Origin of the sequence: Pseudoxanthomonas sp. LjRoot125, from assembly GCF_964252705.1 — a bacterium.
GTDB lineage: Bacteria > Pseudomonadota > Gammaproteobacteria > Xanthomonadales > Xanthomonadaceae > Pseudoxanthomonas_A.
Map to the genome: position 1 here is coordinate 1,242,797 of NZ_CAXUOY020000001.1, position 110,750 is coordinate 1,353,546.

The following is a 110,750-nucleotide window of genomic DNA, read 5'->3' on the forward strand; positions in this document are numbered from 1 at the left end:
GACCCATCAGCAGTTGGTGTGGTGGGCGAATGCGCTGGGCCTGACCGGCTCGCCGTTCGACAGCTTCCTGACGCTGCGTGGCCTGCGCACGCTGGACGCCCGCCTGCGCGCGCACCAGGAGAACGCCGACGCCATCGCCGCGTTGCTGGAGACGCATCCTGCAGTGTCGAAGGTCTACTTCCCGGGCCTGGCCACCCATCCCGGCCATGCGGTGGCGGCGCGCCAGCAGAAGGGCTTCGGCGCGATGCTGAGCCTGGAGCTCGAAGGTGGCGAAGAAGCCGTGCGCGCGTTCGTCGAGGGCCTGCGCTACTTCACCCTGGCCGAGTCGCTGGGCGGCGTGGAGAGCCTGGTGGCGCATCCGGCCACGATGACGCACGCGGCGATGACGCCGGAAGCGCGCGCCAAGGCCGGCATCTCCGACGGCCTGCTGCGCCTGTCGGTCGGCATCGAAGCCACGGACGACCTGCTGGCCGATATCGCCGCGGCGCTCGCGCGTGCCGAGGCGGTCGTGGCCGACTCCAAACGCAAGCTCGCCGACGCATGAGTACGGTCGTCCCGCTGCGCACCGCCGCACGCCGCGCACCGCGGCTCGCGCTGCTGGGTACGGGCGTGGTCGGCAGCGCGCTGGTGGCGCGCTACCAGCGCTTGCAGGCGCGAGACGTGCCGCTGCCGACGCTGGCCTGGCTCGCCAACTCCCGCGCCCTGCACGACTGCGCAGGCGCGCCGCAACGCGCGCTGCAAGCAGCCAATCGCGCCGACGCGCGCGCCGACGATCTGCCGCCATGGGCGGAAGCCGAAGCGCTGCACGCAGGCGACATCGTCATCGATGCGACTGCCAGCGACGCCGTCGCGGGCTGGCACGCCGAGTGGCTGTCGCGCGGCGTGCATGTTGTGACCGCCAACAAGCTGGGCGCGGGCAGTGCACTTTCACGCGCGCAATCCATCGAACACGCAGGGGTGACATCGGGCGCACGGTATGGCGAAGCCGCGACGGTCGGTGCGGGCCTGCCGTTGCTGCGCAGCCTGCGCGCGCTCGTGGCCGGCGGCGACCGCATCCACCGCGTCGAAGGCGTGCTGTCCGGGTCGCTGGCCTGGTTGTTCAACCAGTACGACGGCATGCGTCCGTTTTCCGGCTTCGTCCGCCAGGCGCGTCAGGCGGGCTATACCGAACCCGATCCGCGTATCGACCTGTCCGGCGAGGATGTGCGCCGCAAGTTGCTGATCCTCGCGCGCGCCGCGGGCCTTCCGTTGGAGCAGGCCGATGTGCGGGTGGAATCGCTGGTGCCCGCCGAACTTTCGGCGCTGCCCCTGGACAGCGTCGATGGCGCGCTTGGTCAGTTGGATGCGCCGTTGGCGGCGCGTTTCAAGGATGCGTACCGCAACGGTGGCCGGCTGCGCTTCGTCGGGCGTTTCGACACGGAACGCGCAAGCGTCGGCCTGCAGGTGCTGCCGGCCGATCACGCGCTGTGCGGCGGCAGCGGCACCGACAACCGGGTGGCGATCTACAGCGACCGCTACGACGAGCAACCGCTGGTGGTGCAAGGTCCCGGCGCCGGCGCCGACGTCACCGCCGCCGCGTTGCTCGATGACGTGCTGGCGATCGCGACGGCGCGCTGATCGCCCGGGCATCCATCACTTCAGCGCGGACAACAAGGCCGCGTTGAAGCGCGCGGGTGCTTCGACCTGCGGCGAGTGGCCAAGGTCGTTGAATTCGACCAGCGTGGCGCCGGGGATGGCGGCGGCGGTCCGTTTGCCCAGTGCCGGATAGTTGCCCAGCGTCTTCGCGATCTCCGGAGGCGCCAGATCCTTGCCGATCGCGGTGCGGTCCTTCTGGCCGATCAGCAGTGTGGTCGGGGCCGTTATCTGCGGCAGTTCGTACACCACCGGCTGGTTGAACACCATGTCCGAGGTCAGCGCCTGGCTCCACGCCACGGCCTCGCGGCCCTCGCCGGCGTACATGCCGCCCAGCATCTGTACCCACTGTTCGTAGGCCGGCTTCCAGTCACCGCCGTAGTACACGGTGCGCTGGTAGTCGCGGATGCTGTCGAATGTCGTCTTCTTCTCGCGCGCATGCCACGCATCGATGCTTCGCCAGGGCACGCCCTCGGCCTTCCAGTCTTCCAGGCCGATCGGATTGACCAGCACCAGGCGCTCCGTCGCCTGTGGGTACTGCAGCGCGAAGCGCGCCGCCAGCATGCCACCCATCGAGTGGCCGACCACCGTCGCGCGCTCGATGCCGAGCTGTTCCAGCAGCCCTCGCGTATTGCCGGCGAGTTGGGCGAAGGAATACTGGTAGCGCTGCGGTTTGCTCGACTTGCAGAAGCCGATCTGGTCCGGCGCGATCACGCGATAGCCGGCATCCGTCAGCGCCGCGATCGTGGCGTCCCAGGTCGCGGCGCAGAAGTTCTTGCCATGCAGCAGCACGAGGGTGCGCCCGTTGGGCGTGGGGGGCGCGACATCGAGATAAGCCATCTCGAGCGGCTGGTCCTGCGACGTGAATGCGTAGGTCTTCACCGTATGCGGATAGGCGAAGCCTTCCAGGCGCGCGCCATAGCGCGCGGGTGACGCCGTCTGGGCAACGGAAGCGCCGGCGAGGGACATCGCCGCGATGGCGAGCATCGAAGAAGCAATCTTCATGGGAGGATCCGCAACGTGGGGCGTCAGCGTATCGCGGATGTGTTGCGATCCCGTCAATCGGGCGGCGTGCGCGAGGTGGGATGGTGCGGTCCACGCAGCGCGAGGTGGCCATCGCAGACGAGCTCGCCGGGATCGCGTCGCACGTGGTCGGCATCGGGCAATGGCGAAGGCGATGGCGAGGCTTCGTAAAGCGCCCAGCCATTCCGCCCGTGGGCCTTCACTTCATACAGCGCGCGATCCGCCAGCGAGACGAGTTGCTCCCACCCCAGTAGATCGGGTGCTTCGGGAAAGGGCGGATAGCCGATCACGCCGAGCGAGGCCGTCACCTCGAGGCGCGTGCCGGCGACATCCACCGGTTCGCTGGCGATGGCCGTGCAGATGCGCCGGCCAAGCGCGTGCAGGTCGTGCCGCGGCATCGGCCGGAACACCATCAGGAATTCCTCGCCGCCCCAACGGATCACGTAGTCGCCATCGCGCGACAAGGTGCGCAGGCGGTGCGCGACGGTCTGCAGCACGTGGTCGCCGGCCTGGTGGCCCTGGCCGTCGTTGATCGACTTGAAGTGGTCGATGTCGAGCAGCACGAATGCCAGCACGTCCACGCCCGTGGCGAACTTGGGCATGCGCTGGTAGTACGCGATGTCGGCCGGTAGCTGGCGGGTCAGGTAGCGGCGGTTGTGCAGGGCGGTCAGCGGATCGGTGAGGCTGATCGCTTCGAGCTGCCGGTTGGCCTGCTGCAGGTCCAGCGTGCGCTGCTGCACGAGGCGCTCCAAGGCGACGTTGCGGTTGTGGTGCCGCCGCAGCACCCAACGGTTGGACAGCAGCACCAGCACGCCAAGCGCCATCGCCAGCAGCACGTAGAACCAGGGGCTCTCGTAGAAGTAGGGCGCGATGGTGAACGCCTGGGTCGCTGCCGCGCGCCCGGAGACGCCGCTGTTGTTGGTGCCGAGCACTTCGAACACGTACCGCCCGGCAGGCAGGTTGGTGTAGGTCGCGCTGCGCTGGTGCGGATCATCCAGCAGCTTCCACGCTTCGTCGTAGCCTTTCAGCCGGTAGCGGATGTCGATGTGGTCCGAGGCCTGGAAGCTCAGCGTGGTGAATTCGAACCGCAGGTCGCGTGCGGCGTTGGGCAGCGACCATGTCGCCGCCGCATCGGCGGGCTGCCACCGGCCCTGGACCTGCACGCGCTCGATCACCGATTCGGGCACGTAATCGTTGTCCAGCGGCTGGTTCGTCGCCATCACCACCACGCCGTCGCGGGTGGGCAACCACACCGCGTTGTCGGTCATGAAGCCGCGGCTGTTGCCGGCGCCGTTGCAGCAGTCGCCCTTCTGGCCGCCATGGCGGTCGCCGCGTTCGTTGAGCAGCGTGCGCGCCATGACGCGCTTGGCGGGGTCCTGCGTGGCCGCGAGGATGTCGGCCACCGGCACCCGGTAGATGCCGCGCAGCCCGCCGACCCAGAGGAAACCGTTGCCGTCCTCGGCGAAGAAGAACGGGGCGTTCGCGGGAATGCCGCGCGTCTTGTCGAGCCGCGTCCAGCGCTGGCCATCGAACACCAGCATCACTTCCTCGGACAGCGCGCCGGCGAGCCACTGGCCGCCGGCCAGTTCATGCAGCGCGACGATGTGCGGTGCCTCCACGCCGGTACCGGTGAGCGGAACCGGCACCAGGCGCTCGTCGATGAATTCGTACAGCCCGCTCTGCGTACCCACCAGCATTCGCCCGTCGCGCGTTTCCAACAGGACGCGGACGCGTGCGTCGCGCAAGCCGGCTTTCGTGGCGTAATGGTGCAGGCGGTCACCGCCATCCCAACGATAGAGCCCCGTGCTGGTGGCGAACCACAGTCGTCCCTGGCGGTCGCGCACGATGCCGTTCACCTGCGCGGCATCCAGGGCATCGAGCATGCGCGGTCGCTGCACCCGGCCGTCGCGGTACAGCGCAACGCCGTCGCGCGTGCCGATCCAGGTCTGGCCGTCTTCCGGCAACAGGCTGTAGGCGGCGGGATGCGGCAACGCGGGCCCGGGCACGAGCAGGCGGAAGCGGCCGTCCTCGAGCACGCTCACGCCATCGTCGCTGCCTACCCAGATCCGGCCATCGGGACCTTGCGCCGTCGACCACAGCAGCGGCTGCAGCAATCCTTCGGCGCGGCTGTAGCGGCGCGTCCAGCCATTCCATGCGCGGCTGACGCCCTCGTTGTTGCTGCCCAGCCAGAGGTTGGATTCGCGGTCTTCGTAGAACGCACGGATCTCCGCCAGCGGCCCGTCGCCGGGGATCCGCTCCAGCAGCCGGCCCCGGCGCAAGCGGTAGACGATGTCGCGCGTGCTCGCCCACAGGATGCCGTCGCGATCTTCGTACAGCGCCTGGATGCCGCCGCTGGCGGCCGCCACGTCGCCATGGCGATGCCATTGGCGCCCCATCAGGACGAACAGACCCGCATCGGTACCCGCCCACAGGCGGCCATCGTGGCGTGCCAGCGAGGTGATCGTGTTGAGCGATGCGGCGTCCGGTAGGGGCAGCGTGCGCTCGCCGTCGCCATCGAATACATGGACGCGACCCCGGCCACCCACCCACAGCGTGCCGTCCTCATCGACGTGCAGGGCCAGCGCGCCGCCGTCGGCGAGGGGGTGCAACATCTCCAGGCGACCGTCGGCGACCACCATCACGCCGCGACTGGTCGCCACCAGCAGCCGTCCGGCGGCATCGGCCGACAGGGCGAGCACATCGGTCACCCCGGCCGCTTCGCCCGGTGCCAGCGGCACGGCGCGGATGCGGTTGCCTTCCCGTACGGCCAATCCCTGCGGCGTACCGATCCACAGGCGGCCGTCGCGGTCGGTGCGCAGCGCCTGGATCCAGGTGCTGGGCAATTCAGGCGTGTTGTCCAGGTCGAAGTTGGTGAAGCGCACACCGTCGAAACGGCTCAGGCCCGCCTGGGTGCCGAACCAGAGGTAGCCCGGCTTGTCCTGGGCGATCGCCAGCACGCTGAGTTGGGGCAGGCCCTGCTCCAGGCTCCAGTGGTTGCGGACGTAGTGATGGAACGACTTGGAGGGGTCCAGCGCGTGTGCGGACGGGCAAAGCAAGGCCATCCCGCCCAGCAGGGGCAGGCACCAGGCCGCCAGTCGACACCGCCAGGAAGGCCGGCCGCGGCAGGTCTTGTCCGTGTGATCGGACAGGGCGCGTCTCCGGTAAGTGGGTTTACCTATACCGTATCGGCGCGCACGCTGGCGTCTAAAGGGGTGACAACCTGAATGGGAAAGGTCGTGGCCCGGGTACGGCCAAGGGTCGCACCCCGGGGGATGCAGGGTCGTGTCGGAGCCCCGGGTTTCGCTGCGCTCTGCCCGGGCTACGCGGGCTCGGCCTTGTTCGTGGGGATCTGCCGAACCCGTGCCCTGACGATGTATTCGTTCAACACTCGATGACGTTGACCGCCAGCCCGCCGCGGCTGGTCTCCTTGTACTTGTCCTGCATGTCGCGGCCGGTGTCGCGCATGGTCTTGATGACCTTGTCCAGGCTCACCTTGTGCTTGCCGTCGCCGCGCATCGCCATGCGGCTGGCGTTGATCGCCTTCACCGCGCCCATCGCGTTGCGCTCGATGCACGGGATCTGCACCAGGCCGCCGATCGGGTCGCAGGTCAGGCCGAGGTTGTGTTCCATGCCGATTTCCGCCGCGTTCTCGACCTGGCTCGGGCTGCCGCCCAGTGCCGCGACCAATCCGCCGGCCGCCATCGAACAGGCCACGCCCACCTCGCCCTGGCAGCCGACTTCGGCGCCGCTGATGCTGGCATTTTCCTTGTAGAGGATGCCGATGGCCGCCGCGGTGAGCAGGAAGTCGAACACGCGCTGCTCGCTGTTGCCCGGGCAGAAACGATCGTAGTAGTGCAGCACCGCCGGGATGATGCCGGCCGCACCGTTGGTGGGCGCGGTAACCACGCGGCCGCCGGCGGCGTTCTCCTCGTTCACGGCCAGCGCATACAGGTTCACCCAGTCCAGCACGGTCAGCGGATCACGCATCGCGGCCTCCGGCTTGCTGGACAACTCGCGATGCAGCGTCGGTGCACGACGCGACACATGCAGGCCGCCGGGCAGCGTGCCTTCCTCGCGGATGCCGCGCGCCATGCACGACTGCATCGCGTTCCAGATCGCGCGCAGGCCGTCGCGGATCTCGTCCTCGCTGCGCCAGGCCTTCTCGTTCTCGAACATCAACGCGGCGATGCTCAAGCCGCTGCGCTGGCATTGCGCCAGCAATTCGTCGCCGCTCTTGAACGGGTACGGCAGCGGCGTCTCGTCGGCGACGATGCGGTCCACCGCCGCGTCGTCCTGGTTGACGACGAAACCGCCGCCGACCGAGTAGTAATCACGCGTGGCGATCACCTCGTCGCTGGCGTCGTACGCGGTGAAGCGCATGCCGTTGGTGTGGTACGGCAGCTTCTGCCGCTTGTTCATCAGCAGGTCGCGCTTCTCGTCGAAGGCGACCTCGTGTGTGCCGCCCAACAGGATGCGCTTGCCGGTGCGGATGCGCTCCAGCGCCGGCGGGATGATGTCGGGATCGATCTCGTTGGGATAGTGGCCTTCCAGGCCCATCAGCACCGCCTTGTCGGTGCCGTGCCCACGCCCGGTCAGGGCGAGCGAACCGAACACTTCGGCACGGATGCGCGCCACGTCCTGCAGGCGCCCGGCATCGACCAGCCAGCGCGCGACGAAGCGCGCCGCGGCGCGCATCGGCCCCACGGTATGCGAGGAACTGGGACCGATGCCGATCTTGAACAGGTCGAACGTACTGACTGCCATGCTGCGAGCCGCTGCGGAAAGGCGGCTATTCTAAGCAGGTACGCGCCCGTCGCCTTTCACTCCTTGCCTGCAATGCCCCTGATCCTCTACCAGCGCGACGACTGCCACCTCTGCGACCTCGCCCTCGACGTGCTCGCGAATGCGCGGATTCCCGAGTTCGAAAGCGTTTTCATCGACGAGGACGACGTGCTGGAAGCGCGCTACGGCATTCGCGTACCCGTGCTGCATCGCAGCGACACGGGTGCGGAGCTGGACTGGCCGTTCGGCGCCGACGCCGTGGCCGCCTTCCTGCAACGCTGAAGCTGTCCGTCCGCGAAACGGTGGCTGCACGCGGCATCCCGGCGTGAGCGTGACGGGCTAGGCTGGCGCCGTCTGTACATGGGGGGTCGCCGATGGGTCGGATGCGATGGGGGGTGTTGGCGCTCGCCGTGGTCGCGATCGGCGCGCCGATCGCCCTCGGCCAAACCCCGGGCGAAGACGACGCGGCCTTGCGCCGCATGCACGACGCTTTCGTCGAGGCCTTCATCGACAGCCAGGGATTCGGCAAGCGGCGGGTCACGCCGATGATGGCGCGCATGCGCCACTACCAGTTCGAAGGCGTAGGCGAGAAAGGGCGCTGCGTGTTCGACGTCGAACTGGTCGGCGTCGCCCGGCACGATCCCCCCGTCGTCCATCGCGCGGGGTTCATGGGCTTCCAGCATCGCGACGACGATGCTGCGGTGCCTGCCTTACCGACATCGACCCGCAGGCTGCAAGCGTGGGAGCGCGAGGCCTTGGCCCGGTTGATCGGTGGCACCGATATCGTGGTGCAAGCAGGACCAGGCGGCGAGCGCGCGATGGCACCCATCCGCGCCCGCCCGGATTGCCTGGCGTGCCATCGCACCCATCGCGAGGGCGATGTATTGGGCGCCCTCAGTTACGGGCTGGGCCGCATCACCGTGGCGCCGGATGCGAACGACCGGCGCGACTGCCGGCCCCAAGGGATCAACGCGGCCTCAACACGACCTTCGTACTGATCGCGACCTCGTTCGGGATCGTCGAGGTGTCTGCCCAGTCGCCGCCGCCGACGCCGAAGTCCAGCCGCTTCACCGTCGCTTTCCCGGTCAGCACCGGCTGCGCGCCGGGCGTCCAGGTGAACGTCAGCGTCACCGGCTTGCTCGCACCGCGCAGCGTGAGCGTGCCGTCGGCCGCGTACTGGTTGCCGCCCAGTGCGCGGAACTTGGTCGCCGTGTAGCGTGCCTGCGCGAACTTGCCCACATTGCAGAAATCGCTCGACACCAGCGTATCGTCGCGGTCCTTGTTGCCGGTCTGCGTGCCGGCCAACTGGATGGCGACATCCAGCTTGCTGGTGGCCAGCTGCTTGGGGTCGAAACTCATCGTGGTGGCGAAGCTGCCGAACTTGCCGGTGAAGGTTTCGCCCTGGTAGTTGCTGGCGAACACCAGCGTCGAGCCAGGGGCCTGCACATAATCGGCCGCCGCCGCCTGGCCCGCGGTGGCGAGCAGCAGGGAGGCGAGCGCGAGGCGCGCGCGATCAGGGGTTTTCATCGGGGGAATCCTGCGGAGTGGGGGAAGAGGGAGCGGGCGCCGCGACGGGTGCCGGTGCAAGGGCCTTGCGGCGTCCCGGCAGCATGCGGGTGAGCGTGGTGTCGCCCTGGAACAGGTGGTGGTACAGCGCCGCACCGGCGTGGGCGACCACCAGCACCACCAGCACCCAGAACAGCAGCTCGTGCGCGCCTTCGGCGGCTTCGTGCACACCGTCGTTGCGGCCGGTGATCGCCGGCAGGTTGAACAGCTTGAACCACTGCAGCGGATAGCCGGCCGACGAATTGAGCACCCAGCCGGACAACGGAATCGCGAAGAGCAGGGCATACAGCAGCACGTGCGTCACCGAGGCGATGCGCTGCTGCCACGTGGGCGTGCCGGCGACGGGCGCCGGGGCGCCTGCGTACACACGCCAGAGCACGCGCAGCACGACCAGCGCCAGGATCGTCAGGCCGATCGACTTGTGCAGCGCGTAGATGTTGATCTTGCGCGGCCCGTTGGGCAGGTCGCCCATGGTCAGGCCGATATACGCCATCACCAGGATCAGCACGACGATGACCCAGTGGAACAACTGGCTTACCGCACCCCACTGTTCGTCGGTGTTCTTCAAGGTCATGGCGTCGGCTCCGGCGGTGGTGGTGGGGAAGGCAGTGTGTCGGTGGCCGGCGCGTCATCGTCGGCCTTGCCGTCGTAGGTGGCCTCGGCTTCGATGCGCAGTTCCACCTCGTCGCCGATCACCGATTTCCATGCGGTGATGCCGAAGTCGGCGCGGCTCAGCGTGGTGGTGGCGGAAAAGCCCACCGTGCGCCGGAACGGCGGCATCGGATGGCGCTTTGCGGCGTTGAGGACCACATCCAGGACGACCTCGCGCGTGACGCCGCGCAGGGTCAGGTCGCCGTGCACGCGGGCGTGCGTCGCATCGACGGGTTCGACGCGGGCGGAGACGAAGCGGGCTTCGGGATGACCCTCGGCATCGAGCAGGGATTTCGCCAGCGTGGCCTTGTTCCAGTCGGCGTCGCCGAGGTCCGCGCGGGCGATCGGCACGCGTACGTCGACCCTCGCGCGGGTCCAGTCATCCGGATCGAACACCAGCGTGCCGTTGCTGCCGGACACGGTACCGAGGGCCTTGGAGAACCCCGCATGCGAAATGGCGAACATCACGCGCGTGTGGACCGGGTCCAGCCGGTACTCGGCCAGCGCATCGCGCGCGCGCGCCGCGGCGGGCAACAAGGCCAGCAGGAAGAGCGAACTCAGCAGCAGGCGGCGGGCGGACGATCCGGACATGGGACGGATTCTAGGGGCCGGCCCATGAAGATACCCCGCTTGCACGTGCAACGGTCCGTTGCGACGATGCCGGAACGGTCGACAGGGACGAGGGCAGGCAGGAATGGCGATGCGCGCGGGATGGCTGTTGCTGCTGTGGTTCGTCTGCGCGTCCGTGCAGGCGACGGTGCCGGAGATTCCTCGCTTCCGCCTGCTGGGCGCCGGCGACGGCCTGCCGTCCGCCACCATCCCTGCGCTCGCGCGCGATCGTTCGGGCTACCTGTGGGTCGCCACCTGGGATGGCCTGGCGCGTTATGACGGCGTCGGCTTCAAGGTGTGGCGCCATGATCCGGCCGACGCGGCTTCCCTTCCCGGCAATGTGGTGCAGGCGCTGCACGTCGATGCGGCGGACAGGGTTTGGGTGGCGACCGAGAACGGCGGACTCAGCGTCATGGGGGCCGACCGCGCCGGCTTCCGGCACTACCGCCAGGCCGACCATCCGCAGATGGGCAGCGACGATGTCTTCGCGATCACCAGTCGCGGCAACGATGTCTGGTTCGGTACGTTCGGCGGCGGACTCCACCGGCTGGCGGCCGACGGCCGCATCACCCGGTTCGCCTCCGACGCCGCTGACCCGCAAGGCCTGCCGTCGGACAACGTGCTGTCGCTGGCCTTCGATGCGAAGGGTGTGCTGTGGGCGGGCACGATGTCCGGCCTGGCGAAGGTCGACGGCGGGCGTGTGCGGCGCGTCGCCCTGCCCGCAGGCGAGGATCTGATCATCTACTCGGTCACGGCCGATGCCGACGCGCTGTGGGTGGGCGCGTCCGATGGCGTGCACCGGCGTCTGGCCGACGGGCGTTGGGTGTCGCCGCCGTGGTCGCCGATGTTCGCGCGCCCCAATGCCGTGATCGCGCTGGCGAGCGATGGTCAGGGTGAGTACTGGCTCGCCAGCCAGGGCGGACTGTGGCGTACCGAAGGCGATCGCGCACCCGCGCCGGTGAACTACGACGCGCAAGGTGTCGGCATCGGCCGCGTGCTGCAGACCGTGCTTGCCTTGCCCGATGGCGGCCTCTGGGTGCCGGTGCCGACGCGCGGCCTCGCCTACCTGCGCTCGGACTGGCGTCGTATCGCCGCGTTCTCGACCGCGCAAGGCCTGGGCGGGGGTCTCTATCGAGGCCTGTCGCAGGCCGGCACCGACGGCATCTGGATCGCCAGCAGTACCGGCAAAGTCGAGCGGCTGGATACGCGCAACGGCCATGTCGCGCCGCTTGCTTACCACGCGCAGGCGCTCGCCGAGCTGCGGTTGACGTCGGTGTTGCAGGATCGGCGCGGGCAATTGTGGATCGGTCATCGCAACGGCCTCATGCGCGTGGATCCGGTGACCGGCGCACGCACGGAGTGGGCGCACGAAGGCGACGACGCGGTTCCCGATTCCACATCGATCGATTGGTTGGTGGAAGGCGCGGACGGCAGCGTCTGGCTGGTTACGCAGATGGGTAGCGTGCAACAGCGCGATGCCGATGGACGCGTCTTGCGCACGATCGTGAAGGACCCGGACGCCGGCACCGGCCTGCCCGACATCGAAGGCATCGCCGTGGCGCCGGATGGGCGTGCATGGGTCGGTGGCGCGCAGGGCATGCTGCAATGGGATGCTGCCGCCGGCCGCTTCGCCAGCGTGCCGGAGATGGGGGGCGATCGCGTGTACGCGTTCGCGTTCGAACATGCCGACCGTCTGTGGCTGCATCGCATGTCCGGGGTGGAAGCATGGCGGCGCGAGGGCGGAACGTGGACGCGCGAGCGCCGCATCGGCGCAGCCGAGGGATTGCCCGCCGTGGAGTCCACCGGGCTGGCGGTCGACCCGCAACGTCGCGTCTGGCTGGGCACGCGCCGCGGCCTGTTCCGCATCGACGCGAACCTGCGCGGTTCGCGCGCGCTGCTGCGCAACTTCGGCGTGCGCGAAGGCTTGCTGAGCCAGGAGCTCAACGATCGCGGCCTGCTGATGACCGCCGAGGGTTTGCTGGTCACGACCGCGGCGGATGGTTCGGTTGCGCTGCTCGACACGCACTTGCCCGATCCGCGCCCGGTGACGCCGAACCTCGTGCTCGACAGCCTGCAGGTGAGCCGCGGCGACAGCGTGATCCACCTGCCGGCAGGCGAAGGCATCGAGCTGCGTCCCGAAGACCACGAACTGCTCGTCGGCACGCGGCTGCTCAGCTACGAGAATCCGCTCGGCAACCGCTACCGCTCGCTTCTCGAAGGGTTCGACAACGGCTGGGTGGACCAGGGTGCCAGCGGCGAGCGCGTGTTCTCCGCGCTCACGCCCGGTCGCTACCGCCTGCGTATCCAGGCGTTCGATGCCGCCGGCAATGCCGCGCGCGAGCAGGTGCTGGCGGTGCACGTGCTGCCGCCGTGGTGGCGCAGCGCGTGGGGGCTGGCCCTGTTCGCGGTGCTGGGTGTTCTGCTCTTGCTCGCGCTCGGCGCGGCCTACCGCCGCCGCGTGCGCCGACGGAGCGCGTGGCAACTGGCCGAGCACAAGCGCGAGATCGCCGAACAGGCCTCGCTGGCGAAGACACGCTTCCTGGCCACGCTGGGCCACGAGATCCGCACACCCATGACCGGCGTGCTGGGCATGACCGAACTGCTCCAGGCCACACCGCTGGATACGCAACAGAAGGGCTATACCGATGCGATCCAGCGCGCCGGCATGCACCTGCTGCGCCTGGTCAACGATGCGCTCGATCTGGCCAAGATCGAAGCGGGGAAATTGGAGCTGCAACAGGTCGAGTTCGACCTGCATGCCTTGCTCAGCGACGTGGTGGCCTTGATGGGCCCGGTAGCGGGCAAGCGCGGACTCGCGTTCCACGATGGCATCGCCGCCGGCGTGCCGCGCACGGTGCGAGGCGACCCCCTCCGTTTGCGCCAGATCCTGCTGAACCTGCTGGGCAATGCGATCAAGTTCACCGAGGCCGGGCACGTCTCGCTGCGTGCGCTGCCGATGGCGGGGCAAGGGGTTCGCCTGGAAGTCGGCGACACCGGCCCCGGCATCAATGCCGAGCAGCAGGAGCGGTTGTTCCGCCGCTTCGAACAGGCCGAGGGCGCGCAGACCACCGCGCGCTATGGCGGCAGCGGTCTGGGGCTGGCGATCTGCCAGGAACTCGCCGTTGCGATGGGCGGCCGCATCAACGTCGACAGCGCGCCCGGGAAGGGCACCCGCTTCTTCGTCGACCTGCCCGGATTGCAATCGTCCGGCGGCGATGGCGCCGTCATTCCCTCCGCGGGCGAGGCCATGCATGCGCACGCAGAGTCAGGATCGCTGGAGATCCTCCTGGTAGAAGACGATGCCACCGTCGCGGACGTCGTGGCCGGCCTGCTGCGCGCGCGCGGACACCGTGTCACGCACGCACCCCATGGCCTGGCGGCATTGACGGAGGTCGCCGCGACGACCTTCGACGTGGCCTTCCTCGACCTCGACCTGCCTGGACTCGATGGGATGGCCTTGGCGCAGCAACTGCGGATGCGGGGCATCGCGACGCCGCTGATCGCACTGACCGCGCGCACCGACGCGGAAGCCGAACCTGCAGCGCGGCAGGCGGGCTTTGACGAGTTCATCCGCAAGCCTGTCACTGGCGACATGCTCGCGGCAACGATCGCCTCGCTGCGAGCGCGTTCGGCCAACGTCGAGCCGGGGGAGTCCTCATGATGAAGCGGTGCTGTTGGATCGTCGCCTTGCTGGTGGTGACCGCTCCGGCGTGGGCGGAGAAACCGGAGCCGCCGCTGCTCGGCGACTACATCACCGACACGCGCGCGCTGTACCCGCTGCGCGTGGGCGATTGGGAATCCATCGGCGAGAAGCGCTTCGAGCAGCCCGAGCTGGGCGTCGCGGTACGTTATCAGGACACCCGCAAGCAGGATCGCTGGATGGACCTGTACCTGTACCCGGCCGGCGTGATGTTCGATCCGGTCTTCGAGCGGGCGTTCCAGCAGAGCATCGACGAGATCGTGCAGATCGCGCGCCAGCGCAACGAAGGCGAGGTGCGCCTGGGCGAAGCGCGGACCTTCGCGATCGCGCCGGTCATGGGCGAGCGGATGCTCGGCCACTTGGCCTTGAAGGCCCGTTCCTTCATCATGGAAATGCCGATGCGCGACACGCGCTACCGCTCGGTGCTGGCGATGACGGTGCGCGATCTGTACTTCGTCAAGATCCGCTACAGCGTGGAGGCCGACGAGACGTCCGACGAGGATGCGCAGCGGCAGGCGGAGATGCTCCTGGCGGGCTTCGCCGCGGATGTCCGCATCTTGAACACCGGCGCGTGCCGGCAAGTGCTGCAGGCGCGACCCATGCCCACGGATGGCCCGCGACCGGATGCGATCCTCGCCAGCACCAACGACGGGCAGGAAGAGGAAATGTGGATCGCCGACGAGGCTGTCTACCTGCGGCCCAGCGTCATCGGGCGTGAAGACGACGCGGCGCGGCTGAGGAACGAAGCGCAGTCGATCCGCGACGTGCTGCGCGGGCGTTGCGTGTCGCCCGAGATGATGGAGATCGCCGTGCCCGACGGCATGCGCGAGATCCGCTTCGAGTACCGGCTTCCGGGCGAGGGCAGCGACGGCACCACGCCACGACTCAGGAGTCCGCGTTCCGGCCTGGGCTGACGCCGCCGCTCAGTCGGCCCAGGCTTCGACGTACAGCGTGCGGGTGGCGTCGTCCGGATCGGCGTGGATCCAGATGCCGCCGACCTCGTCGTGCGGCAGGTAGAAGCCGGCGTCCGCCTCCACCATCGTGCAGGTCTCCAGCGGCATTTCCTGCGCCAGCGTGCGCTGGCGGCACGCCTCTTCCACGAGCCGGCGCAGCGCCGGTGCCGCGGTGGCGTAAGGCGCATCGACCACGTACTGGTGATCGCCCCAGCGCTGCGAATCCATCAGCCGGATTTCGGCGACCGGCTGGTCCGCCATCCGCACGCGATCCGGCTGCAGCACCGCACGTGCGGTAATGGCGGTGAGCGCGTCGCGCGCGTCGTCGGCCAACGTGTCCTCGCAGTCCAGCTCCACCCGTGCCACCCGCGTGCGCCAGCCGGGCGCGAGTTCGTCCAGGCGGCGTGCGCGGATGCGGTCGCAGCCGGGCAGCATCTCGCGGCCGAAGCCCGCCTGTTCGCCAGGCACCACCATCACCAAGGCGGGGAAATCGCCTCCGGCGACCAGCAACGTGCGGGGCGCCGCTTCCTCGGCGCGCACGCGCACGCCGGCCACCAGCAACAGGCCGGCGGCGGCGGGGGCAAGCAGGTGGCGGCATTCCATTGCGTCACTCCGGGTGGGGCGCGGCAGGGCCGCGCGGGATTCATCGCCTACTGAACGTATGGACCGCATCGACCAGGACGGCGACGTGTTCCGGATCCATGTCCGGCGACATGCCGTGGCCCAGGTTGAACACATGGCCCTCCCGCGAGCCGCCGTTGCCGTCGCGGTAACTGTCCAACGTACGCTTCACTTCCGCGCGGATCGCCTCGGGCGAGCCGTACAGCGTGGCCGGGTCCAGGTTGCCCTGCAGCGCGACCTTGCCGCCGGTGCGGCGCGCGGCATCGCCCAGTTCGACCAGCCAGTCCACGCCAACGCCTTCGGCGCCGGTGGCGGCCAGCGCTTCCAGGTAGGCCGCGGTGCCCTTGCCGAACAGGATCAGCGGGGTGCGCTCCGCGCCTTCGCCACGGTCGAGTTCATGCGCGATGCGCTGCAGGTAGGGCAGGGAGAACTCGCGGTACATCGCCGGGCTCAGCACGCCACCCCACGTATCGAACACCTGCAACGCCTGCGCGCCGGCGGCGCGTTGCGCAGCGAGGTAGGCGATCACGGCATCGGTGTTGACCGACAGCAGGCGGTGCAACGCGGCCGGTTCGTTCAGCGCCATCGCCTTGATGCGGGCGAAATCCTTGCTGCCGCCGCCTTCCACCATGTAGCAGGCCAGCGTCCACGGACTGCCGGAGAAGCCGATCAGCGGCACCTTGCCGTCCAGCTCGCGGCGGATCACCCGCACCGCATCCATCACGTAGCGCAGTTCGGTTTCCATGTCCGGCACACCGAGCTTGGCGGCGTCGGCGGCGCTGCGCACGGTGCGCTCGAACTTCGGGCCCTCGCCTTCGACGAAATACAGGCCCAGGCCCATCGCGTCCGGCACGGTCAGGATGTCCGAGAACAGGATCGCCGCATCCAGGTCGTAGCGGCGCAGCGGCTGCAGCGTCACCTCGCAGGCGATCTCCGGGTTCTTCGCCATCCCCAGAAAGCTGCCGGCTTCCTTGCGCGTGGCGCGGTACTCCGGCAGGTAGCGGCCGGCCTGGCGCATCAGCCAGACGGGCGTGCAGTCCACGGGTTCGCGGCGCAGCGCGCGCAGGAAGCGATCGTTCTTCAAAGCGGTCATCGTGGTTCCGGGAAAGGGTTACTTGGGCGCGTCGGCGCCGCGGGCGAACATCAGCTGGAAGCCGCGCTTGAGGTGGCTGTCGCGCGCCTTCTCGAAAGCCGCGTTGGCTTCGTCCTGCAGCAGGTACTGCTCGCGCTTGAGGGTGGCGCGGCCGCCGATCTGGCCGGTTTCGCGCAACAGCTCCCAGCCCCCGAACAAATCGGGCTGGAGAGTCAGCTGGACGTAGCGGGGCGCTTCGCCCGCGTCGGGGCGTTGCTGGAGGAAGACGCGCATGGCGACATTTTAGCCGGACAGCACGCCCAACACCCGGCTTTCGTCCACGTCCGGCACCACCTCGGCCTGGCCGAGCCCGCGCCACAGCACCAGCCGCAGGCGGCCGGCGAGGTTCTTCTTGTCCAGGCGCATGCGGGCCAACAGGGCCTCGGGCGCCAGGCCGGCCGGCGTCCGGACCGGCAGGCCGTAGGCCGCCAGCAGGGCTTCCAGGCGGTCCGTGTCCGCGGCGGGTGCCAGGCCCAGGTCCGCGGACAGCCGCGCCGCCAGCACCATGCCCACCGCCACCGCCTCGCCATGGTTGAGGTTGTCGTTGCCCAGGCCGCCATAGCCCTGTTCGGTCTCGATGGCATGGCCGAAGGTGTGGCCGAAATTCAGCAGGGCGCGCTCGCCCTTCTCCAGCGGGTCGCGGGCCACGATCTCCGCCTTGTGTTCGCAACTCGCCGCGATCGCCAGGGCCAGCGCCTCGCCGTCCATCGCCAGCAGCGCTGCGCGTTCCTGTTCCAGCCACTGGAAGAAGCGCGCATCGCGGATCGCGCCGTACTTGATGACCTCGGCCAGGCCGGCGCGCAGTTCGCGCGGGGGCAGGGTGGCCAGCGCCGCGGTATCGGCGAACACCGCGCGCGGCGGGTGGAACGCGCCCACCAGGTTCTTGCCCTGCGGGATGTCGACCGCGGTCTTGCCGCCCACCGACGAATCCACCATCGACAGCAGCGTCGTGGGCACTTGCACGCAATCCACGCCACGCATCCAGCACGCCGCCGCGAACCCGGCGAGGTCGCCCACCACGCCGCCGCCAAGGGCGACCACGCAGGCATCACGGGTGGCGCCGAGCGCGGCCAGCGCCTCGATGGCATGGCCGAAGTGGGCCAGTGTCTTCGACTCCTCGCCCGCCGGCAGGATGAAGGTGCCGATGGCCAGGTCCGGGCGCGCGGCATGCAGCGCCTCGCGCACGGCGCCTGCATACAACGGCGCCACCACCGAATCGCTGACCAGCAGCACGTGCCGGCCGCGCACATGGCGCGCAAGCGCGGCGCCGTCGCCCAGCAGGCCCGGCCCGATGGTGATGGTGTAGGGGATCTCGCCGCCGACATCGACGGTGCGTGCGTGGTTCATGCGTTCTCTTCGATGGGCTGCCAGCGGTGCGCCAGCAGCTGGGTCAGGCGGGCGGTGGCTTCCGGCGGTGTCAGCCCGTCGGTGTCCAGGGCCAGGTCGGCGATCTCGCGGTACAGCGGTTCGCGCAGCGTGGCCATCTCCTGCAGCACCTGTTCGCGATCCGGCCGCTGCAGCAGCGGGCGATTGGTGCAGCGGCCGAGGCGGCGCAACTGCGCGTCCACGCTCACCTGCAGGTAGACCACGTAGCCGCGCTGCTTCATCAGGGCCCGGTTGTCGGCATCGAGCACCGCGCCGCCGCCGGTGGACACCAGCTGGCCGTGGCCGGCGAGCAGCTCGCGCAGGGTGGTTTTCTCGCGTTCGCGGAAGCCGGCTTCGCCCACGTGTTCGAACAACGTCGCGATGCTGGCGCCGGTGCGGTCCACGATGGCCTGGTCCGCGTCGACGAAGGCCAGCCCGAAGCGCTCGGCTACGCGCTTGCCGATGGAGGTCTTGCCCGCGCCGGTGGGGCCGACGAGGATCAGGTTGGGGGCCGGATTCATGATGGGCAGATGCTAGCACCGCCCGCGCGTGGCGCGGCCTTAACACCGGCGGGACTACGGTGGCTCCCCGGCATCGGCCGGGCCACCGAAGAGGAACGCACCATGTCCGTCGCCAAGATCATCGAGGTCAACGCTTCGTCCAAGACCAGCATGGAAGATGCGGTGAAGGTTGGCCTCAAGAAGACCTCCGAGACCGTGAACAACATCAAGGGCGCCTGGGTGAACGAGATCAAGGTCGTCACCGACGACGGCGGCAACGTCACCGAGTGGCGCGTGAACCTGCGGATCAGCTTCGTGGTGACGTGACCTCGCTCCTACAACAGCGGGCGGCGGGTTTCGTCCAGGGCGATCGTGCGTTCGGCGATCGCCGGCAGCGTCGCCAGCAGGTGCCGGCTGGTGCGCTCGTAGTGCTGGATGAAGCGGTCCAGTTGCGCGCGGTCCATGCCGGTCCGCTGCGGGTCGCGCGCAACGAGGGCTTGCTCCTGTTCCCAGCGCCAGGTCCGCACGATGTCGAAGCCGGGCGGCTGCAGGAACCACAGCGCATCGATGCGTGACCACAGCGCCGGGTAGTCGTTGCGCAAGGCGTCGTTGCAATGGCGGCGCCAGCGGCCGTCCGCGTCCTCGTCGCGCTCCAGCGCATTGATCGGCGTGGCCAGCGCCGCGTCGTCCTCGGGCGCCGCCTTCAGGCACCAGCCTTCGAACAGCACCAGGTCGACGCGGCCGTCGATCCGTATCCAGGCGTCGTCGGGCGCACGATCGTCGGCCAGCTTGTCGAAGCGTGGCAGGACGACCTCTTCGCCGTTGCGCAACCCATCCAGTACGCGACACCCCAGCGCCACATCGTGGGTGCCGGGCGGGCCACGCGTGGCGAGCAACGGATGCACCTCGACCGCGAGCCGCTGCCGTTGCGCGCGGGTCAGGTACAGGTCGTCCAGCGACAGCACCCCCACGCGCAGGCCTTCTGCGCGCGCCCGGGCCGCGACCTGCTCCGCCAGCGTCGATTTGCCGCTGCCCTGCAGGCCGGTGATGGCGAACACCGGAGGGGTCGCCGCCGATGCGCGTGCCGTCCGCAGCGCGTCGTCGACGAGCTGCGCTGGAAAACCCTCGGGATGCACGGGTGTCGTCATCGCGCGACAATAGCGCATGCCCGGGATGCGGGCGCTGCCGTTGCGATGCCATGACCGATCTGTACGCCGAGGCCCTGTCCACGTTCGCCACGCTGTTCGGCGAAGCGAAGACCGCGGGCACCGAAGTCGAACCCAATGCGATGACGGTGGCGACCGCCACGCCGGACGGCCATCCGTCCGCGCGCACGGTGTTGCTGAAGGCGTTCGACGAACGCGGTTTCGTCTTCTACACGCACACGCACAGCCAGAAGGGCCGCGAGCTGCACGACAATCCGCGCGCTGCGTTGCTGTTCCTGTGGCGCAGCCTGCGCGAGGCCGGCATCCAGGTGCGCGTGGAAGGCGCGGTGACACCGGTCGGCGATGCCGAGGCCGATGCGTACTTCGCTTCCCGTCCGCGCCAGAGCCAGCTGGGCGCGTGGGCATCGATCCAGTCCGAGACGCTGGACTCGCGCGAGGCCTTCGACAGCCGCGTGGCTGAGGTCGAAGCGCGCTTCGCCGGCAGCGACGTGCCACGGCCGGCGGGCTGGAGCGGCTATCGCGTGGCGCCCGACGCCATCGAGTTCTGGTACGGCGCGCAGTTCCGCCTGCACGAGCGTTGGCGCTACGAATGCGATGCCGCGGGCGCGTGGAGCAAGCGGATGCTGTTCCCGTGAGGGATCTCGCCGGGCGCGTATCGCCATGATGGGTCCACGCCGCATCGTCTGCCTGACCGAAGAGCCGACCGAGACGCTGTACGCGCTGGGCGAGCAGGACCGCATCGTCGGCATCAGCGGGTTCACCGTGCGTCCGCCGCAAGCCCGCAAGGAAAAGCCGAAGGTCAGCGCGTTCACCAGCGCGAAGATCGACGACATCCTGAAGCTGCAGCCGGATCTCGCCATCGGCTTTTCCGACATCCAGGCCGATATCGCCGCCGAGTTGGTGCGGCAGGGCGTGGAGGTGTGGATCAGCAACCACCGCAGCGTGGACGGCATCATTGACTACGTGCGGCGGCTGGGCGCGCTGGTGGGTGCCGCGACGCGTGCCAACACGTACGCCGATACGCTGGCACGCGGTCTGGACGACATCCGTGCGCAGGCGGCGCGGTTGCCGCGCCGGCCGATGGTCTACTTCGAGGAGTGGGACGAACCGCAGATCACCGGTATCCGCTGGGTATCCGAACTGATCGGCATCGCCGGGGGCGACGACGTGTTCCCGGAGATGGCGCGCGAGTCGCTGGCGAAGCACCGCATCCTCGCCGACGGCAGCGAGGTGGTGCGGCGCGCACCCGACCTCATCCTGGGCTCATGGTGCGGCAAGAAGTTCCGGCCCGAGCGCGTGGCGGCACGTCCGGGCTGGGAGGCGATCCCCGCCGTCCGCGACGGTGAGCTGCACGAGATCAAGTCGCCGCTGATCCTGCAGCCCGGGCCGGCGGCGCTGACCGATGGCGTACGGGCGATCGCGGCGATCGTGCAGGCGTGGGCGGCTCGCCACCGCTGAGGCGATTCTCCCTGTATGGAAGGTCTGGCGTGGGAGCGACGTAAGTCGCGATGAAGCGTCGCGGTCGCCCATCGCGACTTACGTCGCTCCCACAGCAGGCTTCCTTTGCAGGAAGATCTTGCTTCGCCTCAGAAATTCCGCTGGAACGTCACCGTTTCCGTGCGGCCACCGGCCTGCACCACGATCTCGAAGCGATAGGAGTTGCGCGGCGAGATGCGCGCGGTGCCGATCAGGTCGGTATACTCGCCGGCGTCCACCTTGCGCAGCGTGACGACCTGGCGCGCGCCCGACAGGTCGTGCGCGGTGACGCTCACCTCGCCATCGGCATCGAGTTCCTCGGCGCCTTTCACTTCGCGCAGGGCGACCAGCACCAGCGCGGTACCGGCATCGCGCTGCACGCCGTACTGCTTCGCGACGGGCTCGCTCAGCGCCAGCGTAGGCAGCGCGTTGTAGCGCACGCGCAGGCTGCCGAAGTCGGTTTCGGCGGGCGCCGGTGGGACGAACTCGGCGGCCCGCGGCGTCTCGCCGCCGGAGCAGGCGACCAGGGACAGGGCGAGAAGCAGCGGGGCGATCAGGAGTTTCATCGGCGTCGGTGCCTGTGTGTTGTAGGTACGTTACGAGGTGCTGAGCGGGCCGGATGCGGCGTCAATCATTCGCCGCGGACAGTTCGCCGCCCCGTGCGGTCGCCGCATGCACGGCCCGGGCGACCAGGGCTTCGAAGCCGCCGGCCTGGAACGTCTCGATCGCCGCCTGCGTGGTGCCGTTGGGCGAGGTCACGCGGCGGCGCAACTCGGCCGGCGTCTCACCGCTTTCGGTCAGCATGCGCGCCGCCCCCAGGACGGTCTGCAGCACCAGCGTGCGTGCGGCATCGGCCGACAGGCCTTCGGCCACCGCCGCCGATTCCATCGCCTCGGCCAGCAGGAAGACATAGGCCGGGCCGCTGCCGGACACGCCTGTGACGGCATCCATCTTCGCTTCCGCATCGATCCAGACGGTCGGGCCCGCGGCGGAGAGCAGCAGCTCCGCGCGCTCGCGTCCCGCCGCGTCGACCTCATCGCTCGCATGCAGGCCGGTAACGCCGGCGCCGAGCAGGGCGGGCGTGTTGGGCATGCTGCGCACCACCGGCACGCCACCGCCCAGCCAGCGCTGCATCTGCGCGACGGTGATGCCCGCGGCGATGGAGACGGCCAGCGGGCGCTGCGCCTGCGCCATCGGCGCGAGCGATTCGCACACCGTGCGCATGACCTGCGGCTTCACCGCGAACAGCCAGGTATCCGCGCCGTAGGCCGCTTCCCCGGCCTCGGTGAACACCTGCACGCCGAAGTCGGCCGCCAGCGCGGCGCGCAGCGGTTCGTTGGGCTCGGCCACGCGGATGCGGGAGGGATCCGCACCGCGCTTGAGCAGGCCGCCGATCAGGCTGCGCGCCATGTTGCCGCCGCCGATGAAGGCCAGGGGATGCGTCAGTACGCGCGACGTGGAAGGAGTCATGGCGTCAGGCCTCGGGAAAGTCGAAAGGAGTCAGGCGGGTCGCGGCGGGCGCGCGCCGAACAGGGCGGTGCCGATGCGGACCATCGTGGCCCCGTGCGCGACGGCGAGCGCGTAGTCCTCACTCATGCCCATCGACAGGGTATCCACGCCGGGATGCTTCGCCGCCAGTTGTTCCTGCAATGCCTGCATGCGGCGGAAGGCGTCGATGCGCTGGGCGGTGTCGGGATGGGGCGCGGGAATCGCCATCAGCCCGCGCAAGCGCAGGCGCGGTTCGGCCGCGATCGCATCGGCGAGGGCGGCGACCTCCTCCGGCTGGCAGCCATGCTTGCTGGCTTCATCATCGATGTTCACCTGCACGAGCACGTTGAGCGGCGCACGATCGGAAGGGCGATAGCGTGACAGAGCGCCGATCAATTTGTGACGGTCTACCGTCTGCACCCAATCGAACAGCTGCGCCGCGAGTTCGGCCTTGTTCGACTGCAGGTGGCCGATGAGGTGCCATTCCAGGCCCATGTCCGCCAGTTCGCCGATCTTCGCCTGGGCTTCCTGCACGTAGTTTTCGCCGAAGGCGCGCTGTCCGGCGCGCGCCAGTTCGGCCACGGCGGCGGCCGGTTGCAGCTTGGAGACGGCCAACAGCGCGGGGCTTGGCCGATGTGCGGCTTTCGCTGCGTTTTCAAGGTGTTGCAGGGTCTCGCTGAGGGTGTCGGCGAGCATGTTCATCCAACCATTGGCGGGAACGGCAAGGGCGCTATACTGCCCTTCGGGGAATGAACGTTCCAGTTCGCAGCAACTTGGGGAAGCAGCGTCATGGATATCGCCGAACTCTTGGCGTTCTCGGTAAAGAACAAGGCCTCGGACCTCCACCTCTCGGCCGGCTTGCCGCCGATGATCCGCGTGGATGGCGACGTGCGCCGCATCAACATCCCGGCGCTGGACCACAAGCAGGTGCATGCGCTGGTCTACGACATCATGTCGGACAAGCAGCGGCGCGACTTCGAAGAATTCCTCGAGGTCGACTTCTCGTTCGAGATCCCGTCGCTGGCGCGCTTCCGCGTCAATGCCTTCAACCAGAACCGCGGCGCCGGTGCCGTCTTCCGTACGATTCCGTCGGAAGTGCTGACCCTGGAAGACCTGGCCTGCCCGCCGCTGTTCCGCGAACTGATCCAGCAGCCGCAGGGCCTGATCCTGGTCACCGGTCCGACCGGTTCGGGCAAGTCGACCACGCTGGCGGCGATGATCGACCACATCAACAAGAACGAGTACGGGCACATCCTCAGCGTCGAGGACCCGATCGAGTTCGTGCACACCTCGCAGAAGTGCCTGATCAACCAGCGCGAAGTGCACCGCGACACGCACGGCTTCAACGAAGCCCTGCGTTCGGCGCTGCGTGAAGACCCCGACTACATCCTGGTCGGCGAGTTGCGCGATCTGGAAACCATCCGCCTGGCGCTGACCGCCGCGGAAACCGGCCACCTGGTGTTCGCCACCCTGCACACCAGCTCGGCGGCCAAGACCATCGACCGCGTGATCGACGTGTTCCCCGCCGGCGAGAAGCCGATGGTGCGTTCGATGCTGTCCGAATCGCTGCGCGCGGTGATCTCGCAGGCGCTGCTGAAGAAGATCGGCGGCGGCCGCACCGCAGCGTGGGAAATCATGGTGGGCACCCCGGCCATCCGCAACCTGATCCGCGAGGACAAGGTGGCGCAGATGTACTCGGCCATCCAGACCGGCCAGCAGAGCGGCATGATGACCCTGGACCAGCACCTGCAGGACCTGGTGAAGCGCGCGCTGATCACCCGGCAGCAGGCCAAGGAATACGCGAAGGACAAGCGGTTGTTCGAATGACGGCAGGGCCCGCGCGGCGCCACGCCGCCTGACCGCCGCCTCGCCTACGGAGCAGACCCATGAGCACCATCGACTTCACCTCCTTCCTCAAGCTGATGGCGCACCAGAAGGCGTCGGACCTGTTCATCACGTCCGGCATGCCGCCGTCCATCAAGGTGCACGGCAAGATCTCGCCGATCACGCAGACGCCGCTGACCTCGCAGCAGTCGCGCGACCTGGTGTTGAACGTCATGACGCCGGGACAGCGCGAGGAATTCGAAAAGACCCACGAGTGCAACTTCGCCATCGGCGTCGCCGGCGTGGGCCGCTTCCGCGTGAGCTGCTTCTACCAGCGCAACCAGGTGGGCATGGTGCTGCGCCGGATCGAGACCCGCATCCCGACGGTGGAAGAGTTGAACCTGCCGCCGGTCATCAAGACGTTGGCGATGACCAAGCGCGGCATCATCATCTTCGTTGGCGCCACCGGCACCGGTAAGTCCACCTCGCTGGCGGCGATGATCGGTTACCGCAACCAGAACTCCACCGGCCACATCATCACGATCGAGGACCCGATCGAATTCGTGCACAAACACGAGGGCTGCATCATCACCCAGCGCGAAGTCGGCATCGACACCGACAGCTGGGATGCGGCACTGAAGAACACCCTGCGCCAGGCGCCGGACGTGATCATGATCGGCGAGGTGCGCACGCGCGAAGGCATGGACCACGCCATCGCCTTCGCCGAAACCGGCCACCTGGTGCTGTGCACGCTGCACGCCAACAACGCCAACCAGGCGATGGACCGCATCATCAACTTCTTCCGGGAAGACCGCCGCACCCAGCTGCTGATGGACCTCTCGCTCAACCTCAAGGGCGTGGTCGCGCAGCAGCTGATCCCGACGCCGGACGGCAAGGGTCGTCGCGTGGCGATGGAGATCCTGCTCGGCACGCCGCTGATCCAGGACTACATCCGCGACGGCGAGATCCACAAGCTGAAGGAAGTGATGAAGGAATCCACCAACCTCGGCATGAAGACCTTCGACCAGAGCCTGTTCGAGCTGTACCAGGCCGGCGAGATCAGCTACGAGGACGCGCTGCGCTACGCCGATTCGCAGAACGAAGTGCGCCTGCGCATCAAGCTGGCCCAGGGCGGCGACGCCCGCACGCTCGCGCAGGGCCTGGACGGCGTGGAGATCGCGGAAGTCCGCTGACCTCCGCACGACGCGTCGCACGGAAAGGGGCGGGCGACCGCCCCTTTTTCATGGGCGTTTAACCCATCCCTTACATGGGGCTGACTTCGTTCTGAACGTGTTCGCGCCGCGATGCGTGGCGCGGTGGTCGTGCAGGTAGGGTGGCGAGCCATTCGCACACTCGCTCGCCACCAGGATGGAATGCATGCGCAGGGACAGGATCGTCGCCGTCGTCGTGGTCGTGCTGGTGCATGCATGTGTCGGCGTTGTGCTGCTGGTCTCCCGGCCGCCGGGGCAGGGACAGATGGCGGAGGACAGCGATCGCCTGCGCCTGCGCTTCATCGCGCGCCCGACCGTCGTTCCACGCACCGTGGCGTCGCGCCCGAACCTGCCGTCGCTGCCTGCACGCCCGCGACCCGCGCCGCGCATGTCGGCGCCGCCTCCGGAGACGGCGCCGCACGACGCGCCGCCGCTGCCATCGCAGGGCGAGGGGCCGCTGCTGCTCTCGCTGCCGGCCGCGCCGCTGCGCGCAGGCGAGCGTGATCTCTTCGCCCGCCAGGACAAGCGCGCGTTCGAGGCACCGTCACGGCTCAACGTGACCCTCCACGACAGCTCGTTCGTTGGCCGTTACCAGCAGTTCCTCAAGGATGTGACCTGTGAAGAACTTCGCCGCGCCATGCGCAACAGCCCCTCCAGCGCCAACACGATCCAGGCTTCGATGAGCCGCCGCGGCTGCGCACTCTGATCGCCTGGTGAGGCCGGAAACACCGGAAACGACAAGAATTCCATCGATGGCGATGCTTTCTTCTTCCATGCCGCACCAGAAAGGTTCGCCATCGAAGAAGTGTTCTCGGTCATCGCACCAAGGAGCTTCGATGCCGAAGAAACTTTCCTTGTCATGGCAAGAGTAAGAACAGCGGTGTCGTCGTCATTTTCTTCGTCATGGCAAAAAAAACTGCGCCAGGGATGAAAATTCCTTCGTCATGGCACAGGGAAGCCCTGCGACGGGGACGGCAAGCCTCATCGCCGAGCCAAATTATGCGTGAAACAAAGGCGGGTCAAGCTACTACAACAGGAATCGTCGACGCTCATGAATTTATGGTGGAAACTACAAGTAGAACATTCTGCATAGTTTCTGGAGCCGATTGCTAACATGTTCATTATTGATGCGCTGTTCCGCAGCTTCTATTTCTTGACATCCAAGACGGATGTCGGAGGGGAGCCGAATGTATTCTCAGCTTGGATGCTGATGTCGGGCGTCCAAGTCATCAATCTTATGACGCTGAATTTTCTGGTCATGTACTTTGACGAGGCACCTTTGTTTGAAGGGAAAGTTAGCCATTTGCTGGTCGGGGCTATCGTCTTTGTCGTCAATGCTCTGTATGTTTTCTTGCAAGGTGAGCGTGCCTGTGAAGGCAGCCAAGGTAGAAGCCCCGTTCTGGCTGCTTGGTACGCAGGGTCGTCGTTTCTAGCAATGATCGTGGTTATGGTATTGCTGATATTCCAAGCTGCGGACTAGGCTAAGACCTTAGGCTGGGGCGAGCCAGCGAACCCCAACATCCAGATCGCAGACGGCGTGCGGCGTTGGGGTTCACTTCGTTCACCCCAACCTATGTGGATGGCGAACGCCTGAAGTCGCTCAGGCTTTCATCGTCCCCGTCTCCAGCCACCGCTGGTGCCAAGACAGCGCCTCGGGCAGCAGGTGCGGGGTGTGTCTGCCGTAGCTGTGGTGCAGGGCGCGGTCGACGTAGTCCTGCAGTGCATCGCGATAGTCGGGATGGGCGCAGTTCGCGATCAGCGTGCGGGCGCGCTGCTTGGGGGTGAGGCCGCGCAGGTCGGCCAGGCCTTGTTCGGTGACGATGACCGAGACGTCGTGTTCGGTGTGGTCCACGTGGCTGACCATCGGCACCAGCGCGGAGATGCTGCCGCCTTTCGCAGTGCTGGGGCTGAGGAACACCGACATGAAACCGTTGCGGGCGAAGTCGCCCGAGCCGCCGATGCCGTTCTGGATGCGGCTGCCCATCACGTGGGTGGAATTGACGTTGCCGTAGAGGTCGGCCTCGATCATGCCGTTCATGCCGATGCAGCCGAGCCGGCGGACCAGTTCCGGGTGGTTCGACATCTCCTGCGTGCGCAGGATGATGCGCTCGCGGTAAAAGGCGATGTCGCGCTTGAAGACCTCGTTCGCCTCCGGGCTCAATGCGAAGCCGGTGCACGAAGCGACATCGAGCACGCCATCGCGCAGCAGGTCGAGCATGCCGTCCTGGATGACCTCGGTGAACGCCGTGAGGCCGCGGAAACCGCTCTTCGCCAGCCCCGCCAGCACGGCGTTGGGAATGTTGCCCACGCCCGATTGCAGCGGCAGCAGGTTCGCCGGCAGGCGGCCCTGCGCGACTTCGTGCTTGAGGGACTCGATCAGGTGCGCGGCGATGCGCTCGCTGGTCGCGTCGATCGGACTGAACGGGCTGTTGCGATCGGGACCGTGCGTGCGCACGACGGCGACGATCTTGTCCGGGTCGCAATGCAGCGCGGTATCGCCGATGCGGTCCTGCACGTGTTCCAGCGGGATCGGCTTGCGGTGCGGCGGCAGGGCGGTGCCGTAGTAGATGTCGTGCATGCCCTCCAGGCCGGCCGGCTGCCAGTCGTTGACCTCGACGACCACCTTCTTCGCCAGGTCCAGCCAGGTCTTGTTGTTGCCGACCGAGGTCGAGGGCACCAGCGTGCCGTCTTCGCGGATCGCCGAGACTTCCACCACGGCCGTGTCGATGGGGCCGTAGAAGCCGAACCACACGTGCTGCGCCACGTGGCTGAGGTGGATGTCGATGTAGTCCAGGGTGCCGTCGTTGATCCGCTTGCGCGCGTCCGGGTCGCTCTGGAACGGCATGCGCAGCGCGATGGCATCGGCCTTCGCGAGTGCGCCGTCGAGTTCCGGCGCGGTGGAGGCGCCGGTCATCAGCTTGATCTGGAACGGCTGGCCCGCCGCGTGCGCGTGTTCGATGCGGGCGGCGAGGGCGAGCGGCACCGCCTTCGGATAGCCCGAGCCGGTGAAGCCGCTCATCGCGACGGTCTCGCCGGGCTGGATCAGCGCGGCGGCGGCCTCCGGCGTGGTCAGGCGGTCGCGCAGGGCGGCGTTGCGGATGCGGTCTTCGGACATGGGAAGGAAGGCTGGCGCGAAACGGACATTATCGAGTCCGGGGTCGGCTGCCAGCATACGACCATCGTGGAACGCCGGAATTGCGGTGGATCAATGCCCGGCGCGGGCCATCACGGCGGCCGCTGTTTCGCGGCACGGCGATAGGCCGGGCAATCCTCGCGATGCGCGCCGGGCAGGTAGCCCAGGCTCATCAGGAATTCATTGGTGATCTCGCCGCCGGTGAAGCGGAAGGTCTTCTTGAACAGCTTGATCCACTCGGCCTTGCCCAGCGGGTGGTGGGCATCCAGCCATTCGGCGAACCCGCCGTGGCTGCGGCGCAGGCCCTGGATGACCTGGGCGTTGTGGATGGCCGCCTCGATCTTCAGGCGGTTGCGGATGATGCCGGCGTCGGCCATCAGCCGCGCGCGGTCGCGTTCGCCGTACTCTGCGACCTTGTCGACGCTGAAGCCGCTGTAGGCCGCGCGGAAACCCTCGCGCTTGCGCAGCATGGTTTCCCAACTCAGGCCGGCCTGGTTGATCTCCAGCAGCAGGCGTTCGAACAGCACCGCTTCCTCGCGCTGCGGGAAGCCGTATTCGTGGTCGTGGTAGGGGCCATGCAGCGGATGGCCGTGGGCGACGTCGCAATAGCCGGACATGGGGAAGGCAACAAGGGGGACAGCGCATTCTAGGCGGCATCGCGGACCGTTCCTGTCCGCAGGGGCGCGCCCGTGCGCGGCGGGCTAGAATGACGGCCATGCAAGACGTCGCCACGCCCCTGGCCAACCAGCTGCTGATCGCGTCGCCGGCGCTGTCGGACCCGAACTTCGCCCGCAGCGTGGCCCTGATCTGCCAGCACGACGACGAAGGTGCGATGGGCGTGGTGGTGAACCGGCCTTCCGAGTACACGCTGGGTGAAGTGCTGCGGCAGATGAACCTGCAAGCGCAGGACCCGCATCTGGCCGGGCAGGTCGTCCTTGCTGGCGGCCCGGTGCACCCGGAGCGCGGCTTCGTGCTGCACGACGGCCTGCGTGCCTGGGAGTCGACGATGGAAGTCGCCGACGGCCTTTTCCTGACGACCTCCCGCGACATCCTGGAAGCGATGGCGGCCGGTGACGGCCCCGCGCATGCGATCGTCGCGCTCGGCTGCGCGGGCTGGGGTGCCGGGCAACTGGAGTACGAACTGGGCGAGAACAGCTGGCTGACCGCGCCCGCAGACGCCGAGCTGCTGTTCGCGCTGCCGCTGGAGCGCCGCTGGCAGGCGGCCGGCCAGCGGATCGGCGTGGACATGACGCGGCTGACCGATTACAGCGGCCACGCATGAGCCTGCGCGCGCCCTTGCCGACGCGTTCTCCACGGCCGGGGGTGCAGGATGGGATGCGTTTTTCCGAACGGAGGCAGGTGGCATGAAGCTGGACGGCACCGTACTGGGATTCGACGTGGGCGCCCGCCGCATCGGCGTGGCGGTGGGCAGCGCCTTCGGCACCGGCGCACGCGCGCTGGCCGTGATCGACGTGCATGGCCACGGCCCCGACTGGCCGGCCATCGACAAGCTGCATGCCGAATGGAAACCCGACGGCCTAGTGGTCGGCGACCCCATGACGCTCGACGGCGGCGACCAGCCGATCCGCAAGCGCGCCCATGCCTTCGCGCGCGAACTGCGCGTGCGCTACAACCTGCCGGTGGTGCTGGTGGACGAGCGCACCAGTTCCGTCGAAGCCTCGCAACGTTTCGCGCAGGACCGTGCCGAAGGCCGCAAGCGCCGCCGCGATGCCGCGGCGCTGGATGCCGTCGCCGCGGCCGTCATCATCGAACGCTGGCTGGCCGCGCCGCACGACGCGACCCAGCTGACCTGACTTCCCTCACACGACGCCCCATGACCCCACAACTCGATTCGGATGGACGCCTGCGGCACCTGCTGACCCTGGAAGGGTTGCCCCGCGAAACCCTGTGCCGGTTGATCGACCGCGCCGGCCAGATCCGCGATGCGGCGCTCGGGCGCACGCCGCGGCGCACGGTGCTCGACGGCACCACGGTCTGCACGCTGTTCTTCGAACCGTCCACCCGTACCCGCAGTTCGTTCCACATCGCCGCGCAGCGGCTGGGCGCGGACGTGCTGAACTTCGATGCGTCCACCTCGTCCACGCGCAAGGGCGAAACCGCGCGCGACACGCTGCGTAACCTGGAAGCGATGGGCGTGCGCGGCTTCATCGTCCGCCACGCGGATGACGGCGCGGTCGCCGCGCTGGCCGCCGAGGCGGGCGAGGGCACGGCACTGATCAACGCCGGCGACGGACGCAGCGCGCATCCCACCCAGGGCTTGCTGGACGTGCTGACGCTGCGCCAGGCGAAGGGGCCGGACTTCTCGAAGATGAAGGTGCTGATCGTCGGCGACGTGAAGCACTCGCGGGTGGCGCGCTCGGACCTGCACGCATTGCGCACGCTGGGCGCGGGCGAGATCCGCGTGTGCGGCCCGCAGTCGCTGCTGCCGGACGACGGCACGCTGGCCGGCTGCGAAGTCGGCCAGGATTTCGACGCCATGCTCGACGGCGTGGACGCGGTGATGATGCTGCGCCTGCAACGCGAGCGCATGGAGGAAGGCCTGGTGGCCTCGCTGGAGGACTACCACCGCGACTACGGCCTCGATGCCACCCGCCTGACCCGCGCGGCGAAGGATGCGGTGGTGCTGCATCCCGGCCCGATCAACCGCGGCGTGGAGATCACCGACGAAGTCGCCGACGGTCCGCAATCGCTGGTGCTGCGCCAGGTGAGCAACGGCGTGGCCGTGCGGATGGCGGTGCTGGAGACGTTGCTGGGCTGAGGCGCTCGCGCGCCGAGGTCATTCCTCGGCGGCGACGACGCGGTCCTTGCCGGCCTGCTTGGCCTGGTACATGGCACGGTCGGCGCGTGCGAGCAGTTCGTCCTGCGATTCGCCCGGCCGCCAGCGCGCGACGCCTGCGCTGAAGGTCACCATCACGCCGCGCCCATCGTGGATCAACGGCTTGTGGGCCAGCCGGCCGCGCAGGCGTTCCAGCGTGCCGGTGGCTTCCAGGAAGCTGGTATCCGGCAGCAGCAGAACGAATTCTTCGCCGCCGAAGCGCGCGATCGCATCGCTGGCGCGCAACGTGGCACGCGCCATCACCACCACGTGGCACAGCGCGGCGTCGCCGCCGAGGTGGCCGTGCGCGGCGTTGATGTGGCGGAAGTCGTCCAGGTCCAGCATCGCCAGGCTCAGGGTCTGGCCGCTGCGCAGGGCGCGGACGGATTCGCGCTTGAACAGTTCGTCGAAGCCGCGGCGGTTCAATGCATCCGTCAGTTGGTCGACGCGGACCAGTTCGGAGACCGATTGCAGTTCCACTTCCAGGTCGGCGACGCGCTGTTCGGCGGCTTCCACCTCGCGGCGCGCCTCGATCAGGCTGTCGCGCGCACGCAGCGCCTGCGCCTGCACGTCGGCCGTGTCCTGCAGGATGTCTTCCATGCGCTTGCCGAGTTCGGCGATGCTGCGGCTCTCGCGGATGGCCTGTGCGTGGAAGGTGATGCGGTCGTGGTACTCGCCGGTGCTGCTGGCCATGCCGTCGAGGCGTTCGACGAAGGTGACCATCATGTCCTTCATCGAGGCTTTCGACTCGGCCAGCCCCTGCTTCAGCAGGCCCTGCTTGTAGATCACTTCGCGCAGGCCGGCGCGGGTCTGCTCCAGCGAGGTGCGGTCGAGCGGACCGGCCAGCAGCTGGCGCACCGCACCGATCTGGTCCTGCAGCCAGCTGCCGTCTTCGATCAGTTCGCCGACGTTCTCCAGCAACAGGTCGAACAGGCTGCGCATCAGTTCCTGCGCGTCGTTGACTTCGTGCGTGCGCAGGCCGACCTGGAGGCAGAGTTCCTTCAGGTCCGCCCCCACCGGCGCCAGCGGTTGCGCCGGCTGCCATTGGCGGACGCGGTCGGCCAGGGCATGCGCCTGCGGCAGCAGGGCGGCGTCGTCGCGCAGCAGGTGCTCGATGCCACCCGCGAGCAACTGGTGCAGCAGGTCGCGCAGTTGCTCGGCTTCGCCGGACAACGGCTCGTCCAGGATCGTGCGGATGTACTTGTCGATGAGCTGGCGCATCGCGCGGCCATAGCGCGGCCAATCGCCGTCGGCGTGCGCGGACTGCAGGCGCTCGCCCATGCCCTGCAGTTCGCCTGGCAGGCCGGCGACGCCGTACGCGAAGGCGGAGAGCAGGGCGGCCGGTTCTTCCGCATGGGCGAACAGGGCCTGCAGCTGCGCGCTGCTGATCGCCGGCCGCGACCGGGCCGTGCCCGTCGTGGTGAGCTCGTGCGATGAGGATTCGGTGGCCTCGCGACGGCGCGACCAAAACCGGCGGAGGCCGCCAGAAATTCCGGAGTTGTCGTCGGCTACGTCAGCCATCGGAAGTCGCTCGCACGGCCATGGGCGAATGCCCGTCAGCCACCAGGGGATGCCGGGTTATCGGCCGGGATCGGCGGCGGTTGAGGGTGCGATGGCGCCCAGGGCCCGCGGCGTCGGCGAAGCGTGACCGGCGCCGCGGCTCAGTCGGCGGGCGGGAAGCGGGCCAGGGCTTCTTCGATGATGGCCAACTGGCCGGCGGCTTCCGCGTTGCCGGCCGCGGCGGCCCGGCGGACCTGGGCCAGGTCGGGGTGGCTGACGATCAGCAGCAGGTTGCCGCAGGTGGGGCAAGCGTAGTCGGTGACGGCGTCGTGCAGCTCCATCGCCATGCCGCGGCTGTCGCCTTCCCAGCCGCAGGGGCAGGCCAGCGTGCGTTCGCGCCAGCCGTCGGCGAAATAGTCTTCGACCAGTTCCGCCATGCTCAGCGGCCCCGGCGCTGGGCGAACAGCCAGTCCCACATCGGGGCGTAGGCGTAGGTCGCATCCCAGCTGTTGTGGTTGGCGTCGGGGAACTCGGTGTAGCGCGCGTCGCGCGCGCCGACGGCCTTCAGCGCGGCATCCATGCGGCGCGACTGCGAGGGCGGCACCACGTCGTCCTTGCCGCCGTGGAAGATCCACACCGGCACGTCCTTCAGGCGCTGCGCGGTGGCGGCGAACGGGTCGGCCGCGTTGCCCACCGTGTGCGCGCGCAGGCCGGGCCGCGCGTCAGTCCAGTCCACGGTGACGCCGCCGCAGATCGGTACCAGGGCGGCGAAGCGGGTCGGCTGCTGGAGCGCGAGTTCCCAGGTGCCGTAGCCGCCCATCGACATGCCGGTGAGATAGACGCGCGCCGGGTCGCCCTTGAACTCGCGCATCGCCGCCTCGAGCGTGGCGAAGGCGATCCGGCCGGCATCTTCGGTCCATTCGGTATCGTCGGGCGCCTGCGGGAACACCACCAGTGCCGGGAAGTCCGCCGCGTGCTGGCGCAGGTACGGCCCCAGGCCCGCCATCGTCTGCTTCACGCCGTCGCTGCCGCGCTCGCCGGAGCCGTTGAGGAAGAGCACGGTGGGCACCGCCCCCGAACGGAAGCGCGAGGCAGGCACGAAGACCTGGTAGCGGTAGGTCTTGCCGTTCAACGCGACCTCGCGCGAGACGAACTCGCCGGTGGTCGAGGTGGGGACCGTCTGGCAGGCGCTCATCAGGACCAGCAGCAGGGACGCGAGGGCGAAGCGGAAGGGAAGGCGCATGAAGGCAGGCATCCGGGGGCGACGATGCGCGCAGGATACCCCGTCGTGTTCACGCGCGCGTCCACACCCAGGCGGCCAGGGCAGCGCCGTGCAGCAGCACCATGAGCCAGAACACGACGCGGTAACCGGGCTTGCGCGACTTGTGCCGCAGCAACTGTTGCGCGACCCATGCGCCTGGCCAGCCGCCGGCGAGTTCGAGCAGGTGCAGCGTCGACTCCGGCGTGCGCCACCGCCCCGTCTGCGCCGCATGCTTGTCCAGCGCGTAGACGACGAAGGTGATGGCCGACATCCCGAGCGCCACGAACACCGCTTCGAACGGAAGCCTGCCGCCGCGGATCGCCCAGCCGATGAAGAGCGCGTACAGCACCACCGCCGTCGCACCGACGAGAGGGGAAGCGGGGCGGGGCGCAGCGGCGGCGCGTGCGGCGGGCTTGGCATGGCGCGCGACGGGCACCGTCCGGCGTACCGCCTGTGCGCGCCACTTGCCGTCGGGCTGGCGCTGCGCGGTGAATTTCACCCGCTCACCGACCTCGGGACGACGACCGTCGAGCCGGTAGTCGCGGACGTGGAAGAACACGCGCGCGGGCTCGCCATCGAGCGGGGCGATGAAGCCGAAGCCGCGGTCGTCGTTCCATTCGCTGACCTTGCCGAGTCGCTCCATGCGCAGGCCTCAGTGCAGCAGGATCAACGTCGCCAGGCCGAGGAAGCAGAAGAAGCCCATCACGTCGGTCACGGCGGTGACGACGACGGTGCCGGCGACGGCGGGGTCGATGTTCATCCGCTTGAGCAGCAGCGGAAGCAATACGCCGGCGGTAGCGGCGGCGCAGAAGTTGAGTACGAGTGCCATCGCGATCACCAGCGACAGCAGCGGGCTGCGGAACCAGACGAAGGCGATGACGCCGACGATGCTGCCGATCAGCACGCCGTTGATCAACGCCACGCGGATTTCCTTCCACAGCAGGATGCGCGCGTTGCTCGCGCCCACCTGGCCCAGCGCCAGGCCGCGCACCATCAGCGTCAGTACCTGCACGGCGGCGTTGCCGCCGATGCCGGCGACGATGGGCATCAGCACGGCGAGCGCGACGATCTTCTCCAGCGTCATCTCGAACTGGCCGATCACGCTGGCGGCCATGAACGCGGTGAACAGGTTGATGCCAAGCCACACCACGCGGCCGCGCACGGCGCGCTTGACCGGCGAGAACAGGTCCTCGTCCTCGTCCAGGCCGGCGGCGCCCAGCGCCTGGTGCTCGGCCTGCTCGCGGATGATGTCGACCACGTCGTCGATCGTGATGCGGCCGAGCAGGATGTTGTTGTCGTCCACGACCGGCGCCGACACCCAGTCATGGTCGGAGAACTGGCGCGCCACTTCCTGCGCGCTCTCGCCCACGTCGATGGCCGGCTGCTCGTCGTCGATCAGCCGGTTGATGGGCGTGGTGTCCTCGTGGGTGACCAGCGCGGCCAGCGGCACGCGGCCGAGGTACTGGTGGCGGCGGCTGACCACGTACAGGTGGTCGGTGTGGTCCGGCAGTTCGCCGCGCAGGCGCAGGTAACGCAGCACTACGTCGACGTTGACGTCGGCGCGCACGGTGACCACGTCCGGGTTCATCAGGCGGCCGGCGGTGTCCTCCGCGTACGACAGCACCTGTTCCAGGCGCTCGCGGTTCTCGCGGTCCATCGACTTGAGGACTTCGTCGATGACGGTGTCGGGGAGGTCTTCGACCAGGTCCGCGAGGTCGTCGATGTCGAGGTCCTCGACCGCGGCGACGATCTCGTCGGTGTCCATGTCCGCCAGCAGGCTTTCGCGCACCTCGTCGCCGACGTGCACCAGCACCTCGCCGTCGTCTTCCGGATCGACCAGGCCCCAGACGACTTCGCGCTTGCCCGGCGGCAGCGATTCCAGCAGGTTGCCGATCTCCGCGGGCGACAAGGTGTTGACCAACCGGCGCACGGGACCCAGCCGACCGCTGTCGAGCGCGTCGGAGAGCAGGCGCAACTGGCGTGCGGTCTTGTCGTGGCGGATGGTCTCGACCATTCGGTACTCCGGAATGGGGCCGATCCGTCAGGCGGATGCGACCGGGGCATCAAGCGTTCATTCCGCCATTATCGCCCGGCCTGCGATTTATGGACACCCTGCAGGAAGGGCCGGAACGAAGCGCGGGGTGTGGGAGCGACGTCAGTCGCGATGAGGCACCTGCGGTGGTCGATCGCGACTGACGTCGCTCCCACAACGGAAGGATCAGGGTGCGGTAGCGGCTTTGAGCCAGCGCTCGATGCCGGCGCGGTCGCGCGCCTGCAGCAGCTTCGCCGCGCGGGCCTGCAAGTCCGACAGGTCGCTCTCGCGGATCGCCTTGCGCAGTTCCAGCAAGGTCGCCGGATGCAGGCTGAACTCACGCAGCCCCAGGGCCAGCAGCATCGGCGCGAGGGTGGCATCGCCGGCGATCTCGCCACACATCGCCACCGGCACCTTGTGCTCGGCGCCGATGCTGATGACGTGGCGGAGCAGGCGCAGCACGCCCGGATGCAGCGGCGAATACAGTTCGCCGAGCGCTTCGTTGTTGCGATCGGCCGCGAGCAGGTACTGGACGAGGTCGTTGGTGCCGATCGAGACGAAGTCGACCACGTCCACGAAGCCGTGGAAGGCGATCGCGGCCGCGGGTACTTCGATCATCGCGCCGAGTTCGACGTGCTCGGCGACCTCGTGCCCCTGCTTGCGCAGCTGCAGGCCGACGCGGCGCAAGCGCCGGCGCACTTCCAGCAGTTCCTCGCGGCCGCTGACCATCGGCACCAGGATGCGCACCGGGCCGTAGGCCGAGGCGCGCAGGATGGCGCGCAACTGGGTGTCGAACACGTCGGCATGCGCGAGCGACAGCCGCACGCCGCGCAGGCCGAGTGCGGGATTGTCCTCGTCGCCCACCACTAGGCCGGTGCGGTCCGCCTTGTCGGCGCCGAGGTCGAGCGTACGGATCGTCACCGGCCGCCCGCTCATGCCCAGCGCGAGGTCGCGGTAGACCTGGAACTGCTCGTCCTCGCTGGGCAGTTCGCGGCGTTGCAGGAACAGGAACTCGGTGCGGTAGAGGCCGACGCCGGCGGCGCCCAGCGCATGCGCTTTGGCGACGTCTTCCAGCGATTCCGCATTGGCCCACAGCGCGATGTCGACACCGTCGCGGGTCCGGCTGGGCTTGGAGCGCAGGCGGCCGAGCTCGCGTGCTTCGCGTGCAGCGTCGCGCAACCGTTCTCGGTAGCGGCGCAGGTCGTCCGGGTCGGGGTTGACCACTACTTCGCCGGTACTGCCATCCACCAGCAGCACGTCGCCGTCGTTGATGCGCTGCAGGGCCTGCGCGTTGCCCACCACCAGCGGCAGGTGCAGGCTACGCGCGAGGATGGCGCTGTGCGACAGCGCGCTGCCCGCGGCCGTGACCACGGCGACGACGCCCTGTTGCTGGAGCTCCGCCAATTCCGACGGCGCCACGTTGTCGCTGACCAGGATCTCGCCGGCCACGCCGGGCGTATCGGTCGCGCGCTGGTGCAGGTGCGCATGGATGCGGCCGATCACATGGTCGAGATCGTCCATGCGGCTCTTGAGGTACGCGTCGTCCATGCCGTCGAACACGGCGGCCAGGCGGTCGCGTTGCAGGCGCAGGGCGTAATCGGCGGCGTAACGGCCGGTGCGGATCAGTTGATCCAGGCCGTGCAGCAGTTCGGGGTCGTCGAGCAGCAACGCGTGCAGGTCGAGGAACTCGCCGACCTCTTTGGCCAACGCACCATGCAGGCGTGCGCGCAGGCTGTGCATCTCGCGACGGGTGGCGTCGACGGCTTCGTGCAACCGCGCCAGCTCATCGTCGATCTGGTCCTGGCGGATGCGCTGCTCGGCGACCTCCAGGACATGCGGCAGCCGGACCCGGGCGCGTCCCAGCGCGCTGCCGCGCGACGCTCCGTGGCCCGGCAGCAGCGCCCTCAACTCAGGCGTCCTCGTCGAATCGTCGCTCGAACAGCGAGACGACTTCCTGCATCGCAGCGGCTTCGTCCTCGCCCTCGATGCGGACGGTCACCGGGGTGCCCTGGCCGGCGGCCAGCAGCATGACGCCCATGATGCTTTTGGCATTCACCTCGCGGCCCTTGGCCGCCAGCGTGGCGTTGCAGCGGAAACCGGACAGCGTCTGCACGAGCTTGGCGGTCGCGCGCGCGTGCAGGCCCAGGCGGTTTGAAATGGTGAGTTCGCGCTCAAGCATCGTCGTGAATGACTCCATTGCGTGCGCCGGCGGCAGCGGTCGCCGGCAGTTCGTCCAGTCCCTGTTCCGAATAGTTCATCACCCGCAGCAGCATCGGCAGGCTCAGCGCCGAAACGCGCCGGACCGGCGTCCCCAAACGGGCCAGCTTGGCCGCCAGGTTGCTGGGGCTGGCCCCGTACAGGTCGGTCAGCACCAGCACGCCGTCGCCGCCGTCCACGCGCCGGAGCGCGGCGGAGGCCTGCGGGAGCAGCGCCTCCAGGTCGGCATCGAACGGCACCTCGAAGGCCTCCGCCTTCAGGGGCAGTTGCCGCAACAGCGCCGTGGCGACGGCGAGGATCGCCGCACCCACGCCGGGATGAGTCACAAGAAGAATGCCACAGGCCATGCAGGAACGTTAACAGACCGACATGACGCGCTGGAAGCGGCGCGGATGGAACGGTGCGGCGCCCGGTTCGGGCGTCAATCCGTCTCCGGTCAGCCCTGCTCTCGTCAGTCCTGCTTCCGTCAGTCCAGTTCCCGTCAGTCCAGTTCCCGGTGGAAGGTGGCGACTTCTTCCCAGCCCTGCTCGCGGGCATGCCGGGCGAGCGTCTCGGCCAGGTAGACCGAACGGTGCTTGCCGCCCGTGCAGCCGAAAGCGATGGTCACGTAACTTCGGGTTTCTCCGCGCAGGCGCGGCAGCCAGGTGTCCAGGAAGCCGCTCACCTGGCCGACGTACTCGGCGACCTCCGGTTGCGCGTCCAGGAACGCCCGCACCTTCGGGTCGCGGCCGGCATAGGGGCGCAGATCCGGGTTCCAGTGCGGGTTGGGCAGCACGCGGGCATCGAACACGAAGTCGGCATCGGCCGGCACGCCGCGCTTGTAGGCGAAGGATTCGAACAGCAGCGACAGCTGCGCGCTCTTGTTGAAGGCGAACTCGGCGATGATCCGGCGCCGCAACTGGTGCACGTTGAGCTGGCTGGTGTCGATGATGACATCGGCTTCGCCGCGCAACGGCTCGACGATGGCGCGCTCCTGCCGGATGGCTTCCTGCAGCGACAGGCCGCCATGGCCCAGCGGATGCCGGCGTCGGGTGTCGGAATATCGCCGCAGCAGGACCTCGTCGCTGGCGTCGAAGAAGATCAACCGGCCTTCCAGCCCCAGCTGCGCCAGCGCGGCGCGCCACTGCGCCAGCCGGGACAGGTCGCTCTGGCGACTGCGCACGTCGATGCCGACGGCGATCTTCGGCGGAAGTTCGTCCTCGCGCATCAGGCTGCGCACGAACGAAGGCAGCAGGTCCACCGGCAGGTTGTCGACGCAGTAGTAATCCAGGTCCTCGAAGGTCTTCAGCGCAACCGACTTCCCCGAACCGGACAGGCCGCTGACGATGACGACGGTCGGCGCGGGCGGGGCCGGCGTGCCGTGCTCGTCGTGCGCTGGATCGGCCTGCGGGGCGGTGGTGTCCGTCATGGGGTGCTGCGCTCGAGCAGGTTGCTGTGGCGCGCGATGAACATCGCGGCGGGGTCGATGCCCTTTGTGCGCAATATGTGCAGGCGCGTCGCCGCTTCAGTGAGGACGGCCAGGTTGCGGCCAGGCATCACCGGCAGGGTGATCAGCGGCACGTCGAGGTCCAGCACGTGGCGCGTGCCGGAGTCGCCGGTCAGCCGCTCGTAGCCGTGCGGGTTGGGCTCGGTCATCGGGCGCGTGAGGTGGACGATCAGGCGCAGGTACTTGTTCTTCTTCACGGCGGTGTCGCCGAACATCTCGCGCACGTTGAGCACGCCCAGGCCGCGTACTTCCAGCAGGTCCTGCAGCAGCTCGGGGCAGGTGCCGTCCAGCACGTCCGGCGCGATCTGGGTGAACTCGGGTGCATCGTCGGCGACCAGGCGGTGGCCGCGGCTGAGCAGCTCCAGCGCGAGTTCGCTCTTGCCGGATCCGGCTTCGCCGGTGATCAGCACGCCGATCGAATAGATCTCCATGAAGACGCCATGCAGCGTCACCCGCGGCGCCAGCGTGCGCGCGAGGTGGTAGGAGATGTGGTTGAGCAATTCATGGCCGCGCTTGGGCGAGACCCACAGCGGCGTATCGTTCTCGTTGGCGGCTTCGCGCAGGTCCTCGGGGCAGGACTGGTTCTTGCTGATGACCAGGGCCAGCGGCTTGGCCTGCACGATCTTCTCGATGGTTTCCCAGCGCTGGCGAGAATCCAGCGAGTCGAGCCAGGTCAGCTCTTCCGTGCCGAGGATCTGCACCTTGTTCGGATACACGGCATTGAGATAGCCGGCCAGCGAGGGACGCCGCGAGAGGGTATCGCCGGCTTCCAGCACGCGCTTCTCGCCTTTCTGGCCCGCCAGCCAGCGCAGGACCAGCTTGTCCTTCTGGTGGTCGAACAGTTCGCGGGCGGTGATGCTGGTATTCATCATGCGGAAGCGGCCGGCAGGAAGAGGGCGCCGGTTCGCATGCGGACGGTGGAATCGGCCGGGCCAGTGTAAAGGGCCGGTGCGTGCTTCGCGACCGCAAGGGGCCGCTCCGTCGCGGAGCGGCCCGGGGACAGGGCGCGGCGATCGCCGCGCGACGGCTCAGCCGATCAGTTCGCCACGTACGCCGACGCGCTGGACGTCGGAACGTTTTTCCTTGTGCTTCACCAGCAGGCGATCGAGCTTGTCGGCCAGGACATCGATGGCGGCGTACATGGTTTGCGCGCCGGCATCAGCGTGCAGGGTGCGGCCAGCGACGTTGATCGTGGCTTCGGCCAGGTAATCGGGCTTGCGGGTCCCCAGTTGCGTACGGACTTCGAAGGGTTGATCGAAGTGGCGTTCCAGCCGCTTCAGCTTGGTCTCGACATATTCGCGCAGGGCGGGAGTGACTTCGATTTCATGGCCGTAAGTCTCGATACGCATGTGTGCCTCCTTCGGGTCTATAGAGCCGCGCGGTTGCGCGGAACGCGTGTCATGGGGAATGACAACGCAGCAGTGTCTGGGGTTCCTGCAAATCCTCCTTCTGGGGTCGATGGAAAGCGGTGCCTTCAGGGACAAGATGGACCCGTTGGCGGCAACTATCAACCGCCTGCGTGCTCTTTTTTTCGAGCATGTGGCGAGGTGTTAGAAAAGTGTTTCGAACGACGGGCACGCGGTCACGAAAACGGCTTGCGCCGGTCCGCGATTCAGGCGATGCGCACGCGTTCGTGTGAAGACAGGATGTTCAGTGCTTCGCGGTACTTGGCCACGGTGCGGCGCGCCACCGGGATGCCGGACGCCTTGAGCAGGTCCGCCAGCTTGGCGTCGGAGAGCGGTTTGCGCGGGTTCTCCGCATCCACCAGTCGCCGGATCATCGCTTGGATGGCGGTACTCGAGGCTTCGCCGCCGCCCTCGGTATCGATGCCCGAGGCGAAGAAGGCGCGCATGGGCAGGGTACCGCGCGGCGTGCGCACGTATTTGCGTGCGATGGCGCGCGATACCGTCGATTCGTGCAGGCCGACCTCGTCGGCGACATCGCGCAGGGTGAGCGGGCGCAAGGCCTGCTCGCCGAATTCCAGAAATCCCGCCTGCTGGTGCAGCAGGCAGCGCATCACCTTGAGCAGCGTCTCGCCGCGCGCCTCGACGCTCTTGAGCAACCAGCGCGCTTCCTGGAGCTGCGTCTTGAGATAACCGGCATCGCTGTCGCCGCACTGGCGGATCATCTGCTCGTAGCCGCGGTGGATGGTGATGCGCGGCAGTGCGCTGCCGGCCAGCGCCGTGCGCCATACGCCGCGTTGGCGCCAGACCACGCAGTCGGGCACGACGTACGTGTCATGCGACAGGTCGCCGACCTGGGCGCCCGGTTTGGGGTCGAGCGTGCGCAGCAGTTGCACCGCCTCCTCGACCTCGGTGACGGGGCGCTTCATTTCCTGTGCGATGCCGGCCACGCCGCTGCGGGGCAGACGCTCCAGCGCGGTCTCGGCGATCCTCATCGCCAGTGCCTTGCCGGGCGTGTCATCGCTGAGGACCGACAGCTGCAGTTGCAGGCATTCGCCGAGCGAACGCGCCGCCACGCCGACGGGATCGAAGCGCTGTACCTGGTGCAGCACGACCAGGATGTCCTCCTCGGCCGCCTCGATCTCGGGACGCAACGCTTCGGCGATGCCGGCGAGCGGTTCGCGCAGGTAGCCATCGTCTTCCAGCGCGTCGATCAGTGCGGCACCGATCGTACGGTCGCGGGGGGACAGGTGGGAGAGGTGGAGCTGCCACAACAGGTGGCCGTGCAAGGTGTCGGCCTCGACCACGCGTTCGGCCGGGCTGCCGTTCTCGTCGTCGTCGAAGGAGCCGCCGCCAGACGAGGTCCAGGGGCCGTCGTCCGGCGACCAGTCGTCGGGGGCTTCGCTGCCCTCGCCATCGCCGTCCTCGTTGCGCGTGCGTTCGGCGGGCGGGGCGTCGTTTTCATTGCCGCCGGACGCAGTGGGTTCCTGGTCGGATTCCACCCAGTCGAGGAGGGGATTGGTTTCGACGGCCTCGGTCAGTTCGACTTCGAGTTCCGTGGTCGACATCTGCAGCAGCCGGATGGCCTGACGCAACTGCGGCGTCATGACCAGATGCTGTCCCAGCGATGTCTGAAGGCGTGGCTTCATTCCCGACCTTGGAAACCCGTGGCGGCCAAGGGCCGCCGACGGGGATCACAGGCGGAAGGTCTCGCCCAGATAGACCCGGCGTACGTCCGGATTGGCCAGCAATGCGTCCGGGGCCCCCTGCGCCAGAACGCTACCGGCATTGAGGATATACGCCCGGTCGCAGATTCCCAAGGTTTCGCGCACGTTGTGGTCGGTGATGAGGACGCCGATGCCACGATCCTTGAGGTGTTTCACGATGCGCTGGATCTCGCCGACCGAGATGGGATCGACGCCTGCGAAGGGTTCATCGAGCAACATCAGGCGCGGGCGGGCGGCCAGGGCGCGCGCGATCTCGACGCGCCGGCGTTCGCCACCGGAGAGGCTGGCGCCCAACTGGTCGGCCACGTGGGTGATCTGCAGTTCGTCCAGCAGCGAAGCCAGTTCGCGGTCGATGCCGGCCGCATCCAGGTCCTCGCGCAGTTCCAGCACCAGCCGGATGTTGTCGCTCACCGACAGCTTGCGGAACACCGACGGCTCCTGCGGCAGGTAGCCCACGCCGAGCTTGGCGCGGCGGTACATCGGCTCGGCGGTGATGTCCTTGCCGTCGAGTTCGATGGTGCCGGCATCGGCAGCGACCAGGCCCACGATCATGTAGAAGCAGGTGGTCTTGCCGGCGCCGTTCGGGCCGAGCACGCCCACGACTTCGCCGGGCTGCAGGGTCAGGCCGAAGTCGGCGACGACCTCGCGTTGCTTGTAGCGCTTGCGCAGTCCCTTCGCGATCAACATCAGTTCTTGCCCTGGGCGGGTGCGGCGGACTTCGGCTGGATCACCGTCTTGATGCGCGAACCGTCGCCGCCGGCCTGCATGTTGCCGGTCTTGGTGTTGTAGACCATGCGCTGGCCGCTGTTGGATCCGCGGTCCGACTTGACGGTGTAGTTCCCGATGAAGGTGATGGTTTCGGTCTTCATGTCGTATTCGACACGGTCTGCCTGGGCGTCCATCCAGCTGCCGTTGTCCATCTGCTGCTTCATCTTCACCTGCTTGCCGGTGAATACCGAGCGCGAGATCTCGCCGCCGGCCATGTAGATCTCGGCCGCGCTCGAGCGGATCTCCAGCGAGCCCTGGGTGACCACGACGCCACCCGACAGCACCGTCTTGCCGTCGCCTTCCAGGTTGCCGGACTGGCCGCCGGCATCGATCGACATGGCTTGGTTGCGGTCCGTGGACTTGGCCACCGCACCTGCGGCAGGCAGCAGGAGCAGCAGTGCGGCGCTAGCGAGCAGAACGCGGTTCATAGATGGATTTCACCTGGGATTTGAATTCGTAGGCCTTGGTCTTGAGATTGGTCTCGAAACCACGCCCGGTCAGTCTAGAGCCGGGCTGGGTGACCGTCACCTCGTCATCGGTCTGGGCGAGGTCACGGTCGGGGAATACGTTCAGCGATGCGGTGCGGAAATCCGCTTTCCGCGTGCTGCCGGCCGGCGAGGTCCCGTGCACGTCGCCGCGCAGGCGCAGCTCCTCACCCTTGGCGCTCAGCCAGCCGGTCTTCGAGCGCAGTTCCCACGAGCGCCCCTCTTCTTCCGGCAGCAGGAACAGCGGGGTGGTGATGGTGTAGGTCTCGTCACGGGGATCACGGGTCATCAGCGGCGCGCGCACGGCCACGGCCTCCTTGCCCTCGCCGTTGAGCGCGATCATCTCGAAGTCGCGCATGACGTAGTCGGAGCGGTCGGCCAGCACGCGGTTCGGCGGCGGGATGTCGCGATTCTTCCAGGCCGACCAGCCGCTGACGATGGCGGCGACCAGCAGGACCAAGCCGAGGATGGCGCGCCAGCTCATGCCATGCCCCCTTCGAACACCGGTGCGTGGCCCTGTGCGCCCAGCAGTAGGTCGCAGGCCTCGCGGGCCGCGCCCTGGCCGGCGGCGCGGCGGGTCTGCCAGTGCGCGCGGCGGGCGGTCCATGGGTGCGCGTCGGCGGGTGCGATGGCCAGGCCTACGGCATCGAAGGGAGGCACGTCCGGCAGGTCGTCGCCCATGAAGGCCACCTCGTCCAGCCCGATCGCCAGCGTCGCGCAAAGCTCGCGCACCTTCGCCAGCTTGTCCTTCGTACCGGTGAAAACCTGCACGCCAAGCTCGCGGCCGCGGGCCACGGCCACGGTGCCGCCGCGGGCGGTGATGAAGGCGACCTCGATACCGGCCCGCTTCAGCAGCACCAGGCCCTGGCCGTCCTGCACGTGGAACGCCTTCTGCTCACGGCCCTCGCCGTCCAGGAAGATGCGGCCATCGGTCAGCGTCCCGTCGACGTCGAAGCACGCCAGGCGGATGCGCGCGGCGCGGGCCAGCACATCGTCGGTCAGGTCGTGGAGATGGCGCAGGGGCATGGGGACAGGATGGGGTGGGGAGGGGGGGACGGCAAGCCGGTGGTCATTGACGACACCCGGTTACACCACGCGGGCGCGCAACAAGTCGTGAATGTTGAGGGCGCCGACCGGGCGCTGTTCATCGTCCACCACCAGCAGGCCGCTGATCTGGTGGGTCTCCATCAGGCGCGCCGCTTCCACGGCAAGCTGGTCCGCACCGATCGTCTTGGGCTGGCGTGTCATCACGTCGGCGATGCGCGCGTTGCGCAGGTCTAGGGCCGGGTTGTCGAGCGTGCGGCGCAGGTCGCCGTCGGTGAAGAGCCCTGCCAGGTGCCCCTCGGCATCGACCACGGCGGTCATGCCCAGGCGCTTGCGGCTCATCTCCACCAGCGCCTCGCTGAGGGTGGCGGTGATATCCACGCGAGGCACGTCGTCGCCGGCATGCATGACATCGGTGATGTGCAGCAGCAGGCGGCGACCGAGGCTGCCGGCCGGATGGGAACGGGCGAAGTCGTCGGCGGTGAAGCCGCGGGCGTCGAGCAGGGCCACGGCCAGCGCATCGCCCATCGCCAGCGAGGCAGTGGTGCTGCTGGTGGGGGCAAGATCCAGCGGGCACGCTTCGGCCGGCACGCTGACATCGAGGTGGATGTCGCTTTCTCGCGCCAGCGTGGATTGCGGGCGACCGGTCATGGCGATGACGGTATTGCCCTGGCGCTTGAGTACCGGCAGCAGCATCAGCACTTCGTCCGATTCGCCGGAATACGACAAGGCCAGCACCACATCGGCGTCGGTGATCATGCCCAGGTCGCCGTGGCCCGCCTCGCCCGGATGGACGTAGAAGGCGGGGGTGCCCGTGGACGCGAGCGTGGCGGCGATCTTGCGCGCCACGTGGCCGGATTTGCCCATCCCGGTGCAGACCACGCGACCCTGCCCCGCGAGGATGGCCTCGCAGGCCGTCGAGAACGAACCGTCGATGCGGGCGGCGAGGGCATCCAGTGCGCGTGCCTCGATCTCGATGACCCGGCGTCCGCTGGCGGCCAGGCTGGCAGGCGGGACGGACCCGGAAAGGGCGTTCGGCTGGGACATGCGGACGGGGCGCCGACGGTTAGAATGGCCGGGTATTTTATTAGGAAAGCCCGTTGGACGCTGAAACCATCCGTAAACTCATCGAATCCGGCTTGCCGGGTGCCCAGGCCGACGTCCAGGGCGACGATGGCGTCCATTTCGAAGCCACCGTCGTGGCCGAGGCCTTCCGTGGCAAGCTGCCGCTGGCCCGCCACCGCATGGTGTACGCCACCCTGGGCGAACGCATGGGCGGCGAGATCCATGCCCTGCAGCTGCGCACGCTGACACCCGAAGAAGCGGCCGCGGCGCACTGACGCCCCGCGCTTCCGTCCCCACTTTCCCTCTCCGACCCTTCCTTCCGGACGTCCATGCAGAAGATCATCGTCACCGGTGGCAACACGCTCAACGGCGAAGTCACCATCTCCGGCGCCAAGAACGCCGTGCTCCCCATCCTGTGCGCGACCCTGCTGGCGGACGCGCCGGTGGAGATCACCAACGTGCCGCACCTGCACGACGTGGTGACCACGGTGAAACTGCTGGGTGAGCTGGGCGCCGGCATCACCATCGACGAAGGCACGCTGGCGAAAGGACGCGGCATCACTGTCGATCCGACCACCGTCAGCCGCTTCGTGGCGCCGTACGAGCTGGTGAAGACCATGCGCGCTTCCATTCTCGTGCTGGGCCCCCTGGTCGCGCGTCATGGCGCGGCGGTGGTGTCGCTGCCGGGCGGTTGCGCGATCGGTTCGCGTCCGGTCGACCAGCACATCAAGGGCCTGCAGGCGCTGGGTGCCGAGATCACCGTCGAGAACGGCTACATCAAGGCCCGTGCCGCACGCCTGAAGGGCGCCCGTTTCGTGTTCGACATGGTCACCGTGACCGGCACCGAGAACGTCATGGCGGCCGCCACGCTGGCCGAAGGCACCACCGTGCTGGAAAACGCCGCGATGGAGCCGGAAGTCACCGACCTGGCCGAATGCCTCAATGCGCTGGGCGCGAAGATCGAGGGCGCGGGCACCTCGCGCATCGTGATCCATGGCGTCGAACGCCTGGGCGGCGGCCGCCATTCGGTGGTGCCGGACCGTATCGAGACCGGTACCTTCCTAGTTGCCGGCGCGATGACGGGTGGCAAAGTGGTCGTGCGCAATGCGCGCCCCGATACGCTGGAAGCCGTGCTCGACAAGCTGACCGAAGCCGGCGCGAAGATCGAGACCACCGCCGACAGCATCACCCTCGACATGCAGGGCAAGCGTCCGAAGGCCGTCAGCCTGACCACGGCGCCGTATCCCGCATTCCCCACCGACATGCAGGCGCAATTCATGGCGCTCAATTGCGTGGCGGACGGCGTGGGCGTGATCAACGAGACGATCTTCGAAAACCGCTTCATGCACGTCAACGAACTGCTGCGCCTGGGTGCCGACATCCGCGTCGAAGGCCATACGGCCATCGTGCGTGGCGTCGAGCGGTTGGGTGGCGCGCCGGTGATGGCGACCGACCTGCGCGCGTCGGCATCGCTGATCCTGGCAGGCCTGGTGGCTGACGGCGAAACCACCATCGACCGCATCTACCACCTGGATCGCGGCTACGAAAACATCGAAGAGAAGCTCGGTGGGCTGGGCGCGACGATCAGGCGCGTGTCGTGACCAGAGCTGATCCGAAACTGTCGGGCATCCGCCCGCGGTTCCCGCTGCGGCGCAAGATCCTGCTCGGCATCGTCGTCGCGCTCCTGGCGCTGGTCGCGTGGTTGCACTACACGGGTTCTGCGGCGACCCATGGCATCACGACGCAGGACATGGACTGGAACGGCGACGGCACGGTGACGCAGGGCGAGATCGCTCAGGCGATCTTCACCGTCGTGGTGGAGCAGAAGCAGGACGGCCAGCGGCACTGCAATACGTTCGCGTGGCGCGGCGGGGCGGGCACGATACGGATGGATTGCAAGACTGTGTTCCAGGCCGATGCACCGCCGGCCAAGGAATAAAAAAAAGCCCGGCAACGCCGGGCTTTTTTTCTGACGGGCGGGAAGGCGACGACTCAACGCCAGGACTTCAGCGTCAGGTCGATGGTGTCCTGGCCGTTCTCGCGCTGCAGGATGCGCGCGGGCACGGGCGCGTCGGCCACTACCCACACGATGGTCTGCTTGTCGCCGTCGGTGCGCACGACCTTGGTGGCATCCTGCGGCTTGCCGCCGACGGTGATGCGCTCCTTGCCGGCGACCTGGTAGGTCATCGCCTTGGCGCGCCCGTTCTCGACCATGCGGTAGGTGAGCGGCTTGCCAGCGGCGACGTCGCGCACGATGGCCAGGTTGACCAGCAGGGCGTCCATGTCGCCCGCCTGCAGTTTCACCGGGCCGGCACGATCGGGCTTGATGTCGCCGGTCCACGTGGCCTGTGCTTTCGACCAGTCGTACACGGTGTTGACGTTCTTCTTCTTGATCAGCAGCCGTGAGCTGTCGCTGCTGTTTAACGGACGCATGCGGCCGTCCTGCTCGTCGAACACCGTCTTCTGGCTGAGGTCGACCGCCTGGTTGCGCACGGTCAACGTGTACTGCCAGCGATTGCCTGGCTGCGGCGCGACGACCATCTGGCCCTCGCCGCTCATGCCGAGGGCGCTTGCGTTGTAGTTCGCGGTGAAGGCCTCGACGGCGAGCGCCGGCGCAGTGGCCGCGCCGAACAGCGTGGCGGCGAGCAACAGGCGCGAGGTGCGGAAGGCGTTCTTGGTCATGCTCAGGGCACTCCTTGGTATTCGACCAGGCGCAGATCGATGCCGTCCTGACCGTCTTCCCGCTGCAGGATGCGCACGGGAGTGGGGACGCCGTCGGCGACCCAGAAAATGGTTTCGTCATTGCCGCCGTTGGTGCGGCTGACGCGCAGGGCACTGTAGCTCAGATCGTCCACCTGGACCGTCTCCGGCTCGGCGGACACCGCGTACGCGTATTCGCGTATGCGGCCGTTGTCGACCACGCGGTAGTTGAGCTGGCGGCCCGGTGCCGCGTCGCGGATGACCGCCAGGTTCATCAGCAGCGCACTCAGGTCGCCGGTCTGCAGGGAAAGCGGAGCCCTGCGGTTCTTTTTGATGTCGCCCTGCCACTGCGCCGTGTGGTTCGCCCAGTCGTAGGTGCCGACCATCTTCTTGCCCATCAGCAGGGCGTGGCGCACGGTCGCCTGGCTGCGGGGGCGGAACAAATCACCCTCCACGTCGAAGACAGTGCTCTGTTCGATGTTCAAGCCCGCGAGGCGGGCGAAGCCGCGAGTGCCTTTCACGTTGAGGTCGATCTGCCACTGCTCCCCGCCGCGCGGGGCGACCTTCATGCTCGCGCTGCCTGCCAGCTTGCCTTCGTTGTAAGCCTGGTAGCTGGCCACGAACGGCTCCAGCGCCTGCGCGGGCGCTGCCAGTCCGGCCAGGAGCAGGCCAAGGAGGGGGAGGCGGAGGTGGGAGAGCATTCGGGGGGGCGAAGCTTAGGGATTGAAACGGTCGGCTGAATCTAGAGACAGGGGATTTAATAGCGGCTGACCATGACGGAACGCCGTATCCCCCTGTTCAGCTAACTCGCCCGCTGCCGCCAGCCGCAGGGCGGCCACCAGCAGGGCGTGCTCCCGCGGCAGCAGGCGCGCCGCCAGGGTTTCCGGGGTATCGCCGGCCGTGATGGGGATCCGAACCTGGCCAATGACGGCCCCCGCATCGAGTTCAGGCACCACGAAGTGCACGCTGGCTCCGTGCTCGGCGTCGCCGGCTTCCAATGTGCGGGCGTGGGTGTGCAGGCCGCGATATTTGGGCAGCAGCGACGGGTGGATATTCAGCAACCTGCCGCGGAAGCGCGCGATGAAGCCTTCACCGAGGATGCGCATGTAGCCGGCGCAGACGACCCAGTCCGGGCGGCAGGCGGCGACCGCGTCGGCCAGCGCGGTTTCGTAGGCCGATCGATCGGGGAAGCCGGAGGGCTTGGCGCTCCAGCGGACCACAGCGGGTACCAACTGCAGGGCGGGCGCAGCCGGACGGTCCGAGAACACGCCCACGATCTCGGCTTCCAGCGTGCCCGTTTCGATGGCCCGAAGGATCGCCTGCAGGTTGCTGCCCCTGCCGGACGCCAGCACCGCGATGCGGGCCGTCATGGCGCGGCCTGCCTGCGCTCGGTGCGCGCCAGCGGCCAGGTCGCGAGGGCGCCGAGCGTGGCCAGCAGCATGTCGGCGTGGGCATCCCAGACATCGCCCTGCTGGCCGTTGTAGGACTCGGCGGCGTCCGGCGACATCGTCAGCGCGATGCCCCATTCCAGCCATTCGTAGACCAGGCTGCTGCACATGACGAGCATCACCGCGATACCGAAGGCCTGCCCCATCGTCAGTGCCGGCCAGCGTTGGCGAAGCCAGTGCCAAACCGCCGGTGCGAAGCACACGCCGTACATCAGGTGGATGAAGCGGTCGAAGTGGTTGCGTTGCCAGCCGAATGCCTCTGCAGGCGACCAACCGATCGCGGATTGCAGCCACGCGTCGTAAGGCACGTACGAGTACAGCCAGCGTGCGCCGATGCAGTGCGCCACGATGAAGCCGCAGATGAGCGCGAAGTGCACCGGCCGCAATGGCCAGCGACGGTCATGCCACCACAGCCAACCCAGGCCGAGCACCGTGAGGCTGCTGTGCATGGCCTGTTCGACGGGCCAGCGCGGCGCGATCCAACTGGCCGCGAACACGACCAGCGTCAGGCCGAAGGCGATCCCCTTGGCGCGCGGCATCGCGCGGCTCAACCGATGCGGACGCGCTCGCCGCCCTGGGCGGGCACCACCTGGCCGATCTGCCAGTGCGCCAGTTGCAGGCGCGCCAGGTCGGCCTGCACGGCCGGCACCTGGTCCGGCGCCACGACGAGCACGAAGCCGATGCCGCAGTTGAAGGTGCGCCACATCTCGCTGTTCTCGACGGCGCCTTCGCGCTGCAGCCAGTCGAACACCGGCGGCAGCGCCCATGCGCTGGCGTCGATCTCCAGGCCCAGGCCCTCCGGAACGACGCGGATGATGTTCTCGGTCAGGCCGCCACCGGTGATGTGCGCCATGCCGTGCATGTCGTGCGCTTGCAGCAGTTCCAGGATCGGCTTCACGTAGAGCGTGGTCGGTGCCATCAGCGCATCGGCGAGCTTCACGCCGCCGACGTCGATGTCGGACGGGCGGCCGGCGCGATCGTAGATGCGGCGGACCAGCGAATAACCATTGGAATGCGGACCGCTGGAGGCGATGCCGATCAACACGTCGCCGGCACGCACCTTGGCGCCATCGAGCAGGCGCGATTTCTCCACCGCGGCCACGCAGAAGCCGGCGAGGTCGTATTCGCCCGGGCCATACATGTCCGGCATTTCCGCCGTCTCGCCGCCGATCAATGCGCAGCCGGAGAGTTCGCAGCCGCGCGCGATGCCACCGACCACGGCCACCGTGGTGTCGACGTCGAGCTTGCCGGTGGCGAAGTAGTCGAGGAAGAACAGCGGTTCGGCGCCCTGCACGAGGACGTCGTTGACGCACATGGCGACCAGGTCGATGCCGATCGTGTCGTGGCGGCCCAGCTGCTGCGCGAGCTTGAGCTTGGTGCCCACGCCGTCGGTGCCGGAGACCAGCACCGGTTCGCGATACTTGCCCGACAAGTCGAACAGCGCACCAAAGCCACCCAGGCCACCCATCACCTCGGGGCGGAAGCTGCGCTTGACCAGTGGCTTGATGCGCTCGACCAGCTCGTTGCCGGCGTCGATGTCGACACCCGCGTCGCGATAGGTCATCGGGGTGGGGGCGGGCGTCGTCGGCTGGGTCACGGGCGGTCTTCGGCGGGGCAAGAGGCGTGATTTTAAAGGAATCGCCACCGGAATCGGCTGGCCTGAACGGCCGGCGTTGGCGAGGGCATGCCATTCGGGCAACAATTCGAGGGGTCAGAAGAGCTCAAGGACGCTCGATGCGCCGGATTTCTGGTTTCGCCCTCGCCGCCGCCGTGTTGCTGGCGGCTTTGACCACGACGCCCCAGGTGCAGGCCCAATCAGGCCTGCGCACGGAGGGCGACGCCGTGTCGGCGCGCGGCCTGTACCAAGCGGAAGTGCCGGTGAACGGCCAGGGCGAGGCCGAGCGTCAGGGCGGCTTCGCGCGCGCGCTGGGCAGCGTGCTCGGCAAGCTGTCGGGCGACCGCGGCGTCATGTCGCGCCCTGGCGTGGGTGCCGAATTGCGCAACGCCAAGGACTATGTGGAGGGTTACGACTACCGGCAGGACCAGGGCACGTCGGCCTCCGGCGCCCCCACGTTCCGCACCACGCTGGTCGTGCGCTTCGACGAAGACCAGGTGAATGGCCTCGCCGGCGCGCTCGGCCTGCCGATTTGGCCACAACCGCGGCCGAAGCCGGTGGTCTGGCTGGCCATCAACGATGGCAGTGGTCCACGCCTGGTCGGCCTGCCGCAATCCAACGCCGCGCGCCCGCTGCTCAATCGTGCGGTGGAGCGTGGTTACAGCCTGGGCCTGCCGGGCGGCGGCGCCGCAGAGCAGGCGCTGGTCGGCGCGATCTGGCGCCAGGACACCGCCGCCGTGGCGCGCGCGTCCTCGCGCTACAGCCCGCCCATGCAGTTGATCGGCAAGCTGTATCGCGACAAGAGCGGCTGGACCGCCGACTGGGTGTTTGTCGATGCCGGCAAAGTGCTGGCGAAGTGGTCCGTGACCGACGCCGACGCACGGCGCGCCATGTCATCCGGTGCCGATGGCACGGCCGATGCGCTGGTCAAGCGTTACGGCAAGCGTGGTACCGCCGGTCCGGCGGGCACGTATCGTGTCCTGTTCTCGGGTGTTCGCAGCACCGACGACTACCTGCGCCTGACCGGCCACCTGCAGAAGATGGCCGTCGTCCGCCGCATCACGCCGGTGCGGGCCAGCGGCGACACGCTGGAGCTGGATCTCGAACTGGTCTCCGGCTTGGCCGGCTTCCGCCGCACGATGGGCGACCAGGCACCGTTCACCGGGGGCGAAGGTGAGCCGCCGGCCTTCCAGATGCGCTGACCAGGGGATCGCATGGACCTTTCTTCCACGCCGGTAGGAACGCTGGCCCGCCGTTGGCAATGGCTGTTCATCTCCCTGATCGTCGGCTGGCTGATCTGGCTGCTGGCGCCAGTGCTGACCCCGTTCGTCTGCGCTGCGCTGTTGGGCTGGCTGGGCGATCCGTGGGTCGATCGCCTGCAGCGCACCGGGCGATCGCGGACCACCGCCGTGGTGCTGGTGTTCACGCTGATGCTGCTGTTGCTGGTGCTCGCGCTGGTGATCCTGGTGCCGATGATCGAGCGGCAGGTCGTGACGGTGATCGAATCGCTGCCCGCCTATCGCGACTGGTTCGTGCAGACGGCGCTGCCGTGGATCGAGCGCAGAACGGGCCTGGAACTGGTCGCCTGGCTGGACCCGGACCGACTGACCGAATGGGTGCGTGGCCACTGGCAGCAGGCCGGCGGCGTCGCGGCGACGCTGTTCGGTTATTTCTCCCGCTCCGGTTTCGCGGTGATGGCATGGATCGCCAACCTGGTGCTGCTGCCGATCCTGACGTTCTACTTCCTGCGCGACTGGGACCTGCTGGTGGAGCGCATCGCCGCACTGGTGCCGCGCGACCACATTGCGACGGTCAATCGGCTGGCGCTGGAATCGAACGAAGTCCTCGGCGCGTTCCTGCGCGGCCAGTTCCTGGTGATGCTGGCGCTCGGCGCGATCTATGCGATCGGCCTCTCGGTGGTGGGCCTGAAGGTCGGCCTGCTGGTCGGCATCATCGCCGGCTTGATCAGCTTCGTGCCGTACCTGGGCACCGCGAGTGGCATCGTGCTGGGCGTGATTGCCGCCCTGGTGCAATCCGGTGGCGACTGGTCGCTGGTGGCGATGGTGATGGGCGTGTTCGTCGTCGGCCAGATGCTGGAGGGCTACGTGCTCACGCCGCGCATCGTCGGTGATCGCATCGGCCTGCATCCGGTGGCGGTGATCTTCGCCATCATGGCGGGAGGTCAATTGTTCGGATTCCTGGGCATGCTGCTGGCGTTGCCGATCGCGGCGATCGCGAACGTGTTGCTGCGGTTCGCCCACGAGCGCTACACCCAGAGCCGCCTCTACGCGGGTGACCGGCCGGCCATCCTGCTGGACTCCTACATCGACAAGGGCAGCCTGGAACAGGCATCCGAGCGGGGCACCGAAGAGCCGTGAGCAATACCCCGGGCGGTGCTAACGTGGGGCCGCAGTTGCCCCTGGCACTGCGCTACCCCGCTGACCAACGATTCGAAACGTTCGTCCGGCCGCCGGACGGCGCGCTCCCCAGCCTGCAGGCGCTGGCTGCGCAGACCGACGCGACGTGGACCTACATCGCGGGCGCTCCGCGCAGCGGGAAAACCCACCTGGCACTGGCGTTATGCGCTGCCACCGAACAGCAGGGGCGCCGTGCGGCCTACTTGCCGATGATGGCGGCAGCCGGGCGGGCGCGCGATGCGCTGGACGCCCTCGACGGCTACGACGTGATCGCGCTCGATGGCCTCGAAGCCATCGCGGGCAACCGCGAGGATGAAGTCGCGCTGTTCGATTTCCACAATCGTGCACGCGCGCAGGCGCAAAGCGTCCTTTACACGGCGCGAGGCATTCCGGACGAACTCGGCCTCGGTCTGCCGGATCTGCGCTCGCGCCTGCAGCAGTGCATGCGCGTCATGCTGGATCCGCTCGACGATGAAGGGCGTCGCGACGTCCTGCGCGAACGCGCGCACCGGCGCGGCCTGGTGCTGGACGATGCTGCGCTGGACTGGCTGCTGACCCATACCCAGCGCGACCTGGGTGCGCTGGTCGCGTTGCTGGACACGCTCGACCGGGCCTCGCTCGCCGCCCAACGCCGCATCACCGTACCGTTCCTGCGGCAGACCCTGGGCAGCGCAAGGCCGCCGACTGCCTGAGTCAGGGGCACCGCTCCGCGACTTCCTCCCACACCACGGGTTCCCAGTACGCGTTGTCGCGCAAGCTCTGGGTGTCGAGCTTGTCGCGCAGCAGGCGTGCGCCGATGCGGTAGCTCGTGTTCGGTTTGACGTCGACCACCAGCGGCTTGTAAGCCTTCGCCAAGGCGAAGCGCTTCATCCTGTCTATCTGCACCAACTGCGCAGAACTCAGGCGATTCGTGTCGATCAGCTCGCGCACGACCAGCACGTGCCGACCGACTGCAAGACGGTGGCGGTTGACCGGCTCCAGCGGCGTACTGCGCCCATCGACGGTGGTGATGTCGGCACGAAACACATCGCGGCTCTTGGGGACGGCCCCCGCCCGCGCACTCACGAATCCGCACGTGCCCTTCGCATCCGCGCCGATCTCGATGCGGTAAGCCGGTACGGCCACCACGCCCGCGGTGCCGCTGAGCTTGGTGGGTGTGCTGCCGCGCAGCACTTCGGCGGTCACGCGTCCTTCGCCTCGTTGCATCGCCTGATCGAGCAGCGGCGCCGGCGGCGAAGCACCATCCAGCCGCACGCCGTTCAGCGCGACCAGCCGGTCGCCCACCTTCAGTCCGAGACGCGCGGCGGGCCCGTCGGGCGTCAATGCCATCACCGGCAATCCGGATCGCTGTGCCGTACGCACATCGATCACCGCGCCGAGTTCGTATCGGACCTGCGCCGGTTTCTGGATCACCTGGGGCCCGCCAGTGTCCTTGAGGTCGCCGCGCTCCGACATCTGCAGCAGGGCGGCATCCAGCTCGCGGGTCGATTGCGCGTGGCTGCTCGCAACCGCCCCAACGACCAGGGCCGCGGCCAACACGGCGCGCGTGGAAATGCGGGGAGTATTCATGGCGAAGGCCTCAGATTTCGACGGGTTGGGGAAGCGCAGCGGCGCCATGGCGCGCAAGCGCCTGGCGTCGCTGCCAAAGCCATTGCAGTTCCTGCTCGCTGGCGCCGCGCTCGTAGGCGTGCTGGAGCTCGCGGTCGACAGCGCGCAGTGGCTCTTCATGCAGGGGGGCGCGCGGCGTCGCTGCGAACACATCGGGCGACGAGGCCGGAGGGGTGGCGACGCGCGTGTAGACGAAAGGCAGTGCGACCAGGGCAAGCACGGCCATGCCGCCCGCGACGACGCGCCTGCGCCGTTCGCGCTGGCGCACGCGCGCAAGATGGATGCGTGGCCACAAGGCGGGAGGCAGTTCAGGCTCCGGGAGTGCGGCCAAGCGCGCCTGAATCGATTCAGCGGTCATCGGAAGCATCTCCATCGGATTCGAGTTCATGGCGCATGCGCGCGAGCGAACGCGACAGCAGCGACTTGGACCAGCTGGGCGTGCGTCCGAAGCGGCGAGCAAGGTATTCGTGCGACCAGCCTTCCATTTCGTGCAGCCATAAGACAGTACGGGCGAGCGGTGGCAACCGTCGCAACAGCGCATCCGCGTCGACGGCGTCGGCGGGCGAAAGCTGCGTCTCGTCCACCAAGGCGGCGAGGTCGGCCTCCTTGCCGGCAGGATGTTGTCGGCGCAATCGGTCGATGGCCAGATTGGCTGCCACGCGTTTCAGCCACGGCCGCAGCGGCGTGTTTTCGCGCAGGCCCGACAGGAAGCCGAACATCCGCAGGAAGGTCTCCTGCACGATGTCTTCCGATTCCGCAGCGTTGCCCGTCAGCCGCAGCGCCAGCGCGTGCACTGCGCGCGCATGGTCGTGGTACAGCGATTCGAACGCCGCCTGGTCGCCACGGCGTGCCTGCCGGAGCAACTGCGCTTCCGTGGCGGGGGCGTGGTCGGGAACACGGGCATCCATACGATCCACAGTACGTGCGATGGACGCTTTCCGTCGCACCCGTGGACGCTAAGGTGCGAGTTCCCGGTTCAGGTCCGCCCATCGCTCGGGCGTGCCGACATCGGTCCAGCGCCCTGACAGGCGCTCTCCCGTGATGCGTCCATCCGCCATGCCGGCATGCAGCAACGGCAGGAGCGGGAACCGAGGCTTCCCGACGGCGGTATCGCGAACCTGGTCTGCCGCATGCGTTTGCCAGCCGTCGAGCAAGGCCGGACGGTAGATGCCCAGGCCCGCATAGGTCAGCCGGTGTTCGCCCTCGCGATGCAGCGTGCCCGCCGCATCCAGTGCGAAATCCCCGCGCGGGGCGAAGGCGGGCGGATCCACCAGCGCCAGGTGCGCCAGCCCGGCCGGCTCAGGCGGCAATCGAGCGAAGTCGAAATCGGTCCAGATGTCGCCGTTGACGAGCAGGAACGGCGCTTCGCCCAGCAGCGGGCGCGCATTGAGCATGCCACCGCCGGTTTCCAATGGCGTGTCGCCTTCGTAGAGGTAGTGGAGACGCAGGCCCCAGCGCGTGCCATCGCCGAGCGCCTCGGGGAAGCGTTCGGCCAGCCAGCTGGTGTTGACCACCACGTCTTGCACCCCCAGGGCGCTCAGCTTTTCCAGGTGCCATTCGATCAGCGGCTTGCCGCCCGCTTCGATCAGCGGCTTGGGCGTATGGTCGGTCAATGGCCGCATGCGTTCGCCGAGCCCCGCCGCGAAGACCAGCGCCTTCATGCGATCTCACCGCGGGCATGAAGGACGGGCTTGATGCGTCCATCGAGCAATGTGCGCAGGCCCGCCAGCTCTGGATATCGCGGGAGCACCTCGTCGAGATAACGGATGAAACGCGGCACGTCGGGCAGGTACCGGGTCTTGCCGTCGCGGTAGTGCAGGCGAGAGAAGATGCCGAGGATCTTCAGGTGCCGCTGGATGCCCATCCAGTCCGCGTCGCGCAAGAACACTTTCAGTTCCGGCACCGGCAGGCCCGCACGCGTGGCGCGCGCGTGGTAACGGGCCAACCATCCATCCACGCGTTCCAGCGGCCAGCTCAGGAACGCGTCCTTGAACAGGCTCATCGCGTCGTACGCGACCGGTCCGCGCACGCAGTCCTGGAAATCCAGCACCGCAGGTCCGGGTGCCACCGGCATCAGGTTGCGCGGCATGAAGTCGCGATGGGTCAGCACGCGCGCCTGCATCAGCGCATTGTCCATCAAGCGCCGTTGCGCCAGTTCCAGCCCCTCGGCTTCGCCGCAATCCAACGTCAGCCCCAGATGGCGACGCAGGAACCATTCGTCGAACAGGCCCGCGTCGCGCTGCAACAGCGCTTCGCCGAACTCGCCCATGCCGTCCGGCGGGGTGATCGCCTGCAGGCGAAGCAGCTGCTCAAGCGCGGCATCGAACCAGGTGTCGGCGTTGTCGTCGCTGATCACGTGCGCGAGCGTCGGACCACCCAGATCTTCGAGCAGAAGGAAACCGTGCTCGATGTCGATGGCCAGCACCTCGGGCACACGTACGCCGCCACTCGCCAGCAGCTCGCGCATGGCCAACCAGGGGCGCACGTCCTCCAGGCCGGGAGGCGAATCCATGACGATGCGCCCGGGGCCATCGCCAAGGCTGCGCCAGTAGCTGCGGAAGCCGGCATCCATCGATGCGCGCTCGAGCTGCGCGTAAGGGTCGCCGAGCGCTCCGCGCGCCCAGTCCAAGCGCTGGGCGCCGCGCCCGGAAGGGTCCTGAATCGTAGGGTTCATGCGGTTGCGGTCGGGCACAGGCGATAAAGGGCTACAGGGTAAACTGGCGCCCTACCGACTTGCGAGGCTGGCATGGCCAAACTCCAACCTGTGTTGCTTTCCGGCGGCTCCGGCACGCGCCTGTGGCCGCTGTCGCGCGAAGCCTACCCCAAGCAGTTCCTGCCGCTGGCCAGCGACGACACCATGGTGCAGGCCACCTGGCGGCGGGCCGAAGCGCTGGCCGACCTAGCGCCGATCGTGGTCGCCAACGAGGAGCACCGTTTCCTCGTCGCCGAGCAGCTACGCCAGGTGGGCGCGCCGGTGCCGGCCATCCTTCTCGAGCCGGTCGGCCGCAACACCGCACCGGCGATCGCGGCAGCGGCGCTGCAGGCGATGGCGGATGGCGCCGATCCACTATTGCTCGTGCTGCCTTCCGATCACGTCGTTCGCGACGTCGCCGGCTTCCAACGCGCGGTGCGCGAAGCGTCGGCCGCGGCGGATGCCGGCGCGCTGGTGACCTTCGGCATCGTGCCCGATGCGCCGGAGACGGGGTTCGGCTACATCCAGGCCGAAATCGGCGACGGATTGCGCAAGGTTGCCCGCTTCGTCGAGAAGCCCGACACCGCCACCGCCCAGTCCTATCTGGACGCGGGTGGCTACTACTGGAACAGCGGCATGTTCCTGTTCCGCGCCAGCCGATACCTCGAAGAGCTTGCGCGCTTCCGCCCCGACATCGTCGACGCGGTGAAGGCGGCGCACGCAGCGGCGCGCCACGATGGTGATTTTGTCCGCCTCGACAAGGAAGCATTCGCCGCCTGTCCATCGGACTCCATCGACTATGCCGTGATGGAGAAGACCGCTGACGCGATGGTGTTGCCCGTGGACATCGGCTGGAACGATGTGGGCAGTTGGTCCGCCCTGTGGGACGTGGCCGAGCGCGATGGTGACGGCAACGCGCACCACGGCGACGTGATCGCGGTCGACAGCCGCAATAGCTACGCGTACGCGCAGCGCTTGGTCGCCCTGGTCGGCGTGGAGGACATCGTGGTGGTCGAGACCGACGATGCAGTGTTGGTCGCGCGCAAGGATCGCGTGCAGGACGTCAAGCAGGTCGTGTCGCGCCTAAAGGAAGAGCAGCGCAGCCAGGCGGTCCTGCACCGCGAAGTGCATCGCCCATGGGGCAGCTACGACTCGGTCGACAACGGCGGGCGACACCAGGTGAAGCGCATCAAGGTCAAGCCCGGCGCGGCGCTGAGCCTGCAGATGCACCACCACCGCGCCGAACACTGGATCGTGGTCAGTGGCACCGCACGCGTGACACGTGGCGACGAAGTGCTGCTGCTGTCGGAAAATGAGAGCACTTACATCCCGCTGGGCGTGAAGCACCGCCTGGAGAACCCAGGCAAGGTGCCGCTTGAACTGATCGAAGTGCAGTCCGGCAGTTACCTGGGCGAGGACGACATCGTGCGGTTCGAAGATGTCTATGGCCGCAGCCAGTGATCGTCCGTAGTGCACGGCTGAATAAAAAAGGCCCCGCCATAGCGCTAGCCGTTCCGACTAAGTGTTGATTTTCAACAGGAGCGGCTCAGCGAGCCGCCTTTTGAGAGCGCCCGAGCTAGTGAGAAGCGAAGGCCGATTCGAGGCGCAACGGATCGCGGCCTCGGGCGCCGGCGAAATGACAGGAAGGTCGGACGACAGGCAACTGGGTGGCCCTGAGCTTTGTTATCACTGGCAATCTCCCATCGATCTTTCGCCAAGCTATTTGGTTCAGCAGGGCGCGCTGACGCACACACCTAGGCCAAGCAGCACGTCTACGGACATACAGCCAAGCATTTGGACACGGCTACAAAATGAACTGGACACCGCTGCCAGAAGACTTGGACAGCGGCGCTGAATGCGCTGGACACGGCTGCCAAAGTGGACAGAACCATATCCCGATGTAGGGATGTCGCCTTGCATCTCTGCCGCGATACAATCTGTCAGTGCATCCATGGCCGCTAGGCCCACAATGGCGGCCAAAGAGCCATCGTCTCCTAATCTCTGAGCAAGGGCAGCTGCACGATACAAGACAGGCCGGAGGGGAGGACCTGTTCAAACGATAGCGAACCCCCATGCGAGTGACAGATGGCGGCGGCGATGGCCAAACCCAAGCCCGTGCCCCCTGAGTCGCGCGCACGTGATTGATCCGCTCGCCAGAATCGATCCACTAGTTTTGGCAGCGCGTCGGCTGGTACACCTGGGCCAGCATCAGCCACCTCCAAGACACCCAGGTCGCGATCGCTGCGAACTTGAATTTTCAGGCTTCCGCCTTGCTTTGCGTGGCGCAAGACATTCTGGATGAGGATCGTGACGACTTGGGCGAGCCTGCCCCTGTCACCCTCAATCCGAACCGCCGAGTCCAGGCTGCATTCTGTAACGATGTCAGCCTCATTCAACGGTGCTTCCAACCAACGCAGTGCCTCTTGCGCAACCTCCGCGAGACAGACCTGTTCTGTTTGCAACGACACTTGCCCAGCCCGGGCCAGCGACACCAGGTGAAGATCGCCCACCAGGCGATTGATCTGTTCGAGTTGGCGATGCACCATCTGCAGTTGCTGGTCATCGCGAGGGAACACGCTATCCAGCATGCCTTGAACGCGCCCCATGGCGGCATTGAGCGGCGTTCGCAGTTCATGGGCCAGCATGGCGCTGGACTCGCGCATCTCGCGCTCGTACTGTTCCAACTGGCCCGACATTGCGTTGAAGTCGTCAGCCAAGCCGCGAACCTCGGCGGGCGCATCTTTCACCAAATCCACCTTCGCGCCGAATTCGCCATCACTCACGCGATGCGCAGCCGCGCTCACGTAGAGGAACTGGCGGGCCAAGGGCTTGGCCATGCCGAAGCCGACAATCACGATCAGTGGGATGAAACCCAGGATGAGAATGCCGACCAGGATCCAGTCACGATTGCTTGTGCCGGGCATGACATCCCGGATGGTGTAATACGAGCGGACCAGCGTCCACAGCCGCTCTTCATTCTCTGAAGGTGAGGCGCTCAAGCGCTCCAGTTCCTGACGGACTTCGGGCGGGGCATGCCTCAAGGCATGGTAGTCAACGTAGGCATAGCGGAGCCAGAGGGTGCTCGCAATCGCCAATACCACACCCACGGCGAGGGCGCTCATTCTCAGCCCCAACCAGGTCCGCAGCGGCAATGCTTTTCGATGGGAGCGTATGTTCGGCATGCCTGGGAGGCCCTATTGGAATCGGTACCCAACGGAGCGGACGGTCACCAGAACGTCACGGATGCCGCGTGCATCCAGCTTTCGTCTCAAATTGTGGACGTGGGCATCCACCACACGCTCAAGCGCATTGCTGTCGGGCAGGCATGCGTCGAGCAGCTCGGCGCGTGAGAAGGCCTTGGACGGTGTCTTCAGAAGCTTGGTGAGCAGCGCAAATTCCGTTGGCGTCAGATCCAGCAACGTCGGTGGCGCGTTGGGTTCGCTCACGGTTGCCGTGCAGGCATCGAGATCCACCGTGAGCCCTTCGTGTCGCAGGGCACGGGCGCCGGTTCGTTCGCGTTGGAAGGTCCGACGCAGGACTGCGTGGGTGCGTGCCAACACCTCCTTGGGACTGTATGGCTTGACCACATAGTCATCGGCGCCATAGCGCAGCGCGCCGAGCTTGTCAGACTCATCCCCCACGGCCGTGACCATGATGACGGGCACGTCGCTGGATCGCCGAATCTGGGCCAGCACCTCGGTGCCGCTGCGTTTGGGCAGCATGACATCCAGCAGCACCAAGTCGGGATGCCATTGCGCGTGCAACTGCAATGCACGCTCGCCATCCGAGGCCACAGCGACCTCGAAGCCATCCTTGCGCAAATACGCTTCCAGGATGCTGGCGCCGTCCGGATCGTCCTCCACGACGAGGATCCGCTTGCCGATCATTCCGGGCTCCGAGGTGAGGGGCATCTTCATGAATTCTTGATAATTCCTAGAAAGGGCCTTGAAAGCGGGGGAGCACACTGCCGGCCGTCCATAGACTACCTCGACGTGTGCCATGCCCCCAATCGCCCCGCCCATCGCCTCGGCACGCCGTTCAGCCCTGACGATGATGCTCTTGCTGGCCTCATCCGGGTGTTCACTCACGCCGGCCTACGTTCGTCCCAATGTGCAGGTTCCGGTGACCCTCGGCGCCTCGGAGGCAAGCGAGAACCAGCGCCAGGTCGTCCTGCGCGCTGCGTTGACTGAGCAGGAGCGCAGGTTCGCACAGACTCTGGTGCCGGGAGCGGAACTGGAAGGCATCCTGCAACGGGGACTGGCCCAAAACGCGGACTACCGGATCGCCGGCCTCACCGTCGAGCGCGCTCGCGCGGAGCTGAAGATTCAGCGGGCGAACCGAGTGCCGCAAGTGGACTTCACCGCCCGGGCGCAGCGGCAGCACTTCGATGATGACGCCCTGGATGCACGCTACCAGCAAGACCTGAAGAGCGCAGGGATAGGCATCAGTGATTTCGAGATGGATCTGTTCGGTCGCGTAAAGGCCATGTCCGCAGCGAGCCGCGAGCGCTTTGTGGCATCGGAACATGGTCGTCAAGCGCTGCGGGGGGCGGTCATCGCCGAGGTGCTGCGAGCCTATGTCGCCGAGCAGACCGCCGCCGCCGACCAGGTGCAGGCCAACAACCTGCACGAGGTCAGCCAAGCACTACTGAAGATCGCGGCGGCGCGCCAGCAGGTTGGTGTTGCGTCGATCGACGAGGTCAATGCCTATCGCGCAGCCGCCGACCAAACCCACATCGATGTCCAGCGGGCGGCCGACCGTCAACGTTCGGCGTTGCGTGCACTGCAGATCCTGACGGGTTACGACGTGGTGCCGGCGCGGATCGCCATCGAGGTACTCGCGGCGTCAAACGAGGTTCCCCAAGCGCTGCGCGAGCTGGACTCGGCCATCCTGTTGACCCGCCCCGATGTGCGACAGGCCGAAGCCGAGCTGCGCGCGGCCAATGCCGACATCGGTGCTGCCCGGGCGGCCTTTTTCCCCTCCATAACGTTGAGTACCGGTGTCGGTACGGCAAGTGAAGATCTCGGCGGCCTGTTTGAGAGCGGCAGCCGGAGCTGGTCATTCATCCCGCAGCTTTCCCTGCCCATTTTTGACCTCGGCCGTCGGCGCGCCAACCTGGATCTTGCCCACCTGCGCAAACGCACCGAAATCGTCGAGTACGAACGCACCATCCAGTCCGCGTTTCGTGAGGTTGCCGACGCGCTGGATGCTGTGCAGACGACAACCCGTGCACAGGCGCGCAGCGCGCAGAAGGCACAGGAGAGTCAGCAGCGTGCCGCGCGGGTGCTAGTGCGCGTATCACGGGGACTGCATGACCCGGCCGCCGCGCTGGATGCTCGCGCAGAAGCCTCGCACGACGCCCAGTCGCATCTGGCCACCGTACGTGATCAGGCCTTTGCGCAGATCAGCCTGTTCTCCGCGCTTTATGACGTGGAGTACGCACCGCCGGCCCCCGTGTCCGTCGTGACTAGGTAATCCTGAATCTTCTTTACACCCTTCGACGCGGTTCGCCGCACCGACCCGAGCTGACATCCTATGAAGCCCTTTGCCTTGCTTACCCTCTGCGCCGTTCTGAGCATTCCCGCGTTGAGCGGCTGTTCCGATGAGCGTACCAGCGCTGGGGAAGTGCCCCGCGCCGTCAAACTGGAAACAGTGAGCTCGCATGGCGACAGCCTGCGCCAATTCACCGCCACCGTCCGCCAGCAGGATCGTGTGGATGCCGCCTTTGAAAATGGGGGGCGCATCGCCGAGATCCTGGTCGATGTAGGCGATCGTTTCCAGAAGGGCCAGGTGTTGGCACGGCTGGACGCGGAGATGCTTCGCTTACGCGCCCAACAAGCCGAGGCCAACGTGCGCTCGGCCAACGCCCAGGTCACCGAGAGGCGGGTGCAGGTGCAGCAGCAGCAGGCCTTGTTCGAGGACGGCGCCGCTTCGCAGGCCAGCCTGACCGCGGCCACGGTCGCCTTCGAATCAGCGCAATCCCAATTGCAGGTCGCCCTGTCCGATCGGGGGCTGGCGCAGCGCGCCTTGCGCATGGTCGAGCTGAAGGCGCCGTTTGCCGGCAGCGTCATCGGCCGGCGGCATCAGGCGCACGCCGACGTGGGCGCCGGTGAAGCGGTTCTGCAGCTGGAGGGTGCCTCCAAGCTGCAGGTCGTGGCGAACCTGCCCGAGTCGATTGCGCGAACGCTCAGGCAGGGGGATGCCGTGCATGCCGAATCGGCCGGGCAACCGATCGCCTTGAAAGTCCGCAGCATCTCCGCACGCGTGGAGAGCGCGGCCACCGTTGAGGTTCTGTTCGATGTGACCGGCGATGCGGCCTACCTGCGAAGCGGTGAGAGCCTGTTGCTGAGGCCGCAGGTGCCATCCTCGACCGAGATCGCAGTGCCCTTGGCAGCCGTGATGATGGCCAGCGACGGCAAGAATGCCAGCGTCTTTGTCTATACGCCCCAGCAGGGCACCTTAACGCGTCGACAAGTGGCTCTGGGTGCGGTGGAAGGCGATCGCGTCGGGATCAAGATGGGCCTGAAAGCCGGCGAACAGATCGTCACGGCCGGCACGGCCTTCCTCGCCGATGGCCAGCAGGTGGTTCCGTTTCGTTCCACCTCTCGTCTCGGCGCCGGAGCGCAGTCATGACGTTGACGCAGTCCGCGCTGGGATCGAGTCGTCTCACGCTGTTCGTGGCGGTGATGCTGCTGCTCGGTGGCATCTTCACCTTCCTGGGCTTTCCCTCGCAGGAAGAGCCGTCCATCACCGTGCGCGAGGCGCTGGTGAGCGTGGTCCAACCCGGCCTGCCGACCGAGCAGGTCGAGCGCCTGTTGGCCCGGCCGGTGGAAGAACGACTGCGTGAAGTTGCCGGCATCAAGCGCGTGGTGACCACCGTGCGTCCGGGCATGGCGATCATCCAGCTGACCGCTTATGACGATGTCGAGAACCTGCCGGCCTTGTGGCAGCGGGTGCGCTCCAAGGCCGCCGAGGCCGAGGCCACCTTGCCCCAGGGGGCCTATGGCCCGTTCATTGACGATGAATTCGGTCGGGTCGCGGTGGCCTCGGTGGCCATCACCGCGCCGGGGTTCAGCACCAGCGAGATGCGTGCGCCGCTGCGCGACCTGCGTGCCCACCTGTACACGATCGCAGGTGTGGAGCGGGTCTCGATGCACGGTCTTCAGGAGGACCAGGTCTACATCGATTTTGACCGGGCCAAGCTGGCCGAAGCGGGCCTGACGCCGGCCCAGGTGACCGCGCAGTTGCAGGCGCAGAACATCGTGACGCCGGGTGGCCTGATCTCGGCCTCGGGCATGTCGTTGTCCTTGTCCACGTCGGGCGAGGTCAGCACAGTCGAGGACCTGCAGGGATTGCTGGTCTCCGCACAACGTGATGGCGCGACCCGCGAGGTGGCGTTGGGTCAGTTGGCACGCATCCATGTCATGCCGGTGGATCCTCCCCAGAGCGCGGCCGTGTACCAAGGCCAGCCGGCGGTCGTGGTGGCCGTCTCGATGGGCAAGGGCCTCAACGTGGCCAAGGTGGGCGGGGAGCTGCGCAAGAAGCTCGAAGAGACCGCCGATCTGCTGCCCGCCGGCTTCCAGCAGCATGTGGTGACCTTCCAGGCCGATGTGGTCGATCGGGAAATGGGCAAGATGCATCATGTCATGGCCGAGACGATCATCATCGTGATGGCCGTGGTCATGCTGTTCCTGGGCTGGCGTACCGGCCTGATCGTTGGCGCCATTGTGCCGCTGACGATTCTTGGCTCGCTGATCGTGATGCGGGTCCTGTCGATCGAACTGCAGTCCGTCTCAATTGCGGCAATCATCATCGCCTTGGGCCTGCTGGTCGACAACGGCATCGTGATCGCCGAGGACATCGAGCGGCGGCTGGGTGAGGGCGAGAGCCGCTGGCAGGCCTGCGAAGCGGCTGGCAGGACGCTGGCGATCCCATTGCTCACCTCATCGCTGGTGATCGTGCTGGCGTTCTCGCCCTTCTTCTTCGGCAACACCGCCACCAACGAATACCTGCGCTCGCTGCCGGTCGTGCTGGGTGTGACGCTGCTGGGTTCCTGGCTGTTGAGCATTACCGTCACGCCCTTGCTGTGTCTGTTCTTCGCCAAGGCCCATGTCGGCCAAGACCATGCGCAGCAGAGTTACGACTCGCGCTTCTACCGCGGCTATCGGCGCATTATCGAAACACTCTTGCAGCACCGTCTGCTCTTCATCGGCACCATGCTGGGCCTGTTGGCCACCGCGATCGTCGTGCTGGCCTCCATTCCCTACGACTTCCTCCCCAAGTCCGATCGCCTGCAGTTCCAGATCCCGGTGACGTTGGAGCCGGGCGCGGATTCGCGCGAGACCATGCAGGCCGTCCAATCGATCAGCCGCTGGTTGGCCGACAAGCAGGTCAATCCGGAAATCGTCGACAGCATCGGCTATGTGGCCGACGGCGGTCCGCGCATCGTGCTTGGCCTCAATCCACCCTTGCCGGCGCCCAACATCGGCTACTTCACCGTCAGCATCAAACCCGACACGGATATCGAACAGGTCATTGCGCGCACGCGTTCGCATATCCGTGCCAACTTTCCGCAATTGCGGGCCGAGCCCAAGCGCTTTTCCCTGGGCGCCACCGAGGCCGGGTTGGCCGTCTACCGCATCACCGGGCCGGATGAGGGTGTGCTGCGTGCGGTGGCAGATCAGGTCGCGCAGGCGCTGAAGGCGTTGCCGGGCACGATCGATGTCTACGACGACTGGCAGGCACGGGTGCCTCGCTACGTTATCGACGTGGATGCGCTCAAGGCGCGCCGCGCAGGCGTCACCCACCAAGACGTGGCCCAAGCGCTGGAGATGCGTTTCTCGGGAATGGCCGTCTCGGTCGTGCGCGAGGAGGGCGTCAACACACCGATCGTGATGCGCGGCAGCAGCACCGAGCGCGATGGCCGGGCAGATCCGGGCGATACGCCAATCTATCCGCAAAACAGCGGCGCTGCAGTGCCGTTGTCCGCCATCGCCACGGTCACGCTGGCGTCGGAGCCTTCGACGCTGGTCAGGCGCAACCTGGAGCGCACGATCACTGTCACCGGTCAGAACCCGGCGATGACGGCGACCCAGATCGTCTCCGCGCTGCAGCCCTCGATCGACAAGATCGAGTTGCCGCCGGGATACCGTCTGGCGCTTGGAGGCGAGATCGAGGATTCGGCCGAAGCCAACGCCGCGCTGACACAGTTCCTGCCTCACGCCTTGGGCGGCATCCTGTTGCTTTTCATCTGGCAGTTCAACTCGTTCCGGAAACTGTTCATCGTGATTGCAAGCGTGCCGTTCGTGTTGATCGGCGCAACGCTGGCCCTGGTCGTGACCGGCTTTCCGTTCGGCTTCATGGCCACCTTTGGCCTGTTGGCGCTGGCCGGCATCATCGTCAACAACGCCGTGCTGCTGCTCGAACGTATTGAAGCCGAGCTCAAGGCCGGGCTGGGGCGTCGCGAAGCGGTGGTGGCGGCGGCGATCAAGCGCCTGCGTCCGATTGTCATGACCAAACTGGTGTGCATCGTGGGCTTGGTGCCGCTGATGCTGTTCGCCGGCCCGCTATGGACCAGCATGGCGATCACGATGATCGGTGGGCTGGCGTTGGGCACGCTGGTGACCCTGGGCCTGATTCCCATCCTGTATGAGACCTTGTTCTCGCTGAAGGTACCTAGCCTGGATGCACGTGACGCGTCGGAGGGGCAGCCATGAGGACCTTCCAGTCAGGATGTATACGCTTCAACGAGCGCACACGATGAAGACGCCCCGTATTGTCATTGTTGGGGGCGGAATCGGAGGCATGTTGTTGGCCACCCGCCTCGGTCGTCGGCTAGGCCGCAGCGACAAGGCCCACATCTGTCTGGTCGACCGTGAATTCACCCACGTCTGGAAGCCGCTGCTGCACACGATCGCCGCCGGCACGCGTGATGTTCACCAGCAACGCGTGCACTTTCTCGCGCATGCGCAACAGAACGGCTATCACTTTGAACCCGGTGAGCTGATCGGCGTGGCCCGGCACGCCCGCTATGCGCGCATCGGTCCGCTGCGCGATGCCGCCGGGGCCATCGCCGTAGGGCCCCGCGAGCTGCCCTACGACCTGCTGGTGCTCGCCTTGGGTAGCGGCGCCAACGACTATGGGACGCCGGGCGTGCGCGAGCATGCGTACTTTATCGACAGCCAGGCACAGGCCGATGCCTTCAATCAGGCCCTGCGCATGCAACTGCTGCGCGCAGCACTGCACGACACCGATGTCCGGATCGCCGTGGTGGGTGGTGGTGCCACCGGGGTGGAGCTGGCCGCTGAACTGAGCGATTTGATGGAACAAGCTTCGGGGCTGGGTGATGGGCAGATGCGGCAACGGTTGCGGCTGACCCTGTACGAAGGAGGCCCGCGGATCCTGGCGGCGTTTCCGGAGCGGATTTCCAAGGCCAGCACCATCATCCTGCATGGGTTGGGGTTCACGATCCGCACGGGCGCCCGGGTGCAGGCGCTCACCGAAGGCCACGTCATACTGGAACAAAGCGAGACGCAGCCTGCGGACCTGGTAGTTTGGGCGGCCGGAGTCAAAGCGCCGAGCGTGTTGACGCAGGTGGCCGGGTTGTCCGTGAACCGTCTGCAGCAGGTGGAGGTCATGCCCAACCTGCAAGCCAGCATGGATGCGCGCATCTTCGCTTTGGGCGATTGCGCCAGCCTGAATCCCCCGGACACCGAGCGTGCCTTGCCGCCCACCGCACAGGTCGCGGCCCAGCAGGCCGAACATCTGGCGCGCCACATTGAGGATGCGCTGCATGGAGGCACGGTGCCGCCCTTCCGATACCGTGACCAAGGTGCGCTCGTGTCGCTGGGCAAGTACAGCGCCTACGGCACGTTGGGCGCGGCGGGACTATACCCGGGGTACTTCATCCGCGGGCGTCTGGCCCAATTCGGTCATGCCTGGCTGCATCGGCGCCACCAAGTCAGCATCCTGGGCTGGGGCCGAGCCCCGCTGGCCTGGCTGGCCGAAGCGACCAATGCCTGCGCCCATCCCCCCATCCGACTGAGCTGAGCCCCATGTCATTGCCGATCGGGAATCTTCCCATCATCACGTGCGCTGCGCTTCGAGCGCTGGTCATGCTGTTGTGCGTGCCCTTCCTGGGGGGCCTGACCGGTTGCGCGATGGTCAAAGCCAAGCCAATGAAAGCCCAGCGCTATATCGAAACCAAGCGCGGCGACATCCTGACGACGGGCGAACTGAGTGCCTCCACCCGCCAGACCTTGAACATCTTGGGACTGGAGGAACGCTTCTGCCTTGCACAGCCCAAAGACTGCGCTGAGGAGCTGAGTGATGCTGATGGCACGTCCCGTGAGAGCGGCCTGGCCGCCGCTGCCGAGGTGTGGATGTCCCGGGCCTTGGTTGTGGGCACGACGGCAACAGGCAGCGCACACGATGACAAACGGCTCTCGGCCTGGCTTGAGGTGGCGCGCCATGCCTATGCCTACCTCTTCTTTACCGAGCGCACGCCAGCCGAGCGGGGATTGGAGGAGCGGCAAACTCAGGTTCGCGACTATTACAACTATGCCGTCGAGCGCGTGGTCACCACCGTCTTTGCGCAAGTCAAAGAGGGCAACCAAGACGCCATGACCACCGGTGTGTTGCCTGCGCCCGCGCCCTGGACCCTAATGCTGCAACTGGACCAGGTCGAGCAGCAGGGCAGGCTCGCCATCCCCGAGGCGATGCTGCCTGCTTCAGCGCTGCGGTTCAAAGGCATCCGCAACCAGTACCGCCGCGATGGTTTTGGTACGGAGATGGTGGCGGTGATGGCCGATGAGCCGGTCGATCTGGAAATGGGCGAGGACCTGGCGGTACGCCCAGGACACGTGAGCTTCATGCCCACACCAAACGTCACGCTCGTACTGCGTTTCGATGGTCGCTCGTTGTCCGAGGTTCTGGGCACCTCTGCGGTCACCCTGCACGCGTTGGATCCGCTGTTGCACACGGACATCGCGCTGGGCAGCTTCAACGTGCCGCTGGCGGCCAACTACACCGCCGGTTACGGCGTCTGGCTGGCCCAGTCCGGTTTTGCCGGCAATTCGTTACGCACCCTGTTTGGCATGAAAGCAGGATTGGAGCGCCCGCACCTGTTTCTGTTGCAGCCCTACGATCCGCAGCGCCGGGTGCTGCTGCTGATCCACGGCCTGGCGAGCAGTCCGGAGGCATGGGTGAATCTGGGCAACGATGTGCTGGGCGATGAAGCGCTGCGCAAGCATTACCAAATCTGGCTGATGTACTACCCCACCAATCTGCCGCTGGCCTACAACCACATGGCCGTCAGGGCGACGGTGCTTCGAGCGCTCAATCACCTCGATCCGGAGCGCGATGATCCTGCATCACGGCAGATGGTCCTGGTCGGCCACAGCATGGGCGGGGTGATCTCGCGCTTGATGGTCTCGACCACCCAGGGCGATCGCCTGTGGAAGGGACTGGCGATGGACCAGCTGCCCGAGGGTGTGGATCCGGCACAGGTTCGCAGTGAGGTCGGACCGCTGCTGACATTTGACTTCATGCCCGAAGTCGGCGCGGCCGTCTTCATCGCAGCGCCGCACCGGGGAAGTCCCAAGGCCAACGGCATGATGGCCGCCTTGGTCCGCAAGCTGTCGCGCGTGCCTTTGGCGCTGCAGGAGCGCTATCAACACACCGCGCAGATCGCCACGGATCTACCGGACAGACTTCCCTTGAGTATCGACAATCTCAGTGAAGGGGATCCCTTCATCAGGGCGATCGCCGATCTGCCGATGCGGCCGGGTCTGGAGTACCACTCGATCATTGCCCGCCAGAAGGAAGCCGGTCCGCTGGGCGATTCCAGTGATGGCGTTGTGCCTTATGCCAGCGCGCATCTGGACGGCGCGATGTCCGAGAATATCGTCACGCATGGTCACAGCGTCCAGGAAAATCCACAGGCGATCCTGCATCTTCGCCGGATCCTTCGTCGACTGGCGGATCAATGATGCCGATTACCTCCCTCGTTGGTGTGGCGGATGGGCTCAGGCCCAGTCTTGGTCGCCCATACGGCCTGAGGACGTTCATCAAAGTTCTCCCGCTGGTGGTGCTGGCAGTTCTGGCGTGGGTCAACCCCGCCAAAGCGATGCCGTGCCAGTCCCGGACCGTCCTGCCTCCCACCGTCAACTTCCGGGTCGACAATGATCTGATGGGTAATCAGGATCAAGGCTATAGCAATGGCGTGCAGCTAACGCTGGTCTCCCCCAATCTGATCGACTACACCGATGATCCTTGCCTGCCGCGGTTGGCGCGCCTGATCAACCGCCACCTAACCAAGCTCGCTCCTGCGGAGTTTGACCAGCAGAACATGGTGGTGACCTTCAGCCACGCGCTTTTCACGCCAACGGATTTCAATCGGACTGATCTCATTCGGGAGGATCGGCCTTATGCGGCCGCCGTACTGATTGGGCTGGGCTACAACACCCGTATCAAGGACACACTACGCACCACCCACCTCCAGTTCGGTCTGGTGGGTCCGTCGGCGCGGGGCAAGGAGGTGCAGAACGAAATCCATCGCATCATTGGGGACGAGCCGTTCCGTGGCTGGCAGCACCAGCTACGGGATGAACCGGTCTTTCGCATCGTCCATGAGCGCATGCAGCGTTATGCTCCTGAGCAAGGCGTATGGGGATGGGATGCGATCACCCACTATGGCGGCAGTCTGGGGAACCTGACCACCTACGCCAATGCGGGTGCCGAAGTCAGGGTGGGGCGTCACCTGCCTGATGATTTTGGCAGTACGCCTCTACGACCCGCAGGTGAGAACACGGCCCCGAGCAGGCGCCGTCCGTGGGGTTCTTTGCTGGGGATGCATCTGTTTCTGACTGTCGATGCACGATGGGTGTTGCGTGACATCACGCTGGACGGCAATACATTCAAGAACAGCCATAGTGTGGACAAGCGAGCTTTCGTTGGCGAAACCGGCATCGGTTTGGCTGTAACCAAAGGCCAGTGGAAGTTTGCGCTGGCCCGCTATGAGGTCACCCGCGAATTCGAAGGTCAGAAAGACACGCCAAAGTTCGGTAGTTTTACTATTAGCCGCGCTCTATAGTAGTACTGACGCCAATTTAGTTGGTTGGTGGACTCAATCATTGTTGATGGATGAGCGGACAGATACATTTGGCGCGGGGATGTACCGCGCTGGGGCGCGCCGTGATTGGCGCCTCCGGTCGGTCGAGCAATTTAGAACTGACAGGGGAAACGGAATGAAGATGACGTGGGGGCTGGCCTTGGGTCTGCTCGTATTGCCGATGACGGGATGCGCGAGCATGCAGGTGGATCGTGATCTCAAGCATGCCGAGCTTTCGCAGCAGTACCGTGGTGCCATCGCCCAGGTGACCGCACCGGATCCTACCGAGCCGTGCATCTCTCCCAATGTGGGCACGGCCTGGACCACGTTTGGGTTCGCGCCCAGTACGCCGATCGCCAAGCTTCCCAGCGGGATGAATGCAGCCGCGATATGCGTTCGCATCATTCGTGCGTTCGTTGATGAAATCAGTGTTCCCGTAACGAAGGATGGAGGGGAGCACATTGACTATGTTCCCACTCAAGTGATCTGCGAGTATCTTGCTCAGATCTTTGAACCAGCGCCCGGAGCTAGGCTAGGCGGTTTGATTTATCCGAGCGCCGTGCAAGTCGGCGGAAAGAATCTCGTTGTCTTTCCAGAGGATCGGTATCTGGGAAGCTACCATGGCGTAACTTTTGTCGGCGCTGGAAAATGAAGCCTTCGGGCAACAACAAAGGTATCGCGAAGTATTTTGCCTAAAAGCAGTGAATGGATCTGCGTCGGCGACGGGGTACGCGGCGATGTTGTCGCTGGGTCAGTTAAGCCGAACCTTCTGTGCACCCACGTCCAGGATGATCTGTGAGTACATCGGTCTGGGCGCTCTTACGCAGGGAACTCAACGAAGAGGTGACTGAAGGTGAACGTGGCAAAGCCGCCGGACTGTCGCACGTGCTGCGTGTCAAAGGTGGCCAGCCCCGGAAGTTCGCGCGAAGGCGCGCGCAAATGCGCACCATTGTCATCGGGAATCATGTGCAACAGTGCAAGGATGTCATCCTTGTTCATCGCGACCATCAAGGACTGGGTATCCTTGCGATGTCGCGGCGACTCGATGATGCCCACCATCAGCCCGAACGGCTGGCGTTTAGCGTACCCGTCGTCTTCCAGGAAGCGCCCCATCCCTTCCTTGCCGTAGAACGCCTTGCGGCTGGCGGAAGTGCCCTTGAGCTTCTTCCACTCAAAGGTTAGTGACAGCCCCTCTCGATCGCTGTGGTAGATGATGTCGGTGCGGTAGCCCTTCAGCGGTTTGAGCGTGACTGGATCCAGCTTGACGGATTGATCCTCGCCACCCCAGAACCCTTCCAGCCCGACCGTGTGGGCGTTGTCTTTCAGGATTTCCTTCAGCGCCAACGTTAGCTTGGGCTCGGTTTGTGCCCAGGAGAAGTGATAGAGCTTGCGGGCGGCCAGCTCATTCCAGGTCGCCAGCATGTACTCCACCACGCGCCCGGCAGATTGCGCAGGAAAGGCCTCGCGCCACGCATCCTTCAGACTCATGTAGCCGGTCCCTGCGCTGCGCCGGCGACCAATCGTGCTGCATCCTCTGAAGCCAAACCAATGCGCCACAACCTGCACGCAAGCGGCTTGACCAGGTAAGCACGATCTTCATGCAACACGCAGATATCGCTGCTGAGAAAGAGGTTATCGACAACCTCCATAGGCATTACTCCATCCTTGGCTAACCGTGCTACCAGTGCCTCGACCGCTTCTAGCGTCTGATTCTCCACCCGTGAAGCACGAGGACCGCCGGCGCTGTGGATCTTGACCTCGATAACGCCGACTCCGCGACGGGAGAATCGGCGCCCGGCATGCACGGTTACCTCAAACTGCCCCTTACCACGGCGCGCATCACGCATGCTCATCAGTTCGCGCTGCAGCGTACGGGCATACGCCAGCAGGCCACGCTGATCCGGAGCCGATTGCCAAGGCGTCACTTCAGCGCCATTGATGCTGCTTTGGCGGCTCGGCAGTGCCCATTGCGTGATGTCGTGGACCAAGCCGACTTCCATATCACTAAGGCCCATGTAGGCCATGACCAGTTCGTAGGCCTCACTCAGATCTGGCTCTTCGGGCACCAGGATCTGGTTGATCTGGCGCTCAAGCGCACGGGAAATGGTTGCCACCCGGCGCACGATCTTGCGCCGTTCAGGCGTGTCCGGCGGCGCTACAGGCAAGGCGCTGACCTCGGCGACGGTGATGCGCTCACGCTCACTGGAGGGAGAGAACGCGGTTTGCATAGCCAAGTAGCGCACTAGCGGCGATCGCAAGTAGATCGCCAGGAAGCGCAGCATGTCCTCGTCGCCCTCCTGTCCGCAGATGGCAGCCACGGTGTGCTGAAAGGAAAAGGCGCCCTCGGCGTAGGTTGCACGCATCTCCAGATCGCCAGACAGTCCGTCCGGGAAGAGCACACGAGGACCGCTGTAGATGGTTCCCTCGTGCGCCCCATAGGTGGTGACCGAGTCGATTTCCTTGGGGAAGCGGCTCAGCGAGGTCTCGGGCAACACCGGCCAATGGCGGGGGATTGCCCGTGCATTGAGGTAGGGCATCTTGCGAAAGCGGGCGGGACTGAGCTTCTCGGCGCTGCGGTCGGTCTTATGAAAGCCTTTACCGATGCGCCACTCGCGAGCCTCGGCCAACGCACCGATCGTCCCTTCACGCAACAGCTTGCGCACCAAGCGCACGTCGGCCTCCGTGCCCCAGGTGCGATGCCGAAGCACGGCGTTGTCCTGGATCAGGTCCTGGGTCTGCACGCGTGCTCGATCACTGGTGTGCAAAGTCAGCCGGCCGAAGGCAAGGCTGATGTCAACCTTGGGCACCCAATAGTCAAAGACCTCCGTCACCGGCACCACCGGCCGTGCGTCGGGATGGCGAGGATGGGCCACAACCACCACACAGCCATGGTCAGCAGCAGCGAACAGCTGTCGCCGCATGTCGCCAAAATTGACGATGCGCTCCGGTCGCACACGACTGAGCCAGTCAACCAGGAAGGGACGACTGGTCGGCGCCAACAGCAAGCTGGCTGGCAGAATCAGGACCAGGCGACCGGCCTGCTTGACCGAGTCCACGGCCCGCTGCGCGTAGGCGGCGGCTATCTGGCGGCGCACCAGCGCCCGTCCAGCGCGTTCGGCCCACGCCTCGTAGCTCAGCGCCCCCTGACCCTTGCCTGACAGTGCGGGCTCGCTCCACGGCGGATTGGACAGCAAAATCGAGAACGATGCCTTGCCGGCGAACGGATTGGCTGCGGCGAAGAAATCCCCTGACTTGCCAGCAATCAAGTTGCTGCCCAGCAACTCGGGCAGCTTGACGGCCGGATCACTGGTCAGCTCGGCCAGGTCGCGAGGCACCAAGTCCTCAAGCAAGGACAGATACAGACTGAAGGCCGTGACCCGACAGGCCGGCTCGGACAGATCCGAGCCGAAGATGCGGGCCTTGAGCAACTCGATCCGTTCGCTCAACGGCAGAGGAGCGCTGCGTCCGGCCTGGGCGTGCCCGAGCATGCGACGGAAGGCTGTGGTCAGCAGAATGCCCGAGCCGCACGCTCCATCAAAAACGGTTTCCTGCGACGGATCGGCGATGCCCTCGAAGGCCATATCCACGGTGAGCTGTGCCAGGTGGCGAGGCGTATAGAACGCGCCCAGCGCATCACGCTCCTCGCCCAAAAAGGTCTCGTAGATGCCCGAGAGCAACTCCACGGGAATGAAGCGAAAGTCGTAGTTCCACAACGAACCCTGGCCGGTGTGAAGGTCTACGCGCGCCATGAAACGATGCAGCACATCGAACGCCGCTACAGGCAGCGAGATCCATCCGGCTTCCTTGGCGACCTTCGCGGCCAGGAAGTCGCCATTGAAGTCCGCCTTGAGGCGCGTGAACAGCGCAATCAATCCCTGACGGTCTTCTGCTTCGATAAGCGCGGCCAGTTCGCCCACGCCGCGGTCCTGCCGATAGACATCGCTGATGACGCCGCGATGCTCCAAGTAAGAGACAAACAGCACCTGACCAATCAGGTACTGGGCGGCCTCTTTCGGTAAGCCCTGTTCGCGCAGCAACTGCACTGCCGCGCCTAGGTTGCGCAGCAGGTCATGATCAACGCGCTGTTCGGCACTGAACCAAGCCGGCACACGCTGGGCGATGTCGCCGGACTGGATGTCCTTGGCCGACCAACGGCCATCGGAGCTTGCAGCATCCAGCGCGAGCGCGATCGGCTTCTCATCACGCTGGGGCGAGTACGCACTGGCCGTGTCGTTTCCGACCTCAAGCACGATGGTGACCAGGTTCTGGTTCCAGATCCGCTGGCGGATCGCATCGATGCTCACGCCCGGCATGTTCTCGATGAATGCCACCGTGGGCGTGCCATCGACGTCGAACACGGCTTTGGCACGAATCAGGCCATCAGGCGCGAGCAGCGCACGAAGCTCGGTCGCATAGCGATGCGTGGCCGGCACATGTTCGCCGGCACGGAACAACGACGCGCCGTGCTGGGCGTAGCCGAGCTCGTGCAGCCAATGCTCAGTCCGTGCCTGTTCCATATCGTAGAGCCTAACCTGATGTCTCCCGACTATACCACATTAAATATGTATTGCAATGTGAATGCGGATAGTACATATAATGTGGACTATGAAGCCTGACCGCCAAGCCTTGGAGTCGTTGCCCTATGCGCAGCGGCAACGTCTGCAATTCGTAGAGTCGGTTGCCCAGTGGGAGGGAGTAGTCCAGCGCCAGCGCGTATGCGAGGTTTTCGATGTGTCCGCAAATCACGTCACACGCGACCTATCGCTCTATCGCTCGCTCAGCCCTGGAAATCTTGAGTACGATGTCTCGCGCAGGGCCTATCGCCCTACGGCCAAATTCCGTCCACTGTTTGCACTGGGAAGCGCCGACGAGTACTTGGCACTGCTCAAGCTCAGCCTCGAAACGCAGGCGCGCGCGGGCATTCCGACTTGGGCGGAGGGCATTCCTATCGTGGGGTTGCCGATGCCGCAGGGGGCGATCAACGGGCAGGTGCTCCGCGTCCTAACTAACACCCTGCGCGAGGGCGCTGGCGCCCAGATCGTCTACCAATCGCTGCGAACCCCTGAACCCACCGCTCGTCTGATCTGGCCTCACCACCTCGTGCACGTAGCCGGTCGCTGGCACGTACGGGCTTACGATGCCAAGCGCGAACGATTCGCTGATCTGGTGGTCGCGCGCATCACAGAAGCCTCATCCTCAGAGCAAGGCACGCCCGCGCAGGCCGCGCGCGATACGGAGTGGGAGACTGAGGCCACCGTAGAGGTGGTGCCCAATCCCAAGCTGTCTTCAGCCCAGCAGGCCATCATCGCGCGGGAGTGGGGTATGACCCTGACCCGACAGCAATGGTTATGGCCAGCCAAGATGCGGCGGGCCTTGATCCCTTACTTCCTTGAGCAGCACCATCTGCGACGGCCGGCTGCGCGCGCGCCCGTCATTGCTCGCAATCTGGACTCACTGCAGATCAGATCCTTTGAGGATCCGGAAGGCTAAGCACCTGCCAGAATGTCTTCGAGGGCGTAAGCCCTGTCTGCCAACCCAAGGCGCTGGGCGGGCGTCTTCTTGTCCTGTTGTCCCGCGTGATGAAAATTGTAGGAGACCCTCAGCAGGTCCAGCACTGCTTCCACTACCCAAGGTCGATAGGGGTTATTGCCCATGAATGTGCGTCCCGAGGCGCTGGCGCTGCTGATCGGACGTTCCAGCAGCGATTGGCGCCGACGCAGTACCATGAAGAAGCGATCTATGCCGTGCAGGCTGCCCCACAGGTGCAGATCGGCGCGCCGGGCATTGGTCAAGTCGGGGCGATCGGTCAGGTGCAGCAAAGACTTCTCAGGCTCACCTTGATTCGGCGATGGATGATCCATCCACCGATCCTGCCAGCGCTCCACGAAGCCTCGACGGGACAGGTGCTCTTCGAGGAAGCACCGGCTCGCCGCCTTCGGCTCGATGCCGCGCTCCTTGGCAAATCTGGCCATCCTCTGCTTGGCTTGAGCCACAGCCAAGCTCTTCATATCGATGGTCATGTCCTTGTTAATGCGCACCTGGAAGGTGTCCGCACGCCCGTCCACGATCCTCTCACGAAATGCGGTATGCGCAGCAGCCCGAAGCCCCGGATCAAGATCCATGTAGAGCGCCACGTGCGGACTGCCTGCTGTGAGTTGGGCAATCAGGTGAAGATGGCCGAAGATGCTGTAGTCATCACGCACCTTCATGCCACGGCCCGGCAGTTTCGTGTCATCTCCGCCCCACTTCGGGGACTGAATTTCCTCATCCAACTCGGCGACCGCTACTCCACGTTTCTTGGCCGCGCCATAGCGACGGCGCTGGATCATCTGCTGGGAATTCCAGTCACGCTTGAGCCAAAGCCGTGCGAAGGTCCTGAAAGGCGGCAGAATGCTGTAGTCATCGCACTCCAATGCCGCAAGTTCGATATCGCCAGGATCCAGTCGGCTGTCATAGTCTAGGTGCATGCCGAAAACATAGGACGATCGATTGTCCGCGGTACCCACGCCATGAAGGCGGGTGTTTCTGCGATCCGCACTGGTGCCCCAATTCAGCAAGTAGTCCTGCCGGTCAGTCGACAACAGCAACGGAGGGAGCGCTTTGCCCTGGAGCAGCTGACCTTCCTGCTCGCGGGAGAAGGCGCGCGCGCGCTCCGCAATGAACTCCAGCTTGGCGTAGAGCGTCTGCGGCCCGATCCCTGCCGTCTCACAGATGCGACGCATGGGCATCTTGTTGATCAGCAGGCGGTAAACCAAGGCATTGACTTCGGGCCTCTTCTGCCGAGGCGTGCTCGACGTGGGGATGGAGAATAGCCTTGTGCACTGTTTGCATCGGAATCGACGGGAGCCCGCCGAGGTGCTGCCAAACCCCTGGTACAGCTTGGGGTGGGTACTGACGGCCTTACCCCAATGAGCACACTCCTGGTCAGGACAGCCAGGCTCCGGGATGGGAGCAAGGTAGGCGCTCAGCCTCGCCAGTTCCTCCGCCACCGCCAGATTGCTCTTGAGTGGGAAGGACTCCTTGCACAGGCCACATGTGGCGGTAGGCATCAGCGCGCCAGCACCGCCGGTCATCACGTACGCAGGGTCTTGGGCCGCAGCGCTCCTATTACGCCGGTCTCGCTCGCCCGGGGTGACGCCAAAGTTCGTGCACAGGGTGTTCCGACAATAGTTCACCTGCAGGCCGGCCACCTCAATGGGCACCCGGCTGGGCCGTCGCAATTTCTCAATTTCCAAGAAAAATCAGCCCCACTGCCTGCTATGGGGCTGATTTTAACGCCTGGGCGTATCAACAGATAGTCGGAACGGCTAGCGCCATAGCGGGGCCTTTTGTTTCCCGGGTCACTTCTTCTTGCGGACGAAGCCGTAGATCACCAGCAGCAGGATGGCGCCGATCACCGAAGCAATGAAGCCGGTCGGTTCGCCGGGGCTGTACCAGCCCAGTGCGCCGCCGATAAAGCGGGCCAGGAGCGCGCCCAGTATGCCGAGCACGATGGTCATGAAGAAGCCGAGCTTGTCGTCGCCGGGTTTCAGCGCGCGTGCGAGCAGGCCGGCGAGGAAGCCGATCAGCAGGGTCCAGAGAATACCGCCACCAAAAATCTGTTCCATCGAATCGCTCCGGTTGGGAAGGTGTGGGGCGATGCGAGCCTAGCAGGCCTCAGTCTGGTGGGCTATCCCCGCGCATCGTGAACACAAGAACGCCGGGTTTCCCCGGCGTTTCTCATGCCTCAATCTGCCAGCCGATCAGCAGCAGCCGTGATCGCCGTGCTGCTCGCCGCCGGCCACGGCCGCCACGCCCGTCGTTTCGCCGCGCACGCTGGCGGCATGATGTTCGGCGACCACGCGCGCCACGCAGGCGGTGACCTTCTTGCCCATCGGGATGTGCAGGAATTCGTTCGGGCCGTGCGCGTTGGAATGCGGGCCGAGCACGCCGGTGATCATGAACTGCGCACCGGGGAACTTCTCGCCGAGCATGCCCATGAAGGGAATCGTGCCGCCTTCGCCCATGTACATCGCGGGCTTGCCGAAGAACTCACGGCTGGACGCATCAATGGCGTTCTCCAGCCAGGGCGACATCGCAGGCGCGTTCCAGCCCGTACTGGCTTTCTCCAGGTCCAGGCTGACCTGCGCACCGTTGGGCGGATCCTTTTCCAGCAGTTCCTTCAGCAACTGGCCGGCCTGCTTGCCTTCCAGGGTCGGCGGCAGGCGCAGCGACAGTTTCACCGACGTGTGCGGGCGCAGCACGTTGCCCGCCGAGGACAACGGCGGCATGCCGTCGACGCCGGTGACGGACAGGGCGGGGCGCCACGTGCGGTTGAGCACCAATTCGGCGAGGTCTTCCGCCATCGGCGTCATGCCGGGCAGGAACGGGAACTTGTCGAACACCGCCGTATCCAGCACGCGCGCGGCCTCCTGCGCCTGGGCCAAGCGGGCGGCCGGAATTTCCACCTGTAGACCATCCGGCAGGATGCGGCCGGTCTGCTCGTCTTCCAGACGCGACAGCAACTGGCGCAGCAGGCGGAAGCTGGAAGGCACGACGCCGGACGCATCTCCCGAGTGCACGCCTTCCTCGAGTACCTTGACCGTGAAGTTGCCGCCGGCCAGGCCACGCAGCGAGGTCGTGCACCACAGTTGCTCATAGTTGCCGCAACCAGAGTCCAGGCACACGACCAGTGAGGGCTTGCCGATGCGGTCGGCAAGGTGGTCGACGTAGGCGGGCAGGTCGTAGCTGCCGGATTCCTCGCAGGCTTCGATCAGCACCACACAGCGTGCATGCGGCACGCCTTGGTGTTGCAGCGCCTGGATGGCGGCCAGCGAACCGAAGATCGCGTAGCCGTCGTCGGCGCCGCCGCGGCCGTACAGCTTGTCGCCCTTGATGACCGGCACCCATGGTCCCAGGTCGTCGTCCCAGCCGGTCATCTCCGGCTGCTTGTCCAGGTGACCGTACAGCAACACCGTGTCGGCGCCGGTCTCCGGGCCAGTGGCCGGAATCTCGATGAAGATCAGTGGGGTGCGACCTTCCAGCCTGACGACCTCCACCTGCATGCCGGGCACCGACTGGGCCTTGGCCCAGCGTTCCATCAGCTGCACCGCCTGCTCCATGTAGCCATTAGCAACCCAATCCTTGTCGAACATCGGTGACTTGTTCGGGATCCGGATGTATTCGACCAACTGCGGGACGATCTCGTCATCCCATTTCTCGGCAACGTATCGGTCGACTTTGGCGGTATCCATGGCAACTCCGGGCACTGAATGCGGTGACCCCCCATTCTACGCCCCGGCGGGTAGGACTTTTCCTACATCGCGACGGGGGGTTTACGGGCAGACCCGCGCGCTCCGGGGCGATACCTTGGTTGCCGTGGGCGCTGGAGACTTTCCACACCGTCGCAGGCGACGGGAACATGGCGGATACGGCGACGCGTCCGTCATCCATGGAGAGTCCAACGTCACAAGGAGAGTCGTCATGAAGTCGTTCATCCAGTTTGCCAAGGCCATCGCGCTGTCGTTGCTGTTGGTCGTGCCGGCGCTGGCGGCGGAGAAGGTCAACATCAATACGGCCGACGCCGCCGCGCTGGACCGGGTACTGGTCGGCGTGGGGCCATCCAAGGCTGCTGCGATCGTGGAGTACCGCAAGACCAATGGTCCGTTCAAGAGCGCTGAAGAATTGGCCATGGTGAAGGGCATCGGCCTGAGTCTGGTGGAGCAGAACCGGGACCGGATCGAACTGCGCAGTGGCGCGGCGCAAGCCAAGCCTGCTGCCGCGAGCGCAGCCAAGCCGAAGCCGGTGGCCAGGCGTTGATCAATTCTCGCGCGAGGCAGCTCCACAGGACGTGGACACCTCGCGCAGGGGGCAGGAGGCCGGGGGGAACCAGGCAGGATGCCGACAAGGACGTACCTATCGCGCGATGAATGCGCAAGGGCCAGGCTGGAGCCTGGCGCCAGGCAGGAGGCCGACACGGAGGTAAACATCGCCCGGGCGCGCGAAACGCGTCCGGGCGATGTGCTTTCCGGGGGGGGTATGCGTCGACATGGGTGGCGATTCCGATAGCGCTAGAATCGCGCTTCGGATTCGGGGGTCCCATGTTCGATAGATCGCACGTCATTCCAGCGAATGAGTATCGGCGCGAGCGCTGGAAGAACAGCCTGGGATGGACGCGCGAGATCGTGCGGGTTCCCGACGATGCCGCTTGGCATTGGCGGTTATCGATCGCGGAGATCGAGCGTGATGCGGCGTTCTCGTCATTCCCTGGCATCGATCGGGAGCTGGTACTGCTGAGCGGAAACGGACTTCGTCTGCGCTTCGAGGATGGCCGATGTGTTGAGCTGTTACCTCCACACGAGCGCACCCGTTTCCGCGGCGAAGAGGGCGTGATAGGTGAGCTCGTCGACGGAATCACCCACGATTTCAACCTGATGTGGCGGCGCGATACGGTGCGTGCGGAACTGTTCCACCGCCCGCTGGTCGGTCCGATGCTGTTCTTCGCCGAGCCTGGCGTTACCTGGGCTATTCATCTGCTCGCCGGGCAGGCCGAGTTCGACGTGGTGGACGATCTGCCGGCGCTATGGAGCGGGGATACCGCGCTGCTCGTCTCTACTGAGGGCCGCAAGCGTTACGCACTGCATGGCGGGGGGGAGTTGCTCGCCATTCGCATCCAAACACTCGCGGCGGACGATATTTCGCCTTGATGGCGGGTCAGTAGACGTCGCGACGATAACGGCCCGCGGTCAGCAGGTCTTCCACCTGCGCGTCGCCCAACATATCGCGCAACACCTGGTCAACGCCGGGCGCCATGCCCTCCAGGCTGCCGCAGACATAGAGCGCTGCGCCGGCACCGATCCAATCGCGCAGCGTCTCGGTATGCGCCCGCAGTGCGTGCTGTACATAGCGATGCGGGTCGCCATCTCGGGAGAACACGAGGTCCAGCCGTTCCAGGTGTCCATCCGCCTGCCAGCGTTCGAGTTCGTCGCGATGGAAATAGTCGTGCGCCCGTTGTCGTTCGCCGAACAACAACCAGTTGCGATGAGCGCCCGCGTGCGAACGCGCGCGCAGATGCGCGCGCAGTCCTGCCAGTCCGGTGCCGTTGCCGATCAGGATCATCGGTACGTTTGCGGACGGTGCGTGGAAGTTGGGGTTGCGGCGGATACGCAACGCGATGCCATCGCCGAGTGCCGCGCGTTGGCAAAGCCAACCGCTTCCCAAACCGGGTGAGCCGTCATCGCGCATCATCAGGCGTACGAGCAGCTGCAACGTACCGTCCGTTGGGATCGAGGCGATCGAGTACTCGCGGTGCGGAAGCGGCAATGCGGCGTCCGCCAATGACTGCGGCGTGGTGTCTGGTGAAGTGAGCGTCGCCGACGGCCATTGGCTGCGCGCGATCACATCCGCGAGGGTGAAGGTCTCGTCTTGCCAAGTCACGCGCGCTTCCGGTGGAAGACCTCGCGATGCGAGGAAAGCGTCGACGTCCGCGCGGGCATGCCGTGGACCGATCTCGACGATATCGCCAGCCGTCCAATCAGGCGCCGTTCCTGAAGGAGGCGCAAGGGCGAGATGGAAGGCGCTGCCGCCGATACTGCCGGGATTGAGCTCCAGGCGTTCGACCAGTGTCCAGTTTGAGTATCGAGGTGCATCCCAGTCGGGCAGGTCGGTGCCACCGCTGATCTGCCCCAGGTGATGCTGCCAGTGGCGGAGCGCGCCATCGTCGGCGTTGTCGACTTCGACGAGATCGAACAAGGGCTGTGCGGCGTGCCGACGCAGCCAGTCGTCGAGTTGATGGCCGAAGGCGCAGAAATGCTGGTATTCCCGGTCGCCCAACGCAAGAACGGCATAACGCAGGTTGGCCAGCGTGGCGGATTTCCCCATCACCGAGCGCACGAAACCCAATGCCGGGTCCGGCGGATCGCCCTCGCCGGTCGTGCTGACGATGAACAACGCCTGCCTGATGGCGGCCAATCGTTCGCCATCCAGGTGTTCCAGCGCCGCGCGCTGCACCGGCATGCCCGCCGTGTGGAGCGAGGCCGCGGTCAGGTCCGCCAGCTCGAGAGCGAAGCCGGTCTGGCTGGCGTGCACCACCCATGTCGCATCATGCGACACGGCATCGCCGGGCAACATCGCGCGATCCCGCCGGTGTGCAAACCACAGCCATCCTGCCGTCAGGCCGACATAGGCGAGCAACGCCACGCCCGCCGCGGCCCACCGGCTTGTCGCGGGCGTCGCCAGCCACCAATCGCCGCCCTGCCAAGACGCCATGAGTCCGCCGGCCGCAGCCAACGCCAGCAGCGCGATGCCATTGCCCGCGCGAGCGCGGAGGCCGGATCCGGCAGGTGGCGGACTCATGGGTCGAGATGCCGTTCGAAGGCGGGTGTTGCGCGCTCCAGTAGACCTTCGGGCGTCCGTTCGAGGAAGCGTGCGGCAAGGCCGAGCGCAGAGGCATGTGCCAGGCCTGCATCGGTGCCCATCACGGTCAGCGCCGTCGCCCAGGCATCGGCGTGCATCGCCGTCTCCGCGACGACCGTGACAGCCGCTGCGACATCATGGACCGGGGCACCGGTGCGCGGATCGATGGTGTGCGAATAGCGGGTACCGTCACGCTCATAGGCGTGCCAACGATCGCCCGACGTCGCGACCGCTACGCCGTCCAGAACCAGCACGCGGGGCTCCAGCCCCTCGTTGTCGGCTTCTTCGTCGGGAGAAGACTCGACCAGCACCCGCCACGGTTGTCCATCGACCTTGCGGCCGTAACCGTAGAGTTCGCCGCCGACTTCGACGAGGGCGCTCTCGATGCCGCGCTGGCGCAGCAGCGAAGCCACCAGGTCGACGCCATAGCCCTTGGCGATGGCCGAGAGGTCAAGGGTGATGCCGCCGCGCTGGAGCGCGCGACCGGCCACTTGATCGAGCGACAGTTGCTTCCAGCCGACACTCCTCCGTGCATGCGCAAGCGCAGCATCGGACGGGCGCGCGCGGACACCGGCGTGCGCGCCGAAACCCCACGCGGCGACAAGCGGCGACACGGTGGGGTCGAAAGCGCCGTCGCTACGCGCGGCGACGTCCAGTGCGGCGGCGAGCACGTTGGCGAAGTCTTCGGGCAACGGGAACCACGTGCCGGCATCCGCACGATTGAAGCGGTTGATGTCCGAATCCGGCTCCCAGGTGCTCATCTGCGCCACCACGCGATCCAGCCGCGATTGCACGGCATCATGCAAGGCGTGGAGATCCCAGCGAGCAGACGTGTGGAAGCGCACGGACCAGGTCGTGCCCATCGTCTGCCCATGCAGGGCCTGCGCGGGCACGTTCGGTGCAGGAGGAGTGGGGAGAGTCGCGTTCATGCCGAAACGCCGCCGGATCGGATCCGGCGGCGCGGTGCGGATTACTGCGGCAGCACTTCCAGCGTGGCCACGTAGCTCAGGCGACGCTGCTTGGCCTGCGGGATCGTGGTCTTGGTGTCTTCCGTGCCGGTTTCCAGCCAATACATGCCGGCTTCCGGCCACGTCACGCTGAATTCGCCGTTGGCGTCGGTGGTGACCTTGATCTCTTCCTGCGCATTGCGATAACGGGTGCCACCGCGGGTGATCTCGAACTCGAGCCCGGCGGCGGGTTTGCCATCGACCAGCATCTTGAACTTCGCCGCTTCACCGGCGAACAGATCGTTGGGGTGCGTCACCGGAACCAGTTCGAGACCTTCACCCGTCGCCGTCAGCGCGGTGTCGTTCGGCGAGCCGTTGGTCACGAAGGTTTCGACGCGACCAAGCGACTGCGAGACCTGCAGGTTCTTCGCGTCCTTCGGCACCTTGGTGGCGAGGTCTTCGGGCTTGGCGCCGCGCAGGCCGGCCGGCTTGCCGTCAGCGCCCTCCCAACGGACCATCAGGCCCTTGTTGACGGTCGCGATGCGGTAGGTGCCCTGCTGCTTCAGTTCGACATCGAACACGGTGCGGTATTTGCCGGTGGCGAGGTTCTGCGCTTCCGCGGCGCTGCCGTCCGGCGCAGTGATGACCAGGCCTTCGGTGCGCAGCGGCACATGGTTGAAATAGAACAGGTCGTTGGACACGGCAGCATCGACCGTGATCCACGGGTTGGTGCCGGCGATGACCGTCTGCGACGGCATCATCCAGGCTTTGTGCGCCAGGGCGCTGGCGGGAATGACGGAGGCCAGGGCGATGGCCACGGCGAGGGAACGCTTCATCGGAATCTCCAGCTGCGTACGTGGAAGGGAATCAGGGCTTGACGGTCAGCGTGACGGCACCGAGTTCGGTGGTGCCCTGCGCCTTGCCAGTCTGTGGCGGTTTCTTGGCCGGCCAGCTGAAGGGGATCTTCAGCAGCTCGCGGCCGCCGACTTCGCGCGCAGCTTCGACGACGAGGGTGTACTCACCCGGCGCCAGTTTGGCGAGTTCGGGCTGCTTGTCGGTAAAGCTCAGCGCATGCTTGCCCACCGGCTTGGTCGGACCCGTCACGCCATCCACCGGCACCTTCAACGTGCGCCCGGACTTGCGCCACCACTGGCGCATGTCGGGCAGCCACTTCGTGCCATGGCCTTCGGCGGTATCGCGTTGCTGGTACCAGACCGACAGATTGGCGGCGACCTTCTGGTCCGCGCCCTCGACCCAGATCGCCACGTAAGGACGGTGGTACTCGGCGACATTGAGCTTGGGAACTTCGACGCTGATGTCCAGGGTGGCGGCATACGCCGGCGTGGCCAGCAGGCCGCTGAGCGCGATGGTCAGCGTGGTGTGGACGGCGATCTTCGACATGCGGTCACTCGTGGGTTCGTGGAAGGGGGTCAATGGATGAAGAGCAGGGCGATCAGCAGCGGTACCAGCAGGCCCAGGCCGACCATCGGCCAGGTCATGCGGCGCTGGCGCCCGTGCAGGTAGAGCAGGAACAGGCCGGTGATGCAGAACACCAGGCAGGCGACCGCGAAGATGTCCAGGAACCAGCTCCACGCGGTGCCGGCATTGCGGCCCTTGTGCAGGTCGTTGAAGTAGGAGATCCAGCCGCGGTTCGTGCGCTCGAACTCCACGGCGCCGGTTTCACGATCGATGCTCAGCCAGGCGTCGGTACCCGGGCCGGGCATCGAGAGATAGACCTCGACATCGGACCATTCGGCCTGCCGTGCGCCGATGGCGATCGCGAGTTCGTCTTCCAGCCAGCCCGCGACGGGCGGGGGAAGCGGCGCATTGCCTTCCTGCCGGTCGCCCAGGCCCGCGAGCACCGTCGCCGGCAGCGTGGCCGTGCGGTTGCTGACCTCGGGCTTGGCCTCGATCCGCGCCGCGTGGTTGAGCGTGATGCCGGTGATCGTGAACAACAGCATCCCCACCAGGCAGACTGCCGAGCTGATCCAGTGCCACTGGTGCAGCGTGCGCAGCCAGAAGCCGCGGCGTTGCTGTTGCAGGGCAGGGGAGGCGGTTGGGGACAAACAGGGTCTCGATAGCGTGGAAGCAGGGCGGCCATTACATCACAGATGAGAATGGCTCTCAATTGAAGGGCGTTCCCCTCCCGGCCCGGAGGGGAACGCGCCGAGACGTCAGAAGTTGACGTTGAAGCTCAACCAGACGCTGCGTGCCTTGTCCTTGTTGTTGTAGTCGTCCTGGGCCGAAAGCGTGTAGGTGCCGTCGTTGTTGTCGACGAACGAGTACTCGTAGCTGGTGAAGTCGCGGTCGAGCAGGTTGTTGATGCGGGCATTGATCGTCAGCCAGTCGGTGGCCTTGTACGCAGCGCCAAGGTGGAACACTTCATAGTCCTTCCAGTACTGCGGGGCGCCGGTGACGGCGTCCACGCCGCGATAGCGCTTGGAGCGGACTTCCGCGCTCAGGAACAGGTTGAACCTGTCGGTCGTCTGCCAATCGAGCGTGGCGTTGGCCATGTGCTTGGCGCTGTTGCCCAGCGGAAGGCCGCGCGACGGACCACTCTTCTGCTCGCTGTCCGTGTAGGTGTAGTTGGCCCGGAGCCCGAACCGCTCGCTGATCTGCCAGCGTCCGGCCAGCTCGGCGCCCTGCACTACGGCCTCGTCGATGTTCACCGGCACGCTGCCGCTGACATAACCGAGGTCGGCGTACTCGCCGGTGGGGCAGGCCAGCGCCAGTCCCACACCGCAGCTCTCGGTGGAGAGCTTGTCGTCGAATTCGTTGCGGAAAACGGTCGCGTTGAAGCCATGCCCATCCGGGTGCTGCCAGTACAAGGCCAGTTCCGTGCTGGTGCTGGTTTCCGGTTGCAGGTCGGGGTTGCCGAACAACGGCGTCGTGCCTTGGCCGCCAAAGCCGATGATGCCGTCGTACAACTGGGTGGTTTTCGGCGTCTTGAAGCCGGTGCTGATGCCGCCCTTCACCGTCCACTGGTCGCTAACCGTGTAGACGCCGTACAAGCGCGGGCTGAGGTGGTCCCCGAATACTTCATGGTCGTCGTAGCGCAAGCCGGCGGTGATCGCCAGCGGCTCGGTCACGCGCCAGGTGTCTTCAGCGAACACCGAGTACATGTTGTGCTCCTGCACCGCGCTCGGGGTGCCAGCCTCCATGCCGAAGACGCCGTCCTCCAGTTCGCCCCGGATCACCTGCGTGCCCAACACCAACGTGTGGTCGCCACGCCACTGCCACGGCATGTCCACCTTGGCATCCAGCGTGTACTGGCGGCTCTCCAGGGTGCGCTTGGGTCGCGGCAGGAAAGTCGATTCCGCCAGCGCGCGCCGATCGGCCAGGCTCATGCCCGCGTAGGCGCCCGTGCCATCGATCATCGCCAGCAGTTGTTCGCGCTCGGCCACGGTGAAGGGCAGCGTACGGCCGTCGTTGTTGGTGGCGATGTGCGCAAGCGAGACGAGGCTGTTGCCGAACGCCCACGTGCCCTCGTGCGTGAGCGACCAGCTTTCACGCGTGAATTCCTGGGTGGGGCCGTAGCCCACGCGCGGATTCGCACGCCGTCCCCAGGTGCCGCCATTGGCGGCGCAGGTACTGGCGTTCGTGCCGACCGCGCCAAGGCAGGCATTACCTGCGGACCAGATGCTGGCGATGCTGTCGACGGTGCCGACCGGATATTCCTCTGCCCCCGAGTCGTTGATCTTGGTGCTGTTGTCGTATTCCTGGCGCGAGGTGTCGTAATCGAACGTCAGGGTCTGGTTGTCCGATAGCGTCCAATCCAGGCTGAAACCGCCGGCCTTGTTGGTGTTGTCGACCGTCTTGCCACCGCTGCCGAAACCCAGGGGCCGGGTGTGGGTGACGCCGGCCGGATCGGTCACCGGGGCATACACCGGATTCGACGCATCGCGCTCATACCAGCTGCCGCGCGCGCTGAAGTCCAGCACGCCACGGACGAGCGGACCCGTGACGTAGAAATCCACCGTGGTGTCGTCGCCGAACTGGTCGTCGGTCTCGAAGGTGCGGCCGATCGTGGCCGAGGCGCTCCACGTGTCCAGGTTCTTCTTGGTGATCACGTTGATCACGCCGCCCATCGCATCCGCACCGTAGAGCGTGGACATCGGGCCGCGGATCACTTCGATGCGCTCGATCGCATCCAGCGGTGGGATGTGGTTGAACTGGTTGCCGGCGAAGTTGTTCGGGTAGATATCGCCATGGTTGTTCTGGCGCTTGCCGTTGACCAGGATCAGCGTGTAGTCCGAACCCATGCCGCGCATGGAAATCGAGCCTTGGCCGGTCTTGTCGCGCGTTTCGCCCACGTCGACGCCTTCCAGGTCGCGCACGGCATCCAGCAGGCTCATGTAGGGGCGCTTGGCGAGTTCTTCGCGCGTGATCACGCTGATGCTCGCGGGCGCGTCGGTGATTTTCTGTTCGAAGCCAGAGGCGGTCACCACCACGGTATCGAGCGTGTTGGCACCGGACGCATCCGGTGCGGTCTGGGCGACGACGGGCGCGGTCGCGAGGGCAAGCAGGGCGAGGGCAAGGCGGTTGCGGCGCAGCGGCGCGCGCACGGACGTACGAGTGACGTTCATGGGGTCTATAGGAGGGATGAAAGGAGGGGGCAGCCGTTATGCGGATGCGCGGCCGTGGAGAGCGAGGTACAGAGACGGCCTCATGCGGGCCGGACGATGCGGATCAGGCAGCCGGAGGCGCCTGTCCGTGATGGAGGCTCAGCGAGGGATCGATTCTCAGCGGCGCACCCTGCGCGTTCAGGCGTCGCCGGGATGCTTGCGAACTCGTATCCGACGGCGTTGGTGAAGCCTGCAGATGGAAAGCAGTGCCCTGCGGCTGGCCTGCTGCGCGTTGGGTCAGCACCTTGAGTGCCGTCAGCCGCGCCTTCTTCGCTGGCGTCTCGCGGTGCTGCTCTTCGCGCGGCTCGTCGGGGGTGTGGATGTCGTGAAAGACGAAGACCGGCGTGCTGGACGCTTCGACGACCATGCCTCCCGCGAAGCCGGAGGAGGCGGGGAGGTATGCGCCGAGCAGCGTGGCCAGACCCACGACCAGGACCGCCCAAACCACCATCCAGCGCCACGGCGAATGCGCCATGTCCGGGATGTGCAGGTCTAACGGCTTGTTAGGCAGCTGGTTCAAGAATGTCCCCGTGGCACGCCATATCGGCGGGCCGTAATGAACATTCTAAATGAGAATACTTATCAAGTGCAAACGAGGTTGGATCTTGTTTGCGCCGGTCAGGTCTCGGCCCACTGCCTGAGCAGGTTGTGATACACGCCGGTCAGTTGCACCAGCGCAGGGTGCTCGGGCACGTCGGCAGTCAGGCGACGGATGGAGACATCCAGTTCGAACATGAGCCGGCGGTGGCCATCGTCGCGCACCATGCTCTGCAGCCAGAAGAACGAAGCCACGCGCGCGCCACGCGTCACCGGCGTCACCCGATGCAGGCTGGTGCCGGGGTAGAGCACCATGTGGCCGGCCGGAAGCTTCACGCTCTGGGTGCCGAAGGTGTCCTCGATGATCAGTTCGCCGCCGTCGTAGTCTTCCGGTGCACTCAGGAAGAGCGTGGCGGAAAGATCCGTGCGCACGGGGTCCACGCCGCCGCGGCTGCGGTCGTAGCGGATCGCATTGTCGACGTGGTACCCGAAGGACTGGCCACCGTCGTAGCGATTGAACAGCGGCGGATAGATGCGCCTCGGCAGCGCCGCCGAGAAGAAGGTGCTGTTGCGCGAGAGCGCGTCCAGGATCAGCGCACCGACGTCACGCGCGGCCGGTGAATCCTCTGGCAATTGCGCGTTGTCCTTTGCCTTGGCCGACTGGTAGCCCGCCGTGACGCGGCCGTCCGCCCAATCGGCGGCATCCAGCCGTGCCCGTGCTTGCGCGACCTGCGCGGGAGTCAGGACATCCGGAATCGCCAGCAGCATGTCGGTTCACCTCGAAAAGAAAACCCCGCCCATTGTGCATGGGCGGGGTGTGGAGCGCGTACAGCCAGACCTGCGTTCTCAGAACTTGAGCGTGGCCGTCAGGACGGCCGAGCGGCCTTCGCCGGGCGTGGCCCAGCCATTGCCGGCCGTGATCACGCCATTGGTCAGCGTGACATTGTTGCGGATGCGCGTGTAGTACTCCTCGTCGAACAGGTTGTTGAGGTTGAGCTGCAGGCTCAGGCTGTCGTTGACGCGGTAACCCACCATCGCGCGATGCACCCAGTAGGCGTCGGTCTTGTAGGGGTCCAGATCGCCCAACAGGCTGCTGTTCTGCGTGTAGAAACTACCCTGGTACGTCGCACCGTAACCGAAGGTCCAGTCGTTCAACTGGTAGGTGCTCCACAGGCTCATGGAGTGCTTCGGTGTATTGGTCAGCGGATTGCCCTTCAGCGGATCGGGGAAGATTGCCGTGTTGCCGCAATTCGCAGCGCCAGGGTTGGCGGCGCAGAATTTCGACACGCCGTGCAGCACTTCGCTGTCCAGGTAGGTGTAGTTGGCGAACAGCGACCACTCGCGGGTGATGTTGCCGGCCGCACCCAGGGCAATGCCATCAACGCGTGCCTTGCCATCCAGCGACTGCTCACCGGTGAAGTTGAGCGGGTCGGGATCGGCCACGCGGTAGTTCTGGCGTTCGTTGCGGAAGATCGCGGCAGTCAGCGCGAGGCGGGTGCCGAACAGGTCCCACTTCGTTCCCAGCTCGACATTGACGGCGGTTTCCGGATCAACCGAGCAGTTGGCCCCGCCCGTCGTGCTGGTCAGCGTGCAGGAGCCGTTGACCGATGCCTTCGACGGCGTCTTGCTGTTGGCGTAGGCGAGGTAGATGGAGCCGTTCTCGGCCGGCTTGTACACCAGGCCGGCACGATACGAGAAAAGGTTGTCGCTGTTGCCCGCCGACGGCGCGGGCGCGGTCAGGTACTGGCCGCGCGTCGCTGCCGCAGTGGAGGCCGTCCACGTGATCGTGTCGCCCTCGTTGCGCTCGTAACGCGCGCCGAGATTGAGCGCGAACTGGGGCGTGAAGTTGATCGTATCGAACAGGTAGACCGCCTGGTTGTTGAGCGAGCCCTTGGTCCTCGATGTCGCGTAGTAGTTAACAGGCCCTGTCCAGACGTTGTACGGGTTGTTGATGTCGACCAGCGGGAACGCGGTGACGGACGTGCCGGTCGAGGTGTTGAAGACGCTGCCGGTATCCAGGTCGAAGTCTTCCTTGGCGAACGACACGCCCGCGACCAGCGCGTGTTCGATCGAGCCGGTGGCGAATCGTGCCGTCAGGTCGGTCTGGCTGATGGCCATGAAGTTGCTCGTGTCTCGCACGAAGCCGCGCGGACCCGAATTGGGGTTCCACATGCCGGCGGGTGAGCAGGTCGCGCCGGTATACGGATTGGTGCCGTTGTCCAGGCACCATGCGCCCTGCAGGGCGGTGACGTTGCTCAACTGATCGACCTTTTGCAGGCGGGCGAGGCTGCGCACCGAGACCTGGTCGTTGAAGTCGTGTTCGAACAAACCCGTGAGCATGTCGATGTCGATCTGCTGCTCGGAAATGTTGCGGTATCCGAAGTAGCTCTCGCGGTCGACGCCCGGGAGCGGGCCGTCGTTGAACGGGTTGAGCGCATACGGCACGCCGTATTGCGGCAGATTGTCGTCGCTCTGGTGCAGGTAGCTCAGGGTGACGCGTGTGTCGGAGCCGAGGCCGAAGGCGATCGAGGGCGCGAAGCCCCAGCGCTGGAAGCTCTCGTGGTCGCGGCCCGGCACGTCGTTCTGGTGGACCATCGCGTTGAGGCGAACCGCGATGCCGTTCTCGAAGTCCTGATTGGTGTCGGCGGTCAAGCGGCCATACTTGTCGGTGCCGGCGCCCACGGTGAACGTGCTGAAGTCGCCTTCACGCGCCACTTTGCTGACCAGGTTGATGTTGCCGCCTACGGAGCCCGCGCCGGACATCGCCGAGTTGGCGCCGTTAACGAGCTCGATCGAATCCAGGTTGAAGTTGTCGCTGCGGGTGTACTGCGCGCTGTCGCGCACGCCGTCGGTGGTGATGTCGCTGCTGGCGGTGAAGCCGCGCAGGTTGATGCTGTCGCCATAGCCGCCGCCGCCCTCGCCAGCGCCGAAGGTGATGCCAGGCAGCGTGCTCAGAACGTCGCGCAACCCGAGCAGGTTCTGCTGCGCCATGACTTCGCTGGTCACCACGGTGATCGTCTGCGGCGTGTCGACCAGGTCTTCGGTGTACTTCGGCGAGCTGGCTTTCTGGACGCGCTCACCGTGCACCTCGACGGTATCCAGTTCCTTGGCCTGCATGGCGGCGTCAGCGGGCACGTCGCCGCCGGGCGCGGCGAGTGCAGGAGCGGTGATCGCCATGAGCAGCGCGGCGGTCAGGGGAGAGAGACGGAGGTTCATAGGCATCCTTGTGTGCTTGAGCGGATGACCCGGTGGCGAAAGCTACGGGGCAGAGGGAGAGAAAGCGGGTTCGGGCCGTGCGCGGCGTTCGGCGCGCAGCGGGAACGGGGCAACGCGCGGAAGCGCGCGGCGCCTAGACGGGAGTCAGCGAGGAGGTCCGCAGCCGCGATAGGCGGGGGATCGTGCGCGCGGACCGTCGTGCATCGGCGCAGCGAGGTAACGCCCTCCGAGAGGGCATCGCGACGTGAGGGCGCGAGTGGCGCCGGCCGCCGGTTCGGATTCTGCGGGCATCGGCAAAGCGGCGTGGTCGGCCTCGCCGTTGCTCGCACTTAGCGCAAGGTCTTCATTCGCCGCGGGCGCCGTCTGCGGGGTGTTCGTCTCGGCGGTCGCCTGCAGGGGGGCAGCGGAGAGCCCGCCCGCGAACAGCATCACGCATGCCAGGAGCAGGCAGATGACGGTCAGCAGGATAGGGCGAAGGACGCGCGGCACCGGGGCCTCGGAGGGGCGGGCTGCGGCGATCTGCCGCAGGGGTGCGACAGGATAATGAGAATGATTTGCGATTACAACAGAATGTTCACATTCTGGAGGTCAGTCGCGATCGTCCCGGGTCCAGATGCCGCCGTGCTCCAGCCGGACCGGGAATTTGACCACCGGCGAGTAGGCCGGGGCGCACAGGGCGCGACCGTCGCGGACGTCGAATCGGGCCCCGTGCAGGACGCATTCGATACTGGCCTCGGCGGGGTCGAAGTGGCCCGAGGACAACTCGAAATCCTCATGGCTGCACTTGTCTTCCAGCGCGTACAGGTCGCCATCGTGGTTCAGCACCACGATGGGCGTCCCGGTCACTTCGTCGAACACCGTCTTCAGCTCGCCGGGCAGCAGCTCGCCGGTGGCGCAGACGAAGGTCCAGGTCTCGCTCACGCGATGGCCCCCGCCAGCGGCTTCTCCAGGATCTCGAAGCGCAGATCGTCGCGCTTGGGGATGCCGTAACGCTCATCGCCATAGGGAAAGGGTTTCTTGATGCCCGTGCGCACGTAGCCGCGGCGTTCGTAGAACGCGATCAGCTCGTCACGGATGTCGATCACCGTCATCCGCATCGCGGGCAACCGCCATTCGTCGCGCGCCACGCGTTCGGCTTCCGCCAGCATGGCCTTGCCGACGCCACCGCCCTGCAGGTCGGGCCGCACGGAGAACATGCCGAAGTAGCCCGCACCCTCATCCTCCGCCACGTGCGCGCAGGCCAACAGCATGCCGTCGCGTTCGGCCAGCAGGATGCGGCTGCGGTCGCGTTCGATGTCGCGGACGAGCACGTCCGGATCGATGCGCTGGCCATCCAGCATGTCGGCTTCGGTGGTCCAGCCCTGCTTGCTGACATCACCGCGGTAGGCGGAGGTCACCAGGGCGACGAGGGCCGGAATGTCGGCGGGGACGGCGGAGCGGAAGGTCAGGGTATCCATGCCGCCCATTGTAGGGCGGCAACCCCTTTTACCCCAGCGTCAGGCCAGCAGGCTGCGCGCTTTCTTCAGGGCCGCGATGAAGCGCTCGACATCCTCGTGCGAGTTGTAGAACGCGAACGAAGCCCGCAGGGTGGCGGCGACGCCGAAGAACTGCAGCAGCGGATGCGCGCAGTGCTGGCCGGAGCGGACGGCGACACCCTCCAGGTCCAGCAGCGTGGCAAGGTCGTGCGCATGCGCCCCTTCGATCAGGAACGAGATCACCGCCGCCTTCTCGGGCGCACGGCCGAAGATGCGCAGGCCCTGGATCCGGTCCAGCTCCTCGGTGGCGTGCGCGAGCAGCTCGGCTTCGCGGGCTTCGACGTTCGCCATGCCCAGCGCATCCAGGTAGTCCACGGCTGCACCGAGCCCGATGAAACCCGCGATGTTGGGCGTGCCGGCTTCGAACTTGTGCGGCGGGTCGTTGAACACCGTGCCATCGAAGCTGACTTCCTTGATCATCTCCCCGCCGCCGATGAACGGCGGCATGGCCGGCAGGTGTTCCTTGCGCGCCCACAGCGCGCCGGTGCCGGTGGGGCCGCACATCTTGTGGCCGGTCAGCGCGTAGAAATCGCAGCCGATCGCGGCGATATCGACCGTGCGGTGCGGCACCGCCTGCGAACCATCGACGACCGTCGTGATCCCGCGCTTGCGCGCCTCGCGGCAGATCTCGCGCACCGGGTTGACCGTACCGAGCACGTTCGACGTGTGGGTGATCGCCAGTAGCTTCACGTCGCCGGTCATCGCGGCGTGCAGCGCATCGAGGTCGAGTGTGCCGTCGGCGTGGATCTCCGCGACCTTGATGATCGCGCCGGTGCGCTGGGCGACCAGTTGCCAGGGCACGATGTTGGCGTGGTGCTCCATGCGCGACACCAGGATCGTGTCGCCGGCCTTCAGGCGCGGCAGCGCCCACGAGTACGCCACGAGGTTGATCGCGAAGGTGGTGCCGCTGCACAACACCAGCTCGTCCGCGCGCACGTTGAGGAAGCGCGCCAGCGTCTTGCGGGCGCCTTCGTAGGCTTCCGTCGCCTCCGTGCCCAGCGTGTGCACTGCGCGGCTGACGTTGGCGTTGTGTTGGCGATAGAAGTCGTCGGTCGTCCGGATCACCGACACCGGCTTCTGGCCGGTGTTGGCGCTGTCCAGGTAGATGAGCGGCTTGCCGTTGACCTGCCGCGCGAGCAGGGGAAAGTCCTCGCGGACGCGAGCCCAATCGATGGCGGTGCCGGCGTCGGTCAGGACTTCTCGGTTCATCCCGCCTCCACTGCCGCCAGCGCGGCGTCCACGCGGGCGAGCAATGCATCGCGCACGTTGGCGTCTTCGATCACGCCCAGCGGCTCGCGGCAGAACGCGGTGGTCAGCAGCTGTCGCGCTTCCGGCTGGGTCAGGCCGCGCGAGCGCAGGTAGAACAAGGCATTGGTATCGAGCTGGCCGACGGTGGCGCCGTGGGCAGCCTTCACTTCGTCTGCGTGGATTTCGAGCACCGGCTGGGTGTCGATTTCGGCGTTGTCCGACAGCAGCAGGTTCTTGTTCGACAGCGCGGCGTCGGTACCGTCGGCTCCTTCGCGGATCAGGATGCCACCATGGAACACCGCACGGCCGCGCCCGGCGCCGAGTCCGCGCCAGGTCAGTTCGCAGGCGGTATCGCGCCCGATGTGGTCGATGCCCAGCCGGGTATCGACATGGCGTCGTCCACCGGCCAGCAGCACGCCGTTTGCCGCCAGGCGCGCGTTGTCGCCTTCCAGGCGCACGTTGAGCTCATGGCGGGACAATGCGCCGCCCAGTTCCAGGTCCACGCGCCGGTAATCGGCGTCGCGTGCCAGTACCGCGTCGGTGCGGAGCAGCGTGGTGGCGCGGTCGCTGTCCGTCTGCACGCGGGCGTGCGACAGCGTGGCGCCGGCAGCGAGATGTACGTGGCTGAGCGCGTTGATGAAGTGCGCGTGTGGCGTTGCGGCGAGGTGGTGCTCCACCACCGTCAGCGAGGCGCCCGCGCGCAGTTCGATCAGATTGCGCAGGTGCCAGGCGCGATCGGCTCCGTCGTCGGTGCCGATGAAGACCAGGTGGAGCGGCTTTTCGCTACGCACCTCGGCTTCGGCGCGCAGCAGCAGGCCTTCGGTCGCCAATGCGGCATTGAGACGGGCGAAGACTTCGTCGGTGCGCTCGAAACGACGCTGCAGGAAGCGCGCCGCATCGCCGCCGTCGGCGAGCGCCTCGGACAGCAGCTGCAGGCTGACGCCGTCCGGCAAATCGGTGGTCAGCGACAGCGCCACCGAGTAGCGGCCGTTGACGAACACCGCGCGCGGTGCCGGGATGTCGGCCAGCAGCATCGGGTCCAGCGACGGCAGCGCGTCGACGGCAGCGAAGCTGCGACGCTCCAGCTGGCGCAGCGAGGTGTACTTCCATGCTTCGGTGCGCGGGCCGGGCAGGCCGTCGCGCAGCGCCTCGTCGAGCACCGCGCGACGCGCGGCGTCGCCGCTGAAGCCGGCGGACAGGGAATCGAGCAGCGCGCTCATCAGGCGGCCTGCTCCGGGGCGACCCGGTCCTTGATCCAGGCGTAGCCGTGTTGTTCGAGTTCCAGCGCCAGTTCCGGGCCGCCGGTCTCGACGATGCGGCCGCCGGCCAGCACGTGCACTACGTCCGGCTTGATGTAATCGAGCAGGCGCTGGTAGTGGGTAATGACCACGAATGCGCGGTCCGGGGAGCGCAGCGCGTTGACGCCATCGGCGACGTTCTTCAGCGCGTCGATGTCCAGGCCGCTGTCGGTCTCGTCGAGGATCGCCAGCTTCGGTTCCAGCACGGCGAGCTGGAAGATCTCGTTGCGCTTCTTCTCGCCGCCGCTGAAGCCTTCGTTGACGCCGCGATGCAGCAGTTCGTCCTTCAGGTGCAGCACCGCCAGCTTCTCGCGCACCAGCTTGAGAAACTGCATCGAATCCAGTTCCGACTCGCCGCGCGACTTGCGCTGGGCATTGAGCGCCGCGCGCAGGAAGTAGGTGTTGTTCACGCCCGGGATCTCGACCGGGTACTGGAACGCCAGGAACACACCGGCGGCAGCACGCTCTTCCGGTTCCAGTTCCAGCAGCGGCTTGCCGTCGAACTCGACGCTGCCGGCAGTGACCTCATAGCCCTCGCGGCCGGCCAGGATGTTGCCCAGCGTGGACTTGCCGGCGCCGTTGGGGCCCATGATGGCGTGCACTTCGCCCGGCTTCACCTCCAGCGAGAGGCCCTTGAGGATGTCCTTGCCGGCGACGCTGGCGTGGAGGTTGTCGATCTTCAACATGGTGCGTTTCCCGTAGGGTGGGCCGTGGCCCACCGTGTATGTACGTGTTTTCTGCAATAGCGGGCCGGAGCCCGCCTTATCCGACGCTGCCTTCCAGCGACACTTCCAGCAGCTTCTTGGCTTCCACCGCGAACTCCATCGGCAGTTCGCGGAAGACCTGCTTGCAGAAGCCGTCGACGATCATCGAGACCGCATCTTCCTGGCCGATGCCGCGCGCGCGGCAGTAGAACAGCTGGTCGTCGGAGATCTTCGAAGTGGTGGCCTCGTGCTCCAGCGTCGCGGTGGGGTTCTTCACCTCGATGTAGGGGAAGGTATGCGCGCCGCACTTCTTGCCGATCAGCAGGCTGTCGCACTGGGTGTAGTTGCGCGCGCCGTCGGCGTTGCGGTCCACCTTCACCAGGCCGCGGTAGGTGTTCTGGCCGCGGCCGGCGCTGATGCCCTTGCTGACGATCTTGGACTTGGTGCGCTTGCCCACGTGGATCATCTTGGTGCCGGTGTCGGCCTGCTGGCGGTGGTGGGTCAGCGCGACCGAGTGGAACTCGCCCACGGAGTCGTCGCCCAGCAGCACGCAGGACGGGTATTTCCAGGTGATCGCCGAACCGGTTTCCACCTGCGTCCACGTCACCTTGCTGCGGTCGCCCCGGCATTCGGCGCGCTTGGTGACGAAGTTGTAGATGCCGCCACGGCCTTCCTCGTCGCCGGGGTACCAGTTCTGCACCGTCGAATACTTGATCTCGGCGTCTTCCAGCGCGACCAGTTCCACCACCGCGGCATGCAGCTGGTTCTCATCGCGCATCGGCGCGGTGCAGCCTTCCAGGTAGGAGACGTAGGCCTTGTCTTCGCAGATGATCAGCGTGCGCTCGAACTGGCCCGTGTGGCCCGCATTGATGCGGAAGTAGGTGCTCAGTTCCATCGGGCAGCGCACGCCCTTGGGGATGAACACGAAGCTGCCGTCGGAGAACACCGCCGAATTGAGCGCGGCGAAATAGTTGTCGCCCACCGGCACCACGCTGCCCAGGTACTGCTTCACCAGTTCGGGGTGTTCGTGGATGGCTTCGGACATCGAGCAGAAGATCACGCCCTTCTCGGCCAGTTCCTTGCGGAAGGTGGTGCCGACCGAGACGGAATCGAATACCGCGTCCACCGCCACGCCCGCCAGCTTGGCGCGCTCGTGCAGCGGCACGCCCAGCTTGTCGTAGGTGTCCAGCAGTTCCTGCGGCACCTCGTCCAGCGAGGCGTACTTCGCCTTCGGTGCGCTGTAGTAGCTGATGGCCTGGAAATCGATCGGGCCGATCTTCAGCTTGGCCCAATGCGGGGCCTGCATCGTCAGCCAGTGGCGATAGGCGGCCAGGCGCCATTCGGTCATCCATTCCGGTTCGTTCTTCTTCGCCGACAGGGCGCGGACGACGTCCTCGTCCAGGCCGGGCGGCAACGAATCGGATTCGATGTCGGTGATGAAGCCGGCGTCGTAGCGACGTCCCAGCTGTTCCAGGATTTCAGCGTTCTCGGTGGCCATCGGGCTGCCTACGGTTCAGCGGGTCGCGACCTGCACGGCGATGGATCGCCTGCGCACGTCGTCGGAAGAAGAGGGAGGAGGCGCGACCATCTGCGCCAGGGTGAAGCCGCGCAGCGCGTCGGACACCACGTCGTTGATCAGGCGCCAGTTGGCGCGGGCGCCGCACTGGTGGGCGATGCCGCACTGGCTTTCGCTCTGGCTGCACTCGGTCATTGCCAGCGGACCTTCCATGGCCTCGACGATCTCGACCAAGTTGATCTCGGCCGCGTCGCGGCTCAGGCGATAGCCGCCGTGCACGCCCCGCAGGCCTTCCACCAGGCCGGCCTGCGCCAGCGGCTTCAGCACCTTGCTGACGGTCGGGGTTTCCAGGCCGGAATGCTCGGCCAGGTCGGAGGCACTGAGCACCTCGCCCGGCCGGGCGGCGAGCACGGTCAGGACCACGGTGGCGTAGTCGGTCAGCTTGGTGACGCGGAGCATGGGGGAGGGAACTCGGAAAACGTACCGAAATTGTACGCTTTCAGGCCGCCCGGCTCAAACCCCGGGGTTTTGCCCGTTCAGGCGAGGGTGCTCCGGCTGACGAATGTCACCTGCGATGGTTGACGGCTGCGACTGATGCGGCGCCCCGCGCATCGGGAACATGGGCCCCGTCCACTCCCGGACAGTCCCTTCCAGGAATGCTTCGATGAACGCTACCCACGCCTCTTCCGGTTCCGCCCCCTCCGCCCACGGACTGGACCAGGGCTTCCTCTGGCGCGTGCTGCTCGCCATCGGCGGCGTCTATCTGGCGGTGAAGCTGTTCCGCGGGCTGGGCCAGCTGTTCTGGACGGTGTTCGGCCTGGCGCTGGGCCTGGTCTGGATGTTCAACGGCCGCCTCTTCCCCTGGTGAGGCGGCCGCAGGCCTTCAGTGGGCCGCAGACGCGTCGGCCGGTGGGGTTGGCAACACCAGGCCGAGGTAGGGCGCCGGCGGGGTCTGTCCCGGCGGCAGCGCCTCGGGCGCGGGCTGGCCGGCGGCACCGAGCGAATGCACGAAGCGGTAGATCGCGCGACGGTCTTCCTCGGTCATCGCGCGCACGGCGAAGTCCGGCATCATCGGGCGGGTACGCAGGTTGGCGCTGTATTCCAGCCACTGCGCTTCGGTGAGCTGCTGCATGCGCAGCCGCAGGTTGCTCGGGTAGGTGGTGCCCCACGGCCCGTGGAAGCCCATCGGTGAACCCACCAGCCAGCCGGCCTTGTCGGTCGTGCCGCCGGATTCGGCGTAGCCCGGCGTGTGGCAATCGTTGCAGCCGGTGGTCCGCACCAGGTATTCGCCGCGGGCGAGCAGATCGGCGTCGCGGGGCGCGGGTGGCGGCAATTGGGCCGCTGTCGGCGTTGCCGCCGGCTGGCAGGCGGACAGGGTGAGGCACAGGGCGGTGGCGAGCAGGAGCGGGCTGGCGCGCATGGTGGTGGTCGCAGTGAGGGGAACGGGCATCGAACGCGCCGCCCTGCACAGACCGGCCACGCACCGCAGCCGCAGCGTTCAGGCGAGGGAAAGTTGGGAAACGCCATGCGCATGGGCGAGAATCCCCCTTCCTCCCTTCCACCGGACCCCCGCATGCCCCGCAAGATCGAAGCCCGCCAATCCGACATCCACGGCAACGGCGTGTTCGCCATCGCCCCGATCGAGAAGGGCGAGCGGGTGGTGGAATACAAGGGCAAGCGGCGCACGCACGACGAAGTCGACGCCGATGACGCCGGCGACGTGGAAACCGGCCACACCTTCCTGTTCACCCTCAATGACGATTACGTCATCGACGCCAACCACAAAGGCAACAAGGCGCGCTGGATCAACCACAGCTGCGACCCGAACTGCGAGGCGGTGATCGAGGAGCACGACGGCAAGAACCGCAAGAAGGACAAGGTCTTCATCGAGGCGATCCGCGCCATCAAGCCCGGCGAAGAGCTGACCTACAACTACGGCATCACCCTGGACGAACCGCACACCGCGCGCCTGAAGAAGATCTGGGCCTGCCGCTGCGGCAGCAAGAAATGCACGGGCACCATGCTGCAGCCCAAGAAAGGGCGCTGATCTCTCCCAGGCACGGATGCCGCAGGGTGCCGAAAGGTTGAAATGACCGAAGGCAGGTGTGGCATCCGCCCCGCGTCGATAACGTGCGCGCACCGGACCACCACCCGACTGCCATGACCCTCACCCGATTCGCCAGCCTGCTCGCGCTGGCCCTGCCTTGCACCGTGGCCCAGGCCGTCGAGATCGACGGCCGCATCGATCCTGCCGAATGGCAGGACGCGCGGCACGTCACCGACTTCCGCAAGACCCAGCCGCTCACCGGCGAACCCGGTTCGCTGGCCACCGAGGCCTGGGTGCTCGCCACGCCCGACGGCCTGGCGATCGCGTTCCGCAACACCCAGCCGCCCGGCGTGCCGCGCACGCGGCAGAAGGTGCAGCGCGATTTCGATGCGCAGGTCGACCGCGTCAACGCCTTCGTCGATTTCGACGGCGACGGACGCACGGGCTATGCCTTCACCGTCAGCTCCACCGGCGGCATCGCCGACGAGATCATCACCAACGAAAACCAGTTCAGCGACGACTGGGACGGCCAGTGGCGGCATGCGGTGACCGAGGACGAGCAGGGCTGGTCGGTCGAACTGCTGATCCCGTGGCACACCGCGCCGATGCGCGACGGCACGGACGGGCAGCGCACGCTGAAGGTGTTCCTGGCGCGCGTGATCGGCTCCACTGGCGAGCGCATGGCGTGGCCGCAGGCCAGCTTCGAGCGTCCGCGCTTCCTGTCGGATTTCGCGCCGATCACCGTCGCGCGGTACGACCAGTCGTTGCTGGCCATCACGCCCTACGTGTCCGGCCTGTACGACAACGTCGGCGGCGGCAGCGATTTCAATGGCGGCGCGGATATCTTCTGGAAGCCGAACGGCCGCTTCCAGCTGTCGGCCACCGTCAATCCCGACTTCGGCCAGGTGGAAGCGGACGACCTGGTGGTGAACTTCAGCGCCACCGAGACCTTCATCAGCGACAAGCGCCCGTTCTTCACCGAGAACCAGGGCATCTTCGAACTGACCACGCCCTCCGACGACAGCCAGCAGCTCTACACGCGCCGCGTGGGCAGCACCGGCGACATCACCGCGGCGGTCAAGTTGAACGGCAGCCTGGGCCAGGCCAACTACGGCCTGTTCTCCGCCGATGAGGACGGCGCCAGCGGACGCAGCTACCACGCGCTGCGGCTGGTGCGCGATTTCGAACGGCAGAACCTCGGCGCGATGCTGACCCGCGTGGACGACGACGCCCGCGACCGCGAGGCCACCGTGCTCGGCGTGGACCACAACTGGCGGCCGACCGCGCGCTGGAACATCCGCACGCGCCTGCTGGGCAGCCGCATCGAGCAGGCCGGCGAAACCGTGCAGGACTATGGCGCCACCGTCTGGGCCGATTACGAAATGGACCATGGCTGGCGCCAGCAGTGGATCGCGATGCATTTCGGCAACGACCTGCAGCTCAACGATTTCGGTTACCTGTCGCGCAACAGCACCAATTACCTGCACTGGGAAGCGCGCAAGCGGTTCACCGACCTGCCGGACACGTCGCGCTATTCGTCCAAGGACTGGCGCTGGCGCGTCAGCAGCAGCCACAACAACCATGGCGAGAAGCTCAACGACCAGTTCCGGATGAGCCGCGAAGGCCAGCTGCGCGACGGCAGTTACGAATACGCCCAGATCAACGTCAACAGCGCCGGGCTCAACGACACGCTGCTGCGCGGCAACGGCATCGTGCGCCTGCCGGCGAACATAAATGCGTATTTCGAGTACGAGCGCCCGCGCAAGGGCAACTGGGCGCACGAGGTCGAGGTGGAGGCCTTCGGCGGCGGGTTGGCGGGCAACCGAAAGCTGGGCTCGGCCTTCTGGTACGGCGCCACGTACTTCATCAACGATGCTTTCAGTATCAATGCCGGTTTGAACGTGGTGCGCCGCCCCGACTGGCTGATCTGGCAGGGCGCGGCGCAGGGCGACCTGGTGGGCGCGTTCGACGGGCGCGAGACCAAGCTGCGTGCCGGCCTGGACTGGAACATCGACAACCGCCAGGAGCTACGGGTGAAGCTGGAGGCGATCGCCATCAGCGCACGGGCGCACGATGCGTGGCGCTTCGATGCCGCCGGGCATGCGGTGGCGGCCAGCGATACGGTCGAGGACTTCCAGGTGCGCAACCTCGGTTTCCAGGTGCGCTACCGCTACGAACTCGCGCCGCTGTCCTACCTGTACGTGGTGTACGCCCGCGGCGGCTATGAACAGGTGGCCGGTACGGACGGCACCGACGACGCGTTGCGCGACAGCTTCAGCCTGCGCAACGACGAACAGCTGGTCGTGAAGCTGAGCTACCGCTTCGAACTGTGAGGGCGCGCCGTCGCGGCGTGTCAGCGTGCCGCGGCGTCCAATGTCAGCTCGACGTGGCCGTCGCGGATACGCAGCGAATCGGTTGTCAGGGTCCCCGGCACCTGGGCGAGGTCCTCCGCGCTGAGCTGGTAGAGCGGACGGGTGCGGGCGTATTCGCGGATCAGGTCCTGCAGCACCTCGCGCGAACCGCCGGGCAGGCCGCGTCCACCGGCCCCGGTGCCCAGGTGTTCCAGTTGCGGATCCACCAAGTGCAGGCCGCGCGTCGCCGGGTCGTAGCGCAGGCCGCTGCTGACCACGACGTTGCCGTACTCCAGGCGTTCGCCGGTGGCCAGGGCGATGTCGTAGTTCATCTGCAGCCGGACGCGTTCGCCCGGCGTGGGAATGCGCACGTCGGGATCGCTCAACGTAAGCGAGGCGAAGCCTTCCAGCAGCGACTCCTCCATCGGGAAGCCGGCGCGCGCGGCGGCCTGCAGTTGCCCCGCATCGAAGCGCAGCACCGACGGCGTGGCCGCCGACGCCAGCATCGGCGCGACGAGCAGGGCGAGCATCGCCAGGAACGATTTCATCATCGCGACACCTCGTTACTGCAGCGGGATGACCACGCGGCCATCCTCGATCTGGGGGTTGCCGATCTGCTTGCTGGCCGGCAGGCGGCGCAGCACGTCGCTGTCGATCTTGTAGACCGGCTCGTTGCGCGCGTATTCCTGCAGCACGGTGTTGACCAGCTGGCGGGTGCCGCCGGACATCAGCGAGCCCGCACCGGGCACGTCGACGGACAAGATCTCCGGATTGTCCAGATGCAGGCCCTGGGTGGCCGGGTTGTAGCGCAGCCGGCTGGCCAGCGCGAAGTGGCCGCGGCTGACATCGCGCGCGCCCAGCGCGCTGACGCCGATGTCGAAATCCAGGCGCAAGCGGTTGTCGCCTGACGGGATGCTCAGGCGCGGGTTGGTCAGCGTGGCCGAGACCAGGCCGCCAAGCTTGTCGAACTCGCGCGGGAAGCTCTGGTTGAGGTAGCGCTGCAACTGCGGCTGGGTGAAGTTGATCTGGTTGCCCAGCAAACCGGTGACCGCGTTGAGCGTGCTGCAGCCCGCCAGCACGAGCGTGGCGCCCGCGACGAGGGTGGCGGTCAGGAAGTGGCGTCGGGTACGCATGGTGGGCTCCGGAAGACGTCGGCGCACCATAGCCGGGCGCGCCTGTCCGGACCCTAACCGGCGATGCCGGCGTGCCGGGCGAAATGCTGTTTGCGTTCGTCCGTGTAATGCCACCATGGCGTGGGCGGCCCGCCGTCCATGAAACGCACCGCGGCGATGAAGCAGTCGCACAGGCAGGGATCATGGCGCTGGCCGGTGGCCGCGTTCACGCGTGCGTACAGGGCGTAAGGGTCCTGCTGCACCAGCGCCTGCGGCGTGGCGATGCCGATGCCGCGCAGATCGCCGGCGATGGACGGCCCGATGTTGGGGATGTCCTCGAGCACCCTGGCGTGGTCGGCATGACGGGCTTTCATGGCCGCAGCTTACCGCGGTGCGCGCTGTCAGCCGGCGTCGCGGGTGCGTTCTTTCAGCGTCCGGATGAACTCGCCCATGTGCGGGCGCAACGGCGCAAACAGGTCATCGGCGTCCTTGCGGTGGTCGAGCATCAGCCCGCTCAGCAGCTTGGTACCGACGACCAGCGCGGCGCGCTCGTCGCCGCTGAAGCCGCGCTGGCGCTGGATGTTCTCGAGGATGCGCATCCAGTCGTCGTGGCAGGCGTGCTCGAATTCGATCGTGCAGCGGCCATTGCATTGCAGGCCATCATCCTCGATGGGCGTGACGGTGATGCGGTAGCGGTGGGTGTTGTTGGGCATGGGGGCGTGCGCCGCTGGCGCGGTGGGGACCATGGCCAAGATAGGCGCGCCCGGCAGGCCTAACGAGGGGGCGCGCCGTGATGGACTGTTCCGCCGGCCGGCGTGGTTCAGCGAACGGTCGTGGACGCGGCGCCGGCCCGGAACAGCGGCAGGGGATCATAGGCGCCCTGCGCGCCGTAGATGCCGTAGTGCAGGTGCGGCGGCGTCCCGCGCGCATTGCCCGACGTGCCGACGAAACCCAGCACGTCGCCCGCGCGGATCACCTGGCCGGTGGACAGGCCGGGCGCCCAGTCGTCGAGGTGCGCGTAGTAGTGCCGTTCGCGACCCGGGCCCAGCACCCACACCTGTCGGCCGCCGAGGCCGCTATCGCGGACAGCGACCACGACACCGCGGGTGGCGCTGCGGATGGGCGTGCCGCGCGTGGCGAAGATGTCCACGCCCTGGTGCGTGCGGTCGGCGTCGCGCGGCGCGCCGAAGGTGTCGGCGATCTGCTTCGCGCGCACGCCGTCCACCGGTACCGGAAGCATTGCCGGAGGCGGCGCGCGCGAGACGTCCCACAGCATGCGCGGCGAGGCCATGAAGGGCCGGCCCCATGCCCAGGCGAGCAGTGCGAACAGCGCCGCCAGCCACAGCAGTGTCCACGCCAGGCGGCGCAGGCGGTGGGCGGCGGGGCGCATCGGTCAGGGCAGCGGCGGCGGCTGCGGCTGCGCCAGTTGGCGCTCCAGTTGCGCCTTCAGCGACGGATCCAGTCGCAGCTGCTTCGCCAACTCGTCCAGGTAGGCGCGTTCCATGAAGTTCTGCTCGTCGACCACCATCAGGCTGGCCAGGTACATCTCCGAGGCGATCTCCGGCGTGCTGCCGGCGCGCGCGACTTCGGACGGGTCCAGCGGCTTTTCCAGTTCGGCATGCAGCCACTGCTGCAACTCGCCGTCGGTGCCGATGCGCGAGAACTCGCCTTCGATCACCTCGCGTTCGCGCGTGTCGATATGGCCGTCCGCCTTGGCGGCCGCCACCAGCGCCTTCAGGATCGCCTGGCTGTGCAGCTCGGCTTGCGGGGGCGGCAACCGGTCCACGGTCTGCGGACCCGCACCAGCGGCGAAACCGCCCTGTTGCTGCTTGTAGTCGTTGTAGGCGCGGTACGCCATCACGCCGATCGCCGCCAGCCCGCCATACGTGGCCAGCTTGCGCGAGGTCTTGTTCTTGCCGAGCAGCAGGCCGAGCGCGCCGCCGGTGATCGCGCCCTTGCCGAAGTCGGCATTGAGCACGCTGCCCTGGCCGCTGGAGGATTTGAGCAGATGGTCGAGGAAACCCTGGATCTTCATGCGTGGCGCACCTTGCGTTGGGGACCAAGCAGAGTATCTGCGGGCGATGACGGTCGTTCGCAAGCGTGACTTACGGCACGCCAAAAAAAACGGGACGGCATGGCCGTCCCGTTCGGGTCACGCGAGGTGCGCAGCGATCAGGCTGCGGCGTCCTTCAGCTTCTTCAGCGGACGAACCTTGACCTTCACCGTGGCGGGCTTGGCAGCGAACCACTGCTCTTCCTTGGTGAACGGGTTGATGCCCTTGCGCTTCGGCTTGGCCGGCACGTTGACGGCCGTGATCTTCAGCAGGCCGGGCAGCGTGAAGGCGCCAGCGCCCTTCTTGTTGACGGAGGCGTGCACGGCGCTTTCCAGCGAGGCCAGCACGGCGCGGACGTCCTTGGCGGCGACGGCGGTCGCTTCGGCGATGTGGGCGACGAGGCCCGACTTGCTCAGCGCTTCCTTGATCGGCTTCGGCGCGGCCGGCTTGGCGGCGGCCTTCGGTGCAGCTTTCTTGGCGGCCTTTTTCGGCGCGGCCTTCTTGGTGCTCTTTGCCATGTGTCCTGTCTCTACGGTCGAGTGGTTGGGTAATCGGGCCGATCGCATCGGCAAGCGAAATGTAGGGCAAAGCATTCGCGCCGCCAAGAGCGATTGGCATCGAAAGCCGCTTTTTTTCGGTTTTTTTTCGATTCGGCACCCGAAGTGGCGGAAATCACCGCATGGAATGCCCTTATTCCGGGTGCGGATGTGCGCCGGGGGCGGCATCCGGCGCGTGTCTGCGACCGGATGCCGCACCTGCACAACTCACTCTTCGTCGTGGTGCGGCTTGTAGGATTCCACCAATTTCTGCTGCACGTTCGGCGGCACCGGCTCGTAATGGCTGAAGTCCAGGCTGTAGCGTCCCTGTCCCGCGGTCATCGACTTGAGCTCGGCCGCGTAGCCGTCCAGTTCCGCCAGCGGTACCTGTGCCTTCACCACGATCTCGCCACGCACCGCATCGGTGCCGTTGATGCGCGCGCGCTTGCCGGCCAGGCCGCCGGTGATGTCGCCGACCTGCGCTTCCGGCACGGCGACCTCCAGGTCCACGACCGGTTCCAGCACCTGTGGTCGGGCTTTGGAAACGGCATCGAGGAACGCCTTCTTGCCCGCCGCGACGAACGCGACTTCCTTGCTGTCCACCGGATGGTGCTTGCCGTCGTAGACCGTCACCCGCACGTCCTGGATCGGATAGCCCGCGAGCGCGCCTGCGCCCAGCGCCTGGCGCACGCCTTTCTCCACGGCGGGCATGAACTGGCCGGGGATGGTGCCGCCCTTGACCTCATCGGCGAACTGGAAGCCGCTGCCGCGCGGCAGCGGTTCCACCCGCAGGAACACCTCGCCGAACTGCCCGGCACCGCCGGTCTGCTTCTTGTGCCGGTGATGGCCTTCGGCCTTGGCGCCGATGGTCTCGCGATAGGCGATGCGCGGCGGCCGCGTTTTCACCTCCACGCCGTGCCGTTCCTTCAAGCGCTCCAGCATCACCCGCAGGTGCAGGTCGGAGAGCCCGCGGATCACCGTTTCGTTCAACTCCGGCTGGTGCTCCACGACGAACGCAGGATCCTCTTCGGACAGCTTGTGCAGGGCGGTCGACAGTTTCTGCTCCTGGCCCTTGCTGGCGGCTTCGATCGCCAGGCCGAACATCGGCTTGGGGAAATCGATCGGCGCCAGGTGGATGTGGTCCTCGTCGTGGCTGTCGTGGAGTACGGCGTCGAAATGCAGGTCCTCGACCTTCGCCACGGCGGCGATGTCGCCGGGGATGGCCTGGTCGACTTCCACATGGTCCTTGCCCTTGAGCTTGAACAGGTGGCCGACCTTGAACGGCTTCTTGCCGTCGTCGACGAATAGCTGCGTGTCTTTCTTCAGCGTGCCCTGGTACACGCGGAAGATACCCAGCTTGCCGACGAACGGATCGTTGACGATCTT

Annotated in this window: 111 protein-coding genes and 1 pseudogene (2 of these 112 running past the window's edge); 36 read left to right on the forward strand and 76 right to left on the reverse strand. The window is 66.7% G+C overall.

Translation table 11 applies throughout. The annotated features are described in order from the left end of the window. Both ACSION_RS05625 and ACSION_RS05630 read left to right on the forward strand, forming a co-directional pair. Positions 1-544, forward strand: partial view of an O-succinylhomoserine (thiol)-lyase gene (locus ACSION_RS05625; protein WP_435305208.1) — the final stretch only. Its footprint begins 680 nt before the window's first position; 544 of the gene's 1,224 nt are visible here — the last part of the coding sequence; the start codon falls outside the window, past its left edge; the stop codon is at positions 542-544. Continuing rightward, positions 541-1,617 (forward strand): homoserine dehydrogenase, encoded by a 1,077-nt coding sequence (locus ACSION_RS05630; RefSeq protein ID WP_435305209.1) that lies wholly within the window; start codon positions 541-543, stop codon positions 1,615-1,617. Before ACSION_RS05625 ends, ACSION_RS05630 begins: the two co-directional genes overlap by 4 nt. A 15-nt stretch (positions 1,618-1,632) precedes the next feature. On the opposite strand, the gene ACSION_RS05635 is transcribed toward ACSION_RS05630, so the two are convergent. From ACSION_RS05635 to ACSION_RS05645, 3 genes are all read right to left on the reverse strand, one after another. Next, complete coding sequence (locus tag ACSION_RS05635) at positions 1,633-2,637, reverse strand: alpha/beta fold hydrolase (RefSeq protein ID WP_435305210.1); 1,005 nt, start codon at positions 2,635-2,637, stop codon at positions 1,633-1,635. Positions 2,638-2,690: 53 nt separating this feature from the next. Beyond that, on the reverse strand, positions 2,691-5,717 hold the full coding sequence (locus tag ACSION_RS05640) for a two-component regulator propeller domain-containing protein (RefSeq protein ID WP_435305211.1): 3,027 nt from the start codon (positions 5,715-5,717) through the stop codon (positions 2,691-2,693). Between the two features lie 319 nt (positions 5,718-6,036). Further along, a complete protein-coding gene (locus ACSION_RS05645; protein WP_435305212.1) occupies positions 6,037-7,419 on the reverse strand; it encodes an L-serine ammonia-lyase in 1,383 nt (460 codons plus the stop codon). Positions 7,420-7,491: 72 nt separating this feature from the next. Here ACSION_RS05645 and ACSION_RS05650 point away from each other — a divergent pair, with 72 nt between their 5' ends. After that, the gene (locus ACSION_RS05650) at positions 7,492-7,719 is read left to right on the forward strand and encodes a glutaredoxin family protein (protein ID WP_435305213.1); all 228 of its coding nucleotides are present in this window, start codon (positions 7,492-7,494) and stop codon (positions 7,717-7,719) included. Between the two features lie 101 nt (positions 7,720-7,820). Further along, positions 7,821-8,435 (forward strand): hypothetical protein, encoded by a 615-nt coding sequence (locus tag ACSION_RS05655; RefSeq protein WP_435305214.1) that lies wholly within the window; start codon positions 7,821-7,823, stop codon positions 8,433-8,435. Here the strand turns inward: ACSION_RS05655 and ACSION_RS05660 are convergent. From ACSION_RS05660 to ACSION_RS05670, 3 genes and pseudogenes are all read right to left on the reverse strand, one after another. Beyond that, entirely contained in the window at positions 8,404-8,964 is a 561-nt protein-coding gene (locus tag ACSION_RS05660) for a YceI family protein (RefSeq protein ID WP_435305215.1), read from the reverse strand. The two genes, ACSION_RS05655 and ACSION_RS05660, sit on opposite strands and share 32 nt — an antisense overlap. A gap of 46 nt (positions 8,965-9,010) precedes the next feature. Next, positions 9,011-9,577, reverse strand: a pseudogene (locus tag ACSION_RS05665) (cytochrome b); the annotation flags it as partial. Next, positions 9,574-10,245, reverse strand: a complete 672-nt coding sequence (locus tag ACSION_RS05670) for a YceI family protein (RefSeq protein WP_435305216.1) — start codon at positions 10,243-10,245, stop codon at positions 9,574-9,576. The pseudogene ACSION_RS05665 and the gene ACSION_RS05670, both read right to left, overlap by 4 nt. A 109-nt stretch (positions 10,246-10,354) precedes the next feature. Here ACSION_RS05670 and ACSION_RS05675 point away from each other — a divergent pair, with 109 nt between their 5' ends. After that, positions 10,355-13,924: an ATP-binding protein gene (locus ACSION_RS05675; RefSeq protein ID WP_435305217.1), complete on the forward strand. Its 3,570-nt coding sequence runs from the start codon at positions 10,355-10,357 to the stop codon at positions 13,922-13,924. After that, complete coding sequence (locus ACSION_RS05680) at positions 13,924-14,877, forward strand: hypothetical protein (RefSeq protein ID WP_435305218.1); 954 nt, start codon at positions 13,924-13,926, stop codon at positions 14,875-14,877. Before ACSION_RS05675 ends, ACSION_RS05680 begins: the two co-directional genes overlap by 1 nt. Positions 14,878-14,886: 9 nt before the next feature. On the opposite strand, the gene ACSION_RS05685 is transcribed toward ACSION_RS05680, so the two are convergent. The 5 genes from ACSION_RS05685 to ACSION_RS05705 are packed head-to-tail and all read right to left on the reverse strand — an operon-like array spanning position 14,887 to position 18,555. Next, positions 14,887-15,519, reverse strand: coding sequence for a hypothetical protein (locus tag ACSION_RS05685; protein ID WP_435305219.1), 633 nt, complete (start codon positions 15,517-15,519; stop codon positions 14,887-14,889). A 40-nt stretch (positions 15,520-15,559) separates the two neighbouring features. Continuing rightward, entirely contained in the window at positions 15,560-16,630 is a 1,071-nt protein-coding gene (gene hemE, locus ACSION_RS05690) for a uroporphyrinogen decarboxylase (RefSeq protein WP_435305220.1), read from the reverse strand. A gap of 18 nt (positions 16,631-16,648) precedes the next feature. Beyond that, positions 16,649-16,903: a WGR domain-containing protein gene (locus ACSION_RS05695; protein WP_093300856.1), complete on the reverse strand. Its 255-nt coding sequence runs from the start codon at positions 16,901-16,903 to the stop codon at positions 16,649-16,651. Between the two features lie 9 nt (positions 16,904-16,912). Further along, entirely contained in the window at positions 16,913-18,016 is a 1,104-nt protein-coding gene (aroB, locus tag ACSION_RS05700) for a 3-dehydroquinate synthase (RefSeq protein WP_435305221.1), read from the reverse strand. Next, complete coding sequence (locus tag ACSION_RS05705) at positions 18,013-18,555, reverse strand: shikimate kinase (RefSeq protein ID WP_435305222.1); 543 nt, start codon at positions 18,553-18,555, stop codon at positions 18,013-18,015. Before ACSION_RS05705 ends, aroB begins: the two co-directional genes overlap by 4 nt. A gap of 102 nt (positions 18,556-18,657) precedes the next feature. On the opposite strand from ACSION_RS05705, the gene ACSION_RS05710 reads away from it, so the two are divergent. Next, positions 18,658-18,861 (forward strand): dodecin family protein, encoded by a 204-nt coding sequence (locus ACSION_RS05710; protein ID WP_435305223.1) that lies wholly within the window; start codon positions 18,658-18,660, stop codon positions 18,859-18,861. A gap of 8 nt (positions 18,862-18,869) precedes the next feature. Here ACSION_RS05710 and ACSION_RS05715 read toward each other — a convergent pair whose 3' ends face one another. Next, positions 18,870-19,700, reverse strand: coding sequence for a kinase (locus ACSION_RS05715; protein ID WP_435305224.1), 831 nt, complete (start codon positions 19,698-19,700; stop codon positions 18,870-18,872). Positions 19,701-19,732: 32 nt separating this feature from the next. On the opposite strand from ACSION_RS05715, the gene pdxH reads away from it, so the two are divergent. Further along, positions 19,733-20,335, forward strand: coding sequence for a pyridoxamine 5'-phosphate oxidase (gene pdxH / locus ACSION_RS05720; RefSeq protein WP_435305225.1), 603 nt, complete (start codon positions 19,733-19,735; stop codon positions 20,333-20,335). Positions 20,336-20,363: 28 nt separating this feature from the next. Beyond that, positions 20,364-21,158 (forward strand): cobalamin-binding protein, encoded by a 795-nt coding sequence (locus tag ACSION_RS05725; RefSeq protein ID WP_435306664.1) that lies wholly within the window; start codon positions 20,364-20,366, stop codon positions 21,156-21,158. Positions 21,159-21,286: 128 nt separating this feature from the next. On the opposite strand, the gene ACSION_RS05730 is transcribed toward ACSION_RS05725, so the two are convergent. From ACSION_RS05730 to ACSION_RS05740, 3 genes are all read right to left on the reverse strand, one after another. After that, positions 21,287-21,742, reverse strand: a complete 456-nt coding sequence (locus ACSION_RS05730; protein WP_435305226.1) for a DUF4426 domain-containing protein — start codon at positions 21,740-21,742, stop codon at positions 21,287-21,289. 61 nt (positions 21,743-21,803) lie between these two features. Further along, complete coding sequence (gene proC, locus ACSION_RS05735) at positions 21,804-22,646, reverse strand: pyrroline-5-carboxylate reductase (RefSeq protein ID WP_435305227.1); 843 nt, start codon at positions 22,644-22,646, stop codon at positions 21,804-21,806. 30 nt (positions 22,647-22,676) lie between these two features. Continuing rightward, positions 22,677-23,360: a YggS family pyridoxal phosphate-dependent enzyme gene (locus tag ACSION_RS05740; protein WP_435306665.1), complete on the reverse strand. Its 684-nt coding sequence runs from the start codon at positions 23,358-23,360 to the stop codon at positions 22,677-22,679. 93 nt (positions 23,361-23,453) lie between these two features. Between ACSION_RS05740 and ACSION_RS05745 the strand changes: the two genes are divergently transcribed. The 4 genes from ACSION_RS05745 to ACSION_RS05760 all read left to right on the forward strand — a co-directional run bounded on the left by ACSION_RS05745 (position 23,454) and on the right by ACSION_RS05760 (position 27,179). Further along, a complete protein-coding gene (locus ACSION_RS05745) occupies positions 23,454-24,491 on the forward strand; it encodes a type IV pilus twitching motility protein PilT (RefSeq protein WP_056878086.1) in 1,038 nt (345 codons plus the stop codon). 59 nt (positions 24,492-24,550) lie between these two features. Beyond that, entirely contained in the window at positions 24,551-25,681 is a 1,131-nt protein-coding gene (locus ACSION_RS05750; RefSeq protein WP_435305228.1) for a PilT/PilU family type 4a pilus ATPase, read from the forward strand. A gap of 184 nt (positions 25,682-25,865) precedes the next feature. Further along, positions 25,866-26,405: a hypothetical protein gene (locus ACSION_RS05755; protein ID WP_435305229.1), complete on the forward strand. Its 540-nt coding sequence runs from the start codon at positions 25,866-25,868 to the stop codon at positions 26,403-26,405. 408 nt (positions 26,406-26,813) lie between these two features. Next, positions 26,814-27,179: a hypothetical protein gene (locus ACSION_RS05760; protein ID WP_435305230.1), complete on the forward strand. Its 366-nt coding sequence runs from the start codon at positions 26,814-26,816 to the stop codon at positions 27,177-27,179. Between the two features lie 120 nt (positions 27,180-27,299). On the opposite strand, the gene ACSION_RS05765 is transcribed toward ACSION_RS05760, so the two are convergent. Beyond that, the gene (locus ACSION_RS05765) at positions 27,300-28,814 is read right to left on the reverse strand and encodes an acetyl-CoA hydrolase/transferase family protein (protein WP_435305231.1); all 1,515 of its coding nucleotides are present in this window, start codon (positions 28,812-28,814) and stop codon (positions 27,300-27,302) included. A 110-nt stretch (positions 28,815-28,924) separates the two neighbouring features. Further along, entirely contained in the window at positions 28,925-29,449 is a 525-nt protein-coding gene (locus tag ACSION_RS05770) for a DNA-3-methyladenine glycosylase I (RefSeq protein WP_435305232.1), read from the reverse strand. Positions 29,450-29,547: 98 nt separating this feature from the next. On the opposite strand from ACSION_RS05770, the gene ACSION_RS05775 reads away from it, so the two are divergent. From ACSION_RS05775 to ACSION_RS05785, 3 genes are all read left to right on the forward strand, one after another. Continuing rightward, positions 29,548-30,114 carry a YqgE/AlgH family protein gene (locus ACSION_RS05775; protein WP_435305233.1) on the forward strand — a complete coding sequence of 189 codons (567 nt, stop codon included), beginning with the start codon at positions 29,548-29,550 and terminating at the stop codon, positions 30,112-30,114. A gap of 82 nt (positions 30,115-30,196) precedes the next feature. Continuing rightward, complete coding sequence (ruvX, locus tag ACSION_RS05780; protein ID WP_093490252.1) at positions 30,197-30,646, forward strand: Holliday junction resolvase RuvX; 450 nt, start codon at positions 30,197-30,199, stop codon at positions 30,644-30,646. 20 nt (positions 30,647-30,666) lie between these two features. Beyond that, positions 30,667-31,611 carry an aspartate carbamoyltransferase catalytic subunit gene (locus tag ACSION_RS05785; protein WP_093490253.1) on the forward strand — a complete coding sequence of 315 codons (945 nt, stop codon included), beginning with the start codon at positions 30,667-30,669 and terminating at the stop codon, positions 31,609-31,611. An 18-nt stretch (positions 31,612-31,629) separates the two neighbouring features. Here the strand turns inward: ACSION_RS05785 and ACSION_RS05790 are convergent, their stop codons facing one another. The 17 genes from ACSION_RS05790 to ACSION_RS05870 all read right to left on the reverse strand — a co-directional run bounded on the left by ACSION_RS05790 (position 31,630) and on the right by ACSION_RS05870 (position 46,638). After that, positions 31,630-33,189: a diguanylate cyclase gene (locus tag ACSION_RS05790; RefSeq protein WP_435305234.1), complete on the reverse strand. Its 1,560-nt coding sequence runs from the start codon at positions 33,187-33,189 to the stop codon at positions 31,630-31,632. Between the two features lie 140 nt (positions 33,190-33,329). Next, positions 33,330-33,605 carry a hypothetical protein gene (locus tag ACSION_RS05795; RefSeq protein ID WP_435305235.1) on the reverse strand — a complete coding sequence of 92 codons (276 nt, stop codon included), beginning with the start codon at positions 33,603-33,605 and terminating at the stop codon, positions 33,330-33,332. Between the two features lie 2 nt (positions 33,606-33,607). Then, complete coding sequence (locus tag ACSION_RS05800; protein WP_435305236.1) at positions 33,608-34,411, reverse strand: prolyl oligopeptidase family serine peptidase; 804 nt, start codon at positions 34,409-34,411, stop codon at positions 33,608-33,610. A 49-nt stretch (positions 34,412-34,460) separates the two neighbouring features. After that, entirely contained in the window at positions 34,461-35,072 is a 612-nt protein-coding gene (locus ACSION_RS05805) for a DUF1294 domain-containing protein (RefSeq protein ID WP_435305237.1), read from the reverse strand. Positions 35,073-35,081: 9 nt separating this feature from the next. Beyond that, a complete protein-coding gene (gene mgtE / locus ACSION_RS05810) occupies positions 35,082-36,443 on the reverse strand; it encodes a magnesium transporter (RefSeq protein WP_093490257.1) in 1,362 nt (453 codons plus the stop codon). Positions 36,444-36,647: 204 nt separating this feature from the next. Further along, a complete protein-coding gene (gene ptsP / locus ACSION_RS05815; protein WP_435305238.1) occupies positions 36,648-38,369 on the reverse strand; it encodes a phosphoenolpyruvate--protein phosphotransferase in 1,722 nt (573 codons plus the stop codon). A gap of 1 nt (position 38,370) precedes the next feature. Continuing rightward, a complete protein-coding gene (locus ACSION_RS05820) occupies positions 38,371-38,640 on the reverse strand; it encodes an HPr family phosphocarrier protein (RefSeq protein WP_093490259.1) in 270 nt (89 codons plus the stop codon). Further along, on the reverse strand, positions 38,633-39,025 hold the full coding sequence (locus ACSION_RS05825) for a PTS sugar transporter subunit IIA (protein ID WP_093490260.1): 393 nt from the start codon (positions 39,023-39,025) through the stop codon (positions 38,633-38,635). Before ACSION_RS05825 ends, ACSION_RS05820 begins: the two co-directional genes overlap by 8 nt. 134 nt (positions 39,026-39,159) lie before the next feature. Further along, a complete protein-coding gene (rapZ, locus tag ACSION_RS05830; protein ID WP_435305239.1) occupies positions 39,160-40,086 on the reverse strand; it encodes an RNase adapter RapZ in 927 nt (308 codons plus the stop codon). Continuing rightward, entirely contained in the window at positions 40,083-41,033 is a 951-nt protein-coding gene (gene hprK / locus ACSION_RS05835) for an HPr(Ser) kinase/phosphatase (protein WP_056878463.1), read from the reverse strand. Before hprK ends, rapZ begins: the two co-directional genes overlap by 4 nt. Positions 41,034-41,192: 159 nt before the next feature. Next, entirely contained in the window at positions 41,193-41,513 is a 321-nt protein-coding gene (gene hpf, locus ACSION_RS05840; protein WP_093490262.1) for a ribosome hibernation-promoting factor, HPF/YfiA family, read from the reverse strand. Positions 41,514-41,776: 263 nt separating this feature from the next. Next, positions 41,777-43,216, reverse strand: coding sequence for an RNA polymerase factor sigma-54 (locus ACSION_RS05845; RefSeq protein WP_435305240.1), 1,440 nt, complete (start codon positions 43,214-43,216; stop codon positions 41,777-41,779). A gap of 45 nt (positions 43,217-43,261) precedes the next feature. After that, the gene (gene lptB, locus ACSION_RS05850; protein WP_093490264.1) at positions 43,262-43,981 is read right to left on the reverse strand and encodes an LPS export ABC transporter ATP-binding protein; all 720 of its coding nucleotides are present in this window, start codon (positions 43,979-43,981) and stop codon (positions 43,262-43,264) included. Further along, positions 43,981-44,490, reverse strand: coding sequence for a lipopolysaccharide transport periplasmic protein LptA (gene lptA, locus ACSION_RS05855; protein ID WP_435305241.1), 510 nt, complete (start codon positions 44,488-44,490; stop codon positions 43,981-43,983). Before lptA ends, lptB begins: the two co-directional genes overlap by 1 nt. Continuing rightward, positions 44,468-45,031 (reverse strand): LPS export ABC transporter periplasmic protein LptC, encoded by a 564-nt coding sequence (lptC, locus tag ACSION_RS05860; RefSeq protein ID WP_435305242.1) that lies wholly within the window; start codon positions 45,029-45,031, stop codon positions 44,468-44,470. The genes lptA and lptC overlap by 23 nt, the downstream gene beginning before the upstream one ends. Beyond that, the gene (locus ACSION_RS05865; protein WP_435305243.1) at positions 45,028-45,573 is read right to left on the reverse strand and encodes a KdsC family phosphatase; all 546 of its coding nucleotides are present in this window, start codon (positions 45,571-45,573) and stop codon (positions 45,028-45,030) included. Before ACSION_RS05865 ends, lptC begins: the two co-directional genes overlap by 4 nt. A gap of 60 nt (positions 45,574-45,633) precedes the next feature. After that, a complete protein-coding gene (locus tag ACSION_RS05870) occupies positions 45,634-46,638 on the reverse strand; it encodes a KpsF/GutQ family sugar-phosphate isomerase (RefSeq protein ID WP_435305244.1) in 1,005 nt (334 codons plus the stop codon). A gap of 53 nt (positions 46,639-46,691) precedes the next feature. Here ACSION_RS05870 and ACSION_RS05875 point away from each other — a divergent pair, with 53 nt between their 5' ends. From ACSION_RS05875 to ACSION_RS05885, 3 genes are read left to right on the forward strand one after another with little or no spacing between them, the layout of a single operon-like run. After that, complete coding sequence (locus tag ACSION_RS05875) at positions 46,692-46,931, forward strand: BolA family protein (protein ID WP_093490269.1); 240 nt, start codon at positions 46,692-46,694, stop codon at positions 46,929-46,931. 54 nt (positions 46,932-46,985) lie between these two features. Then, the gene (gene murA, locus ACSION_RS05880; RefSeq protein ID WP_435305245.1) at positions 46,986-48,257 is read left to right on the forward strand and encodes a UDP-N-acetylglucosamine 1-carboxyvinyltransferase; all 1,272 of its coding nucleotides are present in this window, start codon (positions 46,986-46,988) and stop codon (positions 48,255-48,257) included. Then, positions 48,254-48,595 carry an EF-hand domain-containing protein gene (locus ACSION_RS05885; RefSeq protein ID WP_435305246.1) on the forward strand — a complete coding sequence of 114 codons (342 nt, stop codon included), beginning with the start codon at positions 48,254-48,256 and terminating at the stop codon, positions 48,593-48,595. Before murA ends, ACSION_RS05885 begins: the two co-directional genes overlap by 4 nt. Before the next feature lie 53 nt (positions 48,596-48,648). On the opposite strand, the gene ACSION_RS05890 is transcribed toward ACSION_RS05885, so the two are convergent. From ACSION_RS05890 to purM, 5 genes are read right to left on the reverse strand one after another with little or no spacing between them, the layout of a single operon-like run. Beyond that, positions 48,649-49,338 (reverse strand): DUF3108 domain-containing protein, encoded by a 690-nt coding sequence (locus tag ACSION_RS05890; RefSeq protein ID WP_435305247.1) that lies wholly within the window; start codon positions 49,336-49,338, stop codon positions 48,649-48,651. 2 nt (positions 49,339-49,340) lie between these two features. Next, on the reverse strand, positions 49,341-50,057 hold the full coding sequence (locus ACSION_RS05895; RefSeq protein WP_435305248.1) for a DUF3108 domain-containing protein: 717 nt from the start codon (positions 50,055-50,057) through the stop codon (positions 49,341-49,343). A 15-nt stretch (positions 50,058-50,072) separates the two neighbouring features. Further along, positions 50,073-50,726: a phosphoribosylglycinamide formyltransferase gene (gene purN, locus ACSION_RS05900; RefSeq protein WP_435305249.1), complete on the reverse strand. Its 654-nt coding sequence runs from the start codon at positions 50,724-50,726 to the stop codon at positions 50,073-50,075. Next, the gene (locus tag ACSION_RS05905) at positions 50,723-51,343 is read right to left on the reverse strand and encodes a DUF2238 domain-containing protein (protein ID WP_435305250.1); all 621 of its coding nucleotides are present in this window, start codon (positions 51,341-51,343) and stop codon (positions 50,723-50,725) included. The genes purN and ACSION_RS05905 overlap by 4 nt, the downstream gene beginning before the upstream one ends. A gap of 8 nt (positions 51,344-51,351) precedes the next feature. Next, on the reverse strand, positions 51,352-52,368 hold the full coding sequence (purM, locus tag ACSION_RS05910; protein ID WP_435306666.1) for a phosphoribosylformylglycinamidine cyclo-ligase: 1,017 nt from the start codon (positions 52,366-52,368) through the stop codon (positions 51,352-51,354). A gap of 170 nt (positions 52,369-52,538) precedes the next feature. Here purM and ACSION_RS05915 point away from each other — a divergent pair, with 170 nt between their 5' ends. The 3 genes from ACSION_RS05915 to hda are packed head-to-tail and all read left to right on the forward strand — an operon-like array spanning position 52,539 to position 55,528. Next, the gene (locus tag ACSION_RS05915; RefSeq protein WP_435305251.1) at positions 52,539-53,621 is read left to right on the forward strand and encodes a DUF2066 domain-containing protein; all 1,083 of its coding nucleotides are present in this window, start codon (positions 52,539-52,541) and stop codon (positions 53,619-53,621) included. Between the two features lie 12 nt (positions 53,622-53,633). Next, positions 53,634-54,797, forward strand: coding sequence for an AI-2E family transporter (locus tag ACSION_RS05920; RefSeq protein ID WP_435305252.1), 1,164 nt, complete (start codon positions 53,634-53,636; stop codon positions 54,795-54,797). Next, positions 54,794-55,528: a DnaA regulatory inactivator Hda gene (gene hda / locus ACSION_RS05925; RefSeq protein ID WP_435305253.1), complete on the forward strand. Its 735-nt coding sequence runs from the start codon at positions 54,794-54,796 to the stop codon at positions 55,526-55,528. Before ACSION_RS05920 ends, hda begins: the two co-directional genes overlap by 4 nt. Position 55,529: 1 nt before the next feature. Here the strand turns inward: hda and ACSION_RS05930 are convergent, their stop codons facing one another. From ACSION_RS05930 to ACSION_RS05950, 5 genes are read right to left on the reverse strand one after another with little or no spacing between them, the layout of a single operon-like run. Then, positions 55,530-56,453: a PDZ domain-containing protein gene (locus ACSION_RS05930; protein ID WP_435305254.1), complete on the reverse strand. Its 924-nt coding sequence runs from the start codon at positions 56,451-56,453 to the stop codon at positions 55,530-55,532. Next, positions 56,416-56,802, reverse strand: a complete 387-nt coding sequence (locus tag ACSION_RS05935) for a hypothetical protein (RefSeq protein WP_435305255.1) — start codon at positions 56,800-56,802, stop codon at positions 56,416-56,418. Before ACSION_RS05935 ends, ACSION_RS05930 begins: the two co-directional genes overlap by 38 nt. Continuing rightward, positions 56,792-57,352, reverse strand: coding sequence for an RNA polymerase sigma factor (locus ACSION_RS05940; RefSeq protein ID WP_435305256.1), 561 nt, complete (start codon positions 57,350-57,352; stop codon positions 56,792-56,794). Before ACSION_RS05940 ends, ACSION_RS05935 begins: the two co-directional genes overlap by 11 nt. A 48-nt stretch (positions 57,353-57,400) precedes the next feature. Next, positions 57,401-58,105 (reverse strand): N-acetylmuramate alpha-1-phosphate uridylyltransferase MurU, encoded by a 705-nt coding sequence (gene murU / locus ACSION_RS05945; protein ID WP_435305257.1) that lies wholly within the window; start codon positions 58,103-58,105, stop codon positions 57,401-57,403. Next, a complete protein-coding gene (locus tag ACSION_RS05950; RefSeq protein ID WP_435305258.1) occupies positions 58,102-59,118 on the reverse strand; it encodes an aminoglycoside phosphotransferase family protein in 1,017 nt (338 codons plus the stop codon). The genes murU and ACSION_RS05950 overlap by 4 nt, the downstream gene beginning before the upstream one ends. Positions 59,119-59,190: 72 nt before the next feature. On the opposite strand from ACSION_RS05950, the gene ACSION_RS05955 reads away from it, so the two are divergent. Next, positions 59,191-60,597 carry a mannose-1-phosphate guanylyltransferase/mannose-6-phosphate isomerase gene (locus ACSION_RS05955; RefSeq protein WP_435305259.1) on the forward strand — a complete coding sequence of 469 codons (1,407 nt, stop codon included), beginning with the start codon at positions 59,191-59,193 and terminating at the stop codon, positions 60,595-60,597. Positions 60,598-61,130: 533 nt separating this feature from the next. On the opposite strand, the gene ACSION_RS05960 is transcribed toward ACSION_RS05955, so the two are convergent. Both ACSION_RS05960 and ACSION_RS05965 read right to left on the reverse strand, forming a co-directional pair. Then, on the reverse strand, positions 61,131-62,318 hold the full coding sequence (locus ACSION_RS05960; protein ID WP_435305260.1) for a sensor histidine kinase: 1,188 nt from the start codon (positions 62,316-62,318) through the stop codon (positions 61,131-61,133). 12 nt (positions 62,319-62,330) lie between these two features. After that, a complete protein-coding gene (locus ACSION_RS05965; RefSeq protein ID WP_435306667.1) occupies positions 62,331-63,023 on the reverse strand; it encodes a response regulator in 693 nt (230 codons plus the stop codon). Positions 63,024-63,135: 112 nt separating this feature from the next. Between ACSION_RS05965 and ACSION_RS05970 the strand changes: the two genes are divergently transcribed. The 7 genes from ACSION_RS05970 to ACSION_RS06000 all read left to right on the forward strand — a co-directional run bounded on the left by ACSION_RS05970 (position 63,136) and on the right by ACSION_RS06000 (position 73,898). After that, positions 63,136-64,611: an efflux transporter outer membrane subunit gene (locus tag ACSION_RS05970; protein WP_435305261.1), complete on the forward strand. Its 1,476-nt coding sequence runs from the start codon at positions 63,136-63,138 to the stop codon at positions 64,609-64,611. Between the two features lie 60 nt (positions 64,612-64,671). After that, positions 64,672-65,769 carry an efflux RND transporter periplasmic adaptor subunit gene (locus ACSION_RS05975; protein WP_435305262.1) on the forward strand — a complete coding sequence of 366 codons (1,098 nt, stop codon included), beginning with the start codon at positions 64,672-64,674 and terminating at the stop codon, positions 65,767-65,769. Beyond that, entirely contained in the window at positions 65,766-68,852 is a 3,087-nt protein-coding gene (locus tag ACSION_RS05980) for an efflux RND transporter permease subunit (protein ID WP_435305263.1), read from the forward strand. Before ACSION_RS05975 ends, ACSION_RS05980 begins: the two co-directional genes overlap by 4 nt. A 43-nt stretch (positions 68,853-68,895) precedes the next feature. Beyond that, positions 68,896-70,185 (forward strand): NAD(P)/FAD-dependent oxidoreductase, encoded by a 1,290-nt coding sequence (locus ACSION_RS05985; protein ID WP_435305264.1) that lies wholly within the window; start codon positions 68,896-68,898, stop codon positions 70,183-70,185. A gap of 5 nt (positions 70,186-70,190) precedes the next feature. Then, a complete protein-coding gene (locus tag ACSION_RS05990) occupies positions 70,191-72,125 on the forward strand; it encodes an esterase/lipase family protein (protein WP_435305265.1) in 1,935 nt (644 codons plus the stop codon). Next, the gene (locus ACSION_RS05995; protein ID WP_435305266.1) at positions 72,125-73,228 is read left to right on the forward strand and encodes a lipid A deacylase LpxR family protein; all 1,104 of its coding nucleotides are present in this window, start codon (positions 72,125-72,127) and stop codon (positions 73,226-73,228) included. The genes ACSION_RS05990 and ACSION_RS05995 overlap by 1 nt, the downstream gene beginning before the upstream one ends. Before the next feature lie 154 nt (positions 73,229-73,382). Next, positions 73,383-73,898, forward strand: coding sequence for an RES family NAD+ phosphorylase (locus tag ACSION_RS06000; protein ID WP_435305267.1), 516 nt, complete (start codon positions 73,383-73,385; stop codon positions 73,896-73,898). 167 nt (positions 73,899-74,065) lie between these two features. On the opposite strand, the gene ACSION_RS06005 is transcribed toward ACSION_RS06000, so the two are convergent. Continuing rightward, positions 74,066-74,734 carry a hypothetical protein gene (locus tag ACSION_RS06005; RefSeq protein WP_435305268.1) on the reverse strand — a complete coding sequence of 223 codons (669 nt, stop codon included), beginning with the start codon at positions 74,732-74,734 and terminating at the stop codon, positions 74,066-74,068. Further along, positions 74,731-77,763, reverse strand: a complete 3,033-nt coding sequence (locus ACSION_RS06010) for an N-6 DNA methylase (protein WP_435305269.1) — start codon at positions 77,761-77,763, stop codon at positions 74,731-74,733. The genes ACSION_RS06005 and ACSION_RS06010 overlap by 4 nt, the downstream gene beginning before the upstream one ends. An 88-nt stretch (positions 77,764-77,851) precedes the next feature. Here ACSION_RS06010 and ACSION_RS06015 point away from each other — a divergent pair, with 88 nt between their 5' ends. After that, complete coding sequence (locus ACSION_RS06015; RefSeq protein WP_435305270.1) at positions 77,852-78,736, forward strand: WYL domain-containing protein; 885 nt, start codon at positions 77,852-77,854, stop codon at positions 78,734-78,736. On the opposite strand, the gene ACSION_RS06020 is transcribed toward ACSION_RS06015, so the two are convergent. The 3 genes from ACSION_RS06020 to ACSION_RS06030 form a co-directional block, all read right to left on the reverse strand. Beyond that, positions 78,733-80,001 carry a hypothetical protein gene (locus tag ACSION_RS06020; protein ID WP_435305271.1) on the reverse strand — a complete coding sequence of 423 codons (1,269 nt, stop codon included), beginning with the start codon at positions 79,999-80,001 and terminating at the stop codon, positions 78,733-78,735. The genes ACSION_RS06015 and ACSION_RS06020 overlap by 4 nt on opposite strands. A gap of 585 nt (positions 80,002-80,586) precedes the next feature. Further along, on the reverse strand, positions 80,587-80,853 hold the full coding sequence (locus tag ACSION_RS06025; protein ID WP_093300722.1) for a GlsB/YeaQ/YmgE family stress response membrane protein: 267 nt from the start codon (positions 80,851-80,853) through the stop codon (positions 80,587-80,589). Positions 80,854-80,988: 135 nt separating this feature from the next. Beyond that, entirely contained in the window at positions 80,989-82,479 is a 1,491-nt protein-coding gene (locus ACSION_RS06030) for a M20 family metallopeptidase (RefSeq protein WP_435305272.1), read from the reverse strand. Positions 82,480-82,708: 229 nt separating this feature from the next. Here ACSION_RS06030 and ACSION_RS06035 point away from each other — a divergent pair, with 229 nt between their 5' ends. After that, positions 82,709-83,044, forward strand: a complete 336-nt coding sequence (locus ACSION_RS06035) for a ComEA family DNA-binding protein (RefSeq protein ID WP_435305273.1) — start codon at positions 82,709-82,711, stop codon at positions 83,042-83,044. A 281-nt stretch (positions 83,045-83,325) separates the two neighbouring features. Then, positions 83,326-83,931, forward strand: a complete 606-nt coding sequence (locus ACSION_RS06040; RefSeq protein WP_435305274.1) for a HutD/Ves family protein — start codon at positions 83,326-83,328, stop codon at positions 83,929-83,931. 7 nt (positions 83,932-83,938) lie between these two features. Here the strand turns inward: ACSION_RS06040 and ACSION_RS06045 are convergent, their stop codons facing one another. The 16 genes from ACSION_RS06045 to ACSION_RS06120 all read right to left on the reverse strand — a co-directional run bounded on the left by ACSION_RS06045 (position 83,939) and on the right by ACSION_RS06120 (position 101,724). Then, a complete protein-coding gene (locus tag ACSION_RS06045) occupies positions 83,939-85,579 on the reverse strand; it encodes a sulfite reductase subunit alpha (protein ID WP_435305275.1) in 1,641 nt (546 codons plus the stop codon). Further along, positions 85,576-86,568, reverse strand: a complete 993-nt coding sequence (locus ACSION_RS06050; RefSeq protein ID WP_435305276.1) for an FAD:protein FMN transferase — start codon at positions 86,566-86,568, stop codon at positions 85,576-85,578. The genes ACSION_RS06045 and ACSION_RS06050 overlap by 4 nt, the downstream gene beginning before the upstream one ends. A 41-nt stretch (positions 86,569-86,609) precedes the next feature. Next, positions 86,610-87,422: a DUF4198 domain-containing protein gene (locus tag ACSION_RS06055; protein WP_435305277.1), complete on the reverse strand. Its 813-nt coding sequence runs from the start codon at positions 87,420-87,422 to the stop codon at positions 86,610-86,612. A 31-nt stretch (positions 87,423-87,453) separates the two neighbouring features. Continuing rightward, positions 87,454-87,987 (reverse strand): DUF2271 domain-containing protein, encoded by a 534-nt coding sequence (locus ACSION_RS06060; RefSeq protein WP_435305278.1) that lies wholly within the window; start codon positions 87,985-87,987, stop codon positions 87,454-87,456. Between the two features lie 29 nt (positions 87,988-88,016). Beyond that, the gene (locus ACSION_RS06065; RefSeq protein WP_435305279.1) at positions 88,017-88,652 is read right to left on the reverse strand and encodes a PepSY-associated TM helix domain-containing protein; all 636 of its coding nucleotides are present in this window, start codon (positions 88,650-88,652) and stop codon (positions 88,017-88,019) included. 108 nt (positions 88,653-88,760) lie between these two features. Beyond that, entirely contained in the window at positions 88,761-91,172 is a 2,412-nt protein-coding gene (locus ACSION_RS06070; protein WP_435305280.1) for a TonB-dependent receptor domain-containing protein, read from the reverse strand. Between the two features lie 103 nt (positions 91,173-91,275). Beyond that, a complete protein-coding gene (locus ACSION_RS06075; RefSeq protein ID WP_435305281.1) occupies positions 91,276-91,731 on the reverse strand; it encodes a hypothetical protein in 456 nt (151 codons plus the stop codon). A 98-nt stretch (positions 91,732-91,829) separates the two neighbouring features. Then, positions 91,830-92,516, reverse strand: coding sequence for a Fe2+-dependent dioxygenase (locus ACSION_RS06080; protein WP_435305282.1), 687 nt, complete (start codon positions 92,514-92,516; stop codon positions 91,830-91,832). Positions 92,517-92,594: 78 nt separating this feature from the next. Beyond that, entirely contained in the window at positions 92,595-94,964 is a 2,370-nt protein-coding gene (locus tag ACSION_RS06085; protein ID WP_435305283.1) for a TonB-dependent receptor, read from the reverse strand. A 588-nt stretch (positions 94,965-95,552) separates the two neighbouring features. Next, positions 95,553-95,885, reverse strand: a complete 333-nt coding sequence (locus ACSION_RS06090) for a non-heme iron oxygenase ferredoxin subunit (protein WP_435305284.1) — start codon at positions 95,883-95,885, stop codon at positions 95,553-95,555. After that, positions 95,882-96,421 (reverse strand): GNAT family N-acetyltransferase, encoded by a 540-nt coding sequence (locus ACSION_RS06095; RefSeq protein ID WP_435305285.1) that lies wholly within the window; start codon positions 96,419-96,421, stop codon positions 95,882-95,884. Before ACSION_RS06095 ends, ACSION_RS06090 begins: the two co-directional genes overlap by 4 nt. 39 nt (positions 96,422-96,460) lie before the next feature. Continuing rightward, complete coding sequence (locus ACSION_RS06100; RefSeq protein WP_435305286.1) at positions 96,461-97,708, reverse strand: cysteine desulfurase; 1,248 nt, start codon at positions 97,706-97,708, stop codon at positions 96,461-96,463. After that, on the reverse strand, positions 97,705-98,967 hold the full coding sequence (gene sufD / locus ACSION_RS06105) for a Fe-S cluster assembly protein SufD (protein WP_435305287.1): 1,263 nt from the start codon (positions 98,965-98,967) through the stop codon (positions 97,705-97,707). Before sufD ends, ACSION_RS06100 begins: the two co-directional genes overlap by 4 nt. Then, complete coding sequence (gene sufC, locus ACSION_RS06110) at positions 98,967-99,731, reverse strand: Fe-S cluster assembly ATPase SufC (RefSeq protein ID WP_435305288.1); 765 nt, start codon at positions 99,729-99,731, stop codon at positions 98,967-98,969. The genes sufD and sufC overlap by 1 nt, the downstream gene beginning before the upstream one ends. A gap of 76 nt (positions 99,732-99,807) precedes the next feature. Further along, the gene (sufB, locus tag ACSION_RS06115; RefSeq protein ID WP_056878144.1) at positions 99,808-101,247 is read right to left on the reverse strand and encodes a Fe-S cluster assembly protein SufB; all 1,440 of its coding nucleotides are present in this window, start codon (positions 101,245-101,247) and stop codon (positions 99,808-99,810) included. A 15-nt stretch (positions 101,248-101,262) separates the two neighbouring features. Beyond that, the gene (locus ACSION_RS06120; RefSeq protein WP_435305289.1) at positions 101,263-101,724 is read right to left on the reverse strand and encodes an SUF system Fe-S cluster assembly regulator; all 462 of its coding nucleotides are present in this window, start codon (positions 101,722-101,724) and stop codon (positions 101,263-101,265) included. 205 nt (positions 101,725-101,929) lie between these two features. On the opposite strand from ACSION_RS06120, the gene ACSION_RS06125 reads away from it, so the two are divergent. Next, a complete protein-coding gene (locus ACSION_RS06125; protein WP_435305290.1) occupies positions 101,930-102,133 on the forward strand; it encodes a hypothetical protein in 204 nt (67 codons plus the stop codon). 15 nt (positions 102,134-102,148) lie between these two features. On the opposite strand, the gene ACSION_RS06130 is transcribed toward ACSION_RS06125, so the two are convergent. Beyond that, positions 102,149-102,715, reverse strand: coding sequence for a c-type cytochrome (locus tag ACSION_RS06130; protein ID WP_435305291.1), 567 nt, complete (start codon positions 102,713-102,715; stop codon positions 102,149-102,151). 123 nt (positions 102,716-102,838) lie between these two features. Between ACSION_RS06130 and ACSION_RS06135 the strand changes: the two genes are divergently transcribed. Together ACSION_RS06135 and ACSION_RS06140 are read left to right on the forward strand one after the other, a co-directional pair. Continuing rightward, complete coding sequence (locus ACSION_RS06135; protein ID WP_435305292.1) at positions 102,839-103,312, forward strand: SET domain-containing protein; 474 nt, start codon at positions 102,839-102,841, stop codon at positions 103,310-103,312. A 113-nt stretch (positions 103,313-103,425) separates the two neighbouring features. Beyond that, on the forward strand, positions 103,426-105,645 hold the full coding sequence (locus tag ACSION_RS06140; RefSeq protein WP_435305293.1) for a DUF5916 domain-containing protein: 2,220 nt from the start codon (positions 103,426-103,428) through the stop codon (positions 105,643-105,645). A 20-nt stretch (positions 105,646-105,665) separates the two neighbouring features. Here ACSION_RS06140 and ACSION_RS06145 read toward each other — a convergent pair whose 3' ends face one another. The 8 genes from ACSION_RS06145 to fusA all read right to left on the reverse strand — a co-directional run. Further along, a complete protein-coding gene (locus tag ACSION_RS06145; protein ID WP_435305294.1) occupies positions 105,666-106,211 on the reverse strand; it encodes a DUF1439 domain-containing protein in 546 nt (181 codons plus the stop codon). Between the two features lie 15 nt (positions 106,212-106,226). Further along, positions 106,227-106,796 (reverse strand): DUF1439 domain-containing protein, encoded by a 570-nt coding sequence (locus tag ACSION_RS06150; protein WP_175455845.1) that lies wholly within the window; start codon positions 106,794-106,796, stop codon positions 106,227-106,229. A 53-nt stretch (positions 106,797-106,849) separates the two neighbouring features. Continuing rightward, positions 106,850-107,149, reverse strand: a complete 300-nt coding sequence (locus ACSION_RS06155; RefSeq protein ID WP_435305295.1) for a helix-hairpin-helix domain-containing protein — start codon at positions 107,147-107,149, stop codon at positions 106,850-106,852. A gap of 27 nt (positions 107,150-107,176) precedes the next feature. Continuing rightward, positions 107,177-107,488 carry a DUF3861 domain-containing protein gene (locus ACSION_RS06160; protein ID WP_435305296.1) on the reverse strand — a complete coding sequence of 104 codons (312 nt, stop codon included), beginning with the start codon at positions 107,486-107,488 and terminating at the stop codon, positions 107,177-107,179. Positions 107,489-107,595: 107 nt separating this feature from the next. After that, entirely contained in the window at positions 107,596-108,165 is a 570-nt protein-coding gene (locus ACSION_RS06165) for a M23 family metallopeptidase (RefSeq protein ID WP_435305297.1), read from the reverse strand. A 3-nt stretch (positions 108,166-108,168) separates the two neighbouring features. Continuing rightward, positions 108,169-108,810: a tellurite resistance TerB family protein gene (locus ACSION_RS06170; protein ID WP_093490308.1), complete on the reverse strand. Its 642-nt coding sequence runs from the start codon at positions 108,808-108,810 to the stop codon at positions 108,169-108,171. Between the two features lie 137 nt (positions 108,811-108,947). Then, a complete protein-coding gene (locus tag ACSION_RS06175) occupies positions 108,948-109,346 on the reverse strand; it encodes an HU family DNA-binding protein (protein WP_062351169.1) in 399 nt (132 codons plus the stop codon). Between the two features lie 246 nt (positions 109,347-109,592). After that, on the reverse strand, positions 109,593-110,750 hold the 3' portion of the coding sequence (gene fusA, locus ACSION_RS06180; protein ID WP_435305298.1) for an elongation factor G. The gene runs 888 nt beyond the window's last position; the window shows 1,158 of its 2,046 coding nt (coding positions 889-2,046); its start codon lies off the right edge, out of view; it ends in the stop codon at positions 109,593-109,595.

Coding starts and splice junctions, on each gene's coding strand:
- ACSION_RS05630 (WP_435305209.1), top strand. CDS start 541: ATGAGTACGGTCGTCCCGCTGCGCACCGCCGCACGCCGCGCACCGCGG.
- ACSION_RS05635 (WP_435305210.1), bottom strand. CDS start 2,637: ATGAAGATTGCTTCTTCGATGCTCGCCATCGCGGCGATGTCCCTCGCC.
- ACSION_RS05640 (WP_435305211.1), bottom strand. CDS start 5,717: ATGGCCTTGCTTTGCCCGTCCGCACACGCGCTGGACCCCTCCAAGTCG.
- ACSION_RS05645 (WP_435305212.1), bottom strand. CDS start 7,419: ATGGCAGTCAGTACGTTCGACCTGTTCAAGATCGGCATCGGTCCCAGT.
- ACSION_RS05650 (WP_435305213.1), top strand. CDS start 7,492: ATGCCCCTGATCCTCTACCAGCGCGACGACTGCCACCTCTGCGACCTC.
- ACSION_RS05655 (WP_435305214.1), top strand. CDS start 7,821: ATGCGATGGGGGGTGTTGGCGCTCGCCGTGGTCGCGATCGGCGCGCCG.
- ACSION_RS05660 (WP_435305215.1), bottom strand. CDS start 8,964: ATGAAAACCCCTGATCGCGCGCGCCTCGCGCTCGCCTCCCTGCTGCTC.
- ACSION_RS05670 (WP_435305216.1), bottom strand. CDS start 10,245: ATGTCCGGATCGTCCGCCCGCCGCCTGCTGCTGAGTTCGCTCTTCCTG.
- ACSION_RS05675 (WP_435305217.1), top strand. CDS start 10,355: ATGCGCGCGGGATGGCTGTTGCTGCTGTGGTTCGTCTGCGCGTCCGTG.
- ACSION_RS05680 (WP_435305218.1), top strand. CDS start 13,924: ATGAAGCGGTGCTGTTGGATCGTCGCCTTGCTGGTGGTGACCGCTCCG.
- ACSION_RS05685 (WP_435305219.1), bottom strand. CDS start 15,519: ATGGAATGCCGCCACCTGCTTGCCCCCGCCGCCGCCGGCCTGTTGCTG.
- hemE (WP_435305220.1), bottom strand. CDS start 16,630: ATGACCGCTTTGAAGAACGATCGCTTCCTGCGCGCGCTGCGCCGCGAA.
- ACSION_RS05695 (WP_093300856.1), bottom strand. CDS start 16,903: ATGCGCGTCTTCCTCCAGCAACGCCCCGACGCGGGCGAAGCGCCCCGC.
- aroB (WP_435305221.1), bottom strand. CDS start 18,016: ATGAACCACGCACGCACCGTCGATGTCGGCGGCGAGATCCCCTACACC.
- ACSION_RS05705 (WP_435305222.1), bottom strand. CDS start 18,555: ATGAATCCGGCCCCCAACCTGATCCTCGTCGGCCCCACCGGCGCGGGC.
- ACSION_RS05710 (WP_435305223.1), top strand. CDS start 18,658: ATGTCCGTCGCCAAGATCATCGAGGTCAACGCTTCGTCCAAGACCAGC.
- ACSION_RS05715 (WP_435305224.1), bottom strand. CDS start 19,700: ATGCGCTATTGTCGCGCGATGACGACACCCGTGCATCCCGAGGGTTTT.
- pdxH (WP_435305225.1), top strand. CDS start 19,733: ATGACCGATCTGTACGCCGAGGCCCTGTCCACGTTCGCCACGCTGTTC.
- ACSION_RS05725 (WP_435306664.1), top strand. CDS start 20,364: ATGGGTCCACGCCGCATCGTCTGCCTGACCGAAGAGCCGACCGAGACG.
- ACSION_RS05730 (WP_435305226.1), bottom strand. CDS start 21,742: ATGAAACTCCTGATCGCCCCGCTGCTTCTCGCCCTGTCCCTGGTCGCC.
- proC (WP_435305227.1), bottom strand. CDS start 22,646: ATGACTCCTTCCACGTCGCGCGTACTGACGCATCCCCTGGCCTTCATC.
- ACSION_RS05740 (WP_435306665.1), bottom strand. CDS start 23,360: ATGCTCGCCGACACCCTCAGCGAGACCCTGCAACACCTTGAAAACGCA.
- ACSION_RS05745 (WP_056878086.1), top strand. CDS start 23,454: ATGGATATCGCCGAACTCTTGGCGTTCTCGGTAAAGAACAAGGCCTCG.
- ACSION_RS05750 (WP_435305228.1), top strand. CDS start 24,551: ATGAGCACCATCGACTTCACCTCCTTCCTCAAGCTGATGGCGCACCAG.
- ACSION_RS05755 (WP_435305229.1), top strand. CDS start 25,866: ATGCGCAGGGACAGGATCGTCGCCGTCGTCGTGGTCGTGCTGGTGCAT.
- ACSION_RS05760 (WP_435305230.1), top strand. CDS start 26,814: ATGTTCATTATTGATGCGCTGTTCCGCAGCTTCTATTTCTTGACATCC.
- ACSION_RS05765 (WP_435305231.1), bottom strand. CDS start 28,814: ATGTCCGAAGACCGCATCCGCAACGCCGCCCTGCGCGACCGCCTGACC.
- ACSION_RS05770 (WP_435305232.1), bottom strand. CDS start 29,449: ATGTCCGGCTATTGCGACGTCGCCCACGGCCATCCGCTGCATGGCCCC.
- ACSION_RS05775 (WP_435305233.1), top strand. CDS start 29,548: ATGCAAGACGTCGCCACGCCCCTGGCCAACCAGCTGCTGATCGCGTCG.
- ruvX (WP_093490252.1), top strand. CDS start 30,197: ATGAAGCTGGACGGCACCGTACTGGGATTCGACGTGGGCGCCCGCCGC.
- ACSION_RS05785 (WP_093490253.1), top strand. CDS start 30,667: ATGACCCCACAACTCGATTCGGATGGACGCCTGCGGCACCTGCTGACC.
- ACSION_RS05790 (WP_435305234.1), bottom strand. CDS start 33,189: ATGGCTGACGTAGCCGACGACAACTCCGGAATTTCTGGCGGCCTCCGC.
- ACSION_RS05795 (WP_435305235.1), bottom strand. CDS start 33,605: ATGGCGGAACTGGTCGAAGACTATTTCGCCGACGGCTGGCGCGAACGC.
- ACSION_RS05800 (WP_435305236.1), bottom strand. CDS start 34,411: ATGCGCCTTCCCTTCCGCTTCGCCCTCGCGTCCCTGCTGCTGGTCCTG.
- ACSION_RS05805 (WP_435305237.1), bottom strand. CDS start 35,072: ATGGAGCGACTCGGCAAGGTCAGCGAATGGAACGACGACCGCGGCTTC.
- mgtE (WP_093490257.1), bottom strand. CDS start 36,443: ATGGTCGAGACCATCCGCCACGACAAGACCGCACGCCAGTTGCGCCTG.
- ACSION_RS05820 (WP_093490259.1), bottom strand. CDS start 38,640: ATGCTTGAGCGCGAACTCACCATTTCAAACCGCCTGGGCCTGCACGCG.
- ACSION_RS05825 (WP_093490260.1), bottom strand. CDS start 39,025: ATGGCCTGTGGCATTCTTCTTGTGACTCATCCCGGCGTGGGTGCGGCG.
- rapZ (WP_435305239.1), bottom strand. CDS start 40,086: ATGACGGACACCACCGCCCCGCAGGCCGATCCAGCGCACGACGAGCAC.
- hprK (WP_056878463.1), bottom strand. CDS start 41,033: ATGAATACCAGCATCACCGCCCGCGAACTGTTCGACCACCAGAAGGAC.
- hpf (WP_093490262.1), bottom strand. CDS start 41,513: ATGCGTATCGAGACTTACGGCCATGAAATCGAAGTCACTCCCGCCCTG.
- ACSION_RS05845 (WP_435305240.1), bottom strand. CDS start 43,216: ATGAAGCCACGCCTTCAGACATCGCTGGGACAGCATCTGGTCATGACG.
- lptB (WP_093490264.1), bottom strand. CDS start 43,981: ATGTTGATCGCGAAGGGACTGCGCAAGCGCTACAAGCAACGCGAGGTC.
- lptA (WP_435305241.1), bottom strand. CDS start 44,490: ATGAACCGCGTTCTGCTCGCTAGCGCCGCACTGCTGCTCCTGCTGCCT.
- lptC (WP_435305242.1), bottom strand. CDS start 45,031: ATGAGCTGGCGCGCCATCCTCGGCTTGGTCCTGCTGGTCGCCGCCATC.
- ACSION_RS05865 (WP_435305243.1), bottom strand. CDS start 45,573: ATGCCCCTGCGCCATCTCCACGACCTGACCGACGATGTGCTGGCCCGC.
- ACSION_RS05870 (WP_435305244.1), bottom strand. CDS start 46,638: ATGTCCCAGCCGAACGCCCTTTCCGGGTCCGTCCCGCCTGCCAGCCTG.
- murA (WP_435305245.1), top strand. CDS start 46,986: ATGCAGAAGATCATCGTCACCGGTGGCAACACGCTCAACGGCGAAGTC.
- ACSION_RS05890 (WP_435305247.1), bottom strand. CDS start 49,338: ATGACCAAGAACGCCTTCCGCACCTCGCGCCTGTTGCTCGCCGCCACG.
- ACSION_RS05895 (WP_435305248.1), bottom strand. CDS start 50,057: ATGCTCTCCCACCTCCGCCTCCCCCTCCTTGGCCTGCTCCTGGCCGGA.
- purN (WP_435305249.1), bottom strand. CDS start 50,726: ATGACGGCCCGCATCGCGGTGCTGGCGTCCGGCAGGGGCAGCAACCTG.
- ACSION_RS05905 (WP_435305250.1), bottom strand. CDS start 51,343: ATGCCGCGCGCCAAGGGGATCGCCTTCGGCCTGACGCTGGTCGTGTTC.
- purM (WP_435306666.1), bottom strand. CDS start 52,368: ATGACCTATCGCGACGCGGGTGTCGACATCGACGCCGGCAACGAGCTG.
- ACSION_RS05915 (WP_435305251.1), top strand. CDS start 52,539: ATGCGCCGGATTTCTGGTTTCGCCCTCGCCGCCGCCGTGTTGCTGGCG.
- ACSION_RS05920 (WP_435305252.1), top strand. CDS start 53,634: ATGGACCTTTCTTCCACGCCGGTAGGAACGCTGGCCCGCCGTTGGCAA.
- ACSION_RS05930 (WP_435305254.1), bottom strand. CDS start 56,453: ATGGCGCCGCTGCGCTTCCCCAACCCGTCGAAATCTGAGGCCTTCGCC.
- ACSION_RS05935 (WP_435305255.1), bottom strand. CDS start 56,802: ATGACCGCTGAATCGATTCAGGCGCGCTTGGCCGCACTCCCGGAGCCT.
- ACSION_RS05940 (WP_435305256.1), bottom strand. CDS start 57,352: ATGGATGCCCGTGTTCCCGACCACGCCCCCGCCACGGAAGCGCAGTTG.
- murU (WP_435305257.1), bottom strand. CDS start 58,105: ATGAAGGCGCTGGTCTTCGCGGCGGGGCTCGGCGAACGCATGCGGCCA.
- ACSION_RS05950 (WP_435305258.1), bottom strand. CDS start 59,118: ATGAACCCTACGATTCAGGACCCTTCCGGGCGCGGCGCCCAGCGCTTG.
- ACSION_RS05955 (WP_435305259.1), top strand. CDS start 59,191: ATGGCCAAACTCCAACCTGTGTTGCTTTCCGGCGGCTCCGGCACGCGC.
- ACSION_RS05960 (WP_435305260.1), bottom strand. CDS start 62,318: ATGCCGAACATACGCTCCCATCGAAAAGCATTGCCGCTGCGGACCTGG.
- ACSION_RS05965 (WP_435306667.1), bottom strand. CDS start 63,023: ATGATCGGCAAGCGGATCCTCGTCGTGGAGGACGATCCGGACGGCGCC.
- ACSION_RS05970 (WP_435305261.1), top strand. CDS start 63,136: ATGCCCCCAATCGCCCCGCCCATCGCCTCGGCACGCCGTTCAGCCCTG.
- ACSION_RS05975 (WP_435305262.1), top strand. CDS start 64,672: ATGAAGCCCTTTGCCTTGCTTACCCTCTGCGCCGTTCTGAGCATTCCC.
- ACSION_RS05980 (WP_435305263.1), top strand. CDS start 65,766: ATGACGTTGACGCAGTCCGCGCTGGGATCGAGTCGTCTCACGCTGTTC.
- ACSION_RS05985 (WP_435305264.1), top strand. CDS start 68,896: ATGAAGACGCCCCGTATTGTCATTGTTGGGGGCGGAATCGGAGGCATG.
- ACSION_RS05990 (WP_435305265.1), top strand. CDS start 70,191: ATGTCATTGCCGATCGGGAATCTTCCCATCATCACGTGCGCTGCGCTT.
- ACSION_RS05995 (WP_435305266.1), top strand. CDS start 72,125: ATGCCGATTACCTCCCTCGTTGGTGTGGCGGATGGGCTCAGGCCCAGT.
- ACSION_RS06000 (WP_435305267.1), top strand. CDS start 73,383: ATGAAGATGACGTGGGGGCTGGCCTTGGGTCTGCTCGTATTGCCGATG.
- ACSION_RS06005 (WP_435305268.1), bottom strand. CDS start 74,734: ATGAGTCTGAAGGATGCGTGGCGCGAGGCCTTTCCTGCGCAATCTGCC.
- ACSION_RS06010 (WP_435305269.1), bottom strand. CDS start 77,763: ATGGAACAGGCACGGACTGAGCATTGGCTGCACGAGCTCGGCTACGCC.
- ACSION_RS06015 (WP_435305270.1), top strand. CDS start 77,852: ATGAAGCCTGACCGCCAAGCCTTGGAGTCGTTGCCCTATGCGCAGCGG.
- ACSION_RS06025 (WP_093300722.1), bottom strand. CDS start 80,853: ATGGAACAGATTTTTGGTGGCGGTATTCTCTGGACCCTGCTGATCGGC.
- ACSION_RS06030 (WP_435305272.1), bottom strand. CDS start 82,479: ATGGATACCGCCAAAGTCGACCGATACGTTGCCGAGAAATGGGATGAC.
- ACSION_RS06035 (WP_435305273.1), top strand. CDS start 82,709: ATGAAGTCGTTCATCCAGTTTGCCAAGGCCATCGCGCTGTCGTTGCTG.
- ACSION_RS06040 (WP_435305274.1), top strand. CDS start 83,326: ATGTTCGATAGATCGCACGTCATTCCAGCGAATGAGTATCGGCGCGAG.
- ACSION_RS06045 (WP_435305275.1), bottom strand. CDS start 85,579: ATGAGTCCGCCACCTGCCGGATCCGGCCTCCGCGCTCGCGCGGGCAAT.
- ACSION_RS06050 (WP_435305276.1), bottom strand. CDS start 86,568: ATGAACGCGACTCTCCCCACTCCTCCTGCACCGAACGTGCCCGCGCAG.
- ACSION_RS06055 (WP_435305277.1), bottom strand. CDS start 87,422: ATGAAGCGTTCCCTCGCCGTGGCCATCGCCCTGGCCTCCGTCATTCCC.
- ACSION_RS06060 (WP_435305278.1), bottom strand. CDS start 87,987: ATGTCGAAGATCGCCGTCCACACCACGCTGACCATCGCGCTCAGCGGC.
- ACSION_RS06070 (WP_435305280.1), bottom strand. CDS start 91,172: ATGAACGTCACTCGTACGTCCGTGCGCGCGCCGCTGCGCCGCAACCGC.
- ACSION_RS06080 (WP_435305282.1), bottom strand. CDS start 92,516: ATGCTGCTGGCGATTCCGGATGTCCTGACTCCCGCGCAGGTCGCGCAA.
- ACSION_RS06085 (WP_435305283.1), bottom strand. CDS start 94,964: ATGAACCTCCGTCTCTCTCCCCTGACCGCCGCGCTGCTCATGGCGATC.
- ACSION_RS06095 (WP_435305285.1), bottom strand. CDS start 96,421: ATGGATACCCTGACCTTCCGCTCCGCCGTCCCCGCCGACATTCCGGCC.
- ACSION_RS06100 (WP_435305286.1), bottom strand. CDS start 97,708: ATGAACCGAGAAGTCCTGACCGACGCCGGCACCGCCATCGATTGGGCT.
- sufD (WP_435305287.1), bottom strand. CDS start 98,967: ATGAGCGCGCTGCTCGATTCCCTGTCCGCCGGCTTCAGCGGCGACGCC.
- sufC (WP_435305288.1), bottom strand. CDS start 99,731: ATGTTGAAGATCGACAACCTCCACGCCAGCGTCGCCGGCAAGGACATC.
- sufB (WP_056878144.1), bottom strand. CDS start 101,247: ATGGCCACCGAGAACGCTGAAATCCTGGAACAGCTGGGACGTCGCTAC.
- ACSION_RS06120 (WP_435305289.1), bottom strand. CDS start 101,724: ATGCTCCGCGTCACCAAGCTGACCGACTACGCCACCGTGGTCCTGACC.
- ACSION_RS06125 (WP_435305290.1), top strand. CDS start 101,930: ATGAACGCTACCCACGCCTCTTCCGGTTCCGCCCCCTCCGCCCACGGA.
- ACSION_RS06130 (WP_435305291.1), bottom strand. CDS start 102,715: ATGCCCGTTCCCCTCACTGCGACCACCACCATGCGCGCCAGCCCGCTC.
- ACSION_RS06135 (WP_435305292.1), top strand. CDS start 102,839: ATGCCCCGCAAGATCGAAGCCCGCCAATCCGACATCCACGGCAACGGC.
- ACSION_RS06140 (WP_435305293.1), top strand. CDS start 103,426: ATGACCCTCACCCGATTCGCCAGCCTGCTCGCGCTGGCCCTGCCTTGC.
- ACSION_RS06145 (WP_435305294.1), bottom strand. CDS start 106,211: ATGAAATCGTTCCTGGCGATGCTCGCCCTGCTCGTCGCGCCGATGCTG.
- ACSION_RS06150 (WP_175455845.1), bottom strand. CDS start 106,796: ATGCGTACCCGACGCCACTTCCTGACCGCCACCCTCGTCGCGGGCGCC.
- ACSION_RS06155 (WP_435305295.1), bottom strand. CDS start 107,149: ATGAAAGCCCGTCATGCCGACCACGCCAGGGTGCTCGAGGACATCCCC.
- ACSION_RS06160 (WP_435305296.1), bottom strand. CDS start 107,488: ATGCCCAACAACACCCACCGCTACCGCATCACCGTCACGCCCATCGAG.
- ACSION_RS06165 (WP_435305297.1), bottom strand. CDS start 108,165: ATGCGCCCCGCCGCCCACCGCCTGCGCCGCCTGGCGTGGACACTGCTG.
- ACSION_RS06170 (WP_093490308.1), bottom strand. CDS start 108,810: ATGAAGATCCAGGGTTTCCTCGACCATCTGCTCAAATCCTCCAGCGGC.
- ACSION_RS06175 (WP_062351169.1), bottom strand. CDS start 109,346: ATGGCAAAGAGCACCAAGAAGGCCGCGCCGAAAAAGGCCGCCAAGAAA.